Genomic DNA, 112,014 nt, shown 5'->3' on the forward strand with positions numbered 1-112,014 from the left:
GATGAACCCAAAGGGTCCGGGGAAGCGAGGGCGGGGGGTCAGGTGCGGGCGGGCACGTGCCGGTCGAGCCAGGCGAGGAGGTCGGCGCGGACGTCCTGCTGCACGACCTCGTTGAAGATCTCGTGGCGTGCGCCCGGGTACACCAGCGTCGTCACGTCGGTGAAGCCCGAGCGGGTGCGGTAGGCGTCGGCCAGCCGGTGCACGCTGCGCGGGCCGCCCACCGTGTCATCCCTGCCCACCATGAGGAGGGTCGGGATGTCGCGGCCGAGGTTCTTGCGCGGCAGGCCGTACATGCGGAGGGAGTCCAGCACGCCGATCAGCTTGATGGGGTCTTCACTGGTGGTGAGGGGATCGTCCAGGAACGCCCGCCCCACCGACAGATCGCTCGAGAGCCACTCCGTCCCCATCGCATCGGGACCAGCCCAGGGCTTGTTCAGTCCACCCGTGTGGATCGAACCCGGCATGCGCAGTGCTGAGCCGGTCAGGATGAGTCCGTCGTACGCCTCCGGATGCAGGTTCACCAGCATCTGAGCGAGCACGGAGCCACCGGAGTGCCCCAGCAGGATGAGGGGGAGGTCCGCGTTCTCGGCGCGGATCTGCTCGCTGAACTGCCACATCGCGGCGAGCGCGGCCCGCAGGCCACCGGGACCGAGGTGGCCGAGAAGGGCGACGTCGCCGCCGTGCTGGGCCATGCCGGTGCGACCGTGACCCCGGTGGTCGGCAGCCCACACGGCGTAACCCTGCGCGGTGAGCGCTTCGATCAGCACGGCGTAGCGCCCCGCGTGCTCGCCGACGCCGTGCAGCAGCTGCACGACCGCCCGCGGTTCGGTCTTCGCCGGGTGGACGTCGAAGAAGATCGTGATGCCGTGCGCATCGATGAACTCGGGCATGCGGAGAAGTCTAGGTGCGGGATGCCTGCGCTTCCCGCACGACTGCGCGCCGCGGCATCCGTCGACTTTCTTTAGCAAAGCTAATGAGCTAGGCTAAGTAATCGCATGAGCACCAACGTGACCCCCACCCCAGAGACCGGCACCGACCCGGGCGACCAGCCCGACCTCTCCTCGGCGGCCTCGCGGCTGCGGATCGCGACCTTCCGCCTCGCCCGTCGCATGCGCACACAGCGCGCCGTCGACTCGATGAGCGACGGACAGTTCGCGGTGCTCGCGGCGCTCCGCGTGCACGGCCCCCACACGCTCGGCGACCTCGCCGAGCGTGAGCGCGTATCGGCTCCGTCGATGAACCGCACGGTCAACTGCCTGCAGGAGTCGGGCTACATCGTGCGCGCGGCCGACGAGAGCGACGGCCGCAAGGTCGTCATCTCGCTCACGCCGGAGGGCGAAGCGGTCGTCGAAGAGACCGCACGGCGCCGCGACGCATGGGTCGAGGCCTCGCTCGCCGAGCTGACGCCGGCCGAGCGCGAGACACTCGCCGCCGCCGCCGAGATCATGGCCCGGATGGTCGCCCGATGAGCGCGATGTTCCGGTCGTTCTCGGCCTTCAACTACCGCGTCTGGTTCATCGGTGCCCTGGTGTCGAACATCGGCGCCTGGATGCAGTCGACTGCCATCAGCTGGGTGGTGCTGACCGAGCTCACCGACAACGACGCCGCCGCCATGGGCGTCACGATGGCGCTGCAGTTCGCGCCGCCGCTGCTCCTGGTGGGCGTCACGGGCATGGTCGCGGACCGCTTCGATCGGCGCAAGCTGCTCCTCATCACGCAGAGCCTTCTGCTGGTGCTCGGCGTCGCCATCGGCGTCCTCATCTTCGCGGGCGCGATGACGCTGCCCATCATGTACGCCTTCGCGCTCGCTCTCGGTGTCGTGGCGGCGTTCGACAACCCGGCGCGACAGGCGTTCGTCTCCGATCTGGTCGCCCGCGAGAACGCCTCCAACGCGGTCGCCCTCAACGCGGCGTCGTTCAACGGCGCCCGCATGATCGGACCCGCGGTGGCGGGCATCGTCATCGTGGCGATCGGCACCGGATGGGTGTTCGTGGCAAACGCGGTGACCTTCCTCGCCATGCTCGCCGCGCTGGTGCTCATCCGCACGAACGAGCTGGTGCCGCGCGTCAAGGCGCCGCAGTCGTCGCGCCTCGCCGACGGCGTCCGGTACGTCGCGCGGCGCCCGGACTTCATCGTGACGTTCGCCATGGTCTTCCTCATCGGCGCGTTCGGCATGAACTTCCCGATCCTCGCCTCCACGATGGCCGTCGAGTTCGGCAAGGAGGCCGACGGGTTCGGCCTGCTCAGCTCGATCCTCGCGATCGGCTCGGTCGCCGGCGCGCTCCTGGCCGCCCGTCGAGACCGGGCCCGGCTGCGCGTGCTCATCGTGGGCACGGCGATGTTCGGGGTCGCGGCGCTCGTCTCGGCGTTCATGCCGACCTACTGGCTGTACGCGATCACACTGATGTTCACCGGCTTCTCCGTCGTGACGATGATGACGACCGCGAACGGCTACGTGCAGACCACGACCGACCCGGTGCTGCGTGGTCGCGTGCTGGCGCTGTACATGGCGATCCTCATGGGCGGAACGCCGATCGGCGCGCCGATCGTCGGCTGGGTCGCCTCCGAGTTCGGCCCACGGGCCGCCATCCTGGTCGGTGCCGTCGCCGCGTTCGTCGCCTTCGCGATCGGTGCCACGTGGCTGCTCGTCTCGGGCCGCCTGCATCGCCACGAGCGCAAGCGGTTCCGGCTCACCCTCGACGAGACGCGGCCGCTCGCCGTCGTGGCGCCCGAGGAGTTCAGCGACGAGATGGCGGGCACGACGCCGATCCCGCTTCCCCGCGACGACGACGACGAGATGCCCGCGCGCACCCGCGCCGCCAGCTGACGCCCCGCGCCGCTCCCCCGCCCGCCGTCACCGGCGGTGGGAAGCCGCAGGCGCCGGTCGCCGGATCAGGAGACCGAGAAAGTGACGGATGCCGCGGCCAGGCCCGTCGCGGAGACGGTCGCGGTGACCGTGCCCGGGCCCGTCGGGCGCACGATCGCGAGAGCCCGCCCGTTCCAGGTGGTGACCGACGGGCCGGCGAAGGACTCCTCGGTGCGGATACGACCGGTGCCGAGCGCCACGAGTTCACCCTCGCCTTCGACCGACACCGTGATCATGCGGTCCGCGTCGGATGCGACCACCCCGTCGGCGTCGGCGAGTGCGATGGCGACGAATCCGAGCCCGTCGGCGGTGATCTCGGCCCGCTCGGCGGATGCCGTGATCCCGGGCTCCCCCGCGGTGCGCAGCGCCGTCCGGCCGACCTCCCGGCCACCGCTGCGCGCGACGGCGACGAGCTCGCCGGGGCGGTATTCGGTCTCGAACCGCGCCCGGAACGCCTTCTCGACCCCGACCGTCGCGACGCCCAAGGAGATGCCGTCGCGCAGCAGCTCGACCTCCTCGGCCGGCGCGTACACGTCGACCGTGACCGGGGCGCCGGGCTCGGCATCCCACGTCCACGACGACACCGAGTCGTCCCACGACCACGGCGTCGTAGCCGTGGGGCGGCCGTGGTGCCGCGGCGGGTGCACGGTCAGATAGGGCTCTGAGCGCAACCCGAAGACGATCTCGCGGTAGTACGAGACCGGGCGCCGATACCCCGTGATGTCGATGTCGCCGCAGCCGGCGAGCAGGTGCGGATACGGGCCTGCGGTGCCGGTCGGCTCGTAGCCCGGCTCATCGGAGTAGTCGACGCGGCCGATGCCGGCCTCGCCCAGGTAGTCCCAGCCTGTCCAGGTGAAGTCGCCGATGACGTGGTCGAGGCGCTCGACGAGCTCCCACATCTTCTCGATGCGCGACGGGAAGGTCTCGGAGCCCACGATGACGCGGTGCGGGAACAGCTCGCGATCGAGCTCGTAGCGCGATTCCGCGTAGTTGAAGCCCACGACGTCGAGCACCGACGCGGATTCCTCGGTCGACCGCGTCACGAGCTCCGACGCATTGGCCGCGGCCATCATGTCGCCCATCGCCGCCATCATCGTGTTCGGGTCGGATGCCTCCGGCCCGCCGGGTGCGGCATCCGTCTGCATGCCGTCGAGATTCGCGATGATGCCGTTGATGCCGTTCGTCACCAGGCGCGTGTCGTCACGCTCCCGGATCGCCTCGGCGAGCCGGCGGCTCCAGGCCGACCCGGCCGGGGTGCCGAGCTCGAGGATCTCATTCCCGATCGAGTACATGATGACGCTCGGGTGGTTGAGGTCCTTCGCGACGAGGGCGTCGACGTCGTGACGCCATCGCGCGGCGAATCCCGGAGCCGCATCGAAGGCGACCTTCGAGCGGGTCCAGGTGTCGGTCAGCTCGTCCATCACGAACATCCCGTGCCGATCGCATGCGTCGAGCATCGCGCGGCTCATCGGGTTGTGGGCGCTCCGCAGCGCGTTGAACCCCGCCTCCTTGAGCAGTCGCACGCGACGGTCCTCCGCATCGGCGAACGTCGCGGCCCCCAGCGGACCGCTGTCGTGGTGCACGCAGGCGCCTCGCAGCTTCACGGTCTCGCCGTTGATCCGCAGTCCGCGCGCCGCATCGACCTGCAGGCGACGGATGCCGAAGGCCGCGGCATCCGTATCGATCACGTCGCCGTCTTCCGCGGCGAGGCTCGTGCGCACGCGGTAGAGAGACGGGGCGGTGTCGCTCCAGAGCTCCGGGAGGTCGATCGCGAGGCGCACGCGCGCCACGGCGTCGGCGGCCGGGAGCACCGTCACGGGCGCGGTGCCCGATGCCACGTCGGAACCGTCCGGCGCCTCCACCGTCCAGGTGAGGCGCAGCGTGCGCGTGTGACGGGTGCCGTTGCGCACCGTCGTCGCGATGGCGGCGATCGCGCGGGCGGCGTCGATGTCGGGCGTCGTCACCCGGGTGCCGTCGAGCGGGATATGCACCGGATCGGCGACCACGAGGTGTGCGGGGCGATAGATGCCCGCTCCGGAATACCACCTGCTGTCGCGGTGCGCGCGCGCCTCGACGGTGATCCGATTCGGCTGCCCGTACCGGAGGTAGGGGTCGAGCACGGCCTCGAAGCCGTTGTAGCCGTTCGGCTCGTGCACGACCGCATCGCCGTTGAGGAACACGACGGCGTCGCGGTAGACGCCCTCGAACTCGAGCCGCACGGTCTTGTCGCGCCACGCGTCCGGGACGTCGAACGTCTTCGCGTACTCGAACACGCCGCCGGGAACGTAGCCGGTGTGCACGCCCTGATCGCTGCCGGCGGAGCGCGGCAGGTCGCGGACCGCGTCATGCGGCAGGCGCACCGGGCGCGGCGCCGACTCCGGAGTCGGCGCCTCGAACGCGCCGAGCTTCGGGCCGACCGTCCAGCCGTCGAGGAAGGGTTCGCGGATCATGCCTCTTCCTCCGTGCGCGCTCCGCCGGCGATCGGGCCCGCGTCGAGGGATGCCGCATCCGCCGAGCGGGCGTCCAGCACCTGCTCCAGGCCGGCGAGGTCGTAGCCGATGATCATGCTGCGGAACGCCTCGGCGAGCGCCTCCGCCATGTCGGTGGATCCGGGATCGAGCAGCCACTGCACCTGCAGACCGTCCATCAGGGCGATCGTCGCGACGGCGGCCCGGCCCGGATCGACTCCTGGATTCAGGCGACCCGCTTCGGCGACGCGGCGGAAGGATGCCGAGACGCTCTCACGGACGGACTCATAGCGGTTCACGAAGTAGGCGTGGGCCGGGTGCGCCGGGGAGGTCGCCTCGGCCGACAGCGTGCAGTACAACTCGACGACCCCCGGGATCGACGCGTTGTGCTCGGCGAGCTTGACCAGTCCGCGGAGGGCCTCGATGCCATCCGGCAGATCGAAGTCGACGAGCGCGCGCGCCAGCGCATCACGGTGATCGAGCACGGCCATCAGCAGTGCGCTCTTGCTGCGGAAGTGATGCAGCAGACCCGCTTCGCTCATTCCCACCCGCTCGGCGACCTCGCGCAGTGAGCCGGCGCGATACCCGGACTCGGCGAACACCTCCAGGGCGGCGTCCAGGATCGCCGTGCGGGTCGCGGCGGATTTCGCGTACTCGCCGCGTGGCTTGCGCATCCTCGTGGGAGCGGTCCCCTCCCGCTTCGCGGCGGAGGTCGTCTCGGTCATCGTCTCACCGTATCCCCGGGTCGTCTCGCGCACCTCCATCGGTGCCCGCCGGGGTCCTTCCCTCCGTTGTATAACGAATTCCGAGCAATCGCTAGTTTTTTGATCCAAAAACCTAGCGCTCACTCGATATTGCTGTTAGCGTCTCCCGGCAGTAGGCGATCCGCAGGGGCATCGCCACAGATGAAGGGACCAAGGATGTTCCGTTGGAAGGCCACAGCAGCCACCATCGCGATCGCCGCGATCGCCCTCACCGGCTGTGCCGGTGGCGGGGGCGGTTCGGGCACGAGCGATTCCGGCCGAGCCGACCGGCTCACCCTCACCGCCATCATCGGCCCGACGAGCTACGACATCGGTCAGGGCGCCGAGTACGGCAACCGCAGCCCGTTCTTCCAGGCGGTGTTCGACACGCTGCTGCAGAAGAACGGCGAGGGTGAGATCGAGCCCTGGCTCGCCACCGACTGGGAGTACAACGAAGACAACACGGTGCTCACGCTGACGCTCCGCGACGACGTCGAGTTCACCGACGGCACCCCGCTCGACGCGGAGGCCGTGGTCGGCAGCCTCGAGCGCTTCCGCGACGGCACCGCTCCCCAGGCGGCGACCCTCACCGGCAAGGAGTTCGCGGCCGTCGACGCCACCACCGTCACGATCACCCAGCCCGCGCCCGACCCGTCGCTGGTCAACCTCCTGTCGATCGCACCCGGACTGATCCAGGCGCCCTCGACGTTCGACGACCCCGACTCGGCGACCGAGCCGATCGGCTCCGGCCCTTACGTGCTCGACACGGCCGCCAGCGTCACCGGCACCACGTACGTCTACACGGCCAACCCCGACTACTGGAACCCCGATGTGGTCAAGTACGACAACCTCACGATCAACGTCATCGAAGACCCCACCGCCACTCTGAACGCCCTCAAGGCGGGCGAGGCCAACGGCGCGAAGATCGTGAACAACGACACGATTCCCGAGATCGAGGCATCGGGCTGGACGATCGAGGCCAACGAGCTGGACTTCCAGGGCCTGCTGCTGTTCGACCGCGCCGGCACGATGGCGCCCGAGCTGGCCGACGTCAACGTCCGCAAGGCGATCAACATGGCGTTCGACCGCGAAGCGCTCCTCGAGGCGCTGCAGGCGGGCTACGGCACGGTGACCGAGCAGGTCTTCCCGACCACGTCCGTCGGCTACGACGAGGCGCTCGACAGCACCTACGAGTACGACCCCGAAGGAGCCAAGGAGCTTCTCGCCGACGCCGGGTACCCGGACGGGTTCACGCTGAACATGATGTCGACGCCCGCCTTCCAGACGACGTTCGACCTCGTCGCGCAGCAGCTCGCCGACATCGGGATCACGGTGAACTTCACCGACCCCGGCTCCGGCAACTTCATCACCGACATGCTCGCACCGAAGTACCCGGCGACGTGGATGGCGCTGGAGCAGAACCCCGACTGGCAGCTGATCAACTTCATGATCGCGCCGGAGGCCACGTTCAACCCGTTCCACTCGCAGGACCCGCAGGTGGACGAGTACATCAGCACCATCCAGAACGGCACGCAGGAAGAAGCCGACCAGGCGACGAAGGACCTCAACGCCTGGATCGTCGAGAACGCCTGGTTCGCGCCGTTCTTCCGGGTGCAGGGAACCTACGCGGTCGACGCCGACACGGACCTCGAGTTCTGGCCGTCGAACGCCTACCCGTCGATCTTCGGATTCTCGCCGAAGAACTGAGTCCTCGCCCCGCCCGCGCGCGTCGCGCGCGGGCGGGGCGACACCACCCACGGGAAGCGACAGACATGCTTGCATTCATCCTCAGACGCCTGCTGTCCGGCGTCATCCTCATCGCGGTCATCTCCTTCCTCGCGTTCGTGCTCCTCTATGCGGCCGGAGGCGACATCCCGCGCCGCATCCTCGGGGAGAACGCGACAGCCGAGACCGTCGCCAAGAAGGCGGAGCAGCTGGGCCTGGATCGGCCGCTGCTCACCCAGTACTTCGACTGGCTGACCTCCGCCTTCACCGGCGACCTCGGCCGCAGCTGGTTCACCGGAGAGCTGGTCACGACGAGCGTCACCAATCGCGTCGTGGTGACCCTGTCGATCGTGATCGGCGCGACGGTCGTCTCGGCGATCATCTCCGTCGTCGTGGGTGTTCTCGCAGCCCGGCGCGGCGGGGCCATCGACGGCACCGTCCAGGTGTTCTCGCTCATCGGCTTCGCGATCCCCGGCTTCCTCATCGCCCTCTTCCTGGTCCTCGTCTTCGCGATCAATCTCGGCTGGTTCAAGGCGACCGGGTACGTCCCCCTCGCGACATCCGTATCGGGTTGGCTGTCATCGGTCACGCTGCCGATCATCGCCCTGTCGATCGGCGCGATCGCGACCGTCACCCAGCAGGTGCGCGGCTCCGTCATCGACGCCATGTCACGCGACTACGTGCGGACGCTCCGCTCCCGCGGGCTGAGCACGAACTCGGTGGTCTACCGCCACGTGCTCCGCAACGCCGGGGGCCCCGCCCTCGCCGTGCTGGCCGTGCAGTTCATCGGCCTTCTCGGCGGCGCGGTGATCGTGGAGCAGGTCTTCGCCATCCCCGGCATGGGCCAGCTCACGGTCCGCGCGACGACGCTCGGCGACATCCCCGTCGTCATGGCCCTCGTGATCGTCTTCGCGATCATCGTCATCGTCGTGAACCTCCTCATCGACCTCGCCCAAGCGGCGCTGAACCCGAAGGTGCGACTGTCATGACCGCTGTCGACGTTCCCCTCGATGTCCCCGTCGCCCCGGTGCGCGTGGCGCTCTGGCGGCGACTCGTGCGGCGCCCCCTCGGGCTCGCCTCGCTCCTCTTCCTCGCGTTCGTCGCCGTCATCGCGATCATCGGACCGTGGATCGCCCCGCAGGACCCCAACTACGCCGACATCCGCAACGTGCTGTCGCCGCCCAGTGCCGAGCACCTCCTCGGCACGGACGGCAGCGGCCGCGACGTGCTGTCGCGGCTGCTGGTCGCGACGCAGATCAGCGTGTCCGCCGCCCTCCTCGCCCTCGTCGTCGCCGTCGTCCTCGGCGTGACGAGCGGCCTCATCGCGGGCTACTACCAGGGATGGTTCAACAGCGCGGCGACGTGGGTCACTGAGCTGAACATGGCGCTTCCCGGCATCGTCGTGCTGCTGGCGGCCCGGGCGGTGCTCGGCCCGTCGGTGTGGATCTCGATGTTCATCTTCGGCATCCTGCTCGCCCCGGCGTTCTACCGTCTCGTGTACGCCTCGGTGACCGCGGTGCGCTCGGAGCTGTACGTCGACGCCGCACGCGTCTCCGGGCTCAGCGACACCCGCATCATCGGTCGACACGTGCTGTCGGTCGTCCGTGCGCCCATCATCATCCAGGGCGCGATCATTGCGGGCATCGCCATCGCGATCCAGTCCGGGCTGGAGTTCCTGGGCCTCGGCGACATCGGAGTGCCCACCTGGGGCCAGATGCTCAACGACGGGTTCAAGAACATCTACAAGGAGCCCATCCTGATGCTGTGGCCGTCGCTCGCGATCGGCCTCACGTGCATCGCGCTCACCCTCTTGGCCAACGTGATGCGCGACGAGCTCGAGCGGACGGTGTCGGTCCGGCGCAAGCGCCGCCGCGCCGTCGCCACCGCGACCGGTTCGATCGCCGCCGTCACCACCTCGCTCTCGACCGGCGGCGGGGACGTCGTCGACCTCGACGAGCCGCCGATCTTCGAGAGCTCCGACGTCATCGTCCACCAGGACGACGACCGCAGCAAGGCGACCGAGAAGGTCCTCGAAGTGCGCGATCTGCGCGTCGGCTACGACCAGCCGGACGGCTCGCACATCGAGGTCGTCCACGGGGTCTCCCTCGACATCCGCAAGGGCGAGGTCCACGGCCTCATCGGCGAATCCGGTTCGGGCAAGACCCAGACCGCCTTCGCGGTCCTGGGCCTCCTCCCCCGCGGCGGTCATGTGACCGCCGGCTCGATCCTGTACGAGGGCACCCAGCTCGCCGATGGCGACGAGCGCGCGTACGCGGGAGTCCGCGGGCAGCGCATCGGCTACATCCCGCAGGAGCCGATGTCGAACCTCGACCCCGCGTTCACGATCGGCAGCCAGCTGGTCGAGCCGCTCCGCAAGAACCTCGGGCTCTCGAAGAAGGCCGCGACCGACCGCTCGCTGGAGCTGCTGGCTCGTGTCGGCATCCCCAACCCGAAGCGCACCTTCGACGCGTACCCGTTCGAGGTCTCCGGCGGCATGGCGCAGCGCGTGCTGATCGCCGGCGCGGTGTCGACCGACCCCGACCTGATCATCGCCGACGAGCCGACCACGGCCCTCGACGTGACCGTGCAGGCCGAGGTACTCGAGCTGCTGCGCGACCTGCAGGCCGAGCGGCACATGGCCATGCTCCTGGTGACGCACAACTTCGGGGTCGTCGCCGACCTGTGCGACCGCGTCACGGTCATGCAGAGCGGCCTGTTCGTCGAGCAGGGGCCCGTGCGCGCGATCTTCAACGACGCGCAGCACCCGTACACGAAGGCCCTGCTGGACGCGATCCTCGACGAGGGTCCCGCCCGGGGCCCGCTCGTCGCCGCGTCACACACAGCAACGTCCACCGAGAAGGGAGCACGCGCATGAGCACTCCGACGCCGCAGGCCCCGCTGCTCGACATCAAGGACCTCGTCGTCGAGTACCCGGGCAAGGGCTTCCGGGCCCCGCCGTTCCGGGCGCTCAAGGGCGTCTCCCTCGACATCCTGCCGGGTGAGACCGTGGGACTGGTTGGCGAGTCGGGCTCGGGCAAGACCACGCTGGGCCGGGCGGCGCTCGGCCTCGCCCCCGTCACCGAGGGGTCGATCACGTACGAGGGCAAGGAGATCGCACACCTGAAGCGGCAGGAGCGCCGCGCGCTCAGCTCCGAGATCCAGGTGGTGTTCCAGGACCCGTACTCGTCGCTGAACCCGTCGATGACGATCGAGCAGATCCTCACCGAGCCGCTGACCGCGGCCGGCGTCGCCGGGAAGGAGGCGAAGACCCGCGTGCACGACCTGCTCGACCAGGTGGGCCTGCCCGCCGACGCCCGCGGACGCCTGCCGCGCGAGTTCTCCGGCGGACAGCGACAGCGTGTCGCGATCGCCCGCGCTCTCGCCCTGCGGCCGCGCCTCATCGTGTGCGACGAGCCGGTGTCGGCCCTCGACCTGTCGACCCAGGCTCGCGTGCTCGACCTGTTCATCGACATCCAGGAGCGCACCGGCGTCGCCTACCTCTTCGTGACGCACGACCTCGCGGTGGTGCGGCACGTCAGCCACCGGGTCGCCGTGATGTACCGCGGCGAGATCGTCGAGTCCGGCGACGGCGAGCGCGTCACCTCGCGTCCCGAGCACCCGTACACGCAGCGCCTGTTCATGGCCGCGCCCGTGCCCGACCCCGACAAGCAGCAGGAGCGCCGCATCGCCCGGCGCGCCCTGCTCGCCTCCGAGGCGGCCGCCGGCGCCGTCTGACGACTCGGATGCCGCAGCCCGGCCCAGCCCGTGGGTGGCGGGCTGCGGCATCCGTCCTCTTTGATCCTTCTCTGAGAAAGAACCTGCCCCGATGACCGACATCGCCACGCACCCCGACGCGGTGCGCCACCTCGTGCCGCTGCTCGAGCGCCTGACACTCGAGCAGAAGGCGGCGCTCGTGCAGGGCGCCGACTTCTGGACCACCGTCCCGCTTCCCGAGATCGGCCTGCGCGCGATGACGCTGTCGGACGGCCCCGCGGGCGTCCGCGGGCCACGGTGGGACGAGCGCGAGCCGTCGCTCAACCTGCCGTCGGGGTCGGCGCTGGCCGCGTCGTGGGATGTCGACCTGGCGTACCGGTACGGGGCGGCCGCGGCATCCGAAGCCCGGCGCAAGGGCGTGGACGTGGTGCTCGGCCCGACGATCAACCTCCATCGCTCGCCGCTCGGCGGCCGCCACTTCGAGTGCTTCAGCGAAGACCCCGAGCTCAGCGCCGAACTCGCCGCCGCGTATGTGCGCGGCCTGCAGGACAACGGGGTCGCGGCCACGCCCAAGCACTATGTCGCCAACGACTCCGAGACCGACCGCTTCACCGTCGACGTCCGCGTCCGCGAGCGGGCGCTGCGCGAGCTCTACCTCGTGCCGTTCGAGCGCGCCGTCGAGGCGGGCGCCTGGACGCTCATGAGCGCCTACAACGCGGTCGACGGCGTGACCATGACCGAGAACGACCTGCTCGAGACGCCGCTCAACTCGGAGTGGGGCTTCGACGGCGTCGTGATCAGCGACTGGACCGCCGTGCGCTCGCTCGACGCGGTGACCGCCGCGCAGGACCTCGCGATGCCGGGCCCCGCCCCCGCGTGGGCCGATCTCGTCGCCGCGATCCGCGACGGCCGTCTGAAGGAGTCCGATCTCGACCGCAAGGTGCTGCGCCTGCTGCTGCTCGCGGGGCGGGTCGGCGCGCTCGGCGACGCTGCTCCCGTGGAGCCCGCGCCGCTCGATGGGCCCGCGTTCGCCCGTGCCGCCGCCATCGAGGGCACCGTGCTGCTGCACAACGCGGGTGTTCTGCCCCTGGATGGCCCCTCCCTCGGTCGCGTCGCCGTCATCGGCCAGAACGCCCGCGAGGCCCGGACCCAGGGCGGCGGCAGCGCCACGGTGATCCCGGAGGCCGTCGTCTCGCCGCTCGACGCGATCCGCGCCGCGGTGCCGGGCGCCGACGTGCGGTACGAGATCGGCGCCGTCGTGCAGGAGGGCGTCGCCGAGATCCCGCTGGCACAGCTTCGCAACCCGGCGACGGGTGAGGCGGGCATGCGCGTCGCGTTCTTCGACGCCGAGGGCACCGAGCTCTTCGCCGAGAACCGCCGCTCGACCGCGCTCGTCTGGTTCGGGGGCGACGCCCCCATCGCGGCGAGCGCGACGGTCGTGTTCGAGACGCTCTATACCCCTGCCGAGACCGGCGAGATCGAGCTCGGCTTCGCCGGCGCCAACCCGGGCCGGCTGTTCGTCGACGAGCGCCTGGTGCTCGACGACGCGCCCGTCATCGAGGGTTCCGACCTCGGCGCCGCGTTCCTCAACCCGCCGTCGATCACGGCGACCGTCGCCGTCGAAGCGGGTCGCGAGACGGCGGTCCGCGTCGAGTTCACCCGCGCCGCCGCCGGCGCCTTGTCGGGCGCGCTCAGCGCCACGCTCGGCATCGCCCCCGAGCGCACCGACCCCGCACAGCTCATCGCCCGCGCCGTGGCGGAGGCCGCGGCATCCGATGTCGCCATCGTGGTCGTCGGCACCAACGCGAAGGTCGAGTCGGAGGGCTACGACCGCACGAGCCTCGACCTGCCCGGTCACCAGGACGACCTGGTGCGCGCCGTGGCGGCGACCGGCACACCGACCGTGGTCGTGGTCAATGCCGGCTCGCCGGTGGTGCTGCCGTGGGCCGGCCAGGTCGCGGCGATCGTGCAGGGGTACTTCGGCGGGCAGGAGTTCGGGCACGCGATCGCCGACGTGCTCACCGGTGCCGCTGAGCCGGGCGGGCGCCTCCCCACCACCTGGCCGGCAGCGCTCGCCGACGTGCCGGTCACCGAGGTGGTGCCCACCGACGGTCGCCTCGAGTACCGCGAGGGTCTGCACATCGGCTATCGCGCATGGCTGAAGGCGGATGCCGAGCCGGCGTTCCCGTTCGGCCACGGCCTCGGCTACACGACATGGAGGTGGGATGCCGCGCAGCGCGTGGGCGACACCGTCGAGGTGACGCTCGCCAACACCGGGGACCGCGCCGGCAAGCAGGTCGTGCAGGTGTACGCCGAGCGCGGCGACTCCGCCGTGGAGCGTCCTGTGCGCTGGCTCGTGGGATTCGCGACGGTGCACGCCGCCGCCGGCGAGACCGTCACCGCCGTCATCCCGGTGCCGTCGCGACGCCTCGCGCACTGGGCCGGCGAGTGGGTCGTGGAGCCCGGGGACTACACGCTGCGCGCCGGCAGCTCGGTCGCCGACCTGCCGCTTACCGTGAACTGGACCGCCGCGCAGTAGCGGCTGCGCTTCGCCGACGAGAGGAACGCGATGGACCACGTGACCGCCGACCACCTGCAGGGACGTGCCGACGGGCGTCTGGACGAGATCGTTGCGCGCCTCGACGGATTCCTCGCCGCCGACCCGGACCTGTCCTTCCAGGTCGCGGCGTTCCACCAGGGTGACCCCGTGCTCGACGCGTGGGGCGGCCCCCACCTGGCCGAGGACTCGGTCATGGTGCCCTACTCCGTCACGAAGAACACGATCGGGCTGTCCATCGGCCTGCTAGTCGAGCGCGGCGAGCTGGATCTCGATGAGCGGGTCGCGCACTACTGGCCGGAGTTCGCCGCGAAGGGCAAGCATCGCGTCACCGTGCGGCAGCTGCTGTCGCATCAGGCGGGGCTTCCGCAGGCCACGCCGCCGCTGACCTGGGCGGAACTGCTCGACGACCATGCGGCCGCCGACCGGCTCGCCGCGACGTGGGCGTTCTGGCAGCCGGGAAGCGCGTTCGGCTACCACGCGGTGACGATCGGCAACCTCGGCACGGAGCTCGTCTACCGCGTCACCGGGCGCACCCTGCATCAGTTCTACGAGCAGGAGATCCGTGCGCCGCACGCCATCGACTTCTACCTCGGGCTTCCGCCCGGTCACGAATCCCGCCGTGTTCCGGTGCTGCCGATGATCCGGCCGGTCTCCGACACCACGCAGACGCAGCCGACCGCCCTCGGCCTGCACACGTGGGTCACACCCGGCCCGCAGGTCGATCTCGCCAACGAGGAGGCGAGCTGGCGCTACGGCCACCCGGCGGGTTCGGGCACCGGCACGGCGCGCGGTCTCGCCCGCCTCTTCGCCGCCGCGACGACGGGGGTCGAGGGTGCGGCGCCGTTCCTCTCGGCCGACACCGTGGCGCAGATCGGCCAGCAGCAGGTGCACGGCTTCGACGAGGTGCTGGGCCTCCCCGACCGCGCGCACGCGATCATCTTCCAGAAGTCCACCGCCACGGTGCCCTTCGGCGGGCCGCGGGCATTCGGCCATGACGGCGCGATGGGTGCGCTCGCGTGCGTCGACCCCGACACCGGACTCGCCTTCGCCTGGACGATCGCGCGGGGCGCGTGGCCCGGAGGCGCGGACCCCCGTGCCGTCGCTCTCGCCCGAGAGCTCGGCATCCTGCTCTCGTCCTGACCGTTTCTCGCCCTGACCACCCCGGGAGCACTCCGTGACCACGCTGTACAACCCCCTGATCAACGGCTTCCATCCGGACCCGAGCGTCGTCGCGGTCGACGGCGTCTACTACCTCGCGACCTCGACGTTCGAATACCTGCCCGGCATCCCGATCCACCGCTCCACCGACTTCGAATCGTGGGAGCTGGTCGGGCATGTCGCCACGCGTCCGGGGCAGCTGGCGGTCGAGGAGGTGCCGACGGCAGGCGGCGCGTGGGCGCCGACGATCCGCCACCGCGATGGCGTGTTCCACCTGGTCATCACGGATGCGATGGGGCGCGGGATGCTGCACTTCACCGCGACGGATGCCGCCGGCCCATGGAGCGACGGCGACCTCATCCGAAAGGTCGACGCTTCCGGCTCGATCGACGGCATCGACCCCGACATCGCGTGGGATGCCGACGGCACGGCGTACATCACCTTCTCGGGCCTCCTCCTCGGCGGCGAGCAGGCGGGGCAGCATCTCGGCATCCAGCAGGTCAAGGTCGATCTCGACAGCCACCTCGCGCTCGAGGAGCCCCGCTCGCTGTGGTCGGGCACCGGCGGCGGGTTCCCCGAGGCGCCACACCTGTATGACGTGGACGGGCGGTGGTACCTCATGATCGCCGAGGGTGGCACCGAGCGTGGCCACGGCATCTCGATCGCCCGCGGCGACTCGCCCGAAGGACCGTTCGAGACCGCCCCGCAGAACCCGCTGGTGACCGCGCGGGGCACCACGCGCCCGGTGCAGAACACCGGCCACGGAGACCTCGTCGTCGGGCCCGACGGCGACTGGCTCTGTGTACTGCTGGGAGTGCGACCGCGCAGCATGACGCGGGCGTTCTCCGCTCTGGGACGCGAGACGTTCGTGACGAACGTGCGCTGGCAGCCCGACGGCTGGCCGGCGATCGACCCGGTGCTGCTCCGCCCGCGGCCCGGCACCCGCGTCGACATCGGGTTCGCACCGGATCGCGAGCTCGACGGCGAGTGGATCGCCGTGCGCGCGCTTCCCGCCGCGCACGCGGACCTTGCGGCGCGGCCGGGCCGAATGACCCTCCGTGCCGACGGGTCGACGCTCGACGATCCGCGGCCGGTGTTCGTCGGTCGCCGTCAGGAGCACCTCACGAACGCCGTCACGGTCACCGTGGACGTCGCTGAGGGGGTCGGCGGCCTCGCCGTGCGCTACGACGAGCGCTTCCACGTCGAGATCGAGGCGGGCGCCGGCGAGATCGTGGGCAGAGCCTGCATCGGCGGTCTCGTGCAGGAGTGGCGCGCGCCGTTCGACGGCGACACGCTCGACCTCCACCTCGAGTCCCGCAAGCCCGCGGGAGCGCAGGGCTTCCCCCGCACGAGCGACGTCTTCCACCTCGCTGCGACCGTCGACGGCGAGCGCATCGAGCTCGGCGAGGTCGACGGCCGGTTCCTGTCGTCGGAGACCGCCGAGTCCTTCACCGGCCGCGTCATCGGCGTCTACGCCGTCGCCGGCGAGATCGCCGTCGAGCGCTGGATCGCCGAGGGCGACGACGACTGACGGATGCCGCGCTCGGCGCTCGTCGCCGTCACAGCACCCCGGCGACCCCGGCGCGGTTCGGGGGTCGCAACACGCGGCATCCCACCCCTCGTAACGGCATGTCGTGCCACCCGAAGTCGGACCCCGGCCGTTCGCGGGGCGCAACACGCGGCATCCCACCCCTCGTAGCGGCACGTCGCGCCACCCGAAGCCCGACCCCGGCCGGGAGGAGCTAGGCGGCGGTGACGGTGAGGATCACGCGCTGATACGCCTTGAGCGGGTGCTCGGCGGCCTGGTCGGATGCCTCGGCGATGACGTGGATCGTCTCGCCGGGGTTCGCGTCCGCCGGCACGAGCACGGTCGTCTCGGGCTCCTCGACGGCCGCGAGCGCGGCATCCGCCGCGCACGTCCCGGCCTCGCGGTAGATCCACCAGCGCACCCGCACGGGGTCACCGTCGGGGTCGTCGACCACGGCGGTCAGCGGCACCTCGACCCCTGCGCGCACCTCGAGATCGGTGCCCTGCGCGATCCTCAGCCGGGGGTGATGGTTGGAGTCTGCGAAGCGCGACGACACCGTCCACCGCAGCCGCGCGGCGAAGTCGGCCTGGGCGTCGGCGAACCAGCGCACGACAGACCCTTCGTCGCCGGCGGGACCGCCGCTCGCCCAGTCAGAACCCGGATCGAAGGCGGCGTCGGCGAGACCCCACGTGTCCGCGCCGTCGGCGGTCCGCTCGTACCTGCCGCCCCATCCGCCATAGGACGGGTGCTCATGCGCGCGCAGGCTGGGAACCAGCAGGTTGAGCATGTTCGTGGTGTCGCCCTCCGAGATCCACTCGCCTGCCGGCTGCGGCGGGATCCACACCTTGTATCCCTGCGCACGCAGCTCGTCGGCCGACTGCCCTGAGAGGTGGAAGTAGTCGGTCATGTCGCCCGGCACCATCTGGCGTCCGTCGCCCCAGACCCGGTACAACGCGCCCAGGGGGCCGACGCCCGTCACGTTCTCGCGCATCCAGTCCGCGCCCAGCAGTCGCTGATCGTCCGGTCCGAGCGTCATCCGTGCCATGTACCCCCACGCCAGCGTCGCGACCTCGATCACGCGGATGCCGGGCCAGACCTGTGAGATGTACTCGTCGTAGGTGGTGTCCTGCGAGGCGAACTTGGTGATCACGGCCTTCGCCGACACCTGGGCGCGCACCCTCTCCCACTCATCCGACCCCCGGAAGCGCTCCTCGATGGACAGGAGCGCGCGGGCGACCGTGCTGGGGCCGGCCCACAGCTGCAGGAACAGCGGACCGGGGCGATCGTCGAGCAGCGCGTCGGCGATGAGGTTCGAACCCGGCGACTCGTGCGAGATGTCGCCCTCGAAGTCCACGTTGCCTTCGCGGATCACCGAGCGCAGCCGCTCCGCACTCGGGTAGCGAGGATCGTGCACCACGAGGTTCGCGTGCACCTCGGCATACGCGTCGACCGCGTCGTCGATGAACCTCTCGCCCGGCGCCCAGCGCCACGACGTCTGCGGCTCGTCGTACTCGCGGTCCGGGAGGAAGAACGTCGTGCCCGCGCCGTCGCCCCGCCAGTGGAACCGGCTCGAGGCATAGATGAGGCCCTCGATCTCGAGCTCGTTGCTGTACAGCAACAGCCGGATCATCGAGTTGAGGTCGTCGAGCTCGGGATCGGCGGTGACGATCGTCCGCGGCCGGGCCGGGGCGGTGCCCGGCGGCGTGGCGTGGCGTGTGGTGGTCATGAGACGCCTCCCTGCCAGCGCTCGAACTCAGCGAGCTTCAGGTACATGTCCTCGAACATCAGTCGCGTGTCGACCCACGTGTAGACCCGCATCGGGCGAGCACCCGCAGCGTCGCTGTACGTCCCGTCCACCCCGAGGGTAGGCGTCGGGCGCGCGACGTAACGGCTCGAGGACGGATCCGGCTCGAACACCGACTGCAGCGCGGTGAGCAGCACCAGCGGCGAGTCGCCGAGGGCGTACGTCTCCGATGCTCCGCCCAGGTGCGGGGCGACCATCGCGCACACGTAGGCCACTTCGTCGTACAGGTAGCGGCCGAGCGGACCCGCCGCCGCGACGCGGACGCGCAGCTCGGCATCCGACACGAGACACTGCCGGTAGACGTCCCGGGGCACCTGCCACAGCGGGATCGTCGAGTCGGTGAACACGACCTCCCCGGCGACCGGATCGATGAGCAGGTTGTACTCGATCGGCATGGCGTTCGGCGGGGGCACCGCGAGGCCTTCGTGCTCTCCGCCGCCGATCCACACGAGCGTCAGGCGCTCCGCGATGCGAGGCTCCGTGAGATATGCCGAGGCGATGTCGGTGAGGCCGCCGCCGGCGACGTAGAACAGCGGACTCGAGATGTCGTCCCGCAGGGCCTCGGCGATGATCGCGTCGACGGCCGGAGCGGGTCGCGGCGTCGAGCGGTCCTGCAGCGGCTCATCCGACCCGGCGACGACGACCTCGGTGGACGTCAGCCCCATGCGGGCGAAGACGTCCTGGACCACGGCCACGGCGTTCTGCGCGCTGCGGCCGGAAGGATCGAAGGGGTCGTCCGCACGCAGGTGCGAGGCCACCACGAGCCGGATGTCGACACTCGGCGACAGCAGGTGATGAACGAGCTGGTAGAGATCGTCGGGGTCCCCGGCGAAGTCGTTGTCGATGATGACACGCGCCCGCGGCGGGCCGGCGGGCGGGATCTGCTGCCAGGGCGTCTCGCCGAGACTCCACTGGTGCACGCGGGCGGGGTGCTGCTCCCCCGTCGGAATCCTCGTCATCGTCGACTTCCCTCTCGTCGCTGCGTCACGATCGATCTCGTCGGCAACTGTAACACCGGTTGACCAATCCGCCCGGCCACGGCGAAGGCGGAGCGAGTTCAGCGCGCCTCGCGCACTCCCACGCGCTCGAGGTGCGCGTTCGTGAAGCGGCCCTCGGGGTCGAGGCGCTCGAACACCGCGCGCGCGTCCGCGAGGCGCGGGTGGACCCGCTCCATCGCGGCACGGTCGAAGCCGTGCAGCTTGCCCCAGTGCGGCCGGGCGCCGAACGGCGCGAGCGCCGACTCGATGCGCCCGAGCGCGGCCGCCACCTCGTCGGGGTGGTTCAACCACGTGAAGTGGATGATCACGACGTCCCGACGGTATGCCGGGCTCAGCCACAGCTCGTCGGCGGCGGCGGTGCGCAGCTCGGTCCAGATGAGATGGGGACGGATGCCGTCACCGAGCGCGCGCACCGCGTTCAGCGCCGCGGGCGCATCTGCGCGGGCGACGAAGTACTCGCTCTGGATCTCGTCGCCGAACGACGGCTGGGCGTCGAGGCGGAAGTGGGGCAGCCGCAGCATCCACGGTCCGGGGACGCCGGCGAGCTCGGTGACGTTGTCCTCGACGCCGAGCGGCGAGTCGCCGGTGAGCGCACGGACGCCGTCGAAGATCGCGTCCGGCACGACGTCGTCGTCGGCCTCGAGCCGCGTCTTGATCCACACGTAGCCGACGGACGGCTCCTCCCACCGCGAGAACACCGACACGCTGTAGCCGGCGGAGGTGATCTCGTCGTAATGGGCGAGCGCGGCGTCCCAGCTGACTCCGGTGTAGATGTCCTGCCGGACGCGGAACGACGGCTGGATGTCGAGCGTCAGCGACACGACGATGCCGTACGCGCCGAGACCGACCACGAGCGCGTCGAAGTCGGGGTCTCCGCGACGCACGTCCTGCACGTCGGCGTCGGCGCCCACGTAGCGCAGCGCACGGACCGATGCCGACAGCACCTGGTTGGTATCACCCGAGCCGTGCGTGCCGGTCGCCGTCGCACCCCCGACGTTGATGTGCGGGAGCGAGCCCATGTTCCGCAGGGCCCAGCCGCGATCGTCGAGCCACATCGCCAGCACCCCGTAGCGGATGCCGGCCGGCACGGTGACCGTCTGCGCGGCCTCGTCGAGCTCGAACTCGGCGGGGAAGCCGGTCACGTCCACGAGCGTGCCGGTGGTGTCGGGCAGGTCGGTGAACGAATGGCGCGTGCCCAGCGCGCGGACGCGCCCCGGCTCGCGGAGCACCCGCCGCACATCGTCGACCGATGTCGCCTCGACGATCCGCGGTGCGGTGTACTCGTAGGTTCCAGCCCAGTTGCGCGCCACGGCGACTCCTCTGCTTCTCGACGGCTTCGATGCTCGAAACCGGCACCTCTGGATACAGCGCTCAGGGAGCGGCTTCGGCGGCCAGGCGTTGCGATGCGGTCGCCATGTGCGTCGCCATGGCGGAGGCCGCGGCATCCTCGTCTCCGGCCTCGATCGCCCGGAAGACGGCGCCGTGCTCGTCGATCGCGATGCGCGCCTCGGCGTCGTCGTGCACGGCGCGATCCGCGTACACCTGCAGCAGCGAGCGCACGACGTGCAGCAGATCGACGAGCGTGTCGTTGCCGGCGGCGGTGGCGAGCGCGTTGTGGAAGTCGAGGTCGGCGCGGGCGAACGCCCGGAGGTCGCTGACGCCGGTGCGCATGCGGGCGAGCGAGTGAGAGAGCGAGGACAGATCGGATGCCGCAGCCCGGCCGGCCGCGAGCCGGGCGACGTAGATCTCGAGCCCCGACCGCAGCTCGAGCAGCTCGGCGGTGTTCTTGCTGCCGATCAGCAGGCCCCACCGCAGCGTCTGCGGCAGCAGCTCGCTGGCGGTGCCCCGCAGGTAAGTGCCCGAGCCCGGGCGGACGTCGACGATGCCCAGGATCTCCAGTGCGGCGAGCGCCTCGCGCACCGCCGATCGCCCGACACCCAGCGTGGACGCAAGCTGGCGTTCGGGCGGCAGCCGGGTGCCGGCTTCCAGATCGCCGCTCGTGAAGAGGTCCATGAGCCGTCGTGCGACCTCCGACACCGGCGTGCCGCTGGGCAGCGCGCCGAGCGCGGCGGTGATCTCGGCCGAGCGGTCGTCGGGGTAGGCGGGCATGCGAACAACCTACGGCAGTCGCGGCATCCGCGGGATTGCTTTCGGTCAACCGGTTTGTCACACTGTGGTCAGGCGACGTGAGTCGCCTTTCTCACGGCGACGTGAGAAAGCGTTTCCTGATACTCGACGACGAGAGGCGATCACGATGAAGTTCCGGAGCAGGAAGCTCATGGCAGGTACGGCGGGAGTGGCTCTGGCGGCCCTCGTCGGGTTGACGGGTTGCGCTTCGAGCGCCCCGAGCAGCGCGCAGCCCACCCTCGATCCCGACGAGGACGTGTCGATCACCTTCACGTTCTGGGGCAACGACGTGCGCGCCGAGCTGTACAACGAGGCCATCGCCGTCTTCGAGGAGCAGCACCCCAACATCGACGTCGACATCATCTTCCTGGCGCCCGCCGATTACTGGGAGAAGCGTCAGATCGAGGCCGCCGGCAAGGGGCTGCCCGATGTCGTGACCATGGACCTGGCCTACCTGCGGCAGTACTCGCAGAGCGGATCGCTGCTCGACCTCGAGCCCTACCTGGGCACGATCATCCAGACCGATCCGATCGATCCCCAGGTGCTGTCGGCCGGGGTCGTGGACGACGTCACCACCGCCGTGCCTCTGTCGACCAACTCGTGGGGGATGTTCCTCAACACCACGCTGCTCGAAGAACTCGGCGTCGAGCCCTTCACCGACGGCACGTGGGACGACTACTACGACTGGGTCGCCGAGGTCAGCGACGCCGCGAAGGCCGCGGGCGTCGACGTCTGGGGCGGCGTGGATCCGACCGGGCGCATCGAGAACTTCGAGCTGCAGCTGCGCGCCGAGGGCGACAACCTGTTCGACGAGGACGGAACACCCGGCTTCGACGAGGAGCGGCTCGCGGAGTTCTGGGACTCGGCCTCCGCGCAGCGCGAAGCGGGGCAGCTCGTGCCGCAGCAGCGCATCGCCGAAGTGCAGCCGCTCACCGCGTTCGACAGCGCCCTGAGCGCGAGCGACGCCACATGGGACAACACCGGCGCCGGCTTCCTGGGGAACCTGGGCGAAGGCTACGAGATCCAGCTGATCGCTCCCCCGCTCTCGGTCGAGGACGGCAAGGACCTCTATCTCAAGGCGTCGCAGATGTACTCGATCGCCGCGAATTCCGAGCACCCCGCGGCGGCGGCGACGCTGATCGACTTCCTCATCAATTCGCCGGAGTCGGGCGAGATCTTCGGCACCAACCGCGGGCTGCCGGCATCCGAGACGGCGCGCGAGTCCGCGAACCTCGATGAGCTCAGCCAGACCATCGCCGACTACGAGGCCTCCATCGCCGACCGCCTGGGCGAGGCGCCGCCGGTGCCGATCGTCGGCTACGGCTCGCTGCACGAGAAGTTCCGCGAGCTCAGCGAGGAGATCAACTTCGGCACGATGACGGTCGACGATGCGGTGTCGCAGTTCTTCGCCGAGATGGACGTCGTCATCAGCAGCCAGTAGGCGGAGGCGCGGAGGCCGGCCGGCGCGGCCGGCCTCCGCATCCCTTCGCCCGCACAGTCCCTGTCCCACCCATTTCGAGGAGCTTCGCGTGCCTGCGTCCCACCCTCTCGGCCACGCCCCGGCGGCGCGGCCGTCCCTGGGCATCCAAGGGCCGGTCGTCGCCTTCCAGGACCCGTGGTCGGGCGCCGCCTCGGACACGATCATGCGCACCGGAACCGGCATCCCGATCCCTTCGCAGGATGCGGCGCCCACCCCCGGCGAGTTCGTGGAGGCACTGCGCGAGCTCGGTGCCGACTTCTACGTGCACCACGTCGTTCCCACCGCGCGCGATCACGCGGCACTGCTGCGCGACCTCGACGATGCCGGGATCGACGTCGTGCTGGGCAACGAATACGGCAACATCAACGGCCCGTATGCCGAGGGCACCAACCGCTACGACGTGCCGACGGAGCTGGTTCGGGATGCCGCGGCCTCGGGCCGGCTCGCCGGCGTGCTGTACGACGAGCCCGAGCACCTCCAGATCCACGCCGACCAGTACCGCACGGACGCCCACCTGCCCCATTTCGGGCAGACCGACGGGCTCGGCGCCGAGGACGCGGTCGCCATGATCGACGCCACGGTCCGGTGCATCGTGCACGATGTCGACGCCGCCGTCGCCGACTCCGGGGCCGCGGCGGTGCCGGTGCTGGCGGAGCAGGTGTTCCCGGTGATGTTCCACACCCTCGCGCGGGCCGGGATGACGCCGGCGCCCAAGGTGATGAAGGAGTCCTTCCAGCCTCTGCAGCTGGGCACGGCGCTCGGCGCGGCGCGGCAGTACGACCGCGAGCTCTGGATCTGCGCCGACCTGTGGGGTCCCGACATCGGCCCGTGGCTGACGCGCGCCCCGGGCTTTCCCGGCCACTCCCCCGCCGAGTTCGCCTCCGCGCTGCGGCTCGCCTACCTGTTCGGGCCCACCCGGCTGTTCGTCGAGAACATCGACGTGCTGGTCCGCCATCGCGGCGGGGGCGCCTTCGAGCGCACTGCCCACGGCGAGGTGTGGCGGGAGTTCGTGCACGACTTCGTGCCGCGGCATCCGCTGCGCTGGAGCCATCGCGACGCGCGCGCCGACATCGCGCTCGTGCACGCCGACGACAGCGACTTCGGGCGGGGTCACCGGCCGTTCGGCAACCGCGGAGCGACGGCACCCGCCACCTCGCGCAGCGTCTTCGCCGCCTGGCACGCGCTGAGTCACGGTCAACTCCCCGATCACGGCAGCTGCCTGCACATCCCGGGCTACGACTTCCCCCGCCATCAGCTGAACGCGGTCGAACGATCACACTTCCCGCTCGAGGCGGGAGCCACCGCGCAGACGCACCTGCACGGTCTCTTCCAGGCGACGCGGAGCGTTCTCGTGTTCGACGAGCATGTATGCGCGGATCAGTTGACGGATGCCGGCCTCATCGTCGTCGCCGGCAGCAGGCTGCCGCGGGCCACGGTCGGCGCACTCCGCGCCCGGGCGCAGGCGGGTGCGACGGTGCTGATCGCCTCCTGGCTCTGCCCTGCTGACGACACGGCAAGCGGACCGGTGGGACGGGGCAGCTGGGGGGTGTACGACAGCTTCGCCGACGATGATGCGCAGGAGGCGATCGCCGCCCACGCCGGCCCGCCGGACGTCTGGACCCAGCGCTTCGGCGACGTCGAAGTGCGGATCCGTGCGGCAGACACGGGAGGCGAGACGCTCGACTTCGAGATTGCTGACGCCGCGCGCCCGCGGATCGGCTGAGCCGCGGCATCCGACATTCCGTCTTGCAATTGGTCAACCGGTTTGCCACAATAGCTGGCGTAACCCACCTCGATCACCGTCGATGAGCAGGAGTCACCGTGGACCAGAATCAGACCGTCGCCGACGCGCCGCCCGTCGCGCGTTCCGCGATCCGGAAGGTGTCGACACGTCTCGTGCCGTTCGTGGCGCTGATGTTCTTCATCAATTACCTCGACCGCACCGCGATCGGCTTCGCCGCCCCCAACGGCATGAACGAGGACCTCGCACTCAGCGCCGCCCAGTTCGGGTTCGCGTCCGGTGTCTTCTTCATCGGCTACATCCTGCTCGAGGTGCCCTCCAACCTGGCTCTGCACAAGTTCGGCGCGCGACGCTGGCTCTCCCGCATCATGGTCAGCTGGGGCATCGTCGCACTGCTGTTCACGTGGGTGCAGAACTTCGAGCAGCTCGTCGTGCTGCGCTTCCTGCTCGGCGTGGCCGAGGCCGGGTTCTTCCCCGGGGCGATCCTCTTCCTCAGCCTGTGGGTGCCCGCGCAGTACCGCGGCCGCATCCTCATGCTCTTCTACCTCGCGCAGCCGCTCACGACCGTCATCGGCGCCCCGCTCGCCGGCTGGCTCATCCAGCAGCACGGCGCCTTCGGCCTTGAGGGCTGGCGCTTCATGTTCCTCGGTGTGGCGATCCCCGCCATCGTCGTCGGCGTCATCGCCTGGTTCTACCTCAAGGACAAGCCGGCCGATGCGAAGTGGCTGACGCGCGACGAGCAGGTCTGGCTCACCGACGCCCTGCAGAAGGAGACGTCGGCGACGCAGAAGAAGGAGCACGGCCACGTCTCGGCGCGCTTCGCCTTCAAGAGCGGACGCGTGTGGGTGCTCTCGTTCATCTACTTCGGCTTCATCTACGGCCTCTACGCGCTCGCCTTCTTCCTGCCGACGATCATCGAGGGCTTCCAGTCGCAGACGGGCCAGACCTTCGACACGCTGCAGAAGGGCCTCATCACCGCGATCCCGTACCTGCCGGCCGCGATCGTCATGTACTTCTGGTCGCGCGACGCGTCCAAGCGAGGCCTCAAGACGTGGCACATCGCGGGTCCTGCGATCGCCGGTGCGATCAGCATCCCGCTCGCGCTCTTCGCCGGCTCACCCGCGGCGACCATCGCGGTCATCACCATCACCGCGTGCGCGATCTTCGCCGCCCTGCCGAACTTCTGGACGCTGCCCACGCGCTTCCTCACCGGGGCCGCCGCGGCCGCGGGTGTCGCGCTGATCAACACGATCGGCAACCTGGCGGGCTTCTCCGCGCCGTTCGTCACCGGCGCCGTGCACGACTGGACCGGCGGGTACGAGGTGCCGATGTTCATCGTCGGGTTCGTCATGCTCGTGTCGGCGGTGCTCATGGTGCTGCTCGCGCGCAGCAACCGCATCAACCCGGTCACCGTCGACGAGACGGCGACCCCGACCGCGGCCGCGACCGGCGCTGCCGGGACGGACGCGGCGGCGACCGACGCGCCGGCCGTCGATGCGGCCGCCCTGCGTGCCGCGGCCGACCCGAAGGGCGACGCACGATGACGCGATTGTGGAACGAGCCGGCCGACTTCGCCGATGAGATGATCGACGGCTTCGTCGCGGCGAGCGGGCGCCACGTGCGCCGCGTCCCCGGCGGCGTCGTGCGGTCGACGACCTCGCCCGCGGGGCAGGTAGCCGTCGTGATCGGGGGCGGTTCGGGCCACTACCCGGCGTTCGGCGGGCTCGTCGGTCCCGGCCTCGCGCACGGCGCGGCGATGGGCAACCTCTTCGCCTCGCCCTCGACGCAGCAGGTGCACGCGGTCGCGAAGGCCGCCGACAACGGCGGCGGTGTGTTCTTCACCTACGGCAACTACGCCGGCGACGTCCTCAACTTCGACGCGGCGCAGGAGCGCCTCCGCGCCGAGGGCATCGCGTGCGAGACGGTCACGGTGACCGATGACATCTTCAGCGCCACGGCCGACGAGAAGCACAAGCGCCGCGGCATCGCCGGCGACCTCACGGTGTTCCGCATCGCGGGTGCGGCCGCCGCGGCCGGCGCGGACCTGGCCGAAGTCACCCGGCTTGCCCAGCACGCGAACGAGCGCACGCGCTCGTTCGGAGTCGCCTTCACCGGCTGCACGCTGCCCGGCGCCGATCACCCCCTGTTCACGGTTCCCGAGGGCCGAATGGCGATCGGCCTCGGCATCCACGGCGAACCGGGCGTCGACGAGACGGGCATCCCCACGGCCGACGGTCTCGCGGAGCTGCTCGTCGAGAAGCTCCTCGCGGAGGTGCCGGAGGGGGTCGACGCGGTCCGGGGGGCCCGCGTCGTCCCGATCCTCAACGGCCTCGGCTCGTTGAAGTACGAGGAGATGTTCGTCGTCTACCGGCGCATCGCCCAGCTGCTGACGGATGCCGGGATCGAGATCGTCGACCCGCACGTCGGCGAGTACTGCACCAGCTTCGACATGGCCGGCACCTCGCTGACGCTGTTCTGGCTCGACGACGCGCTGGCGTCGCTGTGGGAGTCCCCCGTCGACACTCCGGCCTACCGGCGGGGATCGGTCGCACCGCAGGAGCGGTCGGATGCGGCGGCCACGGCCGACATCGCCGACGTCATCGAACCCGGCGACGAGGCATCCCGTGCCGTCGCCATCACCGTGCTGGCCGCTGTGCGCACGATCGCCGAGACCGTGGACGTCCACGCCGACGAGCTCGGCCGGCTCGATGCGATCGCCGGCGACGGCGACCACGGCATCGGCATGCAGCGCGGTTCGCACGCCGCACTGGCCGCCGCCGAGACGGCGGTGGCTGCCGGAGCCGGCGCCCGCACCACGCTCACGCGGGCTGCCGACGCATGGGCGGACAAGGCCGGCGGAACCTCGGGTGCGCTGTGGGGTGTGATCCTGCACGCGATCGCGGCGAAGCTGGGCGACGAGGGCCGGCCCGAGGCACCGGCGGTGGCGGCCGGCGTCGCGGCCGGATCACGCGGCGTCACCGACTACGGCAAGGCCGAGGTCGGCGACAAGACGCTCGTGGACGCGCTCGTGCCCTTCACCGCGACGCTGACCCAGGCCGTCGACGCGGGTGCGAGTCTCACCGACGCGTGGCGGAGTGCCGCGGATGCCGCGACCCGCGCCGCCGCGGCGACCGCCGACCTGCTGCCGCGCATGGGTCGCGCCCGGACGCACGGCCAGAACAGCGTGGGCACGCCGGACCCCGGCGCGATCTCGCTCGCGCTGATCGTGACCGCCATCGGAGAAACACTCGCCGGCGACATCGCCGGCACCGCAACCGTCGAGACCGCAATGAAGGAGAACGCTCATGGCACAGCCTGAGACCACCCAGCCCCTGCGCATCGTGATCGGGGCCGACGACGCCGGCTTCGACTACAAGGAGATCCTCAAGAAGGACCTCGAGCAGAATCCCGGCGTCGCCTCCGTCGTCGATGTGGGCGTGGACGCCGACGGCCACACCCCGTATCCGCGGGTCGCGATCGAGGCGGCCCAGCAGGTCGCGGCCGGCACGGCCGACCGTGCGCTGCTGATCTGCGGCACGGGCCTGGGCGTCGCGATCGCGGCGAACAAGGTGCCCGGCATCCGCGCCGTCACCGCCCACGACTCCTACTCCGTCGAGCGCGGTGTGCTCTCCAACAACGCACAGGTGCTCACGATGGGCCAGCGCGTCGTCGGCGTCGAGCTCGCCCGGCGGCTCGTGCGCGAGTGGCTGACCTACCGCTTCGACACGTCGTCGGCCTCGGCCGAGAAGGTCGCCGTCATCGACCAGTTCGAGACCACGGGCTCCTGCTGATGTCTGCGCCGGTCACGGTCGGGGTGAGCCTGAAGACGTACTTCGGGCACGAGCGGGCGCGCGCCTGGTTCGCCGAGGTGGCGACGCGCGCGGCCGCGCACCCCGCCGTGACCGCCGGCGACGTGCAGTTCTTCGTCATCCCGACCTACCTGCAGATCCCGGCTGCGCTGGACGCCTTCGCCGGCACCCCGGTGCTGGTCGGCGCGCAGGACGTCTCGGAGTTCCCGCCGGGCGCGTACACCGGCGAAGTCACCGCCGCCGAGCTGGCCGAGGTCGGCGTCGCGGTCGCCGAGATCGGGCACGCCGAGCGCCGCCGGCTCTTCGACGAGACCGACGGCATCACCGCGGCCAAGGCCGCCGCCGCGCTCGCGCACGGCATCACGCCGGTGCTGTGCATCGGCGAGGCCGAGCGGCTGGGCAGTTCCGCCGCAGCGCTCGCAAACGTCGCGCAGCTCGCGGCCAACCTCGCGCACGTTCCCGCCGGCGCGATCATCGTCGCCTACGAGCCGGTGTGGGCCATCGGCGCGGCCGAGCCCGCTCCCGACGACCACATCGCCACGGTGACCCGCGCCCTCCGCGGCGCGGTCGACGCCGACCCGGCCCGTGCCGGCAGCGTCGTCATCTACGGGGGCTCCGCCGGACCCGGGCTGCTGACCCGCCTGGGCGACAGCGTCGACGGCCTGTTCCTCGGCCGCTTCGCCCACGATCCTGACGCCCTGGTCGCCGTGCTCGACGAGGCCGCGGCGTTGGCCGCCCTTCGTCTCGGTCGCCGGCGCTCCCTCGCTCAGGGACCGGATCGTGGGTCGGTCCGGTCGGGCGGGGAGCCCGCACCCGAAGCCCGGTCGCTGAGCGAGCGCCAGCGAGACGAAGCGCGGTCACTCAGCGAGCCCGCACCCGAGACCCGGTCGCTGAGCGAGCGCCAGCGAGACGAAGCGCGGTCATCCAGCGAGCCCGCACCGGACACCCGGTCGCTGAGCGAGCGCCAGCGAGACGAAGCGTCTCCCCCCAGCGGCGGGCGGACGAAGGCATGATCGGCCTCGGCACCTACGCCTTCTTCTGGCAGCACTCCGATCGGGTGCCCCAGCCCCTGTCGCTCGTCGGCGCCTTCGAGGCGACCCGGGCGCTGGGCGTCGACCTGTTCCAGATCTGCGACTACGCCCCGCTGGAGTCGATGAGCGACGCCGAGCTGACGGATGCCGCAGCCGCCGCCCGCGACCTGGGCATCACCATCGAGCTCGGCACGAAGGGCATCGAGCCCGACCGGCTCGCCCGCTTCCTGGATCTCGCCGGCGTCTTCGAGGCACGGCTCGTGCGCAGCATGCTGTACTCGCCCGACACCCGCCCCACGCTCGCCCAGGCCGAGGAGTGGCTGCGCGTCGCACTGCCGGCGTACGAGGCATCCGGAGTGGATCTCGCCCTCGAGACGTACGAGCAGGTCGCAACCGCCGACCTCGTCGCCCTCGTCGAGCGCATCGACAGCCGACGGCTCGGCATCTGCCTCGACCCCGCGAACGTCGTCGCTCGCCTCGAGCTCCCGCGCGACTGCGTCGAGGCCACGGCGGCGCACGTGAAGAACGTGCACGTCAAGGACTTCGCCTTCGCCCGGCAGGACGGCTGGGTCGGCTTCACCTACGGCGGCGCGCCGATGGGCGAAGGCCTGCACGACTACCCCCACCTGCTCGACACCGTCCGGCCCCGCGAGCTGGGACCCGTCAACGAGATCGTCGAGCACTGGCTGTCCTGGCAGACAGACCCCGAGACCACTGTCCGCACCGAGCGGGAATGGACCCGCCGAACCATCGAATATCTGAGGAGCACGACATGAGCACCACCTCGACCGAGACGTACAAGATCGCCGTCGTCGGCGCCGGCGGCAAGATGGGCATGCGCGTGTCCGACAATCTCGTCAGGACGGCCCACCAGGTCGCGTACGTCGAGAACTCGCCCGCGGGCCAGCAGCGCACGATAGACGCGGGCCGTGAGCTGACGGATGCCGCCACCGCCGTCGCGGACGCCGACATCGTCGTCCTCGCCGTGCCCGACCTCGCGCTCGGGCCCGTCACCGCCGACCTGGTGCCGCAGCTGAAGGCCGGCGCGATCGTCCTGACTCTCGACCCGGCGGCCGCGTATGCCGGGCTGCTGACCACGCGCGAGGATGTCATCCAGGCCGTGGCACACCCCTGCCACCCGTCGATCTTCCTGCAGCGCCAGACGCCCGAGGAGTGGGCCGACACCTTCGGCGGCATCGCCGCGCCGCAGGACGCGATCGCCGCCATCGAGTCCGACGACCCGGAGAAGCAGGCGATCGTCGAGGCGACCGTCCGCGCCATCTACGCGCCCGTGATCGACGTCCACTGGGTCACCATCAAGCAGCTCGCGCAGCTCGAGCCGACCCTCGTCGAGACCGTCGCGTGCATGATCGGCGCCCTGCTCAACGAGGCCCTGCAGGAGGCCGTGAACACCATGGGCGTTCCCGAGGCGGCGGCCCGCAGCATCCTGTACGGCCACACGCAGGTCGCCCTCGCCAACGGCCTGCGCGGCGACAACCCGTTCTCGGACGCGTGCCTCATCGCGATGGACTACGGCCGCGAGAGCATCATCAAGGAAGACTGGAAGAAGATCTTCCGCGACGACGAGCTCGACAAGAACCTCGCGCGCATGCTGCACCTGGACAGCATTGAACGCTGAGCGCTCTCGCGCTGAGCAAGTATCGAGCGCTGACCACGAGACCGAGTACCGAGGAGAATCCGTGTCACGACTTCAGGGAAAGACCGCGCTCGTCACCGGGTCGGGCACCGGCATCGGCCGCGCCGTCGCGGAGCGGTTCGCCCGTGAGGGTGCGCGCGTCGTCATCGCCGACCGGGATGCCGCTGCGGCGAGCGAGACGGCGGACGCCATCGGCCCGTCCGCCCGGGCAGCGGTGATGGACATCTCCGACGAGGCATCCGTCGAAGCGGCCTTCGGTCTGCTCGGTGCCGAGGGCTGGGCGCCCGACGTCGTCGTCGCCAATGCCGGCGTGCAGCTGTTCGGCAAGGACGCGGCCGTCGCCGACCTCGACCTCGACGTGTGGAGGCGCACGATCGACATCAACCTGACCGGCACGTTCCTCACGGTCAAGCACGCCGTCCGTTCGATGCTCGAGTCCGGTGGCGGCTCGATCATCCTCACCGGCAGCCCGACCGGCATCAACGGCGAGGGCCGCGACTTCACGGCCTACAGCGCGTCGAAGGCGGGGATCCACGGTCTCGGACGCACCGTCGCGGCGGCCTACGCCGATCGCGGCATCCGGGTCAACACCGTCGTGCCGGCGTATACCGAAACGTCGCTCGTCACCACCATCACGAGCGACCCGGAGGCGCGTGCGGCGATCATCGGCCGCATCCCGATGGGCCGCGCCGGCGCGCCGCAGGACGTCGAGGGCATCATGGTGTTCCTGGCATCGGATGACGCCGCGTTCGCCACCGGCGCGCTGTTCGCGGTCGACGGCGGCATGACGATCTGACCCATGCCCCCTCCTGATCCCTCTCCCCTCCCGGTTCATCCGTCGCATATGTACGCGCAGGGGGCGGATTCATGTACTTATACGACGGACGAACCGGGAGGGAGGGGACGAGGATGGAGAGCATGAGCGACGTGTGGAGCGGCGCACCCGCGACGGTGTGGCGGAGCGGAGCGTGGTCGCTCGAGCTGCGCGACGACGAGTTCGCCGACATCGCCTACGAGGGTCGTGTCGTGCTGCGATCGGTGCGCGCCGTGGTGCGCGACCGCAACTGGGACACGGCCGGCCTGGTGGTCGACCGCGTCGCCGAGTCCGACCTCGCGCTGACGCTGCACGTGCACTCGAGCGGCCTCGGCTCGGAGCTGCGCGGGATCGTCCGCGCCGAGGTGCGGAGCCCCGGTCGGCTGCGGGTGCTCACCGACCTCGAGTCGGCGACGGAGTTCGCGACCAACCGCACCGGGCTCGTCGTGCTGCACCCGCCCGGCCTCGCCGGGTCGGCGCTCCAGGTGCGTCACCCGGACGGCTCGGTCGCGGCATCCCGCTTCCCCGTCGACATCAGCCCGCACCAGCCGGCACTCGACATCGCGGGACTGGCGTGGCCGCGCGACGGCCTCGACGTCGCCGTGCGCTTCACCGGCGACGTCTTCGAGATGGAGGACCAGCGCAACTGGACGGATGCCTCGTACAAGACGTACAGCCGTCCGCTCGCGCTGCCCTTCCCCTACACGCTCGCCGCCGGTGAGCGGGTCGTGCAATCGATCGACATCGAGGTGTCGGGAGCTCCCACGGCCGCGGCGCCCGATCTCGTGGCCCGCATCCGGCTCGAGGAGGGGCCGCCGCTCCCCGCGATCGCCGTATCGGCGGCGACCGCGCCCGATCCCGCGCCCAGCACGGCGATCGCCGACGGACCGTGGCCGGCCGCCGTTCTCGTCGAGCTCGACGTCGCCACGCGGAACTGGCGCGCCGCGCTGGCGCGGGCCGCGGCATCCGCTCGTCCTCTCGATGTGCGCTTCGTGCTGGCCGATGGAGACCCCGCCGCGATCGACGACGCCGTGCGCGCTCTGCGCGGCCTCCCGATCGCGCGCGTCACGGCGTTCTGGCCGAGCGGTCCGGCGCGGCACGTGTCCGACCTCGAGGCGATCGGCCTGCTGCGGCATGGGCTGACCGAGGCGGGCATCGAGGCGGAAGTCGTCGGAGGCGTGCGCTCGCATTTCACCGAGCTCAACCGCGAGCACCATCGCCTCCCTCGCGGGCTCGCGGGCATCGTGTTCAGCGTGACGCCGCTGTTCCACAGTCTGAGCACGGCCCAGCTGGTCGAGTCGCTGCCGATGCAGCGACTGGTCGCCACGCAGGCGACCGCGATCGCTGCCGGGCTTCCGGTGCACATCGGGCCGATCTCGCTGCGTCCCCACTTCAACGATGTGGCGACGACTCCCCCGCCGATGCCCACGCACGACGACCTGCGGGATGGCTACGGCTCGGCACTGCTCGACGCGGTCGACGTCCGGCAGTCGGCACCCCAGCTCGCCGCCTGGGCGGTCGCCAGCGCGGCCGCCCTCGCCGTGCCCGGCGTCGCCACCCTGGCGTACTTCGAGGAATGGGGGTCGCGCGGGGTGCGGACGACGGACGGATCGGCGCGTCCCGTGTTCGACGCCGTCACCGCGCTTGCCGGGATGGCCGGCGCAGCGGGCCTTCGCGGCGATTCGCCCGACGGCCTCGTGTGGGCGCTCGGCGCCCGCGGCGCCCGCACCGCCGACGGCGACACGGTGCTCGTCGCGAACCTCGACGTCCGCCCGCGTCAGGTCGAGGTGACCCTCCCGGGTGGCGAGACCCGCACCGCCGAGGTGCCCGCCGGCCACTTCACCCGCCTCTGAACCCGTCTCCTCCTCGGCGTTCAGGGGTCACGACACGCCGCTAGGCCGGCGCCGACACCACGACATGCGCCCCCCGAACCTCGGGGCCCGCGGTTCAAGGGTCACGACACGCCGCTACGCCGGTGCCGAAGCCACGAAAACCCGGCACCCGAATGCCCGACCGGGGTCAGGCCTCGCGCCAGACCCGCACGTCCCAGGGTGCGAGCTCGACCTCTGTGCCGGCCCGGTGGACGGCGTCGTCGAGGACGGATGCCACGTCCCCGGCGAGCGACACGGTTCGGGGTTCCGGCGACCAGTTGTGCACCACCCAGACGCACCCCTGGGCGCCCGCCAGCGAGTGCGCGGTGACCGTCGCCGCCCGCTCCGGCAGCGGGCCGGCGAGCGACGCCGGGCCTGCGGCATCCTTCACCACGTCAGCCAGCGTCGCCCGGTCGAGCAGCGTGCCGACCGTCGTGATCGAGCCCGCACCGACGTCGCGGCGGGTCACGGCCACCCAACGCCCGAACAGCGGATGCCGATACCCGAGCAGCACCTCGGCTCCGTCGACCTCGAGCCCGTCGACCTCGAGCCCGTCGATCCAGCCCGCCGCCTGGCCGACGACGACGCCGTCACGCACGACCTCGACCGGCTCGGCGAGCGCCGTGAACTCTCGGTAGCCGACGCCGGCCGCCGCTCCGAGGATCGCAGGCGCCCGCGCGGCCCGCATGCGGCCCTCGTCGTCGCCGTAGCCGGTGCGCGGGCCGATCACGAGCCGCCCGCCCCGTCGGGCGTACTCGACGAGCGTCTCGAGGGTCGGATCGGATGCGGCGATGAGCCCCGGCACGACGAGCACCGGGTAGCGCCGCACGAGCTCGCCCGCGTCGGGCAGCTGCCGGTCGTTGAGGAAGCCCACCTGCAGTCCGGCGTCGATCGCCGCGCGGCCGAAGGCGCCCACGATCCGCGCATACGAGCCGCGATCGCCCACGCCGGCAGCGCCGGGAAGCGGCGGCTCGAACGACATCATCCACTCGCTGTCGTGCGCGTACATGAGCCCGACATCGGCGTCGGGTTCGGCATCCGTCAGCCACGGCGCCGCCGCGGCGAACTGCCGGCCGATCGCGGCGACCTCGGCATGGATGCGCCCCGGCTCGAGGTCATGACCGAGGATGCCGCCCCAGTGGACCTCTGCGCCCGAGTGCAGCGTGTGCCAGTGCCAATACGACACGAGCCGCGCTCCGCGGGCCACGAGCAGCCACGCCGCCTGAGCGAGCTGCCCGTCATACGGCGGGCGGGTGAGCGACGCCGGCCCGATGGACGCGGCCCCGGTCTCGGTGACGAGGAACGGGCCCTGCCGAGTGGCCCTCATGCGGTCGGCCATGAGCACGAGCTGCGGCACGTCGTCGGCGTACCACTGGCCGCCCGCGCCCTCGCGTTCGAGGTCGAGCGCGTCCTGGGCGAGGTAATAGGCGTTGCCGCTGGCGATGTCCAGCCGCGCGCCGACCGCGACGTCGTCCATCGCGGGCCGCTGGTAGGCGATGCAGGTCGTCAGGAACGTGTCGTCGGCCACGAGCGGACGGACGAGGTCGGCCTGCCATCCGATGAAGTCGGCGGTCAGCTCGGCCTGGAACCGCCGCCACGCGAGGTCGTACGCGGGGGTCGTGTTGCCCGCCGGTGCCCAGAGCTCTTCCCAGTCCGAGATGCGGTGCGACCAGTACGTGAGGCCCCACGCGCGGTTGAGCGTGTCGACATCGCCATAGCGGTCGGCGATCCAGTCCCGGAAACGCGTCACGACGTGCTCGTTGTGGATGAGGTGCAGTCCGGCCTCGTTGTCGAGCTGGACGCCGATGACGGCCGGGTGCCGGCCATGGCGGCCGACGACGGCGCGGATGACGCGCTCCGCGTAGCCACGAAACAGCTCCGACGTGTAGTCGATCTCCTGCCGGCCGCCCCACGGCACGCTCGTGCCGTCCTTGCGCACGACCGCGAGCTCCGGGTGTGCGCGCGCGAGCCAGGGCGGCACGGCGTACGTGGGAGTGCCGAGGATCACGTCGATCCCGTGCGCATGCGCCGCGTCGAGTACGGGCGTCAGCCACTCGAGGTCGAACTCGCCGTCACGCGGCTCCCACGTGGACCAGACCGATTCGCCGACTCGGATGCAGGTGATCCCGGCATCCGTCATCAGTCGCAGGTCCGTCTCCAGGCGCGCTGCGCGGTCGTCGGCACCGCCGGGGAGGTACTCGTTGTAGTACGCCGTTCCGAGGCGTGGGCCGCCCTGCCAGGATTTCAGACGATCGGATGCCGCGGCTCCGCCCTCGGCGGGCGCCCCCGGTTCGTGCGAACCCGCCACGGGTCAGCCCGCCACGCGGGTGATGCGCAGCGCGAGCGCCTGGCCGGCGGGCAGCTCGATCGGCACGGAGGCCCGATCGTAGGCGTCGTTGCGCTGCACGTCGTCGAGCGCGAAGCGCCGGCCGACGGGCGTGACCGTCATGTTCCAGGTGTCGATGATGTCGACCTCGAACGTGTCGCCCGGCTCCGGCCGCTCGCCCGGGAACCCGATCGGCAGCCGGAAGTCCCATGTCGCCGGTGCCGACCGGCCGAGGTACTGCACGTACAGCCGGCGCGGGATGCCGGCGACATAGGCCGGGTCATCCCACTTGTCGATGGGATCGAGGCCTGCCCCGTCCACCTCTTCGAGGACGCGGCGGAGGAAGGCCAGCCGTGCCGGCGATTCGCCCCGCAGCGGGCCGCCTTCGACCATGTGGAGGCTTCCCGACTCCGTCACGAAGCTCTCGCCGTGCGAGGCATAGCACCCGGCCACGGTGGTGACCCAGAACTGGTGCACCAGTTCCTCGGCGCTCAGGTGGCCCCACCGGTCGGGGATGTCGCCCTCGTACTTGATCTCGTCGAGGACGACCGGCTTGCCGTATACGTCGCGGTAGAGGTTGGCGCGGCCGAAGTCCGTGGTGGCCGAGCCGTTCTGGAGGGACGCGTGGGTCACCCACGGCTGGTTGTTGTCGTACAGCTCGATCCAGTTGTGGATGGACCGCAGGTGGTCGTACGGATCGATCTCGGCCAGCAGCGCGCCGGTGCGATCCCAGCGCTCGGCGGGGCGCTCGAGCTGATCGAATTCGTTGCAGAGCGACCACCACACGTGCGGATACGCCGCAAGTCGCGCCACGAGGTAGCGGAGGTAGACGGCATCCTCCTCCTCGGTGAGCTCGTTCAGACCGAACTGCCCGCGGTCGTAGGCGTTGTAGATCAGCACGTCGGCCTGGATGCCGCGCTCGCCGAGCAGCTCGACGGCACGGTCGAGGCGCTGGAAGAAGGCCGGCACGGGCTTGGTCACGTCCCAGCGGCCGTCGGTCTTCTCGAAGGGCATCAGCTCCGGCACGTGCTCGATGTAGCCCCCGCCCTGCGGGAAGACCATGAACCGGAACTTGTTGAAGCCGGCCTCCGCGATCGCATCCACGGTGGACGAGAACAGCGGATCCTCCTGGTGCAGCCAGTTGTACGCGGTCGCGCCGACGGGGCGGAACGGCGTGCCGTCGGCGTGCGCGAAGTGGAAGCGGTGCGCGACGCGGACCGGCCCGTGATCGGTGCCGCGCGCGACCTCGAACGTGCCGGATCGCCCGGCGAGTTCGGCATCCGTGCTCTCGCTCGTCCACGACCACTCACCTTCCCGGTCGGGCGCGAACCGGACCCGGTAGGTGCTGCCGCCGTCCCAGAAGCCGGGCACGACCCGTTCGGCACCCGACTCCGTGTGCCGGGCCTGCAGCGTGAGGGGTGCGCGGTCTGCGGGGATGCGATCCGCTCCCTCGAAGGTCAGCTCGATCGGCCGGTAGAGCTCGGATCGGGGGGCACGAAGCTCAGAGGACACGGGATTCTCCTTCGATGTCGTGTCGGTCAAGGTCGTTCGCTTTCATACGGCGTCTCCCGCTCCTTCTCCCCCTCCCCCTGTGTTCGGAGAGAGGGGCGGGTCATGGGGCGCGGCGCGAGCTCTCACGCACGATGAGCTCCGGGGCGAAGACGCGCTGGGCGGCGGCGTCTGCGCGCGGCGCGGCGCTCCTCTCGCCATGCGCCGGCGCCGTCACTGCCGAAGCGCCGGCCTGGTGCTCGATCGCGTCGAAGAGGAGGTCGACGGCCGCGGCGCCGATGTCGCCGTGGCGGGCACGGACGCTTGTCAGCGGGATGAGGGATGCCTCGGCGAACTCGTTGTCGTCGTAGCCGACGAGGGCCACCTCGCCGGGCACCGAGACGCCGCGGGCGACCAGCGCCTGCAGTATGCCGAGGGCGAGCACGTCGTTGGCGGCGAACACACCATCGGGGCGGTCGGCAGCAGGGCGGGCGGCCAGAGCGGCGCCCACGGCACGGCCGGCCGCGATCGAGCGCTCCGCGACCTCGATGACCTCCGGGCCGCCGACGTCCGGACGCGCATCCGTCGCCTGCCGCACGCCGGCGAGCCGGTCGGTCACCTGCTGCACCGGCAGTGGGCCGCCGACGAAAGCGAGGCGACGGCATCCGTTCTCGATGAGGTGCTCGGCCGCCTGGCGCCCGCCCGAGACGTCGTCGATCGACACCGACGGCTGACTCTCGTCGCCCGCACGGCGGCCGACGAGCACCGACGGCGTGCCGCGCTCGCGCATCGCGGCCAGCCGGCTCTCGATCGGCTCGAACGACGACACCAGCAGTCCGCGCACCTGCCGCTGCTCGAAGGCCTCGAGATACGCGTCCTCCCGCTCGCGGTCGCCGTGGGAGTGCGCGAAGAAGACGGTCATGCCGAGCCGCTCGGCACGGTACTCGACCTCTTGCGCGATCTCGCTGAAGTGCGGGTTGCTCACATCGGGCGACAGGTAGCCGATCAGGCTGCTCACCCCGAGCCGCAGCTGTCGTCCGGCACTGCTGGGGACGAACCCCAGCGCCTCGATCGCCTCCGCGATGCGCCCCGCCCGCTCGGCGGAGACGCGGTCAGGATGATTGAGGTACGCCGAGACCGTGCCGACGGCCACACCGGCGCGCGCCGCGACCTGCCGGATGCCCGGCCGCTGGCCCTGCCCCATCCCCTGTCGCGACATGTCAGCGCCAGTCGTGCTCGGCGACGAAGCCGAGTCGCTCGCGGATCTTGCGCGTCGACATGAGCGACTCGAATTCGCCGAGATCGTCGGCGATGGGAGTGCCCGGGAACCAGCGCACCGCGACCTCGCGGGAGGGCTGCGCGTTGCCCGAGGTGGGAGCGGCCACGTTGTACACCTCGAAGCCCGGCTGCGCCGCCGCGAGCGCCAGCGCCACCGCCAGCGCGCCGTCGCGTGCGTCGATCCAGGAGCCGACGAGGTCGCGCCGGTAGTCCGGCTCGGCGGCGCGCTCGAAGGTCGCGTACTCGTCCGCGGCCACCACGTTGGTGAATCGCAATGCGGTGATCGAGGTCTCGGGGTGCCACCGCACGAGCTGGGCGGCGATCGCCTCCTCGGCGACCTTGCCGAGCCCGTAGGTGTTGTTCGCGCTGGTGTACGCCTCGTCGACGGGGAGCGACGGCGGAGCCTCCTCGAAGGGGAAGCCCATCGCGGTGATGCTCGACGCGAGGACGATCGTGCGGATGCCGGCCCGATGCGCGGCGAACAGCGCGTTGAAGGAGACCGTCATGTTGTTGTGGAAGGTCGCGGCATCCGGCACCAGCCCGTTCACGGGGATCGCTGCGAGGTGCACGAGGGCGTCGAGCCCGTCGTGGCGCGCCGTCACCGAGAGGCACGCGTCGAGCGTCTGCCCGAAATCGGTGAGGTCGACGCGGGTGAAGCCCGGTCCTGGCGTTCCCGCGAGGTCGAACCCGATCACGTCGTGCCCGTCGGCGCGCAGCCGCTCGACCGTCGCCCGTCCGAGCTTGCCTCCGCTGCCGGTGATGCCGATCCGCATCTCGTACCTCTCCGTACTGTGATCCATCGTTCGACTTGAAACGTTTCGAACTGAGTGACACACTCACTGTACACATCAAACCGAAACGTTTCAGTTTCTGCTCGCCGCCGAGCTTCGACGGCGAGCGCACGCAGAGAGGCCACCGATGTCCGTCATCGTCGACGCACCCCGCATCGAGCACCACCGCGAACCCCTGGGGATCGGCGAGCGGATGCCGCGCCTCTCGTGGCGCGTCGCCTCGGCGCCGTCCGGCTGGCGGCAGACCGCGTACTCCGTCGAGCTCGATCGCGCCGGCGATGTCACCAGCTACGTGGTCGACTCCCCTGAGCAGGTGCTCGTGGACTGGCCCGCCGAACCGCTGCAGTCGCGCGAGATCGTCACGGTGCGCATCGCGGTGCGGGGTGCGGACGGCGCGTGGTCCGCGGCATCCGTCCCCACCGTCCTGGAAGCCGGGCTGCTCGAGCCCGGCGACTGGGTCGCACGGCCGATCGGAGCGACGCGCAACGAGAACCCGCACTCCGACGAACGGCGGCCCTCCCTCGTGCGCCGCACGTTCGAGGTGCGCCACGACGTCGTGCGGGCCCGCCTCTACGCGACCGCACACGGGGTCTACGAGGCCGAGCTCAACGGCGAGCGGGTCGGGGACGACACGCTCTCGCCCGGCTGGACCGTGTACGGCACGCGCCTGCGCTACTACACCTACGACGTCACCGACCTGGTGCACCCCGGGGCCAACGCACTCGGCGCGTGGCTGGGCGACGGCTGGTACCGGGGGCGGCTCGGCTGGCGCGGAGGCTTCCGCAATGTCTACGGCTACGATCAGTCGTTCCTCGGCCAGCTCGAACTGACGTACGCCGACGGCAGCCGCGAGGTCGTGGCGACCGACGTCTCGTGGCGCTCGGCGCCGAGCCCGATCATCGCCGGCGGTCTGTACGACGGCGAGGACTACGACGCGCGCGAGGAGCAGCCGGGCTGGTCCACGGCCGACTTCGACGGCTCCGGCTGGGACGGCGTGCAGGAGCGCCACCGCGACCCGGCCACGCTCGTCGCCCCGACCGCGCCGCCGGTGCGCGCGACCGAGGAGCTCCGGCCGATCCAGGTGCTCACCGGCCCCAGCGGCTCGCGCATCCTTGACTTCGGCCAGAACCTCGTCGGCCGCGTACGCATCCGGGTCTCGGGTGACGCCGGCGCCACCGTGACGCTGCGCACTGCCGAGGTCATGCAGGACGGCGAGATCTACACGCGACCGCTCCGCGCCGCACGCTCGACCGACAACTACACGCTCGCCGGCCGCGACGTCGAGGAGTGGGAGCCGCGGTTCACCTTCCACGGCTTCCGCTACGTGGAGGTGACGGGCTGGCCCGGCGACCTCGATGCCGATGCGGCCGCCGGCGCACTCGTGGCCAGGGTGTACCACACGGACCTCGAGCGCACCGGATGGTTCGAGTCGTCCGACCCCGCCCTCAACCGCCTGCACGAGAACGTCGTGTGGGGCATGCGCGGCAACTTCGTCGACATCCCCACCGACTGCCCGCAGCGCGACGAGCGCATCGGCTGGACCGGCGACATCCAGGTCTTCGGCCCGACGGCCGCCACCCTCTTCGACGTCTCGGGCATGCTCTCGGGCTGGTTGCGCGACGTCGCCATCGAGCAGCTCCCCGACGGCACGGTGCCCTGGTACGTGCCGGTGATCCCGGCTGTCGACAAGTGGACCCCGATGCGTCCCGGCGCCGCGTGGGGCGACGTCGCCACCCTGCTGCCGTGGACGCTGTACGAGCGCTTCGGCGACGCCGGTGTGCTGCGCGCGCAGTTCGACAGCGCCCGCCGCTGGGTGGACCTGCTCGAGCGCCTCTCCGGCTCGTCGCGGCTGTGGGACACCGGCTTCCAGCTCGGCGACTGGCTCGACCCGGCCGCCCCGCCGGACGACCCTGCCGACGCGCTCACCAACCGCTACCTCGTCGCGACGGCCTACTTCGCGAAGTCGGCTCGTACCGTCGCGCGCATGGCGGAGGTGCTGGGCCTCGGCGACGAGCAGGCGCACTACGACGCGCTCGCCGACGAGATCGTGGCCGCCTTCGAGGGCGCGTACGTGAACGACGACGGCACCATGACCAGCGACGCGCAGACCGCGTACGCCCTCGGTCTGCGGTTCGACCTCATCACCGATCCACAGAAACGGGATGCCGCGGCCGCACGTCTCGCCGACCTCGTGCGCGCGGCGGGCAACCGCATCGCCACCGGCTTCGTGGGAACTCCGCTGGTTTCCGACGCGCTGAGCGCGGGTGGCCACGTCTCGACCGCGTACGACCTGATCCTCGAGCGGGAGTGCCCGTCGTGGCTCTACCAGGTGGAGCAGGGGGCCACCACGATCTGGGAGCGGTGGGACTCGCTCCTCCCCGACGGCACGGTCAACCCCGGCCAGATGACGTCCTTCAACCACTACGCGCTGGGCGCCGTCGCCGACTGGATGCACCGCGTCATCGGCGGTCTCGCCCCCGACGCCCCCGGCTACCGGCGCATCCGGTTCGCCCCGCGCCCCGGCGGCGGGCTCACCTCCGCTTCGGCCCGCCAGCTCACCGCGTACGGCGAGGCGGCGATCTCCTGGCGCATCGCCGACGCGCGGCTGCACGTCGAGGTGACTGTGCCCGTCGGGGCCGAGGCCGTCCTCGACCTGGACGGCGCCGAGGAGGAGACCCTCGGCGCCGGCACCCACTCGCGCGCGGTGCCCGTGGTCGCCTGACGAGACGGGGGCGCCTCCGCCGGTCTCACGCCGCCGCGGCGGGGCTCCGCCGAAGCGCGGACAGCCCCAGCCACGCGGCGGCCGGGGTGGCGACGAGCGTCACCGCGAGCAGCAGCGGGTCGATCACGGCCTCGTTCGCGAGCAGAAGCAGCGTGGGTCCCTGCACCGCGGCGGTGCAGCATCCGATCCATCCCGCCGCCCAGCGCCCACGAGGCGTCGAGCTGCCCCGCCACAGCAGCGCCACGCCGCCGACCACGGTGAGGATTCCGACGATGACGAGCACCGTTCGCTGGGCGATCGACTCCCATCCCGCCAGTCCGGCCGAGGGCGGCGCGAACGCCCACGCGACCGTCGTCGCCGCGAACATGCCGAGCGCCGCCGCGGGAAGTGCGCGACCCCAGCCCGTGCGCGGCGGGACGGGACCGGCGTCCAGCACCGCGCTCCAGCGGCGCTGGGCATAGTCGGCGAACAGGATCGCCAGTGCGATGCCGTACACGGCGAAGCCGCCGTAGACGACGAGGAAGACGCCCGGGAGGAGATCGCCCTCCCCGCCGGACGACACATCGCCGCGGATGACGGCCTGAAGGAGCGCCCCGAGCGGCAGGCCCAGCGCGATGGGTGCGAGGGCCCCGGTGGCCACGGCCGCGGGAAGGACGACGGTCCACCAGGGCAGCCGCCGTCCCCAGCGGCTCACCAGGGCGAGGACGACCGCGATGCCGCAGACCGCGAGTCCGACGGTGATGACGTTCCCGATCTGCATGCGGGCGTCGCCCATGTGCGACGCGGCCCCCGGCACCATGCCGACTCGGCTGCCAGCGAGCCAGAGCACCTTCAGCACCAGATACGGCGCGAGCGCCAGCACCGCCGCGACCACGACGAAGCGGCGGACCGTGCCGGGGAGCAGTCCGTTGCGGCCGAGGTCGCGAACCGTCATCTTTCCGTGCCTCCCGTGCGCGCCCCTGCGGGCAGTCGGAGAGCCCAGTCTCTCAGACGGACGACCGCGGGCACTGGCGCGGACGACGCAGACTGAATATCCTTTCGTTAGCGAATCCGAATACACTTCGGGTCGCCGCGATCGGAGAAGCCGTGCCCTTGACCCCCTACACCCGGCCCGCAGACGGCCAGGTGCGCCTGCTCACCAAGGTCGCGCGCATGTACCACGAGCGCGGCGTGCGCCAGGCCGACATCGCGGCCGCGCTCAATATCTCACAGGCGAAGGTCTCGCGTCTGCTCAAGCGCGCGGAATCCGTCGGCATCGTGCGGACGATCGTCACCGTGGCCCCAGGCGTCTACGCCGAGCTCGAAGAGCAGCTCGAGGAGAAGTACGGGCTCGCGGAGGCCGTCGTGGTCGACGTCGACTCGGACGCCGACGAGGGCGAGCTGCTCGCCTCGCTCGGAGCCGGGGCCGCCGCCTACCTCGAGGCGACCCTCTCGGGGAGCGACCGGATCGGCGTCTCGTCGTGGAGCCAGACGATCCTCGCGATGGTCGACCGCATGCGCCCCTTCACCGTCCGGGGAGCGACGGAGGTCGTGCAGCTGCTCGGCGGCGTCGGCGCCCCCGAGGCGCAGAGCCACTCCAACCGCATCCTCGGCGAGCTCGCCCGCACGCTCGGCGCCGAGCCGGTCTATGTGCAGGCACCCGGCGTCGTCGGCGACCCGGCGATCCGCGACAGCCTGCTGCAGGATCCCTCGATGCAGGAGGTCGCGCGCCACTGGAACGAGCTCACCATGGCGATCATGGGCATCGGCAGCATCGAGCCGTCCGACGTGCTGGCCACCAGCGGCAACGCGTTCGCCGCCGAGGAGCGCCGCGACCTGCTCGACCAGGGCGCCGTCGGTGACATCTGCCACCGCATCTTCCGCGCCGACGGCTCGCTCGTGCGCGGCGCCGTCGACGACCGCATCATCGCGATCACCGTCGAGAACCTGCGCCGCATTCCGCGCCGCGTCGGCATCGCCGGCGGAGACCGCAAGCTCGAGGCGATCCACGGCGCCCTCGCGGGCGACTGGGTCACCACGCTGGTGACCGACCTGCGCTCGGCCGAGGCCCTCGCCGCCCGCTGACCTCACGCCCGGAGGCCGGGCCACGCGGGACCCCCGCTCCTCAATTGAGGTCGAGGGCCGAGATGCGGAGGATCGCCGGCCGGGGCATCCTCATCTCAGCCCGTTTCCTCAATTGAGGACAGCAGACCAACCGGCCACGCGGCACCGCGCGCCACCGCACGCTCGTGGAATCGCGGCCGGGGTCAGTCCCTTGCCAGGGACCTCGCCAGCGACTCGGCCAGGCGCTCCACGCCGAGGCGCGGGCTGGTCAGCACGGGAACACTGACCGAGACGGTCTCAGCGGCCGTCGCCATGGACGCCTGAGCGAGCACCACGACGTCCGCCTCGGCGGCGCCCCGCTCGATGGCGGCGGCGACCAGCCGGTCGTGCGTGGCGCGGTCGCCGCTCGACACTGCCGCGAAAGCCCCCTCGATGACCTCGCTCGTGAACTCCGGCTCCACACCGGCCAGCGCAGCCCGCTCCTCGAGGAGCCGCAGCGTCGGGCCGCAGGTGGTGGACAGGGTGGCCAGGACGCGCACCCGACGTCCGGCCCGCACCGCGGCATCCGCCATCGCCTCGTCGACGCGCAGCACCGGCACCCCCGCGGCCGCAGCGGCGGGCGCGGCGAGCTCCGAGATCGACGAGCACGTGAACATGACGGCATCCGCTCCCCCGGCGGCAGCCGCGCGAACGAGGTCGTCGATGCGCGCGGGCACGGAGGCAGCCCGGTCGTCGTCGCCGAGGTCGGCGACGATGCGGTCGTCGAGGTAGTTCACGATCGTCGCGTCCGGCAGGAACTCGGTCGCCAGCGCACCGAACGGGGCGATGTTGACGGCTCCGGTGTGCAGGAACGCGATGCGGGGTGCGGACGAGGTCATGCGAACAAGCCTTCCAGCTTCTCAGCCCTTGAGGGCGCCGCCGGCCATGCCGGCCATGATCTTCTTGTTGAGCGTCAGGAACAGGATGAGCAGCACCACGATGTTGATGCTCACGGCGGCGAAGAGGGGCCCGTACTGGGTCGACCCGTACTCGTCGCTCAGACTCAGCAGGCCGACCTGGATGGTCGCGAGGTCGGGCCGCGTCGTGAAGGTCAGCGCGATCAGCAGGTCGTTCCACACGCTGAAGAACTGCACCAGCGCGATCGTGATGATCGAGTTCTTCATCATCGGGATGCCGATCACGAAGAACGACCGGAGCGGCCCCGAGCCGTCGACGGTCGCGGCTTCGAAGATCTCACGCGGCACCGACCGGAAGTACGTGGCCATCAGGAACGTCGTCAGCGGCAGACCCATGACGGTGTACGTGATGATCAGCGGCCACAGCGTGTCGGTGATGCCGATGCGGAAGTACGTGATGAACAGCGGGACGAGGATCATCTGGCCGGGCACCATGATGCCGGCGAGGATGTAGAGGAGGACGCCGTTGCGACCCCTCCAGATCATCACTTCCAGCGCGTAGCCGGCGGCGACGCCGATGAAGACGATGAGCAGCACCGACGGGATCGTCACCATCACGCTGTTCAGCCAGTTGCGCGCCACGTTGCCGTTCGTCAGCGCGGTGACGTAGTTGTCGAAGTTCCAGGTCTCGGGCAGCGACAGCGCCGGGTTGGAGAGGAACTCGGACTGCGTCTTGAACGAGCCGAGCACCATCCACACCTGCGGATACAGCACGACGACCATGAGGACCGCGACGAGGATCCACACCGGCAGGCGGCGCAGCGCCTTCACGACACCGCGCCGGGCGCGGCTGGGACGGGGCTTGCGGACCGTGGGGGTGGCCACCGTGTAGGCGGTCTCTGTCTGGGTCAGTGTCATTGTCAGACCTCCGCCTTGCGGCGCGACGATCGGAAGATCGCGAGAGTGAACACGAGGCAGAGCGCGGTGAGGATCACGGCGATGGTGGAGCCGTAGCCGTACTCGGCGTACTCGAACGCGGTGCGGTACATGTAGAGCGTCATCGGCGCGGTCGAGGTGCCCGGCCCGCCGCCGTTGAGGGCGAGCAGGCTGTCGAAGACCTTGAGTGTGGCGTTGAGGCTGAAGATGATCGACGACAGCAGGATGGGCAGCGACAGCGGCACCACGATGTGGCGGACGAGCTTGAAGCCGTTGGCCCCGTCGAGACGGGCCGACTCGATGACCTCTTCGGGGATGTCGAGAAGGCCGGCGTAGAGGAGCACGGCGTAGAAGCCCATCGAGCTCCACAGCGTCATGGCGATGGCCGTGGTCATCGTGCCGACGGTCGACGCCAGCACCTCGACGCTGTCGCCGCCGAAGAAGTTGATGATGTCGTTGATCGGGCCCTGGTTGTCGCCGACCGCCACGAAGCTGCGGAACAGCATGGCCACGGCCACCGTGGGGAGCACCGTCGGGAAGAAGACGAGCGTCCGCACCAGGGTGGAGCCCTTGCGGAGAACGAAGACGTAGAGGAGGGCCAGCCCATAGCCCAGCGCGACCTGGAGGGCCGTGGCCACGATGGCGAAGAAGACGCTCACCCACATCGACTGGAGAGCGGCCGGGTCGGTGAAGAAGGTGGTGAAGTTCTGAAGCCCGACCCAGTCGAAGCCGCGGAGCGAGTTGCCCTCGAAGAACGAGAGGCCGAGGGACCAGCCCACCGGCACGACCTTCAGAAGGGTGTACAGCACGAGGGCCGGTGCCAGCAGGATGAAGATCGTCTTCCGATCTCCGAAGATCGAGTTCATCTGCGAACTGCTTTCTGTCGTGAGCCGGCTCCCCGAGCGTGAGCCCGGGGAGCCGGTGAGGGGTCTCAGCCGTTGGCGTCGATGCTCGCCTGCAGCTGGGCCATGTAGTCCTCGGCCGTCATCTGCCCCGTGGTGAGCAGCGTCACGTTGGTCGACGCCAGCGAGTTGCTCTTCGAGTCCATCAGGGCTTCGAACCACAGTACGGTCTCGTCGATCCCGGCGATCCGCTCCTGGATCTCGGCGGTGTTCTCCGAGATGTCGGTGACGTCGCCGTTGACCTTGAAGCCCGAGATGACGCCGGCATCCTGCAGAGCCTGCTGGCCGTAGTTCTCGGCGATGCAGCTCACCCAGTCGACGACCTTCGGGCCGAACTGCTCGGCGTTGATGATCATCGGGGCACCCGCGTTCGCTGCGTACTGGTCGATCGAGCCCTTACCGCCGTCGACCTCGGGGAACGGCATGAAGCCGACGTTCTCGCCGCCGATCTCGTTGCGCTCGGGGTCGTTGATCGCGCTCAGCAGCCACGATCCGTCGTAGGTCATCGCGGCCTGGCCGGTGAGGAACATGTTCGACGAGGTGTCGCCGTCGCGGGTCGAGAAGCCCTCGCCGAAGTAGCCGGCCTCCGCGAAGTCCGCGAGCGCCTGCGCGCCGGCGACGTACTCCGGGTCGGTGAGCTTGGCGTCGCCGTCGCGGACGGCGGCCATCGCGTCGGGTCCGACGTTGCGGAAGATGTACATGCCCATGATGCGGGTGAGCGGCCAGCCGTTGGCGCCGGCCTCGGTCATCGGCACGACGCCCGCGTCGGCGAGCGTGTCGGCCGCGTCGACGAGGTCGTCCCACGTCTGCGGCTCGTCGATGCCGTTGTCGGCGAGGATCTCCTTGTTGTAGAAGATCCCCTCGATGTTGTACTGGTACGGCATCGAGTACATGCCGCCGTAGACCTGCTCGACAGTGGATGCCGCGGCGGGCAGCACGTTGTCCCAGGTGCCGGCGTCTTCAAGGGCTGCCTTGAGGTCGCCCACGAGACCGGCGGCGTTGAGGTCGCCATCGGGACGGATGAGGGCGGTGCCCGCGATCGAGTGGGTCGGCAGCGCTCCCTGACTGGCGAGCAGCGTGACCTTCTGGACGGTGTCGGCCTGTGCGACCTTCTGGTGCTCGAGCGGCAGTGCCTTGTTCTCGGCCTTGCAGGCGCCCTCGGACAGTGCGGTGAGCTGCTCCTCGAGCACGGGGTTCTCATTCGCCGTCATCACGGTGAACGTGTCGGGATCGGTGCCTCCGGCGCCGGCGCCGCCGTCAGAGGAACCACCGTCGTTGCCGGTGCTGCCGCCGGCGCAGGCTGCCAGCGGCAGCACGGCGGCGAGTGCGATCCCCAGCGCCGCGATGCGGCGACGGTTGCTGCGTGTGTTCATAGCGTCCTCCTTGACGACGACCATGCGGGTGAAAGGTACGAGCACGACAGTAGGCACGATTTCGATGTGTGTCAACAGTCAGTACTGAAATTCTATTCACTTTGACACGATTCAAGGGTTAGACTGCATTTCCATGCAGCATTGCGAGAACTTTCAACCCTGCCTACTCTGACCTGCACCGCACCCGGCTTGCCGCGACGCCGCAGCGAGCACGAGACTGAACGCCACTCGGAAGGAACAGCCATGACCGCCACCACCGCGACCCGGGCGCACGCCCGGCTGCGACCCCTCGGCGCCGACAGTGCGCGCTGGGCGAGCGGCTTCTGGGGTGACATCCACGATCGCACGCGCGATGTGACGATCCCGCAGATCTGGTCCTCGCTGAGCGACCCCGCCATCAGCGCAGGCCTCACCAACTTCCGCATCGCAGCCGGCCTCGAGAGCGGCGAGCACGCCGGCCCGCCGTTCATGGACGGCGACTTCTACAAGTGGCTCGAGGCGGCCATCGCCCGCCTCGAGACCGATCCGGACCCCGCGCTCGCCGCCCGCATCGAGCAGATCGCCCAGCTGATCGCCTCGGTGCAGCGCGACGACGGGTACCTCCACACGCCGACGATCATCGCGAGTCGCCACCATGAGGACGCGATCGCGCTCGCCGACCGCTTCAACTTCGAGACCTACAACCTCGGCCATCTCATCACCGCCGGCGTGCGCCACTACGAGGTGACCGGGTCGACGACGCTGCTCGATGCCGCGCGCAAGGCCGCCGGCTTCCTCGAGGACCTCGCGACCAACAAGCCGCTGGAGCTCGCCCGCAGCGCCATCTGCCCGTCCCACTACATGGCCGTCATCGACCTCTATCGCGCGACCGGTGACGAGCAGTACCTGCGCCTGTCCGAGGCGTTCATCCGGGTGCGCGACGACTTCGAGGGCGGCGACGACAACCAGGACCGCCTCCCGGTGCGGGAGCAGACCGTTGTCGCGGGCCACGCGGTGCGGGCGAACTACCTCTACGCGGGTCTCGCCGACCTCATCGCCGAGAACGGCGACCACGAGCTCGAGGCGGTGCTCGAGCGGCTCTGGCACGACGTCGTCGACACCAAGCTCTACATCACCGGCGGGGCGGGAGCGCTCTACGATGGCGCGTCGCCCGCCGGCTCGCCGTGGCAGGACCAGATCAGCCGCGTGCATCAGGCCTACGGCCGCTCGTACCAGCTCCCGCACACCACCGCGCACAACGAATCGTGCGCGAACATCGGGCTCATCCTGTGGGGCGAGCGGATGCTGTCGCTCACGGGTGACGCGAAGTACGCCGACGTCATCGAGCAGGTGGCCTTCAACAGCCTGCTCGCGAGCATCAGCCTCGCGGGCTCGGAGTACTTCTACACGAACCCGCTCCGCCAGGTGCGGGACCTTCCCTACCCGCTCCGCCGCCCGGGCGATACGGCTCTCCACCCGACGCCACCGCCTCCGCCTTCCGACGAGCGACTGCGCGAGCCGTACCTCAGCTGCTTCTGCTGCCCGCCGAACATCGCGCGCACCCTGGCCCGCTTCCACGAGCGCGCGGCATCCGTCGGCGAGGGGGGACTGTACGTCCACCTGTACGGCGGGAGTGCCCTCGACGTCGCGACGGAGGACGGCGGCCGGCTCGCCCTGCGCGAGGACAGCGACTATCCCTGGAGCGAGCGGATCGCCTTCACCGTCACGGACGCTTCGTCTCGTTCCTCGCTCAGCGCAAGTGCCGCGGGCCGCGCCATCCCGTTGCAGCTGCGGATCCCGGGCTGGTCGTCGGGGGCCACGCTCACCGTCAACGGCGAGCCGGTGGCGGTGAGCGAGCCGGGCTCGTACGCGCGCATCGAGCGCGAATGGCAGCAGGGCGACCTCATCGAGCTGACGCTGCCGATGCCCGCCCGGGTGCTCCGCGCCCACCGCCTGGCCGAGGAGGCCACCAACCAGGTCGCGGTGCGCCGCGGACCCGTCGTCTACTGCGTGGAGAGCGCCGACCTGCCCGACGGCGTCGTGCTCGAGCAGGTCGCCCTCCGCCGCGGCGCGCGCTTCACGCCGACCGACGCCGAGATCGCCGGCCACCGCGTCGTCGCCCTCGAGACCGAGGCGGTCGTCCTGCCCGGCACCGCCGAGACGGCGTTGTACGACGACGTCGCCGACGCCGATCTCGCCCCCGCGCCCGTGCGGCTCGTCCCCTACTTCGCGTGGGGCAACCGCGGCGCCGGCGAGATGTCGGTCTGGCTCCCCCTGGTCTGGTGACGCGCATGTCTGTTCAGCACGTCACCGCGACCTACGTCATCGAGACCTCCCTGCCGCTGCAGCATGCGGCAGAGGTGCTCGCCGGGGAGCAGTCCACCGGCACCTTCGTGCGGGTGGAGCGCGAATCCGACGACCTGCGTGCGCGGTTCGCCGCGCAGGTCGACTCCCTCGACGAGCTTCCGCTCACTGGCGCGTCGCCCCTCCCCGGATCGGTCGGCGATCCCGCGCTCCGGCGCCGCGCGCGGCTGCGGCTGCGGTTCCCGCTCGACAACTTCGGGCCGTCGCTGCCGAACCTCCTGGCAGCGGTCGCCGGCAACCTGTTCGAGATCAAAGAGCTGTCGGCCATCCGTCTCATCGACCTCGAGCTGCCGCCGGCGTTCGCCGAGCGCTACGCCGGTCCGGCGTTCGGCGTCGAGGGCACACGACGGCTGGTGGGCCGGCCCGACGGCGCGATGATCGGCACGATCGTCAAGCCGAGCATCGGGCTCTCGCCGACCGAGCTCGCCGAGGTGGTGTCGGAGCTCGCCGAGGCCGGCATCGACTTCATCAAGGACGACGAGCTGCAGGGCAACGGGCCGTCGGCCCCTCTCGCGGAGCGCGTGCGCGCCGTGATGCCCGTGCTCGAGCGCTACGCCGACCGCACCGGCCGCAAGCCCATGTACGCGTTCAACATCACCGACGACATCGGGCGCCTCGAGGCGAACCACGACCTCGTCGTCGGCGCGGGCGGCACCTGCGTGATGGCGTGCGTGAACTTGATCGGCCTGCCGGGGCTGGAGTTCCTCCGGCGCCACAGCGAGGTGCCGATCCACGGTCATCGCGCCATGTTCGGCTCGTTCGGCCGCTCGGAGCAGGTGGGCATAGGGTTCCGTGCGTGGCAGAAGCTCGCGCGGCTCGCCGGCGCCGACCACCTGCACACGAACGGCATCAGCAACAAGTTCTACGAGACGGACGACCAGGTGCTCGACTCCATCGCGGCCGTGCGCGAGCCGCTCCTCGGCCTCACGCCGACGCTTCCGGTGCTGTCGTCGGGACAATGGGGCGGCCTCGCGCACGCCACGTACGCCGCGGTGGGCACTACCGACCTGCTCGTCCTCGCCGGCGGCGGCATCCACGGGCATCCCGACGGTGCGGCCGCCGGGGTGGCCAGCATGCGCGAGGCGTGGGCTTCGGCCGCGCGTGGCGAGTCCGCGGACCACGCGTTCGAGAACTCCCCCGCGCTGCGCCGGGCGGCGGAGCTGTTCGGCCCGGTCCGTGTCTAGGGCCCGCGTCGCCTTCTACGGCGACGACTTCACCGGCAGCGTCGACGCGCTGCTGCAGTTCGCCCGGCGCGGCTGGACGGGGCGCCTCTTCACGGGACTTCCGGATGCCGCCACCCTGCGCCGCGCCGCGGACGAGGTCGATGTGATCGGCGTGGCCGGGATCTCGCGATCCCTCGCGCCGGCCGAGATGGACGACGAACTGCGCCCCGTGTTCGCCGCCTTCGCCGACCTCGAGCCGGACCTCGTGCAGTACAAGGCGTGCTCGACAGCGGACTCCGCACCGCAGGTCGGCAGCCTCGGCCGCGTCGTCGAGCTCTCCCGCGAGGTCTTCGGCGACCGCGCCGTGCCGATGCTCTTCGCCCAGCCGGACTTCGGCCGCTACACCCTCTTCGGCCAGCACTTCGCCGCCGAGCGGGGCACCGTGTACCGGCTCGACCGCCAGCCGACCATGTCGCAACACCCCTCGACGCCGATGACCGAGGCCGACCTCGCCGTGCATATCGGCCGCCAGACGGAGCTTCCGATCGGGTCGGTGCCGCTCGTCGGGTTCGACGACCTCGCGGCGCGACTTCAGGACGCGACGGAAGCCGGTCTCGTGCTCGACGCCCTCACCGACGAGCACCTCGTCACGATCGGCCAGGCGCTCGGTTCCCTGCCGACCCCGGTGTTCGCGATCGGCTCCGGCGGGCTCTCCCATGGCGTCGCCGCCGCGGCGCCGGGCGAGGCACCGTCGTTGCCCGCCTCGACCGCGGCTCACGGTCCGGTGCTCGTCGTGTCGGGCAGCCGCTCCGCGCAGACCCGCCGGCAGGCGGATGCCGCGGCCGCCGCGGGCTGGCTGGTCCGGCCCCTGCCGCTGGACGAGTCCGTGCCGGCGGCTGTGACCGCCGAGGTCGACGGGGCGCTGCGCGCCGGGCGCGGGGTCGTCCTGACCTCCGACGACGCCGACACCGCGACGGCGGGCGCGCGGCCGGTGCTGGAGGCGATCGCCGAGGCCGCGGCATCCGTCATCTCCACCGTCGCCCGCGGCGGCGCGGCACGGCGGGTGATCGTGGCCGGCGGCGACACGTCCAGCCGCGTGACCCGGCTGCTCGGGGTCGAGTCGCTGTCGATCGCCGCGAACCCGTGGGGCAACGTCGTCCTGCTGCGCGCCCATGCCCACGACCCCTCGATCGACGGGCTGGAACTGCTGCTCAAGGGCGGGCAGGTCGGGTCGGACTCGCTCTTCCTCGACGTCGCCGCCCTCGAAGGCGACGCCCCGCGGTAGCTCGACCCGTCGCGAAATCACCGGCGGTCTGCGATGCTGTGTCCAACCGGACATTGGACGCCTCGTGAAGCCGTCACCAGTGGTTTCTTCGCAGAACACGGGGATGCCGCCGTACAGGCGGACACTCGCGGGGGTCGTCGGCGGCCTGGTGGGGCTCGTGGCGCTCAGCGCGATCGCCGGACTGCTGGTGATCGCACCTCTCGCCCCCCTCCTCGCCCTCTCCGGACACGCGGCGAGCGCTGCCGTCTCGTTGTTCGACGGCCTGCCGGGCTACCTGGCGATCGATCGCCTCATGCTGCCGACGACGATCTATGCGCGGGATCCCGCGACCGGACAGGACGTCGAGCTCACGTCGTTCTACGACCAGAATCGCGTTCCCATCGAGTTCGACCAGGTCGCGCCCGTCATGTACGACGCGATCCTGGCCTCCGAGGACCCGCGCTTCTACGAGCACGGCGGCGTCGACATCCTGGGCACGACGCGGGCTCTGATCCGCAACGCGCAGGGAAACGCGGTCCAGGGCGGCTCGTCGATCAGCCAGCAGTACGTCAAGAACGTGCTGGTGCAGCGATGCGAGCGCGACGCCGTCGCCACCGATGCCGAGTCGCGCGCCGACGTGCTGCGGGACTGCTGGCTCGGCGCCACCCAGGCGAGCGGTGTCGACGGCTACCAGCGCAAGCTGCAGGAGATCCGCTACGCCGTCCAGCTCGAGCAGCAGTACTCCAAGAACGACATCCTGCTGGGCTACCTGAACATCGCGAACTTCGGCGGCACGACCTACGGCATCGAGGCCGCCGCACGCTACTACTTCAGCACGACGGCGGCGGGGCTGACGCTGACCCAGGCGGCGACGCTTGCGGGCATCGTGCAGAACCCGAACACGTTCCGCATCGACCGACCGACGGGGTCCATCACCGGCGGGGACGGCGCCACGTACAACAAGGCCGCCGACGGCCTGATCGATGATGTGACGCCGGGCACGCTCGCGGCGCTGGATACGCTCCTCGCCGACGGCACGATCACCCCGGAGCAGTATCTGGCGGCCGGCGATGGCTACAGCGCGACTAAAGGTCGGCAGCTCTACGTACTGGACCGGATGCGGGAGGACGGGCGCATCACCGCGGACCAGTACGTCGCGGCGGCCATCGAGCCGATCGTTCCGACTCTGCAACCCGCGCATGTCGGATGCGTGGCCACGTCCGCGCCCTTCTTCTGTCAGTACGTGGTCAACACCGTGCGGCAGGATCCCGACTACGCGGCCGCGTTCGGCGAGACGCCGCAGCAGCGACAGCAGTCGTTGACCCGCGAGGGGCTGAACATCTACACGACACTGGACTGGCGGGTGCAGAACGCGTCGCAGGACGCGATGCGACGGTACGCGCCCGAGACGATGCCGGGGATGTACTTCGGATCGGCGTCGGTCAGCATCGAGGCCGCGACGGGCCGCATCCTGGCGATCAGCCAGAACAACCGATTCACCGAAGACCGGGACGTCTCCGCCGCCGACCCCGCCTACACCTCGCTGGTCTACGCGGGCGATCTTGTGCACGGCGTCTCGACCGGATTCGAGACCGGATCCACCTTCAAGCTGTTCACCCTCGTGGACTGGCTCGAGACGGGGCACACGCTCTCCGAGACCGTCAACGGCAGTCTGCGCGCCATCCCGCGCCTCCAGGACCGGTGCGAGGGCACCTGGATCAATCGCGAGAACCACGTCGTGCGCAACTTCGGCGGCGTTCCGGGCTACACGGGTACGCCCCTGCAGTTCACCGCGCAATCGCTGAACAGCGGTTTCCTGGGCATGGCCGAGAAGCTCGACCTGTGCGACATCGAGGACGTCGCCACCCGCATGGGCGTGACCCGCGGCGACGGCTCGCGGGTGGACGTCGACGGTGCGGCCGCGATCATCGGGACGAACAGCATCGCGCCGGTCGCCATGGCGTCGGCGTTCGCCACGGTCGCGAACAACGGCGTCCGCTGCGTGCCCCGCGTGATCGAGCGTGTGGTCAACGCGGATGGCATGGAGCTTCCGGTGCCGGGCGACCGGTGCTCACAGGTCATCAGCCCCGAGGTGGCGGCCGCGACCGCGTTCGCGCTGCAGGGCGTGATGGTCCCGGGCGGCACGGGCTCGGGCGGCAACCCGAACGACGGCACACCGATGATCGGCAAGACCGGCACCCACGAGCAGCTCCAGACCTGGCTGGTGGAGTCGAGCACCCGGGTGACGACAGCCGTGTGGGTGGGGAACGTCGATGGAAAGGCCGACGTCTTCCGCGCCTCGCACAACGGCCGCGTGCTGTCCACGATCCGTCTTCCGCTGGCGCGGGACATCCAGCTCACCGCCAACCAGCTCTACCCGGGTGGCTCGTTCCCGGCACCGCCCGCCGAGCTGGTGCGTCGACCCGCGGGACCGGCCCCCAGTCCCCCTCCGGACGACTGATCCGCCGTCACAGCGATTCGAGCCGCACACTCCAGGTCGTCCGCTCTCGAGGAACGCGGTACTGCTCCGGCAGCGCAGGACCCACGGATGCCGACCCGAGTCCCTGCTGGGCGTGATCGATGTTGAGCCACACCCGCCCCGAGTCGACCAGCTCATACGGCCGGGACGCACGGTCGAGATCGTGCGACGTCCACCGACGGGCGGTGAAGTCGAACAGCGGCCGACCCTCGACTCGCAGCGACGGGATGCCGCGCCCGGCGACCTCGAGCCAGCGCGTCTGCACGTGGTTGCCGTTCTCCTGGGGCACCGGGTACGGCACCTGAAGCTCGTCGATCGATCGTGCGAACCGCCCGACACGGGAGGCTTCGAACGAGTCGGCGTACGTCTCGCCCGGTCCTCGGCCGAACCAGCTGACGCGCTCTGCCGCACCCGGGAGCGCGAAGAGCAGGCCGAGTCGCGGCACCCAGATGTCACGGTGCAGGTACGGTGTGTCCGTCCACGGCCCGACGAAGTCGACGTCCACGTCGAGCACGAGCGCATCGCCGTCCGGCGTCCACGTCATCGTCCACTGCACCCCGTGCGGGTGCGATCGAGGTGCGGTCCGCCCCGTGACCCGTAGCCGCCCATCGCTCACGGAGACGTCGTCCACCCGATGCAGCAGCCGGTGGAGCATCGTCTTGCGCCATACCGCCGCGATGTTGTTGTGGTCACCCTGGCCGTGATCGTTCTCGGTCGGGGCACGGTAGAGATCCAGCGTGGGTCCGTCGATGTCGAGGTCGCCGAGCCGCACCAGGTGGCCGGTCGCGGCGTCGAACCGCCCCGCACCCAAGGAGAGCAGGCTGCCGTCGCCGGCACGCTCTCCCGCGGCATCCGTCTGGGGAGCGACGGAAGCAAAGGTTTCGCCGGTCGCCTGCGGCGACGCGCCGCTGCGCTGTGGCGACGAGCCGCTGCGCTGTGGCGCCGCGGCTTCCTCAGGCAGCGTCTCGCCTCCCTCTGACGACCCAGGGGCGCCCCTCCCCGGAACGACGCGCTGTCCCCAGGCGATCACATGACCCGCCGGAGCCCACAGGGCGTCGGCGGCGAGCGCGGCTTCGACCGTCAGCACGATGTCATCGGCTCCAGAAGCCTCGGCGTCGGCGATCGCCGCGGCCGCGGCATCCGGAATCTTCACGTGCATCGCCTCGCCGGCGGTCACGGCCGGCAGCGGCAGCGTCCCCCACGCGACGGCCTCGCCCACAGCCTCCACGGTCCAGCGGAACGCGAGATCGCTCGTGTCTACATAATGTCGATTGTTCATTATGTGCACCCGGCCGTCAGCGGCGATGTCGATCGACACGGGCTCGTGCGCCTTGGCCAGCTCCACCAGTCCCGGAGTCGGCGTGCGGTCGCTGAAGACCAGGCCGTGCAGGCTGAAGCGGCCGCCCTTGGGCTCGTACTCGACGTCGTCGCCGTGCATCACGAACGGCGCACCGTCGTCGGTCACGGCATGGAAGCCGTGGTCGATCCACTCCCACACGAACGCCCCGCAGAGCCGGTCGTGCGCATTGATGATGCGCCAGTAGTCCTGCAGCGAGCCGGGTCCGTTGCCCATGGCGTGCGCGTACTCGACGAGCAGGAACGGCAGCCCCCGGCGGCGCTCCTCGTCAGCCTCGGTGACGCCGTCGGGCAACGGAGCGACCGCGTCCGCATCGCCGAAGACCATGCCGTGCATGCTGAGCCGGCCGCCGCGCGGCTCCTCGCGCCGCCCGATCTGCGCGAGCAGCTCGAGCGACGGATACATGAGCGAGTAGAAGTCGGAGTCGCGATAGCTCGGGTCACGCTCGTACAGCACCGCTCGCGATGGATCGCGGTCATCGAGCCACCGCCGCATCTCGCTGAAGCCCTCGCCGGTCATGCTCTCGTTCGCCAGCGACCACACCACGACGCTCGGGCGGTTCTTGTCGCGCTCCACGGTCCGGCGCAGGCGGTCCATGATCGCCTCGCGCCACTCCGGCAGTGCGGGAGGATTGTGCGCCCAGCCTTCGTAGATGAACCCGTGCGTCTCGAGATCGACCTCGACCACCACCCACAGGCCGTATTCGTCGCACAGCCGCAGGAACTCGGGATGCGGCGGGTAGTGGCTCGTGCGCACGGCGTCGATGTTCGCCCGCTTCATCATCACGATGTCGCGGACCATCGTCTCGCGGTCGATCGTCCGCCCGGTGCCGGGGTGGTGCTCGTGCCGGTTCACGCCGCGGAACGTCACCGGGCGCCCGTTCACCGTGAACACCCCGTCGACGATCTCGACCCGACGGAACCCCACGGCCAGCTCGACCGCTTCACCGCTCGAGCGCAGCGTGCCTCGGTAGAGCCGCGGGGCGTCCGCACTCCACGGATCGACGGCGAGTGTCGCGGTCTCTCCGGCGGGCATACGGATGCCGAGCTCGGGGATCTCGACGACCGCCTCGGTCGAGGCATCCACCCGCAGCGTGCCGAGACCGGTCGCCGCGTCGTAGTCGGCGTGCACGAAGTGGTCGTCGATGGCGCCGGCCGGGCGCGAGAGCAGCTCGACATCGCGGAAGATGCCCGGCAGCCACCACATGTCCTGGTCTTCGAGGTAGGTGCCCGCCGACCATCGGTGCACACGCACGCACAGCACGTTGCGGCCAGGACGGACCGGCGCGTCGAACTCGAACGGCAGCCGGCTGCCCATCGACCAGCCGAGCTCCTCGCCGTTCAGCCAGACCTTGCCGCACGAGTCCACGCCCTGGAACCGCAGCACGGCCGGCCCGAAGTCGGCCGCGACGTCGAACACGAGGCGGTAGTCGCCCGTCGGATTCGCGCTGGACACCCGCGGCGGATCCAGCGGGATCGGATATGCGGTGTTTGTGTAGAGCGGTCCTTCGGCGGTGCCGAGCATGCGTCGCGCAGGACCACCGACGAGGGGCGTGAACTCCTGCAGCACCCAGTGCGACGGCACGGGCATGGCGTCCCACGCAGAGTCGTCGAACTCGTCGGCCAGGAAGGCGGACCCCGTCCCGGCGGCGGTAGGCGAAAGGCGGAAGCGCCAGGTCCCGTTGAGGCTCTGCACCGGAGCGTCACTGACGGCGTCGGCCCGCGGCATCCGTCTTCCAGATCCCGGCGAGGTGCTCTCCCAGTACCGCTGCTCCCCCGCGGCTGAGTCGAGTGACGGCGCGGTGGGCAACGTGTCGGGCGTATTCGTCTGCGTGTCCATGTGGGGCTGCATATCCATTCTCACTTGAATGCCATTGCAGTCTAAGCCGGAGCAGCGCCCTACCGCGAGCCATGTCCCCGCCTTCGGGGGTCACAACACGCGGTAGCGCCGTCGCCAAACCCGCAACACGCGACCCCCGAAACACGGCCACGCCCACTCAAGGGTCACGACACGCGGCGACGCCGTCGCCCAAGCCGCAACACTTGACCCCCGAACACGCGACGTCCGCCGCGCGGGCGATGCGCCCCGCGACCCCCGACCACGCGACGCGTGCGGCCGCGCGGCTCAGCCGGCGGTCGACTCCCGCACCACGAGTTCCGGCTGGAAGCGCACCGTGCGCTCGTGCCCGCCCTCGGGTTCCTCGAGGTCTTTGAGGAGCAGGTCGACCGCCGTGTAGCCGATCAGGTGCGCGGGCTGGCGAATGGAGCTCAACGGCACGACGGTCGCCGAGGCGAAGTCGATGTCGTCGTAGCCGATCAGGGCGATGTCGCGGGGCACCCGCACGTCGGACATCAGCGTGAACGCCTGCAGGGCGCCGACCGCGAGGAGGTCGTTGGCCGTGAACACGCCATCGGGCCGATCGGCTGCGGACCGGCCCCGCAGCAGTTCGCCGGCCTCGCGTCCCTGCAGCACCGAGAGCGCCGACATCTCGATGACCTCGAGCGTGGCACCGGGCACCTCCGCGACCGCCCGGCGTGCTCCTTCGAGACGGTCGGCGACCTGACGGAGCGAGCGCGGGCCGCCGATGAACGCGATGCGCCGGCGCCCCGTCGACAACAGATGCGACACGGCCAGATAGCCGCCCTCGACGTCGTCGACCGAGACGGATCCGAACGCCCGTTCCGCATCCTCGTGGTCGACGAGCACCACCGGCACCCCGCCGCTCTGCAGACGGGCGAGCCGTTCGAGATCGCCGTCGACGGGCGTGACGAGCACGCCGTTCACGCGCTGCTCGCGGAACAGCTCGATGTACGCATCCTCACGGTCGGACCGCTCGTCGCTGTTGCCGAGCAGCACGCTCATGCCCGACTCGGCGGCGCGGTCCTCCGCGCCGCGGGCGACTTCGGCGAAGAACGGGTTGCCGGCATCGAGCACGATGAGCGCGATGCTGCGGCTGCGTCCGGCGCGCAGCTGCCGGGCGGCGTCGTTGCGCACGAAGCCGAGGTCCTCGATCGCCTGCGTGACACGTTCGACGGTCGCCGGCGACACCTTCTCGGGGCGGTTGAGGACGTTCGACACCGTGCCGACCGAGACGGATGCCGCAGCCGCGACATCCCGCACACTCACCACCATGGCTTCCCCCAGACTTCCTGCTGCTGTCCGCGAGTGTAGGGCACGGGTGCGCAGCAGCGCCCGTGGGGCGAAGCCCCAGCGGCGCGACAGCGCCCCCGGAGCCGAGCCGCCCCACCGGGCGCCGCGCGATCAGGCATGGGCCGTCGTCTCCTCACGCTGCGCCGACAGCTCGGCGAGCCGCTCGGCGATCGCGCGCTGCGTGTCGGGACCGGCGTGCATGAACAGCGCCTCGCCCAGCTCGCGGCGCTCCGACCACTTCGTGTTCGTGCGGAACGCGTGGGCCGCCTCGGGGTTCGCCGCCTCGAGCACCTCGCCGACCGCACGATAGGCGTCGAGGTCGTCGATGACGGCGGCCAGGGTGGAGTCGAGACCGATGTGGGACGCGGCGGCCGCCGGCGCGGCATCCTGCACCTCCCACTCGTGCGTGCCCGAGCCGATCTCGAGCTCGCGTCCGTCGGGCAGCACGACGACGGCCGTCGTGTTGGCCGGCACGATCGCCTCGATCCGGATGACGCCTCCGGCGCGGACCCATCCGGCACGAGCGGTGCCGTACGGGGTGAGGTGCTCGGCCCACGCGTGGTCGAGGCCCGCGAGCGGGTGCGGCTGGATGCGCAGGCGGGCGTATCCGGGCGCGTCGGGGGCCAGGCCGGCGACGACGCGGTGCAGCCAGTCGCCGATCGCGCCGAGCGCGTAGTGGTTGAACGACGTCATCTCGCCGGGATTGATCGACCCGTCGGGCAGCATCGAGTCCCAGCGCTCCCAGATCGTCGTCGCGCCCATGGTCACGGGGTACAGCCACGACGGGTTCTCTGTCTGCGTGAGCAGGCGCCGCGCCGTCTCGAGGTGACCGGTGCGGGTCAGCGCGTCCTGGATGATGGGCGTGCCGACGAACCCGGTGCCGATACGGTACCCCGACAGCCGCGTGAGTTCGGCGAGGCGGGCACCCAGCGTCTCCTGCTGGTCGGCGGGGGCGATGTCGAAGACGATCGCCATCGCGTACGCGGTCTGGGCGTCCGACATCATGCGTCCGGCGGGGGTCACGTACTCCGCCAGGAACGCGGCGCGCACCTCGTCGGCGATCGCGGCGTACTGTCGCGCCTCGTCGTCCCTGCCGAGGAGCGCGGCGGCACGCGCCACGGCATCGGCCGACCGGAAGAGGTACGCCGAGGCCACGATGTCGCCGTCGGTCTTCGCGTTGGCCGGCTGCTCCGGCGGCGCGTCGGGGTCGAGCCAGTCGCCGAACTGGAACATGCCCTCCCACAGCCGCCGCGGACCGGCAAGCCCGATGAGCACGTCGGCCCAGCCCTTCATGCTGGGGTACTGGCGCTCGATGGTCGCGACGTCGGCATATCGCTCATGCAGCACCCACGGCACGATGGTGGCGGCATCCCCCCACGCGGCAGCGGGCCGGGCGACGCCGAGGGCGTTCGGCACCACGAAGGGCACGACGCCGTCGACCTGCTCGATCGCGAGATCCCGCAGCCACGAGTCGAGGAACCCGCGCACGTCGTAGAGGAACGCCGCCGTCGGCGCGAACACCTGGATGTCGCCCGTCCAGCCCAGGCGCTCGTCGCGCTGCGGGCAGTCGGTCGGCAGGTAGAGGAAGTTGCCGCGCAGGCCCCACACGATGTTCTCGTGGAGCCGATCGACGAGCGGATCGGATGCCTCGAACCAGCCGGTGCGCTCCATATCGCTGTGGATCACCAGCGCGGTGACCGCGGACGGATCGAACTCGCCCGGCCAGCCGTCCACCTCGGCGTAGCGGAAGCCGTGGAAGGTGAACTCGGGCTCCCACTCCTCGACCCCGCCGTCGCCCGGGCCTTCGCCCGACAGCGTGTAATGGTCGGTCGCCGCGGCCGCGCGCAGCGGTCGCGTGCCGAGCTCGCCATGCTCGAGCACCTCGGCATGCCGCAGCGTGATCTCGGTGCCGGCCGGACCCGATACCCGCAGCCGCAGCCGGCCGACGAGGTTCTGCCCGAAGTCCAGCACCGTCCGGCCGCTGGGCGTCGTGATGACCTCCTGGACGCTCAGCTCTTCGAGGCGCCGCACGAACGGCGACACCCGCGCTTCGGGGGTGCGGATGGGCTCACGTTCGGCGGCGGCCTCCCAGCCGTCGGCGGCGTATCCCGCCTGGGCGAAGCCGCGGCCCTCGGCGTCGACCAGCGCCAAGCGGGCGTCGTAGTCCTCACCGGCATAGAGCCCGCTGGCGGTGAGCGGGCCGGTCGACGCCTGCCACGAGGCATCCGTCATCACCCATTCGCTCGATCCATCGGCGTACTCGAGCAGCAGCTGCGCGGCGAACCGGGGCTGGTCGCCGTAGAGCGGGCGCGCACTGTCGCGGAAGCCGAAGCGCTCGGTCGCCCACGCGCCCGCGAGCCGCACCCCGATCGCGTTGGCCCCCTCGGCGACGAGCGCGGTCACATCGGTCGTCTCGTGGATCGTCCGCTGCTCGTACGGCGTCCAGCCGGGCTTCATCACCTGGTCGTCGACGTCGACGCCGTCGATCGCGACCTGGTACACCCCGACGGCCGTCGCGTAGAGGGTGGCCCGGGCGACGGGCCCGGTCGCCTGGAACTCGGTACGCAGGTACGCGGGCTGAGCCGTGTGCTCCGGCGCCGCAAGGCCGATGGTCGTGGCCTGCCACTCGCCGTCACCGAGGAATCCCGCGACCACGTGACGGGGTTCGCTCCACTCGCCCTGCACGCCGTCTTCACCGGTCACCCGCACCCGCAGCGAGGCCCGCTCGCGCGGCGCGAGCGGAGCGAACGGCCACGCGACCCTGGTGGACGTGCGGCCCTCCACACGGTGCGTGGACACGTCGCCGTCGCGCGTGAGCTCGATCTCGGCATTCGCCTGCAGCCAGCCGGGCGTGGTGGTCTCGGTGCGCCAGCCGATCTCGGGGGCGGGCGACGCGACGACGTCACTGCCGTGCGGCGCGTCGGTGAGGACGGTGGCGACGGGGCTGACGGTGGGGACGGGGCTGCTCATGGCTCTCCTCTGAAGATGGTCGGTGTGGTGGGGATCGTCGGGATGCACGGATGCCGCGATCAGGCCGAGACGACGATGCTCGGCACCGCGACGGCGGGAGCGGTGACGACGATGCGGTGCGTGCCATGACGGAGTTCGGCGGGCACCCGGGCCCCGTCGACGGTCGCGGTGGACTCCGCCGTGATGGGGAGGTCGAGCACCGCACGGGAGCCGAACGGCACCTCGAGCGTGGCTTCGAACACGTCGCCGTCGACGCGCCAGGCGATCGCCAGGCGGCCCTGCGGGGTGCCGATCGACGCCGACGCGTGGTCGAGCCCCGCCGCCGGGCGAGGCGCCACGTGCACGGTGCGGTACCCCGGGTCGTCGGTGTCCGGGGCGAGGCCCGCCACCGTGCGGTACACCCAGTCGATCATCGCCCCGTAGGCGTAGTGGTTGAACGAGAGCATGCCGGTCTCGTCCTCGGAGGCATCCTCCGTGGGCAGGGCGTCCATGGCGCCCGAGTGGATGCTGCCGTCCGGCAGGATCGCGTCCCAGCGCTCCCACACGGTGGTCGCGCCGCGGTCGACCTGGTAGAGCCACGACGGTGCCTCGCGCCGGAGCAGCATCAGGTACGCCTCGTCGAGGTGGCCGCTGTGAGAGAGCGCGAAGAGCACCAGCGGGGTGCCGAGGAAGCCGGTGGCGATGCGGCCGTTCTCGCGGCGCACGTTCTCGGCGAGCCCGTCCGCGATCTCGGTGCGGCGGGCGGCGGGGGCGAGCCCGAACTCGAGGGCGATCGCCGCGCCGCTCTGCGTGAGGACCGCCTCCTCACCCCAGCGTTCGAACGTCGCGGCCCCCACGCGGTCGGCGAGCGTGTCATACCGATCGGCGGTCACCGCATCGCCGAGGATGCGCTCGGCGCGAGCGAGCAGGCGCGCCGAGTGCGCGTAGAACGCGTTCGACACGAAGTCGCTCGAGACCTTCGCCTCCCACGGCCGCTCGCCGGGCGCGTCGGGGTCGAGCCAGTCGCCGAACTGGTAGTCGCCCGGCGCGAGCACGACGTCGTCGCCGGCGCGACGGGTCAGGTGATCGACCCAGCGCCGCATGCTCTCGCGCTGACGCCGCAGCACCTCGTCGGAGCCGTACGACTCGTAGACCGAGAGGGGGATGATGGTGGCGGCATCCGCCCATCCGGCACGCCCCATGTTCGGTGTCTGCACGCCGCCCATCAGCATGTCCTGCGGCCGGATGATGTCGGGCACGACCGCCGGCACGCCGCCCTCGTCCGTCTGGTCGATCTCGAGGTCGCGCAGCCATGAGAGCCAGAAGGACTCGGTGTCCATGAGGGTGTTCGCCGTCGCGGCGAACGCCTGGGCGTCGCCCGTCCAGCCGAGGCGCTCGTCGCGCTGCGGGCAGTCGGTCGGCACCGAGACGAAGTTGTCGCGCTGCGACCAGAACACGTTCGAGTGGAAGCGGTCGAGTGCCTCGTGCGACGACGAGAACGTGCTGCGGGGGGCGAGGTCGCTCGAGATGGCGACGGCGGTGGCCGAGACGACCTCGGCACCGGCGACATCGGCGTAGCGGAAGCCGTGGAAGGTGAAGGCCGGTTCGAGCGTGCGCTCCCCGTCGCGGTCGAGGGTGTAGACGTCGGTGGCCTTCGCCGACCGCAGTGCCTTCACGTGCAGATCGCCCGAGGGCTCGAGGACCTCCGCGTGACGCACGGTCACGACATCGCCGGCGCGCCCGCGCACCGTCAGCCGCACCCAGCCGGAGACGTTCTGACCGCCGTCCAGGCGCGCGCGTCCGTCATGGGGCGTTGCCCGCATCGGCAGTTCGGCGACGACACGCACCGGCGGTGCCGACCGCGGCTCGAAGCGGGCAGGATCCACGTCGATGACGGATGCCGCGACCCAGGCCGCGTCCGCGAAGCCCGGCGCGTGCACCGCGGGATCGTGAAGGCGCAGATCGGTGACGGTGCCGTCGTAGATGCTCGCGCTGCGCAGCGCTCCGAGACCGGCCCGCCACGAGGCATCCGTCTTCGCCACCACCTCGCCGTCGGCCTCGAGCTGCGCCAGCGCGCCGGTGCGGTCGCCGTAGATGGCCTGGCGACGCGCGAACCCGAAGCTGCCGCGGTACCAGCCGTCGGCGACGGCGAGCACGATGACGTTCACGCCCTCGCGGAGCAGCGGGGTGACGTCGAGGGTGTCGATCAGGATGCGTTCCCGGTACGAGGTCCACCCCGGCGTCAGGAGGGCGTCGGAGGCGCGGGTGCCGTTGATCCACGCGTCGACGAGGCCGAGGGCGCTGAGGCGCAGGCGCGCCGAGCCGGGCGTGCGATCCAGGGTGAACTCGGTGCGCAGCAGCGGAACGGGCCCATCGGGGGGCGAGTCGGCGCCGATGACGGATGCCTCCAGGTCGGGGCCCTCGACACCGGCTTCGACGACGAGCGGCTCGCTCCAGGGCGTCCAGCCGGTGGCGGTCGCGACCCGCACCGAGAAGGCGCGACGCTCGCGCGGAGCCAGCGACCCCGGGATCTCCACCCCGACCGTGCGGGTCGACGCGACGGGCTCCTGGAGGATGAGAGACGAGCCTTCCTCGCCCCACGCCAGCTGATGCCCGAGGATGCGGGCATCGGGGTCTCCGCTCTCCGCCCGCCAGTTGATGCGCAGACCCGTGCGGGGAACACCGAGAAGTCCGGAGCCGTGCTGGGTCCGCACCTCCGCCACGCGCGTGGCGGCGTCAACTGCGTCGGAGAGGGGAAGCGCCGTCATGGCTGTGTCCTTTCGCCGGGCGGCCGCGTCGCCGACCCGCTGCACCATCGTGAAACGATTCATGCTTGTCTGTCAACCATCGCGTCGCAGCAGTGTAGACCGTTACACGATCGTGATCGCCCGTTGCGAGAACGATGGTTGACCTCGGGGTCGAATGGGACGTACGTTACGAGGGTTGAATGGTTTCAATGCCCGAGGCACCCTGATCCACTCGACGAAGCACCAAGGATTCCGGCAATGTGGGCGGATCGTCCGCTCAGCTTTACAAGGAGGTAAAGATGAAGAGCTCCCCGACCAGGAGAGTGCTCCTCGCAGGCGCGGGCATCGTGGCACTGGCCCTGCCGCTGGCCGCGTGCAGCGGTGGTGGCGGGTCCGACGACGGCAAGGTCGAGATCACGTATCTCACCCAGAACGCCGAGGCGAACGTCGCCGCGGCCAAGGCGCTCATCGAGGCGTTCGAAGACGAGAACCCCGACATCTCGGTGAAGCTCGAGACGCAGCCCGCAGGCACCGAGGGCGACAACCTGATGAAGACGAAGCTCGCCACCGGCGAGATGGAGGACGTCTTCCACTACAACTCCGGCTCGCTGTTCCAGGCTCTCAACCCTGACCAGAACCTCGTCCGGCTCGACGACCAGGACTGGACCGGCGACCTCATCGACACGATGACCGCCGTCGTCTCGACCGACAACGGCGTGTACGGGGCGCCGTGGGGCGCGACCCAGGCGGGCGCCGTGGTCTACAACAAGAAGATCTACGCCGACCTCGGTCTCGAGATCCCGACCACGTGGGATGAGTTCGCCGCCAACAACGAGGCGATCAAGGCGGCGGGCATCACTCCGGTCATCCAGACCTACGGCGACACCTGGACGAGCCAGCTGTTCGTGCTGGGCGACTTCGGCAACGTGCTGGCAGCAGACCCCGACTGGGCTGAGGAATACACGGCGGGCAACCGCAAGTACGTCGACGAGCCGGCGCTGGAGGGCTTCGCCAACCAGCAGGCGGGCTTCGAAGCCGGCTGGTGGAACGAGGACTTCGGCTCCGCACTGTTCGACGACGGCGCCCGCATGATCGCGACCGGGGAGGGAGCGCACTACCCGATCCTCACCGGCATCGTCTCGACGATCGCGCAGAACAACCCCGACGAACTCGAGGATGTCGGCGTCTTCCCGCTGCCCGCGCAGGACGCGGCCGACACGAAGCTGACAGTCTGGCTGCCGAACGCGATCTACATCCCGAAGACGACCGAGGGCGACAAGCTCGATGCCGCGAAGAAGTTCGTCGCCTTCACGCAGACCGAGGCCGGCTGCGATGTGCAGAACACCGCCATGGTGCCGAGCGGCCCGTACGCGAACGCCTGCACCCTGCCGGACGACGTCCCCGGCCTCCTGAAGGACATGCAGGTGTACTTCGACGAGGGCAACACCAACCCCGCACTCGAGTTCCTCTCGCCCATCAAGGGACCGAACCTCGAGAACATCACGGTGCAGGTGGGCTCCGGCATCAGCTCGGCCGAGGAGGGCGCCGCTCTCTACGACGAGGATGTCGTCAAGCAGGCCCAGCAGCTGGGCCTCGAAGGCTGGTGACCCGGACGCGAGTCTGAACAGCATCCGATTCGGGGGTCGCGTCGTCCGCGGCGCGGCCCCCCTTCCACATCAATGGAGATGACATGACGACGCTCGCCCCCGCGCGGAAGAACACCGCCGCGCCACCGCCGCACGCGCGACGCTCGATGAGGAGCCCCTATCCGCTCTGGTTCTACATCCCGGCGGGACTCCTCTTCATCGTCCTGTTCGCCGTCCCGACCTTCGCGTCGTTCTACTTCAGCCTCACCCGCTGGTCGCTCTTCGACGTCGAGTTCATCGGCTTCCAGAACTTCGTGACCTTCTTCACCGAGCCGATGCTCTACCAGAGCCTCATCAACACCTTCATCTACGGCTTCATCACCTCCGGACTGAAGGTCGTGCTCGGTCTCGCCCTCGCCCTGCTGCTGACGGGCTCGATCCTCGGCCGGGGGTACCTCCGCGCGACCATCTTCTTCCCGGTGCTCGTCTCGACCATCGGCGTCGGCATCACGTTCAAGGTTCTGATGGACCCGTTCGACGGCCTCATCAACAAGTCGCTCGCGGCGATCGGCATCCAGGGCCCGGCGTGGCTCACCGACCCTTCGCTCGCCCTGTACTCCGTCTCGCTGGTCGATGTCTGGCAGGGCGTCGGCATCGCGACGCTCATCTACATCGCCGGCATCGTCGCCATCCCCCAGGAGTACTTCGAGGCGGCCCGTGTCGACGGGGCCGGTGCCTGGAAGGTCTTCCGCAACATCACGCTCCCGCTCGTGGTGCCCGCGACCGGCACCGTCGTGCTGCTCTCGCTCATCGGCGGCCTGAGGTCGTTCGAGCTGATCTGGGCCATGACCCGAGGCGGCCCCGGGTTCTCGAGCGACGTGATCGCGTCGGTCATCTACAAGCAGTACCAGGCGGGCTTCTACGGCCTGTCGACGGCCGGCAACGTCGTGCTCTTCGTCATCGTGACGGCCATCGTCGTGCCGATCTTCTACTTCATCAACCGTCGGCAGGTGGAATCATGACCGTCACGCGCACCATCACGACCGCGGACGCACGCGCTGTCCGCCGCGCAGCTCGCGAGGATCGTCGGCCGCTCACCCTGCGGAAGTTCCTCCGCAAGTACGTCGTGGGCGTCATCGCGATCATCCTCTCGATCATCGTCTTCATCGTGCCCTTCGCGTTCATCTTCCTCACCGCGGCGAAGAACCCGCAGGAAGCCTCGCTGTTCGAGTTCTCCCTGCCGCAGCAGGGCTGGTTCCTCTGGGACAACTTCCTGACGGTGCTGCAGACGCGCGATTTCATCATCCTGCGCGCCTTCGTGAACAGCACGGTGCTGACCGTGGTCAGCGTGGCGATCATGGTGGTCTTCTCGGCGGCCGTCGGCTATGTGCTGCAGCGGCGGAAGTCCCGCTGGAACGCCATCGTCTACTTCCTCGTCTTCGCCGGGCTGATCGTGCCCCCGGCGGTCGTGCCGACGATCTGGGTGCTGCAAGGTCTCGGTCTCTTCAAGACGATGCCGGGCATGATCCTCATCGAGGCGGCCTTCGGCCTCTCGTTCTGCATCCTGCTCTTCCGCGCGTTCGTCTCGACGATCCCGCGCGAGCTCGACGAGGCCGCGATCATCGACGGAGCGGGGCCGATGCGGCTCTTCTTCTCGGTCGTCATGCCGCTGCTGCGCCCGGTGATGATCACGATCATCGTCGTGCAGGCGGTGCGCGTGTTCAACGACTTCACCGGCCCGCTGTACTTCCTGCCCGGGGATGCGAACGCGACAGTGCAGCTCACCCTGTACAACTTCCAGAGCCAGAACCTGAGTCAGTGGAACCTGCTGTTCATGGACATCCTGCTCATCACGATCCCGCCGCTGATCATGTACATCTTCTTCAACCGGCAGATCGTGGCGGGCCTGACCAGCGGAGCGGTCAAGGGGTGATGGGCGGTGCGTTCACCAGAACTCCGCGGGCACGGTCCCGCGGAGCCAGGCGAGCTCGTTGTCGCGGATGAACGTCGACAGCGCCTCGTCGGGGGTGAGACCGTCGCCCAGCCACTCGTCGAGGATGCGGAGCAGCTCGCGGCCCGACTCGATGTCGGGGTCGTCCACCACTTGAGTCCAGCTGTCGACGAAGCCTTGCGGGGTGGGCACCGAGTGCACGAGCTTCGAGATGTACTTCGGTCCGGGAAGCATGACGTGGCTCGCTGCGAGGGCCGCCCGCGCGGCGGCGAGGGCGAGATGGAGGCCGGCGTGGCGGCGGAGGAATCCGTCGTCGCGCTCGACCGCCTGACGGAGGAAGTAGGCGCCGTACAGCCGCGCCTGCGCGACATGCGACCGGACGCGCTCGTCCCACACGTCGTCGGGCAGGGTCGCGATCCGGGCCACCGTCTCATCGAGACGCGGCAGGACGCTCCACGCGATCCGTGCGCCGACGAACGACGCACGGGTCGGGTCGTCGGCCTTCTCGACAGCGGTGGCGAGGTACGAAGGACTCGCGAGCTTGATGTCGATGTACGAGCCGGGATAGTCGACGCCCTGGCGCTCGATCCACGCGAATCGCCCCGCCACCGTCTCGGCCGCGAAGCGCTCCTCGTCGACGACGAAGTACACGTCGACATCCGAGTCCTCACGTTCACGCCCCTGTGCGACCGAGCCGACGAGCACGACGGCGAGCGCACCGGGCCGGCCCTTCACCGAGTCCACGTAGGCGGTCAGCGCCCGTTCCTGCTGCAGCATCCGTGCTCCTTCGCGTCGAATCGGCTCCCCACGTTATCGACACTCCGCAAGCCCACGCGTACGATGCGAAGGCAAGCGTTTTCCCACTTGCGGATCGCGCACCGGTCGTTTATCGTTGAAACGATTCATCCGCTCGACCCGTCCGTCTCACCCCTTCCACCGTCGCAGAGGAGTGCCCGCACATGACAAGCACCACCGCGACGACGCGTGTCTGCTTCCAGCTGTGGATCCGTCCGGAACTGCTCGACGAGTACATCGCCCGGCACACTCCCGTGTGGCCCGAGATGCTCGCCGAGATCGCGGCCGCGGGCCGCCGCAACTACTCGCTCTTCCTCGGCGAAGGCGGACAGCTGATCGGCTACTACGAGACCGACGACGACGAGGCCGCTCAGGCGTATCTCGCGGCATCCGCCGTCGCGGCGCGATGGGAGGCCGAGATGGGCCGCTTCTTCGTCGGGCTCGGCGGCCGACCCGACCAGGCCGCCGCCCCGCTCACCGAGATCTTCAACCTCCACGACCAGCTCACCGCCGCACAGCACGCCGCTGTCGAGCCCACTCCCCCGACCGACCCCGTCCACGAAGAAGGCACCGCATCATGACGACGCTGTCACCCGACATCCTGTCCACCCTCGAAGGCCAGGCCATCGAGCTGCCCAGCTGGGCGTTCGGCAACTCCGGCACGCGCTTCCGCGTCTTCACGACGGCCGGCACGCCGCGCGATCCCTACGAGAAGATCGCGGATGCCGCTCAGGTCAACGCCTACACGAAGCTCGCGCCGACGGTGGCACTGCACATCCCGTGGGACAAGGTCGACGACTACGCCGCACTGCGCCGCCACGCCGAGGACCTCGGCGTCAGCCTCGGCACCATCAACTCGAACACCTTCCAGGACGAGGACTACAAGTTCGGGGCGCTGACGCACCACGACGACCGCATCCGCAACAAGGCGATCGACCACCACCTCGAGTGCATCGACATCATGGACGCGACAGGCTCCCGCGACCTGAAGATCTGGCTCGCCGAGGGGTCGAACTACCCGGGGCAGGCCGACATGCGTGCACGGCAGGACCGCCTGCAGGACTCGCTGCAGAAGATCTACGACCGGCTCTCCGGCGAGCAGCGCCTCGTGCTCGAGTACAAGTTCTTCGAGCCGGCGTTCTACCACACCGACGTTCCGGACTGGGGCACCTCCTACGCGCAGGTCGTCTCGCTCGGCGACAAGGCGATGGTCTGCCTCGACACCGGCCACCACGCACCCGGCACGAACATCGAGTTCATCGTCATGCAGCTGCTGCGGCTCGGAAAGCTCGGCTCGTTCGACTTCAACTCGCGCTTCTACGCCGACGACGACCTCATCGTCGGCGCAGCCGACCCGTTCCAGCTGTTCCGCATCATCTTCGAGGTGGTGCGCGGCGGCGGACTCAACAACCCCGACGTGGCGTTCATGCTCGACCAGTGCCACAACGTCGAGGACAAGATCCCCGGCCAGATCCGCTCGGTGCTGAACGTGCAGGAGATGACCGCCCGCGCGCTCCTCGTCGACCGCGAGGCGCTCGCCGCGGCGCAGCAGGCGAACGATGTGCTCGGCGCCAACGCGGTGTTCATGGACGCCTTCTACACCGACGTGCGCCCGGCGCTCGCCGAGTGGCGCGAGTCGCGCGGACTCGCTGCCGACCCGATGGCCGCGTACGCGGCATCCGGCTACCAGCAGCAGATCGCCGCGGACCGTGTAGGCGGCACGCAGGCCGGCTGGGGCGCCTGAGTTAGCCACCCAAGACCCACCGGGGGCGTGGGATGCCGATCCCCACGCCTCCGGTGCACCACTTCCACCAGCTGCGCAGTCACAAGCTGCGGGTGGAAACCCTTTCATACCGCAGCAGTCGACTGCCGAGCTTCCCCTTACGGAGGACTTCGATGAGCGAGCCCTACTCCGCCGCGGACGGCCTCGTGCGCGTCTACCCCGCGCGCCAGCCCAACGGCACCGGCCTGGTGTGGGCGCATGGCGGTGCGTTCGCGTTCGGCGACCTCGACATGCCCGAGTCCGACTGGGTCGCGGAGCAGCTCGCGGCCCGCGGCACGACAGTCGTCTCGGTCGACTATCGTCTCGCGCCTGTTCCGGACGGGTGGGATGCCGCGGGCCGGACCGCCGGCGGAGACCGCTACCCCGCGGCATCCGACGACATGCTCGCCGCCTGGACGTGGACGCTCGACAATGCCGGCCGCCTGCGGATCGATCCGCAGCTGCTGGCGATCGGCGGCACCAGCGCCGGCGGCAACCTCGCCGCCGGGGCGACACTGCGACTCATCGAGCAGCGGGCCGCGCTTCCCGCCCTCGTGCTGCTCGCCTACCCGACGCTGCTCGCGGTGCAGCCCGCGCCCGACGCCGCGCTCCGTGCCGCGCTGGACGCCCAGCCCGAGGCCGACCGGTTCCGCCCCGAGACGGTGCGCGCGATGTACGAGAACTATGTGGGCGGTCCGATCGACGACGCGCCCCTCGCGGCGATTCCCGGGAACGCGCGCCCCGACGACCTCGTCGAGTTCCCTCCCACGCTCATGGTCAACGGCGACGTCGACGAGCTCCGCGTCTCGGGCGAGGCCTTCGCCGCGTCGCTGCGCGCCGCCGGCCGCGACATCGAGGTGCTCAGCGAGCCGGGCACCGAGCACGGCCATCTGAACCGACCGCAGGAGCCCGCGGCATCCGTGACCCTCGCCCGCTGCGCCACCCGCCTCGCCTCCCTGTCCCTCGCGGGTGCCCGCCCCACAGCGACACCCGCCTCCGCTTCGGCCCCACTCGCCTGAGCGACACCAGCCACCCCAGAAGGAATCCCGACATGAGCAATCCGGCCGTCTCCGACCTCATCGCGCGAAGCAATCGCCTCGGCGCCGACCCGAAGAACACGAACTACGCCGGCGGCAACACGTCGGCGAAGGGCACCGAGACCGACCCGGTCACGGGCGAGCCCGTGGAGCTGCTGTGGGTCAAGGGCTCCGGCGGCGACCTGGGCACGTTGAAGGAGTCGGGCCTCGCGGTGCTGCGCCTCGACCGCATGCGCGCCCTCGTGAATGTCTACCCCGGCGTCGAGCGCGAGGACGAGATGGTCGCGGCGTTCGACTACTGCCTGCACGGCAAGGGCGGCGCCGCGCCGTCGATCGACACGGCGATGCACGGCCTCGTCGACGCCGCGCACGTCGACCACCTGCACCCCGATTCCGGCATCGCCATCGCGACCGCCGCCGACGGCGAGGAGCTCACCTCCAAGATCTTCGGCGAGAAGGTCGTGTGGGTGCCGTGGCGTCGCCCTGGCTTCCAGCTGGGCCTGGACATCGCCGAGATCAAGGCGAACAACCCGCAGGCGATCGGGTGCATCCTCGGCGGTCACGGCATCACGGCGTGGGGCGACACGTCCGAGGAGGCCGAGCGGAACTCGCTCTGGATCATCGAGACCGCCGCCGACTACATCGCGGCCAACGGCAAGGCCGACCCGTTCGGCGGGGTCCGCGCCGGCTTCGAGGCGCTGCCCGAGGCCGAGCGCCGGGCCAAGGCCGCCGCGCTCGCGCCGACCGTCCGCGGGCTCGCGTCGACCGACAAGCCGATGGTCGGCCACTTCACCGACTCGCCCGAGGTCCTGGACTTCCTCGCGTCCGAGCGGGCGCCCGAGCTCGCCGCGCTCGGCACCAGCTGCCCCGACCACTTCCTGCGCACCAAGGTCAAGCCGCTCATCCTCGACCTGCCGGCCGACGCGAGCGTCGACGACTCGATCGCGCGGCTGAAGGAGCTGCACGAGGCGTACCGCGCCGACTACCAGGCCTACTACGACGCCCACGCGACCGCCGACAGCCCCGCGATCCGTGGCGCCGACCCGCTCATCGTGCTGATCCCGGGCGTGGGCATGTTCTCATACGGTGCGAACAAGCAGACCGCCCGGGTGGCGGGCGAGTTCTACGTCAACGCCATCAACGTGATGCACGGCGCCGAGGCGCTGTCGACCTACTCCCCGATCTCCGACGCCGAGAAGTTCCGCATCGAGTACTGGGCGCTCGAAGAGGCGAAGCTGCAGCGCATGCCGAAGCCCAAGACCCACCAGGGCCGCATCGCCCTCGTCACGGGCGCGGCATCCGGCATCGGCAAGGCCATCGCGACCCGCCTCGCCGCCGAGGGCGCGTGCGTCGTGATCGCCGACCTCGACCTCGAGAAGGCGCAGGCCGCCGCAGCCGAACTGGGGAACGCGGATGTCGCCATCGGCGTCGCCGCGAACGTCGCCGATGCCGACGCCATCCAGGCCGCCTTCGACGCTGCCGTGCTCGCCTTCGGCGGCGTCGACCTCGTCGTGAACAACGCCGGGCTGTCGCTGTCGAAGCCGCTGCTGGAGACCACCGAGAAGGACTGGGACCTGCAGCACGACGTGATGGCGAAGGGCTCGTTCCTCGTCTCGAAGGCCGCCGCGAAGATCCTCATCGAGCAGAAGCTCGGCGGCGACGTCATCTACATCTCGTCGAAGAACTCCGTCTTCGCCGGCCCGAACAACATCGCCTACTCGGCCACGAAGGCCGACCAGGCCCACCAGGTGCGCCTGCTCGCGGTGGAGCTCGGCGAGCACGGCGTGCGCGTCAACGGCATCAACCCCGACGGCGTCGTGCGCGGCTCCGGCATCTTCGCGTCCGGCTGGGGCGCCAACCGCGCCGCGACGTACGGCGTCAAGGAAGAGGACCTCGGCCAGTTCTACGCGAACCGCACCATCCTCAAGCGGGAGGTCGTGCCCGAGAACGTCGCCGACGCCGTGTACGTGCTGACCGGCCCGGAGCTGAGCCGCACCACGGGCCTGCACATCCCCGTCGACTCCGGCGTCGCCGCCGCATTCCTGCGATGACGGCGCTCGTCAGGACGCGCAGGCGAGCGCGCCACTTTCCTGCGAGTGCGGCGTCGCGCGACGGCGCGCACGCAGGAAAGTGCAGCACTGGCCGCACCCGGAGCCCGCGGTGACCGGCGGCGTCGTCGCGGCGGTCGACCTCGGAGCGACCAGCGGCCGCGTCATGCTCGGCTACGTGGACGACGGGATGCTGCGCCTCGAGCAGGTCGCGCGGTTCCCGAACGGTCCCGTGCCGGGCCCGGACGGCCTGCACTGGGACTTCTCCGCGCTGTACCGCCACATCGTGGACGGGCTCGCCGAGGTGTTCCGACGCGAGCCGGGCATCGCGAGCATCGGCATCGACTCGTGGGCGGTGGACTACGGTCTCGTGCGCGGCGGCGAACTGCTCGGCGAGCCGTTCCACTACCGCGACGAGCGCACCGCCCGCGGGGTCGAGGCGGTTCACGCGGAGGTGCCGTTCGAGGAGCTGTACCGTCGCAACGGCCTGCAGTTCCTGCCGTTCAACACGCTGTACCAGTACGCGGTCGAGGAGCGCCTCTCCGACGCCGACGCCGCGCTCCTCATCCCCGACCTGGTCGCGTTCCTCCTGACCGGCGCGCGGTTCGCGGAACGCACCAACGCCTCCACGACCGGTCTGGTCGACGTCCGCACCGGCGAGTGGGACCTGGAGCTGGTCACGCGACTCGGGATCCCGGCCGGGCCCACGCGGCCGGAGGCTCCGCTCGACGCGCCGGGTGCGAGTGGAGGGGCCGTGGGAACCGTGCTCCCGCCGCTGGTCGATCCGGGCACCACGCTCGGCACGCTGCACGGTGAGGCGCGCGAGCGCATCGGCGCCCCGCTCGAAGTGATCGCCGTCGGCTCGCACGACACCGCCTCGGCCGTCGTGGCCGTGCCGCTGAGCACCCCCGACGCCGCCTACATCTCGTGCGGCACGTGGGGCCTGGTCGGCGTCGAGCTCCGCGAGCCGGTCGTGAGCGACGCGGCGCGCGAGGCGAACTTCACCAACGAGGGCGGCGTCGACGGGCGGGTCCGGTTCCTGCACAACGTGACGGGGCTCTGGCTGCTGAGCGAGGCCGTGCGCGCGTGGGAGGCCGAAGACGGCGCGCCGATCGATCTTCCGGGATTGCTGGATGCCGCGGCCGCCGTCACCGGCGACATCCCGCTGTTCGATGCCGACGATCCGCGCCTGTCGGCGCCGGGTGACATGCCCGCGCGCATCGCCGCCGTGCTCGCCGAAGGCGGCAGCCCGACGCCCGCGACCCGCGAGGCGTTTGCGCGGACGATCGTGGAGAGCATCGCACAGGCGTTCGCCGACGCCGTCGCCACCGCGGGCCGGCTCACCGGCCGCGACATCGACGTGGTCCACATCGTCGGCGGCGGTGCCCTCAACCGGCTGCTCTGCCAGGCGACCGCCGATCGCTCAGGGCTGCCCGTACTGGCAGGGCCGGTCGAGGCGACCGCGCTCGGCAACGTGCTCGTGCAGGCACGCGCGCACGGGTGGTTCGGGCCCGACGCGTCGCTCGAGGATCTGCGGCGCGTGGTCGCGGCATCCGTCTCTCCCGAGCGGTACGAGCCGCGCTCGTGAGCGCCTACGCGGCGGCGTTCGACTGGGCGCGACAGCACGTGGGGGCCGAAAGGCTGCCGACGGCGGTGCTGGGCGTCGCGACGGCCCAGGGCATCGTCGCTCTCGACGCGTTCGGGGCGACCGACGGGCGTCCGGCACGCGTCGACGACCCGTACTGGCTGTTCTCGATCACGAAGGTGCTCACCGGCCTGACGGCCGCGCGGGCCATCGAGCGGGGGCTCCTCACCACCGAGACGCCGCTCGCCGCCGCCGTGCCCGAGTTCTCGAACGGGCGCGACGACGTGGTGCGCCTGCGCCACCTCGTGAGCCACACCTCGGGCATCCGTGAACCGTCGCTCGACCCCGCCGAGGGCCTTCCCGCCGCCCTGCGCGCACCCGGCCGCGACTTCGTCGCCGGCACGGCCTCGCGCTACTCGACGGTGGCGTTCCAGGGCATCGCCGAGCTGCTGCGGCACACCACCGGCGAGGACTGGGATGCCGCGATCGCGGCGTGGGCACCCGCGCTCGGTGCGAACGGCTTCACGTTGGAGCCCTCGGCCGACCCGCACAGCGTGGTCGACGCCGAGCGCCTCGGGCTCGACATGCGCAGGTTCGCGAGGCACCGCAGTCCGGGCGCCGGCATGATCGGCACCGCCGCCGACCTCCTCGCCGTCGGCTCTGCGCTCCTGCGCATCGGCGAGGGCGAGGCCGGCAGCGTCGTGCAGCCGCGAACGCTCGCGATGATGCGGCGACCCTTCACGGGCGACATCCCGCGGCTCGAACCCTATCCCGCCGAACGCGGGCAGGACTGGGGCTTCACGTTCAACCTGCGCACGCGCGCTCCCGGCCTCATCGACCGCGACGCGTACGGGCACGGCGGCTGGGCCGGCACCGAGTTCTGGATCCATCCGACCGCGGGCGTGGCGTTCGTGCTCCTCACGAACCAGGCTGAGCGGCCGGGCGTGGACCTCGACCAGCTCGACAACGCGGTGGTCTCGGGCGTCTGACGCCGCCCGGGCGCGTGTCGGAGGGCGCGGACGCAGGGGCCTTGCGCACCACGCGCCGGCGTCGCGCCGGGGTCACTCCGGCGGAGCGCCCGCGGAGGTGCGCACCTTCAGCTCGACCTCGAAGATCTCACGGGCCGGCTCCGTGCGTCCTGCGAAGCGCTCGAGCAGCATCTGCACCGCTCGCGCGCCCATCGCTTCGCCAGGCTGATGCACCGTCGTCAGACCCAGGGCGGGGTGGGATGCCATCGGCACGTCGTCGTAGCCGACCACGGCGAGCGGCACGCCCGCCTCCGCGGCGGCGCGCATCGCACCGAACGCGAGCTCGTCGTGGGCGGCGAACACGGCCGTCACCGGAGTTCCTGCTTCGAGCATGCGACGCACCACGCCGTACGACGGGTTCTCACCCTCGTCGGTGCGCCACACCACGGCGTTCCCGCCCAGCCCAGCGGCCGCCATCGCCTCCTCGTACTGATGCAGACGCACGCCGTGCGGGAACGGCTCGTGCGCGCCGGACTCCTGAAGCGTCAGATGAGCGATGTGCCGATGCCCCAGCCCGAGCAGATGCCGCATCGCGGCCTTCGCTCCCGACGCGTCGTCGCCCGCGACGACGTCGTAGCGGTCGGACGTGTCGTGCCGCCCGAACATGACGACGGGGACCGAGGCGGAGATGCGCTCCAGGCCCGCTTCGTCCACGCGGGGCGACACGGCGATGACGCCGTCGACCTGGCGATCCACGAGCGCCTCCAATGCGCGCAGGCCCTCGCGCGAGCCCGCCTCGGCCGGGGCGATGATGAGCTGGTACGGCGTTCCCTCGAGAGCGCCGGTCGCCCCGCGCGCGATGCGGGCGAAGAAGTGGTTGGCGAGATCCGGAAGCTCGATGCCCAGCGTGTAGGTGCGTCCGCGCATGGCGCGTGCGGCGATCCGCGGGCGATAGTTCAGCTGCGTCATCGCGGCGGTGACGCGCTCGCGCATCGCGTCGCTGACGCCGTACGCGTCGCGCAGCACCTTCGACACCGCCGCGCGCGACACCCCGGCCACCTGCGCGACATCTTCGATGGTCGCCGCACGCGGCCGCTCGACACTCATGACACGAGGGTAGTGGCGGTCGGCGCAGCGACGCCGGATGAGGCGGCACGCGCCGTCAGCGCCTCATCCGGCGTCATGGGCTACTTGACCGAGAAAGACGCCTCGGCATCGGCGCTGATCGAGCCGCCGACCATCACCGTGTAGGTGCCGGGCGCGGTCGTCCAGGCCGAGGACGTCGTGTCCCAGTACTCGAGCAGGTGCATGTCGGCGAGGTCGGTGGCCGACAGCGTCACCTGCACATTCCGATGCTCGCCGGGCGCGAGCGTCACGCGCTCCCAGCCGATCAGGCGCTTCGAGGGCTCACCCGAGGCATCCGGCAGCTCGAGGTAGACCTGCGCGACCTCGGTGCCCGCGACATCGCCGGTGTTGGTGAGTCTGAACCGCACCCGGATCTCCTTGTCGCCGGTGGTCGACTTCGGCGTCACCGTGACCTTGTCGTAGGCGAACTCCGTGTAGCTCAGGCCGTGGCCGAACTCGAACAACGGCTCGATGCCTTCGGCCTCGTACCAGCGGTAGCCCACCTCCAGCCCCTCGCTGTAGTCGACCTGCCGGATGCCGGATGCGTCCAGCACCCCCGGATACTGCGCTTCGGAACCCGCGGTCGGGGTGTCTGCGAGCGAGACGGGGAACGTCATCGGCAGCTTGCCCGACGGGTTCGCATCGCCGTACACGAGAGCCGCGAGCGCCGGGCCGAACTGCTCTCCCGAATGCCACGCGTGGAATACCGCGTCCACGTCGTCGATCCACGGCATCTCGACGGCGGACCCGGCGTTGAGCACCGCCACCGTGGAGGGAGCGGATGCCGCGACCGCGGCGATCAGCTGATCGCCGTTGCCGTCCAGCCGGAGGTCGGGCAGGTCCTGGCTCTCGCCCATCGTGTAGTGGCCGAACACGATCGCGACATCGGCGCCCGATGCCACGGCCGCCGCCTGCGCCACATCGGCCCCGTTGTCGTACACGACGTTCCCGCCCGCCTGCGTCACCCGCTCGGTGAGAGCGGCGAGCGGGTCGACGAGCGCGGCACAGTTGAGCACCGGCCCGCCTGGGCCGAACGGGAAGTCCCAGCCGCAGCCGGTCTGCGCGCTGACGTCGCCGGTGGGGACGCTCGACGCCGTCTGTCCGACGACGGCGACGGTGAGATCCCCCTCGGCGAGGGGCAGCACACCGTCGTTCTTGAGCAGCACCGTGCTCTGCTCCGCGATCTCGCGGGCGAGCGCCTTGTGCTCCGGCGTGGAGACGTTCGCAACCGGCGCTGCGGGCACCGGGTGGTCGAACAGGCCTCCCGCGATGTACGAGCGCACCACGCGGAAGGCGGCCTCGTCGATCCGCTCCTGCGTGATCTCACCGGCGGCGAGCGCGGCGTCCAGACGCGCAGGAGTGAACCAGCGCGGCCGGTTCAGCTCCTGATCGAGTCCCGCGTTCAGGGAGGGAGCAGTCGAGTGCACCGACCCGAAGTCGCTCATCACGTAGCCCTCGAACGGATAGTCCTCGCGCAGGCTCGTCGTGAGGATCTCGTTCTCGCACGCCCAGGCCCCGTTGACCTGGTTGTACGAGCACATGAGGCTGCCGGGGTCGCTCTTGCGCACAGCGATCTCGTACGGCAGATCGTAGATCTGCTTGAATGTGCGCTCGTCCATGTTCGACGAGCTGGACTGCCGCGCGAGCTCCTGCTCGTTCGCCACATAGTGCTTCAGGTTGGCGATCACCGGCTTGTCCGGGTTCCCGTCCTCCAGGCCGCGCACGTTCGCCGCCGCCATGAGACCGGAGAGCACCGGATCCTCGCCGAAGTACTCCGAGCCTCGCCCCGACAGCGGTGTGCGACCCGAGGCGATGCCCGGTCCGAGGACGACCGCACTCCGCTTGTCGAACGACTCGCTGCCGTGCGCACTCGCCTTCTGCTCGCCGAGCTCGAGGTTCCAGGTCGCTGCGACGGCGATCGGCCCTGGCCACGCGGTCGTCCCCGCCGACTGATAGACGCCGTCGGGCCCGTTGGCGTAGATGACCACGGGCGTGCACGCGACCTGCGCGGGGTACACCACCGGTGTCTCACCCGTGAATCCGGGGTTCCACGTCGTACGTGCGGGGTCGTTCGCCGGCTGCTCGACCAGCCAGCGATACTTCTGGTGCTGGGAGCTGGCGTCGAGCAGCGCCTCGGCGCGTTCCTCCGCGCTCTGGGAGGCATCCATCCACGGCACGGTGCTGCAGTCCACTGCGGCGGCGGGCGCGGCCACCGCGATCACCGTCCCCGTGCAGACCAGCGTGGCGCCCAGCAGCACCGCGATCGCACGTCGACGCCGGCGCGCTCGGCCCGGCCGTCGGTCGTTCTCGGACAACGTCATCGTCGTTCCTCTCCGTCGAGGAGCGATCCGTAGACCGCTCTACATATGTAGACCGCTCTACGGTGACACGCGGCATCCGGGAACGTCAAGGTTCTTCTGGCGGCGACCACCAGCGGATGCCGCGACGGCGACGAACGGACGATCGATCCGCCTGCCTCGCTGCGGCGTAGCCATGTCAAGGCCCGGGCCGCGGCATCCGTCCGGGGCTAGCGTGACGACATGAGCGAACAACGGAGCGACGGCGAGCAGCGAGGCACGGACGAACGGGGCAGCGACGAGCGGCCGAGCGGCGGCGACGAGAACCCGGTCGGCGGCGACCAGACCACGGAGGAACAGCTCGCGGCTGACAATCCCGTGGAAGAGGACACCCTCGAGACGCTCGATCCCGACAACCCGCCGGCCTGACGCGGCTGACGCCGCAAGGTGGAAAAACTCATTTCGCTAGATAAGCTAGCGAAATGATTCAGAGTTCGCGCCGCCGCTGGGCGGGGCTGGTGTTCATCAGCGTCGCCGTCGCGCTCATCATCGTCGACTCCACGATCGTCAACGTGGCGATCCCGGCGATCGTCGACGATCTCGGCATCACCTCCACCCAGGTGCAATGGGTGCAGGAGGCGTACACGCTCGTCTTCGCCTCGCTGCTGCTGGTATTCGGCAGCCTGGCGGACCGGGTCGGACGACGACGGATGCTGCTCATCGGCGTCGTGATCTTCGTGCTGGCGTCGGTCGGGGCCGCGCTCGCGACGACGGGCGAGACGCTCATCGCGGCGCGCCTCGTGCAGGGCGTGGGCGGCGCCATGATGCTGCCCACGACCCTCTCGCTGCTCAACGCGACCTTCCGCGGTCGCGAGCGCGCCATCGCCTTCGCGGTGTGGGGGTCGACGATCGGAGGCATGGCGGCGGTCGGGCCCCTCCTCGGCGGCTGGCTCACCACCGAGTTCTCCTGGCACTGGGCCTTCCTCATCAACGTCCCGCTCGGCATCGCGATCGTCGTCGGCGTGCTCCTCACCGTGGACGAGTCGCGCGGCGACGCGGTGTCGATCGATGTCGTCGGTGCCATCCTGTCGGTCCTCACCGTGGGCGCGCTGGTCTTCGGACTGATCGAGGGCCGCACGTATGGCTGGCTCTTCACCGACGAGCCCCTCGAGATCGGCGGGTGGACCTGGCCCTGGGATCTCTCCCCCGTCGCGGTCGCCTTCCTGGTCGCGGCCGTCGGCGTCGTGCTCTTCATCCTGTGGGGCGGTCATCGACGACGGACGGGCAAGCCCACGCTCATAGCGTTCGGGCTGTTCCGCATCCCGTCGTTCCGCAACGGCAACATCGCCGCGATGGTGGTCTCGCTCGGCGAGTTCGGGCTCATCCTCGCGCTTCCGCTGTGGCTCCAGTTCGTGCTGGGTTTCGAGGCGGTCCAGACCGGTCTCATCCTGCTCGCGCTCGCCATCGGATCCTTCGCCGCCAGCGGGCTGGCGGGCGCGCTGAGCGGCCGCGTCGCCCCGGTGTGGATCGTGCGCACGGGCATCGTCGCCGAGATCATCGGCGTCGCCGCGGTCGGGTTCGTCATCTCGCCGGATGCCTCATGGGTGCCCCTGATCCCCGCTCTGTTCGTCTACGGGTTCGGCGTCGGTCTCGCCACAGCTCAACTGACCGGGGTGGTCCTGGCCGACGTCCCGCCCACGGAGGGCGGGCAGGCGTCGGGCACGCAGTCCACGTCGCGTCAGCTCGGCGCCGCCCTCGGCATCGCCATCCTCGGCACGATCCTCTTCTCGACGACCTCTGCGGTCCTGACCGCGACGCTCGACGACCGCGGTGTGCCCGCCGAGCAACGGGACCAGGTCGTCTCGGCCGTCGTCGACAGCGCGGGCGGCGCGATCGCCGGGCTCGAGCAGTCGCCGCAGACGGCGCAGTTCGCCGACGATGCGAAGGCCGCGTTCTCGCAGGGCACGAAGTACGCCAGCTTCGCGGCGGCCGGCTTCCTCGCTGTCGGCCTGCTGGCGACGCTGTCGCTCGGCGGTGGGCGTGGGCGCGGCTCGGAAGACGACGAAGAGGACGCAGGCGTCGAGGCGGGCGCCGAGGAGGCGCCGGAGAACGCCTGAGCCGAGTGCCCGGCGAGGTCGGCGCCGGGCTACGCCTCGCGCGTGATCGTCACCTTGACATGCAGGTTGCTCTTGAACGGGCCGGCGTAGACGCCGCGCAGCGGCGGCACGTCGCCGTAGTCGCGGCCGCGGCCGACGAGCACGTGCCGGTCGCCGATCTCGATGTTGTTCGTGGGGTCGAAGCCCTGCCACTCCCCCGCGAACCACTCGATCCACGCGTGGGACTCGCCCGTCACGGCCACGCCCACCTCGGCAGAGGGTCGCGGGTGCAGGTAGCCCGACACGTAGCGCGCCGGGATGCCGACCTCGCGCAGTGCGCCGAGGGCGATGTGCGCCATGTCCTGGCAGACGCCCTTGCGGGCCTCCCACGCCTCGCTGGCCGTCGAGTGCACTCCGGTGATGCCGTGCATGTACTCCACGGCGTCGCCGATCGCGACCGAGATCGCATGCGCCGCGCGGCCGGGGTGGTCGTGCTCCGCAGCGATGCTGCGGGCCAGTTCGGCGACCTCCGCGTGGGGGCGTGTGCGACCGGTCTGCGACAGCTGCTCGACGGTCTCGATCGAGCGGGCGGACTCGCGGGCGAGGTCGTCCCACGTGAGGTCGATGTGCTCGAGCGGGCGCGGGCGCACCTCGACCAGCGAGCGCGCGGTGATGGTCAGCGACGAGTGGGGCGACAGCACGTCGAACGCCGCGACCCGCGTGCCGAAGTAGTCGACGTACTGGTTGACGGATGTCGACGGCTCGATGTCGAGCGACGAGTTGAGCACGAACTGGCTGTCGGTCGATCCGGGCAGCATGCGGGCCTCGTTGTAGGAGGCCGTGACGTCGCCCAGATAGCTGAACCCGGTCTGGTGCTCGATGCGCAGCCGCTTCATGAGATCTCTCCGATCCAGCTCGGCTCGGCCTGCGTCGGGAAGAACCGGCCGCGGATCGCCTCGGACGCCTCTCGCGTGACGGTCTGCACGCGGTCCATGTGGGTAGGCAGTTCGCCGAGGATCTCGGAGATCGGCCGGTACTCGAGGTCGTTGCGGATCTGCCCGAGCGCGCGCAGCACGGTGTTCGAGTGGCCGACCCGATCCGCGCGCGGGTCGATGGCGCTCATGCACTCCTCGGCCCGCTGGATCGAGTAGATGATCGAGCGCGGGAAGAGCCGGTCGAGCAGCAGGAACTCGGCCGCGTTGCGGGCGCTCGGCATGCCGCGGTAGGTGCGCAGGTACGCCTCGTAGGCGCCGCACGAGCGCAGGATCGTGGTCCACGACGGCCCGGATGCCTCGGTCAGCGACCGCGTCGCCAGCAGGCGCGCGGTCATGTCGGTGCGCTCGATGCTGCGCCCGAGCGTGAAGAACTGCCAGGCCTCGTCGCGGCTCGTGGACGAGTCGACGATGCCCACGGCGAGCGCCGCGCGCTCGCGCACCCACTGGAAGAACTCGTGCACGCGGTCGTTCTGCAGGCGGCGCGGCATCCGTGCGTTCGTGGTGTTGAGCGTCTCCCACAGCTCGCTCGAGACGATCTCGCGCGCGCGGCGGGCGTTCTCACGTGCGGCGGTGAGGGCGTACGCGATGCTCGACGGGTTCATGCGGTCGACGGCGAGGCGGGCGAGTACGTCCTCGCGGCGGACGTGCTCGACGCCCTGGGGCGGCGCCGAGCCCATGACGCTGAGGAGCGACCGGCACGCGGTGTCCTCGTCGATCCAGGGGTCTTCGAGCAGCAGCTGCAGGTGCACGTCGAGGATGCGGGCCGTGCCGTCGCTGCGCTCGATGTAGCGCCCGATCCAGAACAGGCTCTCCGCGATGCGGCTCAGCATGACGCCCCCTCGCCCCCATCGTTTCCGCGAGAGTGCATCGTCTCGCCGAGGGTGGGGGAACCAACCGCACCCTCGTCCGCCAGCTGCACTCTCGCGGGTCGCGAAGGGCGGGGGACGGATGCCGCAGCCTGGGCCTGCTGCTGCTGCTCCTGCTGCTCGACCCGCGATCGCGGGCGGTCGTGCGGCGAGTGCGTCGGCTCGCTCTGGGGATCGTAGATGATCGGGATCGCCGAGGTGACCGTCGACGCCTGGTCGGCGACCAGCTCGGGCACGCCACGGCCGTGGCCGTACTCGACCTTCCCCGGCGCGGAGCCGCCGACGATCCACGTGTCCTTCGACCCGCCGCCCTGGCTGGAGTTGACCACGAGCTGACCCTCCGGCAGGGCGACGCGGGTGAGGCCGCCGGGAAGCACCCACACGTCCTCGCCGTCGTTGACCGCGAAGGGCCGCAGGTCGGCGTGCCGCGGGCGCATGCCGTCCTCCACGAGGGTGGGGATCGTCGACAGCATGACCACGGGCTGCGCGATCCAGCCGCGCGGGTCGGCGCGCAGGCGCTGGCGGAGCTTCTCGAGCTCGGCGGGCGAGGCATCCGGTCCGACCACCAGCCCCTTGCCGCCCGAGCCGTCGACCGGCTTCACCACGAGCTCGTCCAGCCGGTCGAGCACCTCTTCGAGGGCGCCCGGGTCTTCGAGCCGCCACGTGTCGACGTTCTTGAGGATCGGCTCCTCGGCGAGGTAGTAGCGGATGAGCTCGGGCACGTAGGTGTAGAGCAGCTTGTCGTCGGCGACGCCGTTGCCCACCGCATTGGCGATCGTGACGTTGCCCAGGCGCGCGGCGAGCATGAGTCCGGGCGCACCGAGCATCGAGTCGGCGCGGAACTGCAGCGGATCGAGGAACTCGTCGTCGACGCGGCGGTAGATGACGTCGACGCGCTTGGGTCCGCGGGTGGTGCGCATGAACACCTTGCCGCCGATGCACAGCAGGTCGCGGCCCTCGACGAGCTCCACGCCCATGAGCCGCGCGAGCAGCGTGTGCTCGAAGTACGCGGAGTTGTACACGCCGGGGGTGAGGACGACGACGTTCGGGTCTTCGATACCGGCCGGGGCCGAGGCGCGGAGCGCCGCGAGCAGCTTGTTGGGGTAGTCGCCGACCGGACGCACCCGCATCGAGACGAAGAGCTCGGGCAGGGTCTGCGCCATGACCCGGCGGTTCGAGATGACGTAGCTGACGCCCGACGGCACGCGGACGTTGTCTTCGAGCACGCGCATCTCGCCGTGCTCGTCGCGGATGAGGTCGATGCCCGACACCTGGATGCGCACGCCGTTGGCGGAGTGGATGCCGGCGGCCTGGCGGTAGAAGTACTGCGAGCTGGCGATCAGCCCGGCGGGGAGCACCTCGTCGCGCACGCAGTACTGGTGCCCGTAGGCGTCGTCGAGGAACGCCTCGAGCGCCCGCACACGCTGCTTCACACCTGCCTCGATGCGCGACCACTCGTCGAACGTGATCACGCGGGGCACGGCATCCAGCGGGAAGGGACGCTCCTCGCCCGCGAAGTCGAACGTCACACCCTGCGCGAGGTACGAGCTCGCGAGGGAATCGGTGCGCCCGCGCAGCTCTTCCTGAGTCATCTGCGCGAGCGCCTGGTACAGCTCTCGATAGGCCTCGCGGGACTCGGCCAGCGCACCCGGGTGAGCCGGGTTGCCGAACATCTCGTCGAACGCGGGAACCCCCGAGGGCGTCTTGCGCGGCGCGAGCGTGGAGCCGTAGCCGTCGAACAGATCACCCATCCGGACAGCCTAATGCGGGCCGTGTTGCCACGGTGTTTCGACGGATGCCGGCGGCACCGCGAGCGCGAGCACCGGCGATGCACCGCACACCGCCGTCCGAGCTCACGCAACTCGAGGCAGCCCCGCCACGACGCACGCACGGCGCCGTAAGAACCCCGTAACCCCCGACACCGCCCTGCGGACGCCCGCGAACCATACGCTGGCACCATGGCTGCGACCCGATCCGACGGACGCGCGCCCGCCCCGCTGACTTGGATCGCGGGAGTGGCCGCCGTCCTGCTCGCGGCCGGGCTCGGCGAGTTGGCGGCCATGGTCGTCAGCCCCTCGTCCAGCCCCGTGGCGGCGGTCGGCGCCGCCCTCATCGACGTGGCACCGCCGTGGGCGAAAGACACCGCCATCGCCCTGTTCGGCACGGCCGACAAGATCGCCCTCATCGTGGGCATCGGCCTCGCGATGCTGGTGCTCGCCGCCCTCGCCGGCTGGCTTCAGGCCCGCCGTCCACCGTGGGGCGTCGTCGTGATCGCCCTCTTCGGCATCACCGGCGCGATCGTCGCCGCGACGCGGCCCGGCGCCGGCGCCCTCGCGTGGCTGCCCTCGCTCGTCGCCGGTGTCGTGGGCGCCGTCACGCTCTGGCTGCTGGTCCGGCTGCTGCAGCCCGCAGGCGCCCACCGCGCACACGCCGAACGAGCACGGGCCGAATCGGCACAGGCCGAAGCGGCATCGGTCGAACCTGCAACTCCCGTCGCCGGTCCGACCTCCGACATCCCCGCCACGCAGCCACCCAGCCGCCGCACGTTCTTCGCGTGGGCGGGTGCCGCCGCCGCAGCCGGCATCCTCGCGACGGTGGTCGGCGTGCGCGGCGCGACGTCCGCGACGGTCGCAGCCGTGCGGCGGGCGGTGAGGCTTCCGCAACCGGCTGCCGCGGCATCCGCTGTCCCTGAGGGCGCGGAACTCGACATCGCGGGGCTGACCGACGTCGTCACCCCGAACGACCAGTTCTACCGCATCGACACCGCCCTCATCGTGCCCGAGGTCGATACCGCCGACTGGCGGCTGCGCGTGCACGGCATGGTGGCGAACGAGTTCGAGCTGACGTGGGACGAGCTGTTGGCGCTGCCGCTCGAGGAGTCGTGGACCACGCTCACGTGCGTCTCCAACGAGGTCGGCGGCAACCTGATCGGCAACGCGCGGTGGCTGGGCTACCCGCTCCGCGAGCTGCTGGCACGCGCCCGCCCCACCGCGGACGCCGACATGGTGCTGTCACGGTCGATCGACGGGTTCACGGCATCCACACCTCTCGAGGCCCTCACCGACGACCGCAACGCGATCCTCGCCGTCGGCATGAACGGCGAGCCCCTGCCGCTCGAGCACGGCTTCCCGGTGCGCATGGTGGTGCCCGGGCTCTACGGCTACGTGTCGGCGACGAAGTGGGTCGTCGATCTCGAGGTGACGCGGTTCGACCGCGCCACCGCGTACTGGACGACGCGCGGCTGGTCCGAGCGCGGCCCGATCAAGCTGCAGTCGCGCATCGACGTCCCTCGCAAGGGGCAGGGGCTGAAGGCCGGCGAGGTCACGATCGCCGGCGTCGCGTGGCAGCAGCATGTCGGCGTAGCGGGCGTCGAGGTGCGCATCGACGAGGGCGAGTGGATGCCCGCGGACCTGGCGACCGCGATCTCGGACGACACGTGGGTGCAATGGAGCGTGCCGTGGACGGCGACGACCGGCGACCATGTCATCCAGTGCCGCGCGACGAGCACCACCGGAGAGGTGCAGACCGAGAGCACGGCGCCGCCGGCCCCGGACGGCGCCACCGGCTGGCACTGGCGGACGGTGTCGGTCTTCGACTGACGACCGGGCGCGGGTCAGGCCGCGAGCACCACGCGCAGCTGCTCGACCGCCCAGTCCAGCTCGGTGCCGCGGATGACGAGCGGCGGAGCGATCCGGATGGTCTGCCCGTGCGTGTCCTTGACGAGCACACCCCGGCCGATGAGCCGCTCCGCGATCTCGCGACCGGTGCCGACGGCGGGGTCGATGTCGACGCCCGCCCACAGCCCCGCGACGCGCACGCCCGTCACCCCATGACCGATGAGCGTCTGCAGACTCGACTCGAGGTGCTCGCCCAGCAGCTTCGCGCGACGCTGGAACTCGCCGGTCTGCAGCATCTCGACCACCCGCAGGCCGACCGCGGCGGCGAGCGGGTTGCCTCCGAACGTCGAGCCGTGCTCGCCCGGACGGATCACGCCGAGCACATCGCGATCGGCCGCGACGGCCGAGACGGGAAGGATGCCGCCGCCCAGCGCCTTGCCGAGCAGATAGACATCGGGCACGACCCCCTCGCGGTCGCACGCGAACGTCTCACCCACGCGGCCGAGCCCGGACTGGATCTCGTCGGCGATGAGCAGCACGCCGCGGCGGGTGCAGATCTCGCGCACCGCCCGCAGGTAGCCCTCCGGCGGGACGACCACGCCGGCCTCGCCTTGGATCGGCTCGACCAGGACCGCCACGGTGTCGTCCGTGATGGCGGACTCGATCGCCGCGGCGTCGCCGAACGGCACGGATGCGAAGCCGGGCGCGAACGGGCCGAAGTCGGCCTGCGCCTGCGGGTCGTCGCTGAAACCGACGATCGTCGTCGTGCGGCCGTGGAAGTTGCCGTGGGCCACGACGATGGTCGCGGCATCCGGTGCCACGCCCTTCACCCGGTATCCCCACGCGCGTGCGACTTTGATGCCGGTCTCGACGGCCTCCGCGCCCGTGTTCATGGGGAGCACGAGGTCCTTGCCGCACAGCGCCGCGAGCGCGGCCGCGAAGGGTCCGAGACGGTCGTTGTGGTACGCCCGGCTGGTGAGCGTGAGGCGGTTCAGCTGCTCCTGCGCGGCAGCGAGGAGCGCCGGATGGCTGTGCCCGAAGTTGAGCGCCGAATACGCCGACAGCAGGTCGAGGTAGCGCTTGCCCTCGACATCCGTCACCCAGGCGCCCTCACCCCGTGAGATGACGACGGGCAGCGGGTGGTAGTTGTGCGCGACGTGCTCCTCTTCGGCGGCGATGATCTGACTCATCGCCGCATCGACGGAGGGGGTGGTGGCGGTCATGGTGCTCCTCTTTCCCGCCGTCAGCGCCGCAGCTCGAGCGTGCAGCACTTGATGCCGCCGCCGCCGAGCAGCAGCTCGGACAGGTCCACGAGCACCGGGTTGTACCCGCGCTCACGCAGCTGCGCCTCGAAGCCCTTCGCCCGCGGCGAGATGATGACGTTGCGGCCGTCGCTGGCCGAGTTGAGGCCGAACACGGCGCCGTCGGCGTCCGCGACGTGGATCGCGTCGGGGTAGCGCTCGGCGAGGATCGCCTGGCTGCGCTCGTCGAACGCGTGCTCGAGGTAGGCGATGTTGGCCTTCTCGACGCCGCCCGGGCCCTCGACCGGATCGAGCACCGAGATCGCGGTGTCGAGGTGGTAGAACCGCGGGTCGACGAGGTTGAGGCTCACGACCTCCTTGCCGAACACGTCGGCGAGCTCGCGGTGGCTGTCGCCCGTCGAGCGGAAGCCGGTGCCGGCGAGGATCGTCTCACCGACGAGCAGGAAGTCGCCTTCGCCCTCGTTGACCTCGACCGGCTCGGCCACGTCGTAGCCGTTGGCCCGGAACCAGTCCATGAACGCCGGCCCCTCGGGCACGCGCTCCTGGAACCGGAACTTCGCGCCGTACGCGACGTTGTCGATCACGAAGCCGCCGTTGGCGGTGTAGACCATGTCGGGCAGGCCCTCGATGGGATCGATCAGGTGCACCTCGTGACCGAGTGCGATGTACGTGTCATACAGCGTCTGCCACTGGCGGACCGCGAGGTCCGTGTCGGTGGGGTTCGCCGGCACCATCCAGGGGTTGATCGTGTAGCTCACCGTGAAGTGCTCGGGGCGGCACATCAGGTAACGACGGACCTGCTGGATGCGACCGCCCGCGACGGCGGTCTGGGTCGCGCCTTCGGTGGCGGCGCCTTCTGCGGTCGGCGAGGCGGTCGAGGTGACGGGCGCGGTGTTCTGCGTGGACATCTTGCTCCTGTACGAGGGGCGGCGGACGCTGTCCAGGGGCCCGGCGGCCCTTCGACTCGCTGCGCTCGCTCAGGAACCGCGACGGAAGGGGACAACCGGGCACGCCGCGACCATTCTCTCACGGACAGCGAACCTGACCCTCGGAAGCGCGCGCCCGTACCCGACGCGGACGCTGTGCCCCTCCTCGGCTGCGAAAAGTCGGGCGGGTCACCCGACGCGCCGGGCAACGGCATCCGCCCCCGGCGTGTCGCCGTCACCGACCCGTGTTCTCGCACGAGCACCAGGAGGAGGGATGCCGCAGCCTCAGTCCGCGAGCACCACGACCTTCCCCACCGCATGGCCGGCGGCGACGTGCGTGAGCGCGGCGGGCGCGTCGGAGAAGGGGAACGTGCGCTCGATGACCGGGCGCAACGACCCGGCCGCAGCCAGGGCGACGAGTTCGGCGAGCACTTCCGGCTTCGCCGTCGCCGCCAGCGGGCGGAGCGGCCGTCGCGAGGCGATCGACCGCACGGAGGCGCCGAGGATGCGGCCGATCGGCCCCAGCACGCGACCGCCCTCCCCCGACACGAGCACGACGCGGCCGCCGTCGCGCAGCAGGCGCTGCAGCGCATGGAGCGTCGCGGTGCCGGCGATGTCGACGACCACGTCGAACGAGCCGGCCTCGAGCTCCGGCGCACCGGGCTGCACGCGGCGGTAGTCGTAGGTGCGCGCCGCGCCCAGACCCTCGACGAGGGCGCGGTTGCGCTCTCCGCACAGCGCCCACACCTCGGCCCCGCGCAGCGCCGCGAGCTGCACGACGAACGTGCCGACACCTCCCGAAGCCCCGATCACCAGAACGCGATGACCGGATGCCGCGCCACCGCGTTCGAGCGCCTGCCACGCCGTCCCGCCGGCGACCGGGAGCGTCGCCGCGACGACGGCGTCGAGAGCGGGCGGCCGGGACACCAGCCGGGCAGCCGGGGCGAGCGCATAGCGTGCGAGGCCGCCGCCGCCGGTCAGTTCGCCGATGACCTCATCGCCCACCGCCACGTCGGTCACGCCGTCGCCGATCGCGACCACGGTGGCTGCGGCATCCATCCCCCGCACCGGCTGGCGCGGCCGGCGCAGCCCGAACGCGAGACGGACGAGGAGCGGCTCCCCGCGCATCACGCGGATGTCGCCGTTGTTGAGGCCGGTGACGCGCAGCCGCAAGAGGGCCTCCCCGCGCCCTGGCGAGGGGACGTCGACCGTCTCCCGTGAAACGGCGTCGGGTCCGCCGTACCGGCACTGGGTCCATGCCGGCATCCTGTCGGTGCTGTGGGGAGAGGCTGTGGGCTCGGGCATGTCATTCCTCCGGGTAGTCGAAGAGGTCGTCGAGGCTCACGCCGAACGCGCGGGAGAGCTGGAAGGCCAGCTCGAGGGTGGGCGAGTACCTGCCCTGCTCGATCGCGATGAGGGTCTGCCGGGTGACTCCGACACGACGGGCGAGCTCGGCCTGCGTGATCCCGGCCGCCTCGCGGACGGCGCGGATCGAGTTGGTGACCCTGGTGGGCTTGACCATCAGACGAGCCCGCGGCGGTAGGCGACGACGCTCGCGACACCGCCGATGATCGACGAGACGGCGAAGCCGAGGAACATGCAGTTGGCGATCCAGAACCAGTCAGCCTCGAAGGCACACAGGACGATGACGCCGAGCCCGGCGATCACGAGGAACGCCTGCCCTACCCGGGTCGACATGTGTGCGATGTCGCGGTCGCGCTGATCGCTCTTGCCGACGCCCTCGGGATCCGTCAGACCGGCGAGCATGCCCCACACGATGCTGATGACGATCGCGGCGACGATGCTGCCGCCGATCGTCCAGAGCATCAGCGGCACCCAGTCGACCTCCGTCAACGGCCCGCCGCCCGCCTGCTGCAGGACGAGGATCACGTAGACCGCGACCCCGACCACGCCCGCGATGAGGCTCGCCCAGATGTTCCGCTCTTCGTAGACCACGACTCTCTCCGATGTCTAGAATCTTTGACATCCGCAGGCTACGCCGTGCACGGCATCCGTGTCAATAATTCTTTACATATCGGATCGCGCTCTACCCGAGCGCTGCGTGTACCGGCAGTGCTTCCCATTCGGCCCGCAGCACGCCCATCACGACGGAGTCGTAGCGTTCGCCCCGCACCTCCCGAGCGTCGCGGAAGCGCGCCTCCTCGCTGAATCCGAGCCGATGCCCGACTCCGAGCATCCGCGCGTTGCCCGACCACGTCGAGTAGTCGAGACGCACGACGTCGGTCGTCGAGAAGAGGTGGTCGGTCCAGATCCGCAGCGCCTCGGTGCCGACGCCGCGGCCCCGCGTCGCCGGGTCGTAGACGGTCAGTCCCATGCGACGCCAGTCCGACTCCTCGGATTCCCAGTGCCACGACACCGAGCCGACCATCTCGTCGGGTGCGTCCTCCCTCACGATCACGGCGCGCGACAGCGGCGACTCGGCGGCGTACTCCCCCGACGCGATGCGGCCGCGGAACCGGTCGAGGCGCTCATCGATCTCCGGGGCCGAGGCCTTGGCGAAGTACGGCCCATCCCACCGGTGCCACTCCTGTTCGGGCTGCAGCCAACGGCGGTACGCCTCGAGGTCGCCTTCCTCGAACGCGCGGACGATGACGCCGCCGCTCCTGCCGATCACTCGATGTGCGCTCACCGCGTCAGTCTCGCAGGATCACGGATGCCGCGGCCCGCGGCATCCGTTCGCCGGAGGCATCCGTTCGGGTGGCGGAGTGTGCGCGATCCAGGCCCGAGCGGCCGCACATCGTGGCACTCGAACGCGCCGCGCGCGACGACGCGCCGGCGCCCGCGAATCGGGGGCACCGGCGCGCCGTCGTCGTGCCTCCTACTCGCCGCCGTCTCGGAACAGACGGGGGGCCAGGTCGATGAGGTTCTGCTGCCAGACGTCCCACCCGTGGGGGCCGATCGTCACGCCGTTGAACTCGTACTCGATACCCAGCTGGTCCAGCACCGGGAGCGAGCTCATCACAGATCCGTAGGTGAAGTCCGTGATGTCACCCGTGTAGAGCCGGTACAGCTCGGTGCCCTCGTTGATCGCCGCGACATCGACGCCCGCCGTGCCGCCGAAGCCCGCCGCGAAGGTGCCGATCCAGGCGAACTCGCCGGGGTGCGCCTTCAGCACCGAGACCGTGCGCGCCCCGCCCGCGGACAGGCCCGCCAGCGCGCGATCGATCGGATCGCTGCTGACGTTGTAGCGCTCCTCCGTCACCGGCACCACGTTCTCGAGCAGCTCGCGCGGGTAGTCGCCGACGTTGCCGTTGGGCATCACCACGACCATCGGCTCGATGGCGCCGTCCCGTGAGAGGTTGTCGAGGATCTGACGCGCGCGTCCGACCTCGACCCAGTCGGTCCAGCTCTGACCGCCACCGTGGTTCAGCACGAACAGCGGGTAGGGCTCGGCCCGGGCGGGGTCGTACCCCGGGGGCGTCCACACATAGGCGCTGCGCTCCTGAGCCGCCACCGTGCTCTGGTACGTCATGACCTCCAGGTTGCCGCCCTGCCCCTGGGGCACGTCGGCAAGCAGCCGCGAACCCTCTCCCGGGACGAGGAAGGTGCTCCAGGCCGGCTCCGAAGTGACCTTCGTCGGGTTCGACGTGTCCTTGACGGACTGACGGTCGACGATGAGCCGGTAGTGGTAGAACTTCTCCTCGAGCGGACCGACGGTCGCCCTCCAGCGATCACCGACCTTCGTCATCTCGACGCGCAGCCAGCTGCCACCGGGCGCCCAGTTCGCCCACACCGAGACGTACTCGGCATCGGCGAAGGCGGTCGTCGTCTCGAACGTCACGAAGTCGTCCTCGGTGAGCCACGGCGTGGGCGTCGTGCCGGCGGCCGGCGGTTCGAAGCGCTCGGTGAGCGCCGTGTGGCCCTCGCTCATCGCAGGGTCCGACGCCTCGCCGGTGAACAGCCGCGGCGCGAAGTCGATGAGGTTCTCCTGCCAGGCGTTCCAGTTGTGCCCGGCATCCGGGTTCACGCCGTCGAACTGGTAGTCCAGACCGATCGCGTCGAACTTCTGGAGCGAGTCGTAGACGTCGTTGTAGGCGATGTCGGTCTTGTTGCCGACGTAGACCCGGAACAGGCCGGTGCGGTCGTTCATCCGGTCGACCGCGAGGTCGTCGAGGGCTCCGAACCGCCCGGCTCCGAAGGTGCCGACTGCACCGAATGCGCCCGGGTGCTCGCTGAACACCTCGAAGGCCTGGCCGCCGCCCATCGAGAGGCCGGCCAGCGCCCGCTTCTCTTTGGAGGGCGAGACGTTGTAGGTGCGCTCCACGGCGGGGACGATGTTGTCCAGCAGCTCCGCCGAGAAGTCGTCGACGTTGCCGTTGCCCATCACCACGAGCATGTCCTCGAGCTGTCCGGCCAGCCACAGATTGTCGAGAATCTGCTCGGCACGGCCCACCTCGACCCAGTCGCGGTAGCTCTGGCCGCCTCCGTGCTGGAGGTACAGCACCGGCAACTTCTTGCCCTTGGCCTTGTAGGTCGGCGGCACCCAGACGAGCGCCTGGCGCTCCTCGCCCGCCACCGAGCTCCGGTAGGACAGCGTCTGGACGACCCCCGCCTCCTGCGGGGCATCGGCCAGCAGTGCGGCCGACTCACCGGGGATGAAGAACGTGCTCCATTCCGGTTCGGATGCCACGCTGGTGGGGTTGCTCGTGTCCTTCAGCACTTTGCTGTCGTCACCGGTGACCTGGTAGTAGTACAGGCCGGGCTCGAAGGGCCCGTAGGTCGCGGTCCAGTTCGCGCCGCTGCGCTGCAGCCCGATCTGCGCCCAGTTGTGCGAAGGTCCGAAGTTGCCCTCGACCACCACCTGCGACACCGGTCCGACCGCGGCTTCGACGGCGGCGTTCGGCACGGCGATCCGCAGATAGCCGCCTTCCTGCTGAGCGATCCACGGGTCCGCCGCGTTCGCCGGCGCGGCCGCCATCAGCCCGGCGAGCGCCAGGACCGCGGCCGTGACGACGGCCACGGTTCGTCTCGCTCCCCTGAACCGGCCGGAGCGCCGGTCTTCGGATGTGATCTCCATCGACTCCTCATCTCGTGTGACTCGACCGACTCCCGGAGCACGCTGACCCCGGGGGCCGACTGGCTGAGACGGGCGGACGCACGGCGACGTGCGACTTTACAACGTAGTAACTCCCGTCTCCGCTCACTCTGACAGAGGCGCTCGCGTGCGGTCAAGGAAAAGTACAACGTCGTAAAGAATCGCTTTACAACGTCGTAAACCGGCGGTAGCCTGACCCCGCCGAGCGGGACTGCCCGGCACTCAACGGCCATTCGAGGAGGAACGGTGGAGAGTATCGCGCAACAGCGCAGACACGACGAGGGAGCCCCGCACGAGGTCGGACGGGAGGAGATCTTCGGCAGCCGGCGCCTGAAGGCACTGGCCGTCGTGATCCTCGCGTGGGCCATGCTGCTCACCATGGCGCCGGGATCGGCCAAGGCAGACGAGGGGCCGCTGACCCCCGGCCCGACCGTGATCGCGGACCCGGCCTCGCCGACCGGCTACACGGGGCACTTCGTCTACTACGACCCGGATGCGACCAGCGTCCGCTTCGTCGCCGACATCCTGCTGCGCAACTGGGCAGACCCGGCCGACACGAAGGTGTACCAGCCGGGCGAGTACAAGCCCGGTCTCATGCGGGGCGGTGGCGCGTACGACGTCGAGATGACCGACGCGGGCAACGGCTACTGGGTGACGGACGTTCCGCTCGCCGCGGGTGCGAACCAGTACTGGTTCTACGTCGACGGCAACACCAGCCTGTGGGTGGCCGACCCGGCCAACTCGCCGATCTTCGCGCCCGACGGACTGACGGGCACCGCTCGGCGGGCGTTCAACAAGGTGTTCGTCCCCTACGACGCCGGGAAGCAGAACTACGCGCCGCTCGCCGCGCGCCAGATCGAGCTCGAGCGGGCCGACTCGCCCAAGGGCACGTGGAGCTACGTTCCGTTCGAGGTCAACGGCACCACCCGCACCATCGGGGTCTACCTCCCGCCGGGATACGAGGCCGACCGCGCCGAGCCGTACAAGACGATCTACATGCAGCACGGCAGCGGACAGGACCAGTCGGACTGGATGAACATGGGCGACGTCCCGGTCATCATGGACAACCTGATCCAGGACGGCACCACCGAGCCGGCGGTCGTCATCACGACCAACACGAACTACCTCGGCGCCGCCAACCAGGGCTACCCCAACCTGCGGAACGTGGTGATCCCGTTCGTCGAGTCGAACTACAACGTCTCGACTGATGCGATCGACCGTGCGTTCGCTGGGCTGTCGGCAGGTTCAGGAGTGACGCAGAACCTGATCAACTTCGATGCTGACGCTTTCGGCTACTACGGGCCGTGGAGCGGCGGCGCGAGCGTTCGGCTCACGACGCCGAACCTGGCTGCGCCGTACATCCTCTACGGCGGCGGTCGCTGGGACTTCGGGCTGCCCAACGCGAATACGGTCGCGGCGCTCGACAACGTCGGGTTCGTCGAGAACGTCGTCGTCGCCGGTGCGCACGACTTCAACACGTGGAACCAGATGTTCGCGACGTTCGCCCGCGACTACCTGTGGCACCCCGAGGCGTTCATCAAGGACGAGATCGACACGCTCAAGGCGGGCGTGGCCGAGGCGGGCCTCAACAAGGGCAACGCGAACGCCCTCACGGTCAAGCTCGACCAGGCTCTGAGCCTCGTGGCCAAGGGCGACAGCGCCGGCGCCCTCGAGGTGCTGAACGGCTTCGTGTCTCAGGTCACCGAGTTCTCGGCCGCCGGGAAGCTGACCGCGGAGCAGTCGGCCGCGCTGGTGCCGGTCGCTCAGAAGATCCTCTTCAACGTGGGCTACTGGGTGCAGTGATCCGCTGCTGAGGCGAATGCGGTGCCGGTGGGCTTCGGCCTGCCGGCACCGCTACGTGCACGCGGTGCGCACCTCGGCCGCCGGCATCCGCTCCCCGTATGGAACCGGGCGCAGCCCTCTCGGCGGCTCTCTGGCAGGCGGCCGCGCTAGCGTACGGGCGCAGCGGTCGAATCGCGGAGGACGAGGCTGGTCGCCAACTCGACCCGCGTGACGTCGGGCTGCGGCTCGTCGAGCTGCTGCAGGAGCAGCTTGGTCGCCTGTTCGGCCATCTCGCGCAAGGGCTGGTGAACCGTCGTGAGCCGCGGGCGGGCGAGCTCGGCGATCGCGAGGTCGTCGTAGCCGACCACAGAGAGCCCTCCTGGAACCGCGACACCCCTCGCCTGTGCCGCGTAGAGCACCCCGAGCGCCTGCAGATCGTTGCCCGCGAAGATGGCCGTGGGCGGATCCGCGAGATCCAGCAGCTCTCCCGCGTGCCTCTCGCCTCCCTCTCGCTGGAAGTCGCCGTACCGGATCCATTCCGGCTCGATCGCCGCTCCCGCCGAGGTCATCGCCGCACGGTAGCCGTCGAGCCGCGCGAGGGAGGACATCACCTCCTCGGGACCCGTGATCGCCGCGATCCGGCGATGGCCGAGCTCCAGCAGGTGCCTCGTCGCGGCGAGGCCGCCGGACCAGTTCGCCGACCCGACCGAGGGGATGCCGGGTGCCGGGTCGCCCGCGGGATCGATGATGACGAACGGGATGCCTCGCGCCTTCAGCGTGGCGCGACCCTGCGGAGGGACGTCGGCGAACAGCAGGATGATCCCGGTCGGGCCGCGACGAACGACGGCATCGAGCCATTCGGCACCGGGCGCGCGTCTGTCACCGCTCACCGACAGCGAGATGGCCAGCCCGGCCTCGGCGGCGCTCTCGCGGACCCCCTCGATGACGGCGAGCGCCCAGTCGCCGTCGAGTTCGTGGAGCACGACCTCGATGTACTCGCGCCGGTCCTTGCTCCTCCGGCGTCGATAGCCGCTGCGGCGCAGCTGCTCCTCGACGAGGGCGCGCGTCGCCGAGGACACGTCTGCCGCGCCGTTGAGCACCTTGGAGATGGTCGTCAGCGACACGCCGGTCTGTGCGGCGATCTCCTTGAGGGTCACCCGCTGGGTCCGCGCCATGACACCACCTGGACTCTGCAAGAGGGATCGATCGGGCTGCGCTCAGTCGAGCGTCAGCACCGTCCATGAGACGGGCGGCAGCGTGATGCTGACCGTGCCGTCGCCGATCCTCACCGACGTGTTCTCCTTCGGGGTGACGCGCTCGGGATCGTCCAGGGTGTTCGCCGCGTGGATGTCGCCGTCGAAGAGCGACGTCGCCTGGGCGTCTCCGACGGCCCCCATCGCGCGGGTGTCGATGTCGAGCGTCAGTTCCTCCGTGAGGCTGCGGTTGACGGCGAAGACCGTCGTGCCACCGCCGACCTCGTCGTAGGTCGCGACGGCGTCGACGAGCGGCACCTCGCCGTAGAGCTGGGTGTCGTAGGTGGGGCTGTCGAGCTTGAGCTCCAGCGCGACGCCCCGCGCCAGGCGCGAGGTGAGCGAGAACGGGTGGAACGTGGTCTGCCGCCACGCCGGGCCGCCCGGCTCGGTCATGATCGGCGCGATGACGTTGACGAGCTGCGCGAGGCTGGCCGCCGTCACCCGATCGGCGTGGCGGATCAGCGAGATCATGAGGCTGCCCAGCACGACGGCATCGAGCACCGAGTACGAGTCCTCGAGCAGGCGGGGCGCGACCGGCCACTCCGCCACGTCGGTGATCCTGTCGACCTCGTGGTAGCGGGACTGGTACCAGACGTTCCACTCGTCGAACGAGATGTTGATGGTCTTGTCGCTTCGTCGCGTGGCCTTGACGTGGTCGGCGGTCGCCACGACGGCCTCGATGAAGCGGTCCATGTTGACGCTGGAGGCGAGGAAGCTGCCGTAGTCGTCGCCGCGGGGCTCGTAGTAGGCGTGGCACGAGATGAAGTCGACGTCGTCGTAGGTGTGCTCGAGGACCACGCGCTCCCATTCGCCGAACGTCGGCATCTGCGCGCTCGAGCTGCCGCAGACGACGAGCTCGAGATCGGGGTCGATCTGTCGCATCGCGCTGGCGGTCTTCGCTGCGAGCCGGGCGTACTCCTCGGCCGTGCTGTGTCCGAGCTGCCAGGGGCCGTCCATCTCGTTGCCCAGGCACCACATCCGGATGCCGTGAGGTTCAGGATGCCCGTTGGCGACGCGGCGCTCTGCCCAGTGCGTGTCCGAGCGCAGGTTGGCGTACTCGAGGACGTCGAGGGCCTCCAGCACGCCTCGCGTGCCCAGGTTGACCGCATACATCAGCTCGCTGTCGACCTTCTTGAGCCAGGTTGCGAACTCGTCGAGTCCGATCTCGTTGCTCTCGGTCGAGTGCCATGCCAGGTCGAGCCGGCGCGGTCGCTCTTCCCGCGGTCCGACGCCGTCCTCCCAGCGGTACCCCGACACGAAGTTGCCGCCCGGGTAACGGATCGTCGAGACGCCGAGTTCGCGCACGAGTTCGATGACGTCGGTGCGGAAGCCGTCCTCGTCGGCGTTCTCGTGCCCCGGCTCGTAGATGCCGTCGTACACGCAGCGGCCCAGGTGCTCGACGAACGATCCGAAGAGGCGGCGATTGACGGGTCCGATGGTGAACTGCGGGTCGAGGGTGAGGTGTGCTCGGTTCATTCTTCTCTTCCAAGGACGAGGGAAAGGGGCAGGGGCGTGGAGCGCCCGCTCACTTGAGGCTTCCGATCGACAGCCCACCCTGCCAGTACTTCTGGAGGCCCAGGAACGCGATGATCAGCGGGATCACCGAGACGAGCGCGCCGAGGATGATGATGCTCCACAGGCTCTGCCCGCCCGCCGCCCCGTACGTCGATGCGGTGGACTGCCAGAGCCCGATGCCGACGGTCACGGGATAGAGGCGGTTGTCGGAGAGCATCACGAGCGGGAGGAAGTAGTTGTTCCACGAGGCCACGACGGACAGCAGCACCACCGTCACGATCGCCGGGCGGAGGAGCGGCAGCGCCACCTGCAGGAACGTCCGGAACTCGCCCGCGCCGTCGACGCGTGCAGCGTCCAGCAGCTCGTCCGGCACCGCATCACGCGCGTACACGTTCATGAGGTAGACCCCGAACGGATTGAGCAGGCTGGGGAAGATCACCGCCCAGATGGTGTTCGTCCAGCCGACCTGGGCGAACAGCACGAAGGTGGGGATGACGAGCGCGGTCGTCGGGATCATGACGGCGCCCAGCAGGATCGCGAATGCGGCACGCCGGCCGGTGAAGCTGTACTTCGCGAATCCATAGCCGGCCAGCACGGCGAGCACCGTCGCTCCGACACCGCCGGCGATCGCGTAGAGGGCGGAGTTCGCCAGCCACCGTGCGTAGATACCCCCGCTGTAGGTGAAGAGTTCGACCAGATTGCCGATGTAGTCGATGTCGTCCGAGAACCAGAGCGCACTGCCACCCCCGAACAGCCCGGCCGAGCTCTTCGAGCTGTTGACGATGAGCCACCAGAACGGGATCAGGAAGTAGATCATCAGCAGCGCGAGCACGATGTTCATCGGGATGCGGCCGCGTGTGGGAGGAGTCGACCGGCGCTCGACGCGTCTGCGCGGCTTCGGGCTCGTCCCGGTGAGCTCCATGGGTGTGACGGTCATGAGAAGAAGCTCCCTCGCTTGCGGGTGGCGAACAGGAAGATGTACACGCACAGGAAGACGACAGCCCCGAGCGCGAACGAGATCGCTGCGCCGTAGTTGTAGTTCGCCAGCGAGAACGCCTGCTGGTAGGCGTACATGTTCGGCGTGAAGTCGTTGGGAATCGCTCCGGCGGCCAGCTGCTGGAGGATCTGGGGCTCGTTGAAGAACTGCAGGGTGCCGATCAGGGCGAACACCAGGATGAGCAGCAGGGCTGGAGCGAGCAGCGGGATCTTGATCCGGAGGACGATCTGCCACTGCGATGCGCCGTCTATGCGGGCCGCCTCGTACAGCGTCGGATCGATGCCCTGCAGCGCCGCGTACAGGATGATCATGTAGTAGCCGGCCCACTGCCACGTCACGATGTTGAGCAGGCCGTAGAAGATCAGGCTGCTGCTCAGGAAATCAGGGGCCTCTCTGCCGAAACTTTCGAAGATCTCCGCGAGGGGACCGAAGTTGTCGCTGTAGAGGAACCCCCACATCAGGGCACCGATCACGGTCGGGATCGCGTAGGGCATGAAGATCATCAGGCGCGAGAATCGCGCGAACCGTGTGATCACGATGTCGAGGATCAGCGCGATCGCAAGCGAGATCGCCATCTGCAGCGGGATGAGCACCAGCGAGAACCGGATGACGAACCACATGCCGTCGAGGAAGGACGGGTCGGTGAAGGCCTTGGCGTAGTTGCCGAAGAGGACGAACCTCGTCCCGCCGATGAGGGACTTCTGGAACAGGCTCAGATAGAGCGCGAACCCGATCGGGAGTACGAGAAGGGCGAGGAAGACGATCCCGAAGGGTCCGACGAAAAGCCAGCCGTACAGGTTCTGACGCCGCGTGGTCGACCTTCTGTGCTTCGTCTTCGCGGGGGTTGCGGTTGCCGCAGTCATGATTTCTCCAGGTCTGGCAGGGGATGCCCGAGGGCCGGTCCGCACGAGCACGGACCGGCCCTGCGGTCACGTCACTTGACGGTGAACCCCTGCTCCTCCGCGTAGGCCACGACGGCGTCCTGCAAGGCGTCCGCCGCCTCGGAGCCGGTTGCGGACCCCTCGTTGATGCGGGCGATCTGCTCCGTCAGCTGCGAGTAGTAGAACTGACCGATCGGCGTGTACGTCATGCCCTCGTAGGCGTTGGCCGCCGGCACGTACACCTCCTTGTTGGCCTGCTGGCCTCCGAAGAAGGGCACCTCGTAGTCCTGGAACTCGGGCGAATCGAGCACGTTGACGTTCAGCGGGAAGATGATCTGGTTCTGCCAGCCGTCGTCGAGCGAAGCCTGATCCGCGTAGACACCGAACGCCACCTTGGCCGCGAGATCGGGGTCGCTCGCCTGACTCGAGACGGCCATGGCCGAGCCGCCCCAGTTGATCGCGATGGGGTTGCTCGGATCCCACTGCGGCATCGGGGCTGTCGCCCAGACACCGGCATCCGCGCCCTCGCCGACACCGGCGCCCTGGAGGTAGCCCGGAGCCCAGGCGGCCGAGAGGTAGGTCGCGTAGTCGCCGTTGATCACACCGGCGATGTACTCGGGAGTGAACTGGTCCTCCGTGCCGACCAGACCCTTCTCGACGAGGCCGGCCCAGTAGTCGAGGACCTCCTTGATCTCGGGGCTGTTGAGTTCGATGCCGATCTCACCCTCATTGGCAGGGTCGTACTCGAACGGCTGCGCACCGTTCTGGTACATCAGCGCCGTGACCTCGGCCGGCTGGTTCGCCGCGAAGCTCGCGAAGACCGGGCCTCCGGCATCCTTCACCGTCTGCGCCGCGGTCTCGAGCTCGGCCCACGTGGTGGGCGGAGTGATGCCGTACTGGTCGAAGATGTCGGTGCGGTAGATCATCCCCATCGGGCCGCCGTCGACCGGAGCACCGTAGACGCCGTCACCGACGGACACGTCCTTCCACGCACCTTCGCTGAAGTTGTCCTTCACGTCGTCGTAGCCGAGGTCGTTCAGTTCGACCAGGGCGTCCTGGGCCTGGAAGGTCGCGATGCGGTCGGCCTCGACCATCATCACGTCGGGGGCGCCGCTGCCGGCCGAGATGGCGGTCTGGAACTTGTCGTAGGCGTCACCGCCCGCGCCGGCGTTCGTCCAGCAGACCTGGACCTCGTCGTTCTGCTCGTTGAAGTTGTCGACGACGAGCTCCATGTTGGGATACCAGGCCCACATGGTGACGACCGGCAGGTCCTCCTTGGGGATGGTGTTGGTGCAGTTGGCGTCGTCGTTGCCGCCGCCGTCGGCGTTGTCGCCGCCACCTCCGGCGGTGCAGGCAGACAGAGCGCCGACCAAGGCGAGCGCTGTGACTGCAGCAAGGACAGGCTTCGTCTTCACTGGAGTTTCCTTTCGGTATTGCTGACTTCTTCGTCGGTGCACGACCGTTGCGAGGGCCGTCCGCCCCGGGTGGCGGCGGGTGGTCCACGTATGGTCTACAACGTTGTAGAGCAACGTTGTAGACACTTTCCCACCGGCCGCATCGAGTGTCAAGGCGCCGACGGAATTTTCTGAGCGGGCGGCGAAACTTCTGCCGTCAGTAGGTGACGGGCGCCTCGCCGAGGCGGGCCAGGAGCGCCGACAGGGCCGCGTATGCCTCGTCCCGGTAGGCCGCGAGCTCCGGCGCACGCTCCGGAGGCGTGGCGAGGAAGCCGGCCCCCGACTTGAGTCCGTGCTCTCCCCGCGCGACGTGGTCCGCCAGGATGCCGGGCTCGGAGAAGCGATCCGGATAGGCGCTGTGAAGGGACCCGTAGCAGTACTGGTACACGTCGAGGCCGGCGATGTCGGCGATGGCGAACGGCCCGAAGAAGGGCAGTCGGAACCCGAACGTGGTGCGGGCGATGAGGTCGATCGCCTCGGGCGTCGCCACCCCCTCCTCCACCAGGCGGGCCGCCTCGCCGAACAGCGCGTACTGCAGTCTGTTGAGCACGAATCCGGTGACGTCGGTGATCGGCACGCCGACCTTGCCGCAGTCACGGAGCAGCTCCACCACCGCGGCCACCGCGTCCGGACGCGTGGTGGCATGCGGAATGACCTCGACGCCGGGGATGAAGGGGGCAGGGTTGCTGAAGTGCACGCCCAGGAAGCGCTCCACGCCGTCGACGCCCTCCGCCAGCGTGCCGATGGAGATCGTCGACGTGTTGCTGCCGATGAGCGCGTCGGCACGGCAGCTGCGGCTGATCCGGCCCAGGGTCTCGTGCTTGATGGCGATCACCTCCGGCACGGCCTCCTCGATGAAGTCGACCTCGGCGACGGCCTCCTCGATCGAGCGCGCCGCGGTCACCCGGGCGGCGACGCGTTCGCCGGCGTCCTCGGGGAAGATCCCGCGGGCGGCGTAGTCGCCCGCTTCCCGGATGATGCGCTGCCGGTTCGTCTCGGCCAGCTCGGCACTCGCATCCGCGAGGACCACGTCCCGCCCGGAGAGCGCCAGCACCTGGGCGATGCCGCCTCCCATGTAGCCGGACCCCACAACCGCCGCCGTCGAGATCATCTCTCACCCTCCTCGTATCGCCCGATCAACTGCACCTTCTCGGCGGACGCCGACAAGGGGTCGAAATGATGGTCGAGCCAGTCCGAGACGAGCTTCTTGGCGAGCTCGATCCCGATGACCCGTGCGCCCAGCGTCAGTACCTGGGCGTTGTTGCTCTTGACCGAGCGCTCCACCGAGTACGCATCGTGAGCGGTGACCGCGCGGATGCCGCGCACCTTGTTCGCGGCGATCGCGACCCCGAGCCCCGTGCCGCAGATGAGGAGCGCTCGGTCGGCTTCACCTCTCGCCACGCGGGTGGCCGCCTCGATGGCGACGCGCGGGTACGGCGTGGGGTCGGCACCGGCCACACCCACATCCACCACGCTGCTCACCCGCGGATCAGCGGACAGCATCTCCCGGAGCACCTCTTTGTACTCGTAGCCGGCGTCATCGGCACCGACGACGATCGTCCAGCCCATGCCTCACTCCTGTTCTTCTCGTGCGGACGCGAGGCCTGCAACGGTGTCGACGATGATGTGGAAGGAGGTCGCACCCGGGTCCGGGTGCCCGAGACTGCGCTCCGCGAGCGGTTTCGCACGCCCGCGGCGCGGCAGCATCGCAGCGGTGGCCGCAGCTCCTTCCGCCGCCGCCGCAGCGGCGACGAGGAGTGCGGACCCGAGGTCTGCTCCGCTGTCGACCTGCGCACGGAGAGTCTGTTGGTACGGCACCATCGCGTCGAGCATCGTCTTGTCACCGGGTTCGGCCCCGCCGAGCTCGGCGATGCGGGTGCAGGCCGCGGCCACGGCGGTCGCGGCATCCACCGGCCGGAACTCCTCGCGATCGCCCAGCGCTCGTCCGAGCTCTGCGAGTCCGCTGCCCCAGAGCGCGCCCGAGGTGCCGCCGGCGGTCTCCGACCACGCGTCGCCCGCTGTCTCCAGCAGCTCACGCACGCCGACGGCGTCGCCCAGGGCGGCGGCCGCATCGACGGCGGCGTTCAGACCCCGCGTCATGCCGATGCCGTGATCCCCATCACCGGCGACCGCGTCGAGCTCTCCGAGGTGGTCGGCCTCGACGGCGATCGCGTCGCGCGCGCCCTCGAGGAGACGACGGGCCGTGGAGGCGGCGCGACGTGAGGCGGGCGTCGCGGGGATGACCTCCCCGCGCGACGCCGTCCCGGCCGTGGTGGGCGGCGGCGGCGTCGGCTGCGCCGGACGCACGCCGGCCGTCATCGCACCCTTGCGGAAGGCCGGCGAGGCTGCGGGTGCGCGCCACAGCTCCTCGAGCTCGTCGTCGAGCCAGAGCATCGTGAGCGACACCCCCGCCATGTCGAGGCTCGTCACGAACTCGCCGCATTCGGGCTCGACGATCTCGATGCCCCGACTCTCGAGGTGGTCGGCGACGGAGCCGAAGAGGACGAAGAGCTCCTCGTACTTCACCGAGCCGAGGCCGTTCAGCACGACGGCGGCACGTCGGCAGCCCTCGGGGCGCTCGGCGAGCAGCGGTTCGGCGAGGGTCGCCGCGAGTTCCGGCGCGGACTGCAGGGGGACGTCCCGCACGCCGGGCTCGCCGTGGATACCGAGCCCGATCGACATCTGGCCCTCGGGCACCTCGAAGAGCGGGTGGGTCGCCCCGGGCAGCGTGCAGCCGGCGAAGGCGACGCCGTGACTGCGCGTGCGGCTGTTGGCATGTGCGGCGAGGCGCTCCACCTCGTCGATCGAGTCCCCGCGGTCGGCCGCCGCACCGGCGACATGGAACACGCAGAGGATGCCGGCGATGCCGCGGCGCTCGTCCCGCGCATCCGGCGGGCTGCTCGCCACATCATCGGTGATCAGCACCGTGCGGGCGTCCACGCCCTCGGCGCGCAGTCGCCGCTCCGCTTCGCCGAAGTGGATGACGTCGCCCGCGTAGCGGCCGTAGGTGAAGAGCACTCCCCCGCCGACGTCGGCCGCGTGGGCGACGCGGAGGGCCTGAGCGGTCGACGGGGATGTGAAGACGTTGCCGCAGACGGCTCCGGCCGCGAGTCCTCGACCGACGAAGCCGGCGAACGCGGGGTAGTGTCCCGAGCCACCGCCGATGAGAACGGCCACGCGACCCGCCTCGAGCGGCTCAGCGCGGACGACGCCTCCGTCGACGAGGGCGACCTCGTCGCGATGGACGGCGGCGAAGCCGCGGAGCGCATCGCTGACGAAGGCGTCGGGGTCCGCGAAGATGCGGGTCATGAGGCGGCCCGCCCGTGCTGCGGCTGGCGCACCCGACTGCGTCCCGCCTCGTACTCGCGACGCGGCAGCACGCGGTCACGAAGGTAGTCGCGGTTCGTCGCGCTGACGCTCAGGCCGTCGCCGCCGTAGTGCTCGACGCAGATGACGCCCTGGAAGCCGCTGCGCAGCGCGATCTTGACGGCTTCTCGGTAGTTGATGACGCCGAGTTCCAGGCTCGTCGGCACCGTCGAGATGAGGCCGGCCGCGGCATCCTCGTCCCGCGTGTAGTTCTTGACGTGCCAGAAGTTGGCGTACGGCATCGTCGCTTCGGCGATGGCCCGCCAGTCCTCGACGGGCTCGTGCAGCCGGATGAGGTTGCCGATGTCGGGATTGAGGCCGACGACATCCAGGCCGATGTCTTCGACCAGCCGCACGGCGGACTCCGCCGTGCCCAGGAAGGTGTGCTCGTAGAGCTCGAGCGAGAGGAGGATGCCGAGGTCCTGTGCGTGTCGGCCCAGTTCGCGCAGCCGCGACACCGCCAAGGACCACGCCTCCGCGTCGCCGAACGGGTCGCGATGGCCGTCGACGGTCCAGAACCACAGCTGCGCCCGCTGGGCGTCGGTGAGCGCGCGGTGCAGCCCGACCGACACCACCCCGATCCCGAGGCGAGCGGCGAACTCGAGGCAGCGATGCGCGTAGGCCAGATGGTCGGCGCCGTGCTCCTCGTCGATGACGCTGCGCCGGATCGCCGACAGCGACGCCGCCGTGAGCCCGGTCGTGGTCAGGCACCCGGCGAGCTCGTCGGCCTGCGCGGGCGACAGGTCGCCGTAGCGGACCCACGAGTCGGTGAGATCCACCCGGGTGAAGCCGGCATCGCCGACCTCGGTGAGATCCGCCAGCCACCGGATGCTCGGCTCCGCCCCTCCGGTCGCGGGATGGGCGTCGCCCATCGGGAGCATCGCCGCAGCGATCGGCCAGTCGTTCGACATCAGCATTGTCGGTCCTCCATGACGCGCACATCGGCACGATACACTAGTTTTACAACGTTGCATTTCGACGTTGCACCCAGTCCGCAGCTCCCCGTCGCACGCCGCTCGCCGACGCGGGAACGCAGTAGAGTGCAGTGATCGCACATGGGAAGGCGGGAGCATCGATGGGGGCAACGATGCATGACGTCGCCCGGGTGGCCGGCGTCTCCATCAAGACGGTGTCGAACGTCATCAACGACTACCCGCACGTCCGACCCGGCACACGCGATCGCGTCAACGAGGCGATCGAGCAGCTCGACTACCGCCCCAACCTCTCGGCGCGAGGGCTGCGGTCGGGCCGTACCGGTGTCATCGGGCTGGCCGTGCCGTCGCTGCGTGAGAACTACTTCGCCGAACTGGCGGACGAGGTGATCCGGGCGGCCGAGAAGCGCGGCCTCGGCGTCATGGTGGAGCAGACGAGCGGCGAGCGCGACGCCGAGCTGCGCGCCGTCACCGGCAATCGCCCGCGCTTCCTCGACGGCCTGTTGTTCAGCCCCGTGAGCCTCGGGCAGGACGATGCCGAAGCGCTCGCCGTCGACGGGCCGCTCGTGCTCCTCGGCGAGCGCATCTTCGGCGGACCCACCGATCACGTCACCATGCACAACACGTCGTCGTCGCAGGCGGCCGTCGAGCACCTGCTCGAGATCGGCCGCCGCCGCATCGCGCTGGTCGGCGCCGACCTGCACGGCCGCGACGAGGCGAGTTCGGCGAGTCTGCGCCTGAAGGGCTACCTTCGCGCCCTCGAGCAGGCCGGCATCCCGCTCGACCCGGCGCTGGTCCGCCCGACAGCGATGCTCCGCTGGAACCGGGCCGGCGGCGCTGCCGCGACCCATCTCATGGTCCGCGAGGGCGTGGAATTCGACGCCGTGTTCGCCCTCAACGACACCCTCGGCCTCGGCGTGCTGCGCGCGCTGCGCGAAGAGGGCCTGCGCGTGCCGGACGACGTGGCCGTCATCGGCTTCGACAACATCGACGAGAGCAACTACTCCGTCCCGTCGATGTCGACGGTCGACACCGGCCGCGCCGAGATCGCGGCCATCGCGGTCGACCGGCTCATCGCGCGCATCAACGAGAAGGGCGAGCGCCGGCCGCCCGACACCGTCAAGCCGGACTTCCGCATCGTGCGCCGCGAGTCGACCGGCTTCGCCGACACTCCCCCCGAGTAGTCCTGGGAGGGAACGGATGCCGCGGGCCGCGGCATCCGGGATCCCTCCGTCAGATCACGGCCTCCGACCACGGGTCCGGGTTGCCGAAGCGGTGCGCGGTGATCGTCACCGACTGCTCGCGCAGGAACGGCAGCAGCTCGAGCCGCCCGGCGGTCGTGACCTCGTTGTCGTAGATCGCGAGGTCGGGGTCGCCCCCGACCGCTCCAGCCACCGTGGCGTGGAGCGCCGCGACGGACTCGGGCGGGCCGATGAGACGCACGCGTGCCGGCCGGGGGGCCGGGTCCGCGTCGGCGACCGCCGCCAGGAGGTCGTCGCCCCGCGCGATGCGCTGCAGCCACTGCTCGTCGGTCTCGACGTACACCGCCACGTCCTCGTCGGCGAGCACGCGACGCACGGCCGCCGGGAGACCGACGGGCGCGCTCAGCGTCAGAGCCGAGCCCGCGCGGATGCCGGCGACCACCACGCGCAGCACCGCCTGCCACGAGGCGTCGCCCGTCGCCCGCAGCGCGACCGACGGGATCGGCCGGTAGCGGAACAGGTTGCGCTCGATGCCGAGGCCCGAGACGTCCTTGACCTGCCCGAACTCGCGATCCCACGCGATCGCATCCGAGAGGGCGGCGCGCCGCAGCCACTCGAACGCCTCGTAGCCGAGCGACGGCTGAGCCGCCTCGATGAGCGCGGCGATGCGGCTGTCGAGCCCACGCAGGTGCAGCGTCGCCGACGCGGGCGCCCCGGCGGTGGCGCGCCAGCGGCCGAGTCCGACGAGGTAGTTGGGTCCACCGGCCTTCGCGCCCCCGCCGACGGACGAGCGCTTCCAGCCGCCGAACGGCTGCCGCTGCACGATGGCCCCCGTGATGCCGCGGTTGACGTAGAGGTTGCCGGCTTCGACACGGTCGAGCCAGAGGGCCAGGTCGTCGGGGTGCTGTGTGTAGAGGCCTGCGGTGAGTCCGTACGACACGGCGTTCTGCAGCTCGATGGCCTGCGCGAGCGACGAGGCGTGCATGATCCCGAGCACGGGCCCGAAGAACTCCTCCTGGTGGAAGCGCGACCCCGGCTGCACGCCGGTGCGGATGCCGGGGGTCCAGAGCCGGCCGGCATACTCCGGCGGACCGTCCACGCGTCGCGGCTCGACGAGCCAGGACTCCCCCTCGCCCAGGGTCGTGAGCGCCCACTGGAGCTTGCCGCGCGGCACCTCGACGACGGGCCCCACCTCGCTGAGCGGATCGGACGGCGGTCCCACGCGGAGGGAGGTCGCGGCATCCACCAACTGACGCGCGAAGCGCTGCGAGTGGCCGACGGGTCCGACGAGGATCGCGAGCGACGCTGCCGAGCACTTCTGCCCTGCATGGCCGAACGCGCTCTTGATCACGTCGCCGGCCGCGAGGTCGAGGTCGGCGGTCGGCATGACGATCATCGCGTTCTTGCCGCTGGTCTCGGCGAGGAGCGGCAGGTCGGGCCGCCAGGAGCGGAACAGCGCCGCCGTCTCCCACGCGCCGGTGAGGATGACCCGGTCGACGTCGGGGTGCGACAGCAGCGTCTGTCCGAGCGCGCCCTCGTCGATGTCGACGAGCGCCAGCACGTCGCGCGGCACGCCGGCCGCCCACAGCGCCTCGGCGACGACGGCGGCGCAGCGCCGCGCCTGCGGCGCGGGCTTGAACACGACCCCCGAGCCTGCGGCGAGCGCGGCGATGACGCCGCCTGCGGGGATGGCGATCGGGAAGTTCCACGGCGGGGTGACGACGGTCAGCCGCGCCGGCTCGAACACCGCGCCGCTCACGCGATCGAGCTCGCGCGCGGTCGCCGCGTAGTAGTTGGCGAAGTCGACCGCCTCGCTCACCTCGACATCGGCCTCGGCGAAGACCTTGCCCGTCTCGGAGGCCGCGACCTCGATGAGTTCGCCGCGCCGCGCCTCGAGGGCCCGGGCGGCGGCGGCCAGCACGGCGGCGCGATCGGCGGCCGGCAGCGCACCCCAGGTGGGGGCCGCGGCGCGCACGCGCGTCACGATGCCCTGCAGCGCGGGCTCGTCGGTGACCCGCGCGGCCGCGATGGTCGCGTCGCCCGCGCGGGAGGTCTCGATGCGCGACAGGATGTCGCGAGCCCAGGCACGGTTGGCCGGCAGTGCCGGGTCGCTGTCGGCCGCGTTCCGGAAACCCGGGGCACCGGAGGCCCGGAAGCCGCCCTCGCGCGGTGCGAAGACAGCCGTCTCGACGAACGCCTCGGCGCCGAAGACCTGCTCGGGGACGGCTCGCTCGAGCGGTGCGGTGTCGCCCGGCACGGCCGAACGCGCGATGCCGATCACGGCCTGCGTGAGACCGGCCTCGTCGGCGACCGCGGCCGACCGAGGCGAGGCCGTCGACCGGGCCGACTCGCCGCGCGC

Annotated in this window: 82 protein-coding genes; 39 read left to right on the forward strand and 43 right to left on the reverse strand. The window is 70.5% G+C overall.

From position 1 onward, the window contains the following. Positions 1 to 38: 38 nt before the first annotated feature. Positions 39 to 890 (reverse strand): alpha/beta hydrolase, encoded by an 852-nt coding sequence (locus ACI3KY_RS02820; RefSeq protein WP_404928679.1) that lies wholly within the window; start codon positions 888 to 890, stop codon positions 39 to 41. 105 nt (positions 891 to 995) lie between these two features. On the opposite strand from ACI3KY_RS02820, the gene ACI3KY_RS02825 reads away from it, so the two are divergent. Together ACI3KY_RS02825 and ACI3KY_RS02830 are read left to right on the forward strand one after the other, a co-directional pair. After that, complete coding sequence (locus ACI3KY_RS02825) at positions 996 to 1,469, forward strand: MarR family winged helix-turn-helix transcriptional regulator (protein ID WP_404928680.1); 474 nt, start codon at positions 996 to 998, stop codon at positions 1,467 to 1,469. Continuing rightward, on the forward strand, positions 1,466 to 2,827 hold the full coding sequence (locus tag ACI3KY_RS02830) for an MFS transporter (RefSeq protein ID WP_404928682.1): 1,362 nt from the start codon (positions 1,466 to 1,468) through the stop codon (positions 2,825 to 2,827). Before ACI3KY_RS02825 ends, ACI3KY_RS02830 begins: the two co-directional genes overlap by 4 nt. Before the next feature lie 65 nt (positions 2,828 to 2,892). On the opposite strand, the gene ACI3KY_RS02835 is transcribed toward ACI3KY_RS02830, so the two are convergent. Together ACI3KY_RS02835 and ACI3KY_RS02840 are read right to left on the reverse strand one after the other, a co-directional pair. Continuing rightward, positions 2,893 to 5,316 carry a glycoside hydrolase family 2 TIM barrel-domain containing protein gene (locus ACI3KY_RS02835; RefSeq protein ID WP_404928683.1) on the reverse strand — a complete coding sequence of 808 codons (2,424 nt, stop codon included), beginning with the start codon at positions 5,314 to 5,316 and terminating at the stop codon, positions 2,893 to 2,895. Next, the gene (locus ACI3KY_RS02840) at positions 5,313 to 6,059 is read right to left on the reverse strand and encodes a TetR/AcrR family transcriptional regulator (protein ID WP_404928684.1); all 747 of its coding nucleotides are present in this window, start codon (positions 6,057 to 6,059) and stop codon (positions 5,313 to 5,315) included. Before ACI3KY_RS02840 ends, ACI3KY_RS02835 begins: the two co-directional genes overlap by 4 nt. 195 nt (positions 6,060 to 6,254) lie before the next feature. On the opposite strand from ACI3KY_RS02840, the gene ACI3KY_RS02845 reads away from it, so the two are divergent. From ACI3KY_RS02845 to ACI3KY_RS02875, 7 genes are all read left to right on the forward strand, one after another. Continuing rightward, the gene (locus tag ACI3KY_RS02845; protein WP_404928686.1) at positions 6,255 to 7,784 is read left to right on the forward strand and encodes an ABC transporter substrate-binding protein; all 1,530 of its coding nucleotides are present in this window, start codon (positions 6,255 to 6,257) and stop codon (positions 7,782 to 7,784) included. 65 nt (positions 7,785 to 7,849) lie between these two features. Next, entirely contained in the window at positions 7,850 to 8,791 is a 942-nt protein-coding gene (locus ACI3KY_RS02850; protein ID WP_404928687.1) for an ABC transporter permease, read from the forward strand. Beyond that, complete coding sequence (locus ACI3KY_RS02855; protein WP_404928688.1) at positions 8,788 to 10,677, forward strand: dipeptide/oligopeptide/nickel ABC transporter permease/ATP-binding protein; 1,890 nt, start codon at positions 8,788 to 8,790, stop codon at positions 10,675 to 10,677. Before ACI3KY_RS02850 ends, ACI3KY_RS02855 begins: the two co-directional genes overlap by 4 nt. After that, positions 10,674 to 11,537 carry an ATP-binding cassette domain-containing protein gene (locus tag ACI3KY_RS02860; RefSeq protein WP_404928689.1) on the forward strand — a complete coding sequence of 288 codons (864 nt, stop codon included), beginning with the start codon at positions 10,674 to 10,676 and terminating at the stop codon, positions 11,535 to 11,537. Before ACI3KY_RS02855 ends, ACI3KY_RS02860 begins: the two co-directional genes overlap by 4 nt. A 91-nt stretch (positions 11,538 to 11,628) precedes the next feature. Further along, positions 11,629 to 14,055, forward strand: a complete 2,427-nt coding sequence (locus ACI3KY_RS02865; protein ID WP_404928690.1) for a glycoside hydrolase family 3 protein — start codon at positions 11,629 to 11,631, stop codon at positions 14,053 to 14,055. Positions 14,056 to 14,085: 30 nt separating this feature from the next. Then, positions 14,086 to 15,216, forward strand: coding sequence for a serine hydrolase domain-containing protein (locus tag ACI3KY_RS02870; protein ID WP_404928691.1), 1,131 nt, complete (start codon positions 14,086 to 14,088; stop codon positions 15,214 to 15,216). Between the two features lie 34 nt (positions 15,217 to 15,250). Continuing rightward, positions 15,251 to 16,765 carry a family 43 glycosylhydrolase gene (locus ACI3KY_RS02875; protein ID WP_404928692.1) on the forward strand — a complete coding sequence of 505 codons (1,515 nt, stop codon included), beginning with the start codon at positions 15,251 to 15,253 and terminating at the stop codon, positions 16,763 to 16,765. Between the two features lie 211 nt (positions 16,766 to 16,976). On the opposite strand, the gene ACI3KY_RS02880 is transcribed toward ACI3KY_RS02875, so the two are convergent. The 4 genes from ACI3KY_RS02880 to ACI3KY_RS02895 all read right to left on the reverse strand — a co-directional run bounded on the left by ACI3KY_RS02880 (position 16,977) and on the right by ACI3KY_RS02895 (position 21,673). Further along, positions 16,977 to 18,488: a DUF1593 domain-containing protein gene (locus tag ACI3KY_RS02880; RefSeq protein ID WP_404928693.1), complete on the reverse strand. Its 1,512-nt coding sequence runs from the start codon at positions 18,486 to 18,488 to the stop codon at positions 16,977 to 16,979. Beyond that, entirely contained in the window at positions 18,485 to 19,525 is a 1,041-nt protein-coding gene (locus ACI3KY_RS02885) for a nucleoside hydrolase (RefSeq protein ID WP_404928694.1), read from the reverse strand. The genes ACI3KY_RS02880 and ACI3KY_RS02885 overlap by 4 nt, the downstream gene beginning before the upstream one ends. 98 nt (positions 19,526 to 19,623) lie before the next feature. Further along, complete coding sequence (locus ACI3KY_RS02890; RefSeq protein WP_404928695.1) at positions 19,624 to 20,874, reverse strand: D-arabinono-1,4-lactone oxidase; 1,251 nt, start codon at positions 20,872 to 20,874, stop codon at positions 19,624 to 19,626. Positions 20,875 to 20,935: 61 nt separating this feature from the next. Then, on the reverse strand, positions 20,936 to 21,673 hold the full coding sequence (locus tag ACI3KY_RS02895; protein ID WP_404928697.1) for a FadR/GntR family transcriptional regulator: 738 nt from the start codon (positions 21,671 to 21,673) through the stop codon (positions 20,936 to 20,938). A 145-nt stretch (positions 21,674 to 21,818) separates the two neighbouring features. Here ACI3KY_RS02895 and ACI3KY_RS02900 point away from each other — a divergent pair, with 145 nt between their 5' ends. The 10 genes from ACI3KY_RS02900 to ACI3KY_RS02945 all read left to right on the forward strand — a co-directional run bounded on the left by ACI3KY_RS02900 (position 21,819) and on the right by ACI3KY_RS02945 (position 34,076). Then, positions 21,819 to 23,132 (forward strand): ABC transporter substrate-binding protein, encoded by a 1,314-nt coding sequence (locus tag ACI3KY_RS02900; RefSeq protein ID WP_404928698.1) that lies wholly within the window; start codon positions 21,819 to 21,821, stop codon positions 23,130 to 23,132. A gap of 88 nt (positions 23,133 to 23,220) precedes the next feature. Beyond that, the gene (locus ACI3KY_RS02905) at positions 23,221 to 24,894 is read left to right on the forward strand and encodes a hypothetical protein (RefSeq protein ID WP_404928699.1); all 1,674 of its coding nucleotides are present in this window, start codon (positions 23,221 to 23,223) and stop codon (positions 24,892 to 24,894) included. 98 nt (positions 24,895 to 24,992) lie between these two features. After that, a complete protein-coding gene (locus tag ACI3KY_RS02910) occupies positions 24,993 to 26,456 on the forward strand; it encodes an MFS transporter (protein ID WP_404928701.1) in 1,464 nt (487 codons plus the stop codon). Next, a complete protein-coding gene (locus tag ACI3KY_RS02915) occupies positions 26,453 to 28,231 on the forward strand; it encodes a dihydroxyacetone kinase family protein (protein ID WP_404928702.1) in 1,779 nt (592 codons plus the stop codon). Before ACI3KY_RS02910 ends, ACI3KY_RS02915 begins: the two co-directional genes overlap by 4 nt. Continuing rightward, positions 28,218 to 28,703 carry a ribose-5-phosphate isomerase gene (locus tag ACI3KY_RS02920; protein WP_404928703.1) on the forward strand — a complete coding sequence of 162 codons (486 nt, stop codon included), beginning with the start codon at positions 28,218 to 28,220 and terminating at the stop codon, positions 28,701 to 28,703. Before ACI3KY_RS02915 ends, ACI3KY_RS02920 begins: the two co-directional genes overlap by 14 nt. Then, complete coding sequence (locus ACI3KY_RS02925) at positions 28,703 to 29,734, forward strand: triose-phosphate isomerase family protein (protein WP_404928704.1); 1,032 nt, start codon at positions 28,703 to 28,705, stop codon at positions 29,732 to 29,734. The genes ACI3KY_RS02920 and ACI3KY_RS02925 overlap by 1 nt, the downstream gene beginning before the upstream one ends. Next, on the forward strand, positions 29,731 to 30,528 hold the full coding sequence (locus ACI3KY_RS02930; protein ID WP_404928705.1) for a sugar phosphate isomerase/epimerase family protein: 798 nt from the start codon (positions 29,731 to 29,733) through the stop codon (positions 30,526 to 30,528). Before ACI3KY_RS02925 ends, ACI3KY_RS02930 begins: the two co-directional genes overlap by 4 nt. Beyond that, on the forward strand, positions 30,525 to 31,391 hold the full coding sequence (locus ACI3KY_RS02935; RefSeq protein ID WP_194412722.1) for a phosphogluconate dehydrogenase C-terminal domain-containing protein: 867 nt from the start codon (positions 30,525 to 30,527) through the stop codon (positions 31,389 to 31,391). Before ACI3KY_RS02930 ends, ACI3KY_RS02935 begins: the two co-directional genes overlap by 4 nt. 61 nt (positions 31,392 to 31,452) lie before the next feature. Then, the gene (locus tag ACI3KY_RS02940; protein WP_404928706.1) at positions 31,453 to 32,205 is read left to right on the forward strand and encodes an SDR family NAD(P)-dependent oxidoreductase; all 753 of its coding nucleotides are present in this window, start codon (positions 31,453 to 31,455) and stop codon (positions 32,203 to 32,205) included. A gap of 122 nt (positions 32,206 to 32,327) precedes the next feature. Next, complete coding sequence (locus ACI3KY_RS02945; protein ID WP_404928707.1) at positions 32,328 to 34,076, forward strand: hypothetical protein; 1,749 nt, start codon at positions 32,328 to 32,330, stop codon at positions 34,074 to 34,076. Positions 34,077 to 34,242: 166 nt separating this feature from the next. On the opposite strand, the gene ACI3KY_RS02950 is transcribed toward ACI3KY_RS02945, so the two are convergent. From ACI3KY_RS02950 to ACI3KY_RS02965, 4 genes are all read right to left on the reverse strand, one after another. Next, positions 34,243 to 36,402 (reverse strand): beta-galactosidase, encoded by a 2,160-nt coding sequence (locus ACI3KY_RS02950; protein ID WP_404928708.1) that lies wholly within the window; start codon positions 36,400 to 36,402, stop codon positions 34,243 to 34,245. A gap of 3 nt (positions 36,403 to 36,405) precedes the next feature. After that, a complete protein-coding gene (locus tag ACI3KY_RS02955; protein WP_404928709.1) occupies positions 36,406 to 37,932 on the reverse strand; it encodes a DUF4038 domain-containing protein in 1,527 nt (508 codons plus the stop codon). A 100-nt stretch (positions 37,933 to 38,032) separates the two neighbouring features. After that, positions 38,033 to 39,127 (reverse strand): LacI family DNA-binding transcriptional regulator, encoded by a 1,095-nt coding sequence (locus ACI3KY_RS02960; protein ID WP_404928710.1) that lies wholly within the window; start codon positions 39,125 to 39,127, stop codon positions 38,033 to 38,035. A 1-nt stretch (position 39,128) separates the two neighbouring features. Continuing rightward, complete coding sequence (locus tag ACI3KY_RS02965; RefSeq protein WP_404928711.1) at positions 39,129 to 39,986, reverse strand: NAD-dependent epimerase/dehydratase family protein; 858 nt, start codon at positions 39,984 to 39,986, stop codon at positions 39,129 to 39,131. Between the two features lie 118 nt (positions 39,987 to 40,104). On the opposite strand from ACI3KY_RS02965, the gene ACI3KY_RS02970 reads away from it, so the two are divergent. Beyond that, positions 40,105 to 42,699, forward strand: coding sequence for a family 78 glycoside hydrolase catalytic domain (locus ACI3KY_RS02970; RefSeq protein ID WP_404928712.1), 2,595 nt, complete (start codon positions 40,105 to 40,107; stop codon positions 42,697 to 42,699). A gap of 25 nt (positions 42,700 to 42,724) precedes the next feature. On the opposite strand, the gene ACI3KY_RS02975 is transcribed toward ACI3KY_RS02970, so the two are convergent. Continuing rightward, on the reverse strand, positions 42,725 to 43,633 hold the full coding sequence (locus ACI3KY_RS02975; RefSeq protein ID WP_404928713.1) for a hypothetical protein: 909 nt from the start codon (positions 43,631 to 43,633) through the stop codon (positions 42,725 to 42,727). A 152-nt stretch (positions 43,634 to 43,785) separates the two neighbouring features. Here ACI3KY_RS02975 and ACI3KY_RS02980 point away from each other — a divergent pair, with 152 nt between their 5' ends. After that, positions 43,786 to 44,763: a sugar-binding transcriptional regulator gene (locus ACI3KY_RS02980; protein ID WP_404928714.1), complete on the forward strand. Its 978-nt coding sequence runs from the start codon at positions 43,786 to 43,788 to the stop codon at positions 44,761 to 44,763. A gap of 182 nt (positions 44,764 to 44,945) precedes the next feature. Here ACI3KY_RS02980 and ACI3KY_RS02985 read toward each other — a convergent pair whose 3' ends face one another. The 4 genes from ACI3KY_RS02985 to ACI3KY_RS03000 form a co-directional block, all read right to left on the reverse strand. Then, entirely contained in the window at positions 44,946 to 45,620 is a 675-nt protein-coding gene (locus ACI3KY_RS02985) for an aspartate/glutamate racemase family protein (protein WP_404928715.1), read from the reverse strand. Positions 45,621 to 45,641: 21 nt separating this feature from the next. Continuing rightward, entirely contained in the window at positions 45,642 to 46,556 is a 915-nt protein-coding gene (locus ACI3KY_RS02990) for a carbohydrate ABC transporter permease (RefSeq protein WP_194412708.1), read from the reverse strand. A gap of 2 nt (positions 46,557 to 46,558) precedes the next feature. Continuing rightward, a complete protein-coding gene (locus ACI3KY_RS02995; RefSeq protein WP_404928716.1) occupies positions 46,559 to 47,440 on the reverse strand; it encodes a carbohydrate ABC transporter permease in 882 nt (293 codons plus the stop codon). 65 nt (positions 47,441 to 47,505) lie between these two features. Continuing rightward, complete coding sequence (locus tag ACI3KY_RS03000) at positions 47,506 to 48,849, reverse strand: ABC transporter substrate-binding protein (protein ID WP_404928717.1); 1,344 nt, start codon at positions 48,847 to 48,849, stop codon at positions 47,506 to 47,508. 243 nt (positions 48,850 to 49,092) lie between these two features. Between ACI3KY_RS03000 and ACI3KY_RS03005 the strand changes: the two genes are divergently transcribed. From ACI3KY_RS03005 to ACI3KY_RS03020, 4 genes are all read left to right on the forward strand, one after another. Continuing rightward, positions 49,093 to 51,114: a glycoside hydrolase family 127 protein gene (locus ACI3KY_RS03005; protein ID WP_404928718.1), complete on the forward strand. Its 2,022-nt coding sequence runs from the start codon at positions 49,093 to 49,095 to the stop codon at positions 51,112 to 51,114. Between the two features lie 5 nt (positions 51,115 to 51,119). Continuing rightward, positions 51,120 to 52,376, forward strand: a complete 1,257-nt coding sequence (locus tag ACI3KY_RS03010; RefSeq protein ID WP_404928719.1) for a RuBisCO large subunit C-terminal-like domain-containing protein — start codon at positions 51,120 to 51,122, stop codon at positions 52,374 to 52,376. Continuing rightward, positions 52,369 to 53,640, forward strand: coding sequence for a four-carbon acid sugar kinase family protein (locus ACI3KY_RS03015; RefSeq protein ID WP_404928720.1), 1,272 nt, complete (start codon positions 52,369 to 52,371; stop codon positions 53,638 to 53,640). Before ACI3KY_RS03010 ends, ACI3KY_RS03015 begins: the two co-directional genes overlap by 8 nt. A 79-nt stretch (positions 53,641 to 53,719) precedes the next feature. Further along, positions 53,720 to 56,080 carry a transglycosylase domain-containing protein gene (locus ACI3KY_RS03020; protein ID WP_404928721.1) on the forward strand — a complete coding sequence of 787 codons (2,361 nt, stop codon included), beginning with the start codon at positions 53,720 to 53,722 and terminating at the stop codon, positions 56,078 to 56,080. A gap of 7 nt (positions 56,081 to 56,087) precedes the next feature. On the opposite strand, the gene ACI3KY_RS03025 is transcribed toward ACI3KY_RS03020, so the two are convergent. The 4 genes from ACI3KY_RS03025 to ACI3KY_RS03040 form a co-directional block, all read right to left on the reverse strand. After that, a complete protein-coding gene (locus ACI3KY_RS03025; RefSeq protein ID WP_404928722.1) occupies positions 56,088 to 59,294 on the reverse strand; it encodes a glycoside hydrolase family 2 TIM barrel-domain containing protein in 3,207 nt (1,068 codons plus the stop codon). 285 nt (positions 59,295 to 59,579) lie between these two features. After that, on the reverse strand, positions 59,580 to 60,587 hold the full coding sequence (locus tag ACI3KY_RS03030; protein WP_404928723.1) for a LacI family DNA-binding transcriptional regulator: 1,008 nt from the start codon (positions 60,585 to 60,587) through the stop codon (positions 59,580 to 59,582). Between the two features lie 129 nt (positions 60,588 to 60,716). Continuing rightward, positions 60,717 to 63,575, reverse strand: a complete 2,859-nt coding sequence (locus tag ACI3KY_RS03035) for a family 78 glycoside hydrolase catalytic domain (protein ID WP_404928724.1) — start codon at positions 63,573 to 63,575, stop codon at positions 60,717 to 60,719. 59 nt (positions 63,576 to 63,634) lie between these two features. Further along, a complete protein-coding gene (locus ACI3KY_RS03040; RefSeq protein ID WP_404928725.1) occupies positions 63,635 to 66,322 on the reverse strand; it encodes a family 78 glycoside hydrolase catalytic domain in 2,688 nt (895 codons plus the stop codon). Positions 66,323 to 66,600: 278 nt separating this feature from the next. On the opposite strand from ACI3KY_RS03040, the gene ACI3KY_RS03045 reads away from it, so the two are divergent. The 3 genes from ACI3KY_RS03045 (at position 66,601) to ACI3KY_RS03055 (ending at position 69,820) form a co-directional block, all read left to right on the forward strand. After that, positions 66,601 to 67,908: an ABC transporter substrate-binding protein gene (locus ACI3KY_RS03045; RefSeq protein ID WP_404928726.1), complete on the forward strand. Its 1,308-nt coding sequence runs from the start codon at positions 66,601 to 66,603 to the stop codon at positions 67,906 to 67,908. An 83-nt stretch (positions 67,909 to 67,991) separates the two neighbouring features. Continuing rightward, a complete protein-coding gene (locus ACI3KY_RS03050) occupies positions 67,992 to 68,909 on the forward strand; it encodes a carbohydrate ABC transporter permease (RefSeq protein WP_404928727.1) in 918 nt (305 codons plus the stop codon). Continuing rightward, complete coding sequence (locus ACI3KY_RS03055) at positions 68,906 to 69,820, forward strand: carbohydrate ABC transporter permease (protein WP_404928728.1); 915 nt, start codon at positions 68,906 to 68,908, stop codon at positions 69,818 to 69,820. Before ACI3KY_RS03050 ends, ACI3KY_RS03055 begins: the two co-directional genes overlap by 4 nt. Before the next feature lie 12 nt (positions 69,821 to 69,832). Here ACI3KY_RS03055 and ACI3KY_RS03060 read toward each other — a convergent pair whose 3' ends face one another. Next, the gene (locus ACI3KY_RS03060) at positions 69,833 to 70,615 is read right to left on the reverse strand and encodes a nucleotidyltransferase domain-containing protein (RefSeq protein ID WP_404928729.1); all 783 of its coding nucleotides are present in this window, start codon (positions 70,613 to 70,615) and stop codon (positions 69,833 to 69,835) included. A gap of 182 nt (positions 70,616 to 70,797) precedes the next feature. Between ACI3KY_RS03060 and ACI3KY_RS03065 the strand changes: the two genes are divergently transcribed. The 6 genes from ACI3KY_RS03065 (at position 70,798) to ACI3KY_RS03090 (ending at position 78,054) form a co-directional block, all read left to right on the forward strand. After that, positions 70,798 to 71,214 carry an L-rhamnose mutarotase gene (locus ACI3KY_RS03065; protein WP_404928730.1) on the forward strand — a complete coding sequence of 139 codons (417 nt, stop codon included), beginning with the start codon at positions 70,798 to 70,800 and terminating at the stop codon, positions 71,212 to 71,214. Further along, entirely contained in the window at positions 71,211 to 72,377 is a 1,167-nt protein-coding gene (gene rhaI, locus ACI3KY_RS03070; RefSeq protein ID WP_404928731.1) for an L-rhamnose isomerase, read from the forward strand. The genes ACI3KY_RS03065 and rhaI overlap by 4 nt, the downstream gene beginning before the upstream one ends. Positions 72,378 to 72,529: 152 nt before the next feature. Then, complete coding sequence (locus tag ACI3KY_RS03075) at positions 72,530 to 73,414, forward strand: alpha/beta hydrolase fold domain-containing protein (RefSeq protein WP_404928732.1); 885 nt, start codon at positions 72,530 to 72,532, stop codon at positions 73,412 to 73,414. A 32-nt stretch (positions 73,415 to 73,446) separates the two neighbouring features. After that, positions 73,447 to 75,483, forward strand: coding sequence for a bifunctional aldolase/short-chain dehydrogenase (locus ACI3KY_RS03080; protein ID WP_404928733.1), 2,037 nt, complete (start codon positions 73,447 to 73,449; stop codon positions 75,481 to 75,483). A gap of 163 nt (positions 75,484 to 75,646) precedes the next feature. Then, the gene (locus ACI3KY_RS03085; RefSeq protein ID WP_404928761.1) at positions 75,647 to 77,068 is read left to right on the forward strand and encodes a rhamnulokinase family protein; all 1,422 of its coding nucleotides are present in this window, start codon (positions 75,647 to 75,649) and stop codon (positions 77,066 to 77,068) included. Continuing rightward, on the forward strand, positions 77,065 to 78,054 hold the full coding sequence (locus ACI3KY_RS03090) for a serine hydrolase domain-containing protein (RefSeq protein WP_404928734.1): 990 nt from the start codon (positions 77,065 to 77,067) through the stop codon (positions 78,052 to 78,054). Before ACI3KY_RS03085 ends, ACI3KY_RS03090 begins: the two co-directional genes overlap by 4 nt. 72 nt (positions 78,055 to 78,126) lie before the next feature. Here ACI3KY_RS03090 and ACI3KY_RS03095 read toward each other — a convergent pair whose 3' ends face one another. Together ACI3KY_RS03095 and ACI3KY_RS03100 are read right to left on the reverse strand one after the other, a co-directional pair. Next, entirely contained in the window at positions 78,127 to 79,140 is a 1,014-nt protein-coding gene (locus ACI3KY_RS03095) for a LacI family DNA-binding transcriptional regulator (RefSeq protein ID WP_404928735.1), read from the reverse strand. A gap of 80 nt (positions 79,141 to 79,220) precedes the next feature. Next, complete coding sequence (locus ACI3KY_RS03100) at positions 79,221 to 81,479, reverse strand: beta-glucosidase (protein WP_404928736.1); 2,259 nt, start codon at positions 81,477 to 81,479, stop codon at positions 79,221 to 79,223. Positions 81,480 to 81,698: 219 nt separating this feature from the next. On the opposite strand from ACI3KY_RS03100, the gene ACI3KY_RS03105 reads away from it, so the two are divergent. Beyond that, complete coding sequence (locus ACI3KY_RS03105; RefSeq protein ID WP_404928737.1) at positions 81,699 to 81,884, forward strand: hypothetical protein; 186 nt, start codon at positions 81,699 to 81,701, stop codon at positions 81,882 to 81,884. Between the two features lie 53 nt (positions 81,885 to 81,937). Continuing rightward, positions 81,938 to 83,572, forward strand: a complete 1,635-nt coding sequence (locus tag ACI3KY_RS03110) for an MFS transporter (protein ID WP_404928738.1) — start codon at positions 81,938 to 81,940, stop codon at positions 83,570 to 83,572. Positions 83,573 to 83,601: 29 nt separating this feature from the next. On the opposite strand, the gene ACI3KY_RS03115 is transcribed toward ACI3KY_RS03110, so the two are convergent. The 3 genes from ACI3KY_RS03115 to ACI3KY_RS03125 are packed head-to-tail and all read right to left on the reverse strand — an operon-like array spanning position 83,602 to position 87,163. Continuing rightward, positions 83,602 to 84,447 carry a transglutaminase N-terminal domain-containing protein gene (locus tag ACI3KY_RS03115; RefSeq protein WP_404928739.1) on the reverse strand — a complete coding sequence of 282 codons (846 nt, stop codon included), beginning with the start codon at positions 84,445 to 84,447 and terminating at the stop codon, positions 83,602 to 83,604. Beyond that, complete coding sequence (locus ACI3KY_RS03120; protein WP_404928740.1) at positions 84,444 to 85,376, reverse strand: alpha-E domain-containing protein; 933 nt, start codon at positions 85,374 to 85,376, stop codon at positions 84,444 to 84,446. The genes ACI3KY_RS03115 and ACI3KY_RS03120 overlap by 4 nt, the downstream gene beginning before the upstream one ends. Then, a complete protein-coding gene (locus tag ACI3KY_RS03125) occupies positions 85,370 to 87,163 on the reverse strand; it encodes a circularly permuted type 2 ATP-grasp protein (protein WP_404928741.1) in 1,794 nt (597 codons plus the stop codon). Before ACI3KY_RS03125 ends, ACI3KY_RS03120 begins: the two co-directional genes overlap by 7 nt. A 207-nt stretch (positions 87,164 to 87,370) precedes the next feature. Here ACI3KY_RS03125 and ACI3KY_RS03130 point away from each other — a divergent pair, with 207 nt between their 5' ends. Beyond that, entirely contained in the window at positions 87,371 to 89,011 is a 1,641-nt protein-coding gene (locus ACI3KY_RS03130; protein WP_404928742.1) for a molybdopterin-dependent oxidoreductase, read from the forward strand. A gap of 14 nt (positions 89,012 to 89,025) precedes the next feature. On the opposite strand, the gene rocD is transcribed toward ACI3KY_RS03130, so the two are convergent. From rocD to ACI3KY_RS03165, 7 genes are all read right to left on the reverse strand, one after another. Then, a complete protein-coding gene (gene rocD / locus ACI3KY_RS03135) occupies positions 89,026 to 90,252 on the reverse strand; it encodes an ornithine--oxo-acid transaminase (protein WP_404928743.1) in 1,227 nt (408 codons plus the stop codon). Between the two features lie 20 nt (positions 90,253 to 90,272). After that, positions 90,273 to 91,073 carry a dimethylargininase gene (gene ddaH, locus ACI3KY_RS03140; protein WP_404928762.1) on the reverse strand — a complete coding sequence of 267 codons (801 nt, stop codon included), beginning with the start codon at positions 91,071 to 91,073 and terminating at the stop codon, positions 90,273 to 90,275. Between the two features lie 429 nt (positions 91,074 to 91,502). Beyond that, the gene (locus tag ACI3KY_RS03145) at positions 91,503 to 92,522 is read right to left on the reverse strand and encodes an NAD(P)-dependent alcohol dehydrogenase (RefSeq protein ID WP_404928744.1); all 1,020 of its coding nucleotides are present in this window, start codon (positions 92,520 to 92,522) and stop codon (positions 91,503 to 91,505) included. 1 nt (position 92,523) lies between these two features. Further along, positions 92,524 to 92,739 carry a helix-turn-helix transcriptional regulator gene (locus ACI3KY_RS03150; protein WP_404928745.1) on the reverse strand — a complete coding sequence of 72 codons (216 nt, stop codon included), beginning with the start codon at positions 92,737 to 92,739 and terminating at the stop codon, positions 92,524 to 92,526. Then, the gene (locus ACI3KY_RS03155) at positions 92,739 to 93,173 is read right to left on the reverse strand and encodes a hypothetical protein (RefSeq protein ID WP_404928746.1); all 435 of its coding nucleotides are present in this window, start codon (positions 93,171 to 93,173) and stop codon (positions 92,739 to 92,741) included. The genes ACI3KY_RS03150 and ACI3KY_RS03155 overlap by 1 nt, the downstream gene beginning before the upstream one ends. Positions 93,174 to 93,264: 91 nt before the next feature. Further along, positions 93,265 to 93,867, reverse strand: a complete 603-nt coding sequence (locus tag ACI3KY_RS03160) for a GNAT family N-acetyltransferase (RefSeq protein WP_404928747.1) — start codon at positions 93,865 to 93,867, stop codon at positions 93,265 to 93,267. Positions 93,868 to 94,056: 189 nt separating this feature from the next. After that, positions 94,057 to 96,198, reverse strand: coding sequence for an alpha/beta hydrolase (locus tag ACI3KY_RS03165; RefSeq protein WP_404928748.1), 2,142 nt, complete (start codon positions 96,196 to 96,198; stop codon positions 94,057 to 94,059). Positions 96,199 to 96,519: 321 nt separating this feature from the next. Between ACI3KY_RS03165 and ACI3KY_RS03170 the strand changes: the two genes are divergently transcribed. After that, entirely contained in the window at positions 96,520 to 98,076 is a 1,557-nt protein-coding gene (locus ACI3KY_RS03170; RefSeq protein WP_404928749.1) for an alpha/beta hydrolase, read from the forward strand. 146 nt (positions 98,077 to 98,222) lie between these two features. Here the strand turns inward: ACI3KY_RS03170 and ACI3KY_RS03175 are convergent, their stop codons facing one another. From ACI3KY_RS03175 to ACI3KY_RS03215, 9 genes are all read right to left on the reverse strand, one after another. Beyond that, entirely contained in the window at positions 98,223 to 99,230 is a 1,008-nt protein-coding gene (locus tag ACI3KY_RS03175) for a LacI family DNA-binding transcriptional regulator (RefSeq protein WP_404928750.1), read from the reverse strand. A gap of 42 nt (positions 99,231 to 99,272) precedes the next feature. Then, entirely contained in the window at positions 99,273 to 100,784 is a 1,512-nt protein-coding gene (locus tag ACI3KY_RS03180) for an alpha-N-arabinofuranosidase (protein WP_404928751.1), read from the reverse strand. A 49-nt stretch (positions 100,785 to 100,833) separates the two neighbouring features. Then, entirely contained in the window at positions 100,834 to 101,760 is a 927-nt protein-coding gene (locus ACI3KY_RS03185; protein ID WP_404928752.1) for a carbohydrate ABC transporter permease, read from the reverse strand. Continuing rightward, complete coding sequence (locus tag ACI3KY_RS03190; RefSeq protein ID WP_404928753.1) at positions 101,757 to 102,683, reverse strand: carbohydrate ABC transporter permease; 927 nt, start codon at positions 102,681 to 102,683, stop codon at positions 101,757 to 101,759. Before ACI3KY_RS03190 ends, ACI3KY_RS03185 begins: the two co-directional genes overlap by 4 nt. Before the next feature lie 71 nt (positions 102,684 to 102,754). After that, a complete protein-coding gene (locus ACI3KY_RS03195; RefSeq protein ID WP_404928754.1) occupies positions 102,755 to 104,116 on the reverse strand; it encodes an ABC transporter substrate-binding protein in 1,362 nt (453 codons plus the stop codon). A gap of 196 nt (positions 104,117 to 104,312) precedes the next feature. Beyond that, positions 104,313 to 105,266, reverse strand: coding sequence for a 3-hydroxyacyl-CoA dehydrogenase family protein (locus ACI3KY_RS03200; RefSeq protein WP_404928755.1), 954 nt, complete (start codon positions 105,264 to 105,266; stop codon positions 104,313 to 104,315). Then, entirely contained in the window at positions 105,263 to 105,724 is a 462-nt protein-coding gene (locus ACI3KY_RS03205; RefSeq protein WP_404928756.1) for a ribose-5-phosphate isomerase, read from the reverse strand. Before ACI3KY_RS03205 ends, ACI3KY_RS03200 begins: the two co-directional genes overlap by 4 nt. A gap of 3 nt (positions 105,725 to 105,727) precedes the next feature. Continuing rightward, on the reverse strand, positions 105,728 to 107,464 hold the full coding sequence (locus tag ACI3KY_RS03210) for a dihydroxyacetone kinase family protein (RefSeq protein WP_404928757.1): 1,737 nt from the start codon (positions 107,462 to 107,464) through the stop codon (positions 105,728 to 105,730). Continuing rightward, a complete protein-coding gene (locus tag ACI3KY_RS03215; RefSeq protein WP_404928758.1) occupies positions 107,461 to 108,438 on the reverse strand; it encodes a sugar phosphate isomerase/epimerase family protein in 978 nt (325 codons plus the stop codon). Before ACI3KY_RS03215 ends, ACI3KY_RS03210 begins: the two co-directional genes overlap by 4 nt. A 170-nt stretch (positions 108,439 to 108,608) precedes the next feature. Here ACI3KY_RS03215 and ACI3KY_RS03220 point away from each other — a divergent pair, with 170 nt between their 5' ends. Continuing rightward, on the forward strand, positions 108,609 to 109,637 hold the full coding sequence (locus ACI3KY_RS03220; protein WP_404928759.1) for a LacI family DNA-binding transcriptional regulator: 1,029 nt from the start codon (positions 108,609 to 108,611) through the stop codon (positions 109,635 to 109,637). A 49-nt stretch (positions 109,638 to 109,686) separates the two neighbouring features. Here ACI3KY_RS03220 and ACI3KY_RS03225 read toward each other — a convergent pair. Further along, positions 109,687 to 112,014: aldehyde dehydrogenase family protein (locus ACI3KY_RS03225; protein ID WP_404928760.1), on the reverse strand; the 2,328-nt coding region annotated here is incomplete at its 5' end.

It is taken from the genome of Microbacterium sp. ZW T2_14 (genome assembly GCF_044987405.1).
In the GTDB taxonomy this organism is placed as follows: Bacteria; Actinomycetota; Actinomycetes; order Actinomycetales; family Microbacteriaceae; genus Microbacterium.

Excerpts from the sequence above, each read along its gene's own strand:
- ACI3KY_RS02820 (WP_404928679.1), bottom strand. The coding sequence starts at position 890 with ATGCCCGAGTTCATCGATGCGCACGGCATCACGATCTTCTTCGACGTC.
- ACI3KY_RS02825 (WP_404928680.1), top strand. The coding sequence starts at position 996 with ATGAGCACCAACGTGACCCCCACCCCAGAGACCGGCACCGACCCGGGC.
- ACI3KY_RS02830 (WP_404928682.1), top strand. The coding sequence starts at position 1,466 with ATGAGCGCGATGTTCCGGTCGTTCTCGGCCTTCAACTACCGCGTCTGG.
- ACI3KY_RS02835 (WP_404928683.1), bottom strand. The coding sequence starts at position 5,316 with ATGATCCGCGAACCCTTCCTCGACGGCTGGACGGTCGGCCCGAAGCTC.
- ACI3KY_RS02840 (WP_404928684.1), bottom strand. The coding sequence starts at position 6,059 with ATGACCGAGACGACCTCCGCCGCGAAGCGGGAGGGGACCGCTCCCACG.
- ACI3KY_RS02845 (WP_404928686.1), top strand. The coding sequence starts at position 6,255 with ATGTTCCGTTGGAAGGCCACAGCAGCCACCATCGCGATCGCCGCGATC.
- ACI3KY_RS02850 (WP_404928687.1), top strand. The coding sequence starts at position 7,850 with ATGCTTGCATTCATCCTCAGACGCCTGCTGTCCGGCGTCATCCTCATC.
- ACI3KY_RS02855 (WP_404928688.1), top strand. The coding sequence starts at position 8,788 with ATGACCGCTGTCGACGTTCCCCTCGATGTCCCCGTCGCCCCGGTGCGC.
- ACI3KY_RS02860 (WP_404928689.1), top strand. The coding sequence starts at position 10,674 with ATGAGCACTCCGACGCCGCAGGCCCCGCTGCTCGACATCAAGGACCTC.
- ACI3KY_RS02865 (WP_404928690.1), top strand. The coding sequence starts at position 11,629 with ATGACCGACATCGCCACGCACCCCGACGCGGTGCGCCACCTCGTGCCG.
- ACI3KY_RS02870 (WP_404928691.1), top strand. The coding sequence starts at position 14,086 with ATGGACCACGTGACCGCCGACCACCTGCAGGGACGTGCCGACGGGCGT.
- ACI3KY_RS02880 (WP_404928693.1), bottom strand. The coding sequence starts at position 18,488 with ATGACCACCACACGCCACGCCACGCCGCCGGGCACCGCCCCGGCCCGG.
- ACI3KY_RS02885 (WP_404928694.1), bottom strand. The coding sequence starts at position 19,525 with ATGACGAGGATTCCGACGGGGGAGCAGCACCCCGCCCGCGTGCACCAG.
- ACI3KY_RS02895 (WP_404928697.1), bottom strand. The coding sequence starts at position 21,673 with ATGCCCGCCTACCCCGACGACCGCTCGGCCGAGATCACCGCCGCGCTC.
- ACI3KY_RS02900 (WP_404928698.1), top strand. The coding sequence starts at position 21,819 with ATGAAGTTCCGGAGCAGGAAGCTCATGGCAGGTACGGCGGGAGTGGCT.
- ACI3KY_RS02915 (WP_404928702.1), top strand. The coding sequence starts at position 26,453 with ATGACGCGATTGTGGAACGAGCCGGCCGACTTCGCCGATGAGATGATC.
- ACI3KY_RS02920 (WP_404928703.1), top strand. The coding sequence starts at position 28,218 with ATGGCACAGCCTGAGACCACCCAGCCCCTGCGCATCGTGATCGGGGCC.
- ACI3KY_RS02925 (WP_404928704.1), top strand. The coding sequence starts at position 28,703 with ATGTCTGCGCCGGTCACGGTCGGGGTGAGCCTGAAGACGTACTTCGGG.
- ACI3KY_RS02930 (WP_404928705.1), top strand. The coding sequence starts at position 29,731 with ATGATCGGCCTCGGCACCTACGCCTTCTTCTGGCAGCACTCCGATCGG.
- ACI3KY_RS02935 (WP_194412722.1), top strand. The coding sequence starts at position 30,525 with ATGAGCACCACCTCGACCGAGACGTACAAGATCGCCGTCGTCGGCGCC.
- ACI3KY_RS02945 (WP_404928707.1), top strand. The coding sequence starts at position 32,328 with ATGAGCGACGTGTGGAGCGGCGCACCCGCGACGGTGTGGCGGAGCGGA.
- ACI3KY_RS02960 (WP_404928710.1), bottom strand. The coding sequence starts at position 39,127 with ATGTCGCGACAGGGGATGGGGCAGGGCCAGCGGCCGGGCATCCGGCAG.
- ACI3KY_RS02965 (WP_404928711.1), bottom strand. The coding sequence starts at position 39,986 with ATGGATCACAGTACGGAGAGGTACGAGATGCGGATCGGCATCACCGGC.
- ACI3KY_RS02970 (WP_404928712.1), top strand. The coding sequence starts at position 40,105 with ATGTCCGTCATCGTCGACGCACCCCGCATCGAGCACCACCGCGAACCC.
- ACI3KY_RS02975 (WP_404928713.1), bottom strand. The coding sequence starts at position 43,633 with ATGACGGTTCGCGACCTCGGCCGCAACGGACTGCTCCCCGGCACGGTC.
- ACI3KY_RS02985 (WP_404928715.1), bottom strand. The coding sequence starts at position 45,620 with ATGACCTCGTCCGCACCCCGCATCGCGTTCCTGCACACCGGAGCCGTC.
- ACI3KY_RS02990 (WP_194412708.1), bottom strand. The coding sequence starts at position 46,556 with ATGACACTGACCCAGACAGAGACCGCCTACACGGTGGCCACCCCCACG.
- ACI3KY_RS02995 (WP_404928716.1), bottom strand. The coding sequence starts at position 47,440 with ATGAACTCGATCTTCGGAGATCGGAAGACGATCTTCATCCTGCTGGCA.
- ACI3KY_RS03000 (WP_404928717.1), bottom strand. The coding sequence starts at position 48,849 with ATGAACACACGCAGCAACCGTCGCCGCATCGCGGCGCTGGGGATCGCA.
- ACI3KY_RS03005 (WP_404928718.1), top strand. The coding sequence starts at position 49,093 with ATGACCGCCACCACCGCGACCCGGGCGCACGCCCGGCTGCGACCCCTC.
- ACI3KY_RS03010 (WP_404928719.1), top strand. The coding sequence starts at position 51,120 with ATGTCTGTTCAGCACGTCACCGCGACCTACGTCATCGAGACCTCCCTG.
- ACI3KY_RS03025 (WP_404928722.1), bottom strand. The coding sequence starts at position 59,294 with ATGGACACGCAGACGAATACGCCCGACACGTTGCCCACCGCGCCGTCA.
- ACI3KY_RS03030 (WP_404928723.1), bottom strand. The coding sequence starts at position 60,587 with ATGGTGGTGAGTGTGCGGGATGTCGCGGCTGCGGCATCCGTCTCGGTC.
- ACI3KY_RS03035 (WP_404928724.1), bottom strand. The coding sequence starts at position 63,575 with ATGAGCAGCCCCGTCCCCACCGTCAGCCCCGTCGCCACCGTCCTCACC.
- ACI3KY_RS03040 (WP_404928725.1), bottom strand. The coding sequence starts at position 66,322 with ATGACGGCGCTTCCCCTCTCCGACGCAGTTGACGCCGCCACGCGCGTG.
- ACI3KY_RS03045 (WP_404928726.1), top strand. The coding sequence starts at position 66,601 with ATGAAGAGCTCCCCGACCAGGAGAGTGCTCCTCGCAGGCGCGGGCATC.
- ACI3KY_RS03050 (WP_404928727.1), top strand. The coding sequence starts at position 67,992 with ATGACGACGCTCGCCCCCGCGCGGAAGAACACCGCCGCGCCACCGCCG.
- ACI3KY_RS03055 (WP_404928728.1), top strand. The coding sequence starts at position 68,906 with ATGACCGTCACGCGCACCATCACGACCGCGGACGCACGCGCTGTCCGC.
- ACI3KY_RS03060 (WP_404928729.1), bottom strand. The coding sequence starts at position 70,615 with ATGCTGCAGCAGGAACGGGCGCTGACCGCCTACGTGGACTCGGTGAAG.
- ACI3KY_RS03065 (WP_404928730.1), top strand. The coding sequence starts at position 70,798 with ATGACAAGCACCACCGCGACGACGCGTGTCTGCTTCCAGCTGTGGATC.
- rhaI (WP_404928731.1), top strand. The coding sequence starts at position 71,211 with ATGACGACGCTGTCACCCGACATCCTGTCCACCCTCGAAGGCCAGGCC.
- ACI3KY_RS03075 (WP_404928732.1), top strand. The coding sequence starts at position 72,530 with ATGAGCGAGCCCTACTCCGCCGCGGACGGCCTCGTGCGCGTCTACCCC.
- ACI3KY_RS03080 (WP_404928733.1), top strand. The coding sequence starts at position 73,447 with ATGAGCAATCCGGCCGTCTCCGACCTCATCGCGCGAAGCAATCGCCTC.
- ACI3KY_RS03085 (WP_404928761.1), top strand. The coding sequence starts at position 75,647 with ATGCTCGGCTACGTGGACGACGGGATGCTGCGCCTCGAGCAGGTCGCG.
- ACI3KY_RS03095 (WP_404928735.1), bottom strand. The coding sequence starts at position 79,140 with ATGAGTGTCGAGCGGCCGCGTGCGGCGACCATCGAAGATGTCGCGCAG.
- ACI3KY_RS03100 (WP_404928736.1), bottom strand. The coding sequence starts at position 81,479 with ATGACGTTGTCCGAGAACGACCGACGGCCGGGCCGAGCGCGCCGGCGT.
- ACI3KY_RS03105 (WP_404928737.1), top strand. The coding sequence starts at position 81,699 with ATGAGCGAACAACGGAGCGACGGCGAGCAGCGAGGCACGGACGAACGG.
- ACI3KY_RS03110 (WP_404928738.1), top strand. The coding sequence starts at position 81,938 with ATGATTCAGAGTTCGCGCCGCCGCTGGGCGGGGCTGGTGTTCATCAGC.
- ACI3KY_RS03115 (WP_404928739.1), bottom strand. The coding sequence starts at position 84,447 with ATGAAGCGGCTGCGCATCGAGCACCAGACCGGGTTCAGCTATCTGGGC.
- ACI3KY_RS03120 (WP_404928740.1), bottom strand. The coding sequence starts at position 85,376 with ATGCTGAGCCGCATCGCGGAGAGCCTGTTCTGGATCGGGCGCTACATC.
- ACI3KY_RS03125 (WP_404928741.1), bottom strand. The coding sequence starts at position 87,163 with ATGGGTGATCTGTTCGACGGCTACGGCTCCACGCTCGCGCCGCGCAAG.
- ACI3KY_RS03130 (WP_404928742.1), top strand. The coding sequence starts at position 87,371 with ATGGCTGCGACCCGATCCGACGGACGCGCGCCCGCCCCGCTGACTTGG.
- rocD (WP_404928743.1), bottom strand. The coding sequence starts at position 90,252 with ATGACCGCCACCACCCCCTCCGTCGATGCGGCGATGAGTCAGATCATC.
- ddaH (WP_404928762.1), bottom strand. The coding sequence starts at position 91,073 with ATGTGCCGCCCCGAGCACTTCACGGTGAGCTACACGATCAACCCCTGG.
- ACI3KY_RS03145 (WP_404928744.1), bottom strand. The coding sequence starts at position 92,522 with ATGCCCGAGCCCACAGCCTCTCCCCACAGCACCGACAGGATGCCGGCA.
- ACI3KY_RS03150 (WP_404928745.1), bottom strand. The coding sequence starts at position 92,739 with ATGGTCAAGCCCACCAGGGTCACCAACTCGATCCGCGCCGTCCGCGAG.
- ACI3KY_RS03175 (WP_404928750.1), bottom strand. The coding sequence starts at position 99,230 with ATGGCGCGGACCCAGCGGGTGACCCTCAAGGAGATCGCCGCACAGACC.
- ACI3KY_RS03180 (WP_404928751.1), bottom strand. The coding sequence starts at position 100,784 with ATGAACCGAGCACACCTCACCCTCGACCCGCAGTTCACCATCGGACCC.
- ACI3KY_RS03185 (WP_404928752.1), bottom strand. The coding sequence starts at position 101,760 with ATGACCGTCACACCCATGGAGCTCACCGGGACGAGCCCGAAGCCGCGC.
- ACI3KY_RS03190 (WP_404928753.1), bottom strand. The coding sequence starts at position 102,683 with ATGACTGCGGCAACCGCAACCCCCGCGAAGACGAAGCACAGAAGGTCG.
- ACI3KY_RS03200 (WP_404928755.1), bottom strand. The coding sequence starts at position 105,266 with ATGATCTCGACGGCGGCGGTTGTGGGGTCCGGCTACATGGGAGGCGGC.
- ACI3KY_RS03205 (WP_404928756.1), bottom strand. The coding sequence starts at position 105,724 with ATGGGCTGGACGATCGTCGTCGGTGCCGATGACGCCGGCTACGAGTAC.
- ACI3KY_RS03210 (WP_404928757.1), bottom strand. The coding sequence starts at position 107,464 with ATGACCCGCATCTTCGCGGACCCCGACGCCTTCGTCAGCGATGCGCTC.
- ACI3KY_RS03215 (WP_404928758.1), bottom strand. The coding sequence starts at position 108,438 with ATGCTGATGTCGAACGACTGGCCGATCGCTGCGGCGATGCTCCCGATG.
- ACI3KY_RS03220 (WP_404928759.1), top strand. The coding sequence starts at position 108,609 with ATGCATGACGTCGCCCGGGTGGCCGGCGTCTCCATCAAGACGGTGTCG.